Here is a 115,343-nt window from a genome sequence, read left to right as displayed (position 1 = left end):
ACAGCTTTTAACTGCGTACGCTGTTCCTTTGTTTCGCTCTCGGCAAGCTCAAGCTTTTTCGACAACTCACTTCGGGCAGCTCGTTTGAAGTCCAGCTCCTGGGAAGCTTCCGCTTTTTTCAGCTTGTACTGGTTCAGATCTTCAATCTGCTTGACACTCTCGGTCTGTGTTTTCTTGAGATCTGCTTCCATCGAAGCCAGCAACGTGCGATTCTGACGAAGATCTTTCACCAGCGACTCCACTTCCCGCTCCAGACGTCGCAATTGTTCTCCATTGGAGAATCGCTCCTGATCAAGCTTGCCTTCGCGCACTTTCAATTCGGTGAGTTGGCTCTGCAATTCTTCCTTCGCGGATTCATTGGCTTTCCGAGCAAACTCAGCTGCATGAATGGCACGATGGGTCGCTTTTTCTTCCTCTTCAAGCTGCTCCAGCTTCTTCACAGCGACGATACGAGCCGTATCCAACTCTTTGATCTCTTCGGTGAAGCCACTCTTCTCCTGCCCAGCTACGGCAACCTGTTCAAGCACATGGCGAAGCTCATGCTCTACCTGCTTCATTTCCATCGAAGCCTGCTGTTCTGCATTTCGGGTATCGTCACCGGACTGACGAAGTTCATCCAGTTTGTCCTGACACTGCTCCAGTTGAACTTTTACATCATCCACACTGCGATGCAGTTTCACGATCTGATTTTCGGTATCCAAAATATCCTGGTCGAGCTGGTCCAGCTGCCTTTTCCGACTGAGCAGACTCACATTTTTCTTGTGCTGGCTACCACCCGTCATGGAACCACCGGCATTGACCACATCACCTTCAAGTGTCACGACCCGGAAACGATACTGGCAACGAGCCGCAATTTTATTGGCAACCTCCAACGTTTCGGCAATAATAACATTACCGAGCAAGCTGCCAATGATTGAAGCATATTTGGATTCGAATTGTACGAGATCAGCGCCGATCCCCACAAAACCCTCCATACCTTCGATCATGGAACGTTCAGCCGCGCCAATGGCACGAGGACGAATGACATCCAGAGGCAGGAACGTTGCACGCCCCAACTGGCGTTGCTTCAGGAAAGCGATTGCCTGTCTGGAAACTGATTCATTTTCCATGACCACATGCTGCAAGGATGCTCCCATTGCTGTCTCTACGGCAAGTTCGATCTTCTCGGGAACTTTAACGAGTTCAGCCACAGCTCCATGAACACCGCTCAGCGTACCTTTACGCGAAGCCTTGAGGACTTCCTTGACACCCAGCATGAATCCGTCAAAATCATCCTGCATCTCTTTCATCGTATCGCGGCGGGAAACTTGAGCTTCACGCTTCTGTTCCCATTTACGGACCGTACCCCGACTTTCTTCGAGCAGCTTCTGCAGCGACTGAAGTCGTTCACTTTCCGTAATGTATCCACCACGTAGATCACTGATTTCTTTGCCCAAACGAACAACTTTTTTCTCAATGTCCGCTTTGCGACTTTCCAGTGTCTCTTTCTGATCTTCCCATTTGCCTGATTCTTCAGCCGCGCGATTCATCCTGCGCTCCAGCGTTTCTTTCTGCTGATCCACATAACGAATTTCATTTCGTGTCTGAGCCATCTGATTCATCAGTTCCAGCAAATTGCCTTTGAGGCTTTCCTCTTGCTGTTGACTAATGCCACCTGTAACACCGATGAGTTTGGCTTCTTCTTGGGACAACTGATTTCTCACATCATTCAGTTCATGCTCAAGTTTGCCAAACTTCTCACGCAGTGCAAGCAGCTCGGTTTCCCGTTCGCGATGTCTCTCTTCACTGGCGGCAAGCGTTACTTTGAGCTGCTCCTGATTCGTTTGCAGATGGTGGGAGCGCTCCTTGAGCAATTCTCCAAGCCCTTCACTTTTCTCTGTCGCTTCACTGAACTGCAATAAAGCGGCTTGCAGTTGCTCTGTCTCTGTTTCCAGGATACGCAGCGCATTCCGATCATTTTCCAGCTTGGCATCATGCGTAGAGACAATCGCTGCCAGTCCAACCTCTTCCTGTTTTAGCGATTGCAGGCGCTCATTTGCCTTACTCCAGGACGCATGGATCTGTTCGATCTGGTACACATACATGGAAATTTCCTGTGATTTGAGCTGTGAACGAAGTTCCTTATAGTGGATCGCTTTCTCCGATTGTTCCTTTAGTGGTCCAATCTGATCTTCCAGTTCAGTCACCAGATCATGAATCCGCAGCAAATTTTGCTCTGTCTCATCCAGTTTGCGCGTCGCATCCCGCTTGCGGGATTTATATTTAACGATACCTGAAGCTTCTTCAAAGATACCTCTGCGATCCTCTGAACGGGTACTCAGAATCTCTTCGATTCGCCCCTGTCCAATAATCGAGTAGGCTTCCTTACCGATGCCGGTATCCATAAACAACTCCGTGATATCCTTTAAACGACAAGATTGCTTGTTAATAAAATATTCACTATCTCCGCTGCGATGTACACGACGAGTCACTGTCACCTCACCAAAATCCAATGCAAGTGCGTGATCCTCGTTATCGAGTGTTAGCGACACCTCACCGAAATTAACGGCTTTCCGTGCGTCACTGCCTGCAAAGATGATATCTTCCATCTTGCCACCACGCAGCGACTTGGCACTTTGTTCCCCCAGAACCCAGCGAATTCCGTCCGATATATTACTCTTGCCACTTCCGTTCGGACCTACAACAGCCGTAATGCCTCGAACGAATTCCATCTCCGTTTTGTCGGCGAATGACTTGAATCCACCCAATTCAATCCGTTTTAAAAACATAGGGTTTCTCGTCACCTCCTCTTGCAAATTTCAAGTATTGCATTCAAGCGCTAAATAAATTGAACAATTGTCATTACACATGATCACTCCAATTGCAGTACCATCCTCCGAGCGCTCTTATCCCCAGATTTTCTTGATTCCCTTATCCAAGGGAAAAATCCGTTGATAAATGCGGAGCATATGCTTCCGATGTAGCTTTTTTCAGAAAGCTTTTAGCTTCGCTTCTTCAGATTGGTTCTGCACTCTTCGTTTTGTGTAAAATAAGGTTCAACTTATGAGTTAACGATCAGGCAAACTCCCCCTGAACCTCTTTACAAAAAAAAGAGCAAAAAGCAGTCCGGCCGATTACTTCCGCCGGGGCGGACCCGCGGGCTGCTCTTTGCTCTTCGTTTGTCTATGCGCTATCGGTTAAGCTCCGGCTTCCGGAAGCTTCAGTCGATCAAGTGCTGCAGATGCAGCCTGTTGTTCCGCTTCCTTTTTGGAACGTCCTGTACCTCTGCCAAGCCTTTCTTGACCCATATGGACCTCCGAGACAAACTCACGTTCATGGGCAGGTCCCCGTTCCTCAACGATACGGTATTCCAAAGCTCCCATATTGTGATGCTGAGTAAGTTCCTGCAGTTCCGTTTTGTAATCACTCATTTGCAGCTTGCTGCCCAATACAATTAATGGGAAGACATGCTGATCAAGAAATGTCCGAACAGGCGCAAGCCCCTGATCCAGATACAATGCACCAATGAAAGATTCAAACACATCTGCCAGCAGAGCCGGCCGTGTTCGTCCTCCAGTTAGTTCCTCACCTTTACCAAGAAGTACATACTGCCCAAAACCCAACGCTTCAGCAAATTTGACGAGGGAAGGCTCACAGACAATGGATGCCCGCAGCTTAGTTAATTCACCTTCCGGACGGTTAGGATACAAATGATACAAGTATTCCGATACAGTCAGTTCCAGCACGGCATCGCCCAGAAACTCCAGACGCTCGTTGTCCTGATGCTGACTGAACCGGTGTTCGTTTACATAAGAAGCATGGGTAAACGCTTGTTTTAAAAGCTGCCTGTTGTCAAATTTGATTTGAAGTTTATGTTGTAACTGCTTCAGATCTTCACTCAAACGAACTAGCCCCTTATGCTTCAAATTTTTTGAGAATAATGGTGGCATTGTGACCGCCGAATCCAAATGAATTGGACATGGCAATATTAACTTTGGTTTGACGTGGAACATTTGGTACATAATCCAGATCACATTCCGGGTCCTGATTTTCCAGGTTAATCGTTGGAGCCAGTGTCTGATGTGTCAGTGACAATCCGCAGATAACCGCTTCTACACCACCAGCAGCGCCAAGCATGTGGCCCGTCATGGATTTAGTGGAACTCACGGCGAGCTTGTACGCATGATCACCAAACGCCTTTTTGATTGCAAGCGTTTCGGATCTGTCGCCTACAGGCGTCGAAGTTCCGTGTGCATTAATGTAGTCCACTTCTTCAGGCTCAATACCCGCATTACGAAGTGCCATCTTCATACAACGTGCTGCTCCGTCCGGATCTGGTTCTGTCATGTGATGTGCATCACCTGTCAGACCGTAACCGATCACTTCACCATAAATGCGTGCACCACGTTTTTGAGCATGCTCCAGGGATTCCAGAATCAGAACACCAGCGCCTTCGCCCATAACAAAACCATCACGTTCTGTATCAAAAGGACGGCTGGACTTCGCAGGATCATCATTACGTGTAGACATTGCGCGCATCGCACAGAACCCTGCAAGACCCGTAGGTCTGATTGTTGCTTCCGCACCACCACAGATCATGGCATCTGCATCACCATTCGCAATCAGCTTGAAGGAATCTCCGATGGAGTGTGTACCTGTTGCACAAGCCGTAACAACGTTAATGTTAGGACCTTTGGCACCAAGAGAAATGGACATTTGGCCTGAAGCCATGTTGGAGATCATCATGGGAATAAAGAATGGACTTACCCGTTTTGGACCTTTTTGCAACAATGCATTATGTTGGTCCTCCCACGTACCCAATCCACCAATTCCTGATCCGATGGATACACCGAAACGCTCTGCATCAATATTCTCGTTAATTTTCAGACCACTGTCTTCAACGGCTTTGAAGCCGGCTGCCACAGCGAACTGTACAAAACGATCCATTTTGCGCGCATCCTTGCGATCCATATATTCTTCCGGGTTGAAATTCTTGATCTCGGCTGCAATCTGTGTCGTGTATTCACTAACATCAAACGCCTCAATCTGAGAAATTCCGGACTTTCCTGCCATTAAACTGCCCCAGAACGTTTCCAAATCTTTTCCGAGCGATGTCATTACGCCCATTCCGGTAATTACTACTCTTTGTTTCAAACCGAGTCACCTCTATATCGACTGCATTACGCAAGTATTTTGTGGGAATATCCGCAAACAGACATCTATTCAACCAAGACAGGCCTGCTTGAGTAGAGTTGCTTGCGGAATGAGAAAAACCAATGAATGATGAGAAGTCCCGCCTGTTCGAAAACATGTGCGGGACTAAAAATGACTTTAGGTATGAGATTGTATGTAGTTTACAACTTCACCTACGGTCGTGATTTTTTCTGCATCTTCATCAGAGATTTCCAAATCAAATTCATCTTCCAATTCCATGACCAATTCCACTACATCCAAAGAATCAGCACCCAAATCTTCTTTGAAAGATGCTTCAAGTGTAACTTCAGCTTCGTCTGCGCCCAAGCGGTCGACGACGATGCGTTTTACACGCTCCAATACATCGGACATCCGGTTCACCTCCTTCTTTGGTATTATACGAGAATCGCAGGCAAAATGCCATAGAAGACATATGCGGCTCCCGGCCGGGGAACCCGGCCTTTTTCCGGCATTTCGGATCGTCCAGCGCCTGTTCCCCGACTATTGTTCAAGTCCGGGAAGAATTACATGTACATGCCACCATCGACATGCAGCGTCTGCCCTGTCATATAAGATGAAGCCTGTGAAGCCAGGAACGTGACTACACCGGCGATTTCATCCGGCTGACCCAAACGGGACAACGGAATACCACTTAGCATACCGTCCACCAGCTCCTGGGACAACTCTTTTGTCATATCTGTCTCAATGAAACCTGGTGCAACACAGTTAACTGTGATTCCACGAGAAGCCAGTTCACGAGCAGATGCCTTTGTCAGGCCAATGACGCCTGCTTTGGCAGCAACATAGTTTGCTTGTCCAGCATTACCGAGCACACCTACAACCGAGGAGATATTGATAATTCTTCCCGACCGTTGTTTCATCATTGGACGTGTAACCGCCTTAAGGCAGTTAAACACACCTTTGAGATTGGTTTCAATAACCTGATCGAATTCTTCCTCTTTCATACGCATGATCAGATTATCACGGGTAATACCGGCATTGTTCACCAGAATATCAACGTTGCCCCATGCTTCGAGTGTAGCTTTGACCATTTGTTCAGCTTCATCCATCAGGCCAACATTGGCTTGAAGTGTAATCGCCTTGACTCCTTTGGCACGAATTGCTTCCGCCACTTCCTCCGCTGCCGCTTGACTACCCGCATAATTCACGGCTACGTTCGCTCCAGCTTCTGCAAGTGCCAGTGCAATACTGCGCCCAATGCCCCGGGATGCCCCGGTAACGAGTGCATTTTTACCTTCTAATGGTTTAGACATAATCATTCCTCCTTTCCCCAAATCTAATCCCTGCTAATCACTTCAACGCACTTGCCGTTACTTCGAGCGTTTCAAGACTGTTCACATTGTACAATTTTACGGTTTTATCTGTTTTTTTAATCAAACCGGTCAATACACTGCCAGATCCAATCTCGATGAACGTATCCACGCCTTGCTCAATAAGCCATGTCACACTGTCTTCCCATAATACAGGAGAATAGACCTGAGCTGTCAACAAATCCTGAACCTGTCCATCCTCTGCAGGTCTTGCAGTCACATTAACGACTACAGGGACCGTTGCCGGTGAGAACGTAACGTTTTTCAGTTTCTCTGCCAGCTTCTCAGCTGCACCCTTCATCAATGAAGAGTGGAACGGACCGCTTACTTCCAATGCAATGGCGCGTTTACCGCCTGCTTCCTTCACTCGTTCCGAGACAGCAGCTACGCCTTCTTTCACACCAGAAATGACGATTTGTCCCGGACAATTCATGTTGGCAAGTTCAACCGCATGACCACTTTCAGATACGTCACGGCAAAGCACCCCCAGCGCTTCCCGATCCGCACCCAACACAGCAGCCATCGCTCCTTGTCCACCCGGTACTGCCTGTTCCATATACTGACCACGTGCCCGCACAGTGCTCACTGCGTCAGCAAACGAAAGAACGCCCGCTGCCACCAGTGCACTGTATTCTCCCAGGCTGTGTCCAGCCGTATAGTCAGGCTGAATTCCTTTTTCTTTGAAAGCTTCAAGCAAGGCAATACTTGCTGTCAACAGAGCCGGTTGTGTATTTGATGTCTGTTTCAACTCGGTCTCCGGTCCTTCAAATACAAGGTTGCTCAGCGAGAAACCCAATGTTTCATCTGCTGTGCGAAAAATTTCGGTTGCCGCAGGCACAGACTCATACGCGTCCTTAGCCATGCCTACAGCCTGTGATCCCTGTCCGGGAAATACAAATGCTATTTTACCCATCTCATTCATCTCCCAGATGTCTATTTTACCAAACGAGTACCGATGCACCCCATGTCAAACCGCCACCGAATCCAACCATCAGGACGGTATCTCCGGCTTTCATGCGACCTTCCTCCGCAGCTTCTACCAGAGCAAGCGGGATGGAAGCAGCTGATGTGTTTGCATACTTATCCACGTTGACTACAACCTTTTCTTCAGGAAGTTCAAGTCGTTGCATCGCAGATTGGATAATCCGAATATTCGCTTGGTGAGGAACAAACAGATCCACATCCGTACGCTCCATACCAGCCTTGCGTAATACCTCAATGGTAGCCGTCCCCATGACACGTACCGCAAACTTGAACACTTCACGACCGTTCATGTAGATGTAATGTTTTTTATTTTCAACGGTCTCTGCGGAAGCAGGCAGACGGGAACCGCCGCCTTCCATCTGAAGAAGACTACCGCCAGAACCTTCGGCACCGAGATCGAATGCTTTGAATCCGCGACCTTCCGGAACTTCACCAACGACTACCGCGCCTGCTCCATCACCAAAGAGGACACATGTGTTACGGTCTGTATAATCCGTAATACGAGACAAGCAGTCCGCACCAATAACAAGTGCATTGTTGTACATACCGCTTTGGATGAAGCTCGTAGCACTAGCCAAACCGTATACAAATCCGGAACAAGCAGCCGACAGATCAAACGCCGCGGCACCTTTTGCACCCAATTTGTCCTGCAAGATGCAGGCTGTCGATGGGAACGAAGAATCCGGGGTAATGGTTGCAACAATAATCAGGTCTAGATCACTGCCTGTCATGCCTGCAGATTCAAGGGCTTTAATAGCCGCTTCGTATGCCAGATCAGAAGTTGCCTGATCGGGTGCAGCGATGTGACGCTCTTTGATTCCTGTACGACTGACGATCCACTCGTCATTGGTATCGACCATTTTCTCCAGATCGCTATTTGTCAAAATTTTCTCAGGCACATATTTCCCTGTACCAATAACCCCTACTGGGCGCAAATTATTCATATCGTCACTCACTTCCCGCTAATTTCCTTAGATATGCTCTCTACCAGCTGATTCTGCACTGCAATCCGAGCCTGGCGCACAGCATTTTTGATGGCATTGCCATCAGCAGATCCATGACTTTTCACAACCAGTCTACTCAAACCAAGAAGTGGCGCTCCGCCATGCTCCGTATAATCCAGCTTTCGTTTCAAACCACGCAGCTCAGGCATCAGTACAGCCGCAGCCAGTTTACTTTTAAGAGAAGATGAAAATTGTTCCTTAAGCAAGGCGAAAATGGCACCTGCTGTGCCTTCAAGCGACTTCAGCAGGATATTCCCTGCAAAACCGTCACATACAAGCACATCGCAAGCACCAGTCAGCACATCACGTGCCTCAACATTACCGACAAACCGAATTGGGAGTTGTTCCAGTAAAGGATATGCATGTTTGGTTAACTCATTTCCCTTGCCTGGCTCTGTTCCTACATTGAGCAAGCCCACTCGTGGGGACTCAATGCCCTGTACTTTTTGCCTATACAAACTGCCCATCAGGCCATATTGTGCAAGGTGCTCCGGTTTGGCATCCATATTCGCTCCCAGATCCAGCGCAAGTACACCTACATCATCAATTGTTGGAATCATAGGCGCAAGCGCCGGACGTTCAATACCTTCCATGCGACCTACAACAAGCAATCCCGCTGTCATCAGCGCTCCGGTATTGCCCGCCGAGATCATCGCGTCCGCTTCGCCCTCTTTCAGCATGCGACCTGCGACCACCATGGAGGCATCCTTCTTGCGACGCACTGCTTTGACGGGTTCATCATCCGAGCCAATAACTTCGGAAGCGTGCCGGACCGTAAGATTGGCAGGTCTCACACCTGACTGACTCAAAAGAGGCTCCAGCTTGGCTTCATCGCCGATCAGGACGATCTGTGTATCCGCCCACTCAGTGGCTGCGGCAATCGCACCTTCTACCGTTGATGCAGGTGCATTGTCGCCTCCCATGGCATCAATGACGATTTTCATTCCAAATGACCTCCTTCTCCGCTGTCTTCTCCACCTGAATGGTAGATTACAAAGTTGCCTTGAAACACCATTTCTTCACCTACATAAGTGAATACTTCCACTTTGGCTTTGCCCTTTTGACCCGGAATCGATCTCACATAAGCCTTTGCAATGCATTTCTCTCCCAAATGAACCGAACGAACAAAGCGAATGTCTGCTGATGCAGTCAACGCGATCTCATCATTAATAATTGCTACAGCCAAGGAGTTAGCCTGTGCAAAGACATAGTGCCCACGTGCAATCCCTGTTCTGGAAAATACGTGTTCTTCCTTAATCTCAAACAGGGAAATCCCGCTCTTATCGAGTTGTAGATCCACAATATCACCGATAATCTCATGCAAGGGCAACGAGCGTACCTGATCATACGAGAGCTCTGCCATCAATTTCATGCGTTCCCGAAGTTCAGGTATTCCAAGTTCCAGCCTGTCAAGACGAATCGTCTGAATACTCACCTTCAATTGGCGTGTAAGTTCCTGATCCGTGACAAACGGGTTCTCTTCTATCATTTTGGTTAACTGCTGTTGCCTCTGTCTCTTCGGTACACGTTCGATGCCTGACACCCCCCGCTGTATCGTTTACGGAACCGTCCCGTCCGGCCAGTTCAACCATTCTTTCCTGTTGCTTCTATAGTTGCATCCCTGGTCACCAGGGTCGTTCTCAAACGGATTATGGTTCATCTATATGTAACGTCAAATCTTAGAACCTGGTACTAAACTATAGTATATCTCATCCCGTGTCAAAAAGAAAGACTGGCCTAACAAAAACAATACACCCCTGTGAAGCACGGATTTCATGCCTGCCAACTTCCTCTATAGCCACCCTCTAATCCAAAAAAAGTAGCACCTCATCGAAATGAAGTGCTACTTGATGTCCAACTATTATTGAGAGATGATCTCTCTTGCTTTGTACGTTCCGCACACTTTGCACACGTGGTGACTAAGTTTAAGTTCGCCACATTGTTCACATTTCACCATGCCCGGTACAGCCAATTTAAAGTGAGTGCGACGTTTGTCGCGACGCGTCTTGGACGTTCTCCGTTGAGGTACTGCCATTATTCCCACCTCCTTATCAAAATCAACCTTTGCAGGTAGTTGTTACAATGTTCGATTTTCAATCATGCTCATTTAAAAAAATCCTTGAGCCCTGCAAGCCGCGGATCGATAACCTGGTTATCACAACCGCAGTCACCTTCGTTCAGCTCATGGCCACACTTGGGGCATAACCCTTTGCATGTATCGCTGCATAGCGGTATAAACGGAAGATCCAGCAGAAAAGCTTCCTCGGCATAACCCTTCAGATCAACGCTATCTCCATCCACATAGAGCGTATCATCGTCTTCGTGTAAGTCCTCTGGCTGTTTTCCCTGCTTGAATTGCTCATGAAAATCAATATGAAAATGTTCATTGATCGGCTTGAGACAACGGGAGCACAACATGTCCACTCCTATGGTCAGCTTGCCATGAACATCCACAACGTCACCTTCTCTGAATTCTGCAGATAAATCCGCAGTCAGCGGGGTAACGGCTGTGATATCTTGTCGGTTAGAAACCAGTTCCTTGATATCCCACTGTTCGTTAAACTTCAGCGGGCCATCACTGGTAGCCACTTTGCGAAATGGCATTAACATTTCCATCACTCCAAACGAAACCAATTTCATAATTCGTATCAAACGTATCACGACAGTTATACAGGTCAAGCCTTCTTTTGTAAAGCAGTAAATCCTGACTGTATGTATTCTGACGCTTCATCGTTAAAAGTATTATGAAATTGACTTAACAAACAAAAATCATTATACCGATTTTTCAAGACGTTTGTCAACACTTTTAACTTTACACCCTTTTTAAAACCAATGGCTCAGAACCGTTTACTCCATCTGGTCTATTATAGACTCACTTCAAGATAAACTACAAGTCGTCATTTTAATTGTAGTTCCTTGCAAACACCGGTCACATTTCGTTAACGTTTAGTGTGATCTATATCACACAGACCTATTTGCTCCCTATCTATACTTACTATAAACCGAAGCACGATCAGCTCCATGACCGATTTATTATCCAACTATTTCATATCATATCGGGAGGGAAAATATATGTTAAGTGAGCACACGATTAGAGTCATTAAATCTACAGTCCCCGTACTTGAAGTCCACGGCGAAGCGATCACACGCCACTTCTACGAAACGATGTTCACAGCTCATCCGGAACTGCTGAATATTTTCAATCATGCAAATCAGAAACAGGGACGGCAGCAAGCCGCCCTCGCCAATATGGTGTACACCGCCGCCCTTCATATCGATAATCTGTCCTCCATCCTGCCTGCCGTCCGGCAAGTTGCACATAAACATCGCAGCCTGGGTATCGTTCCCGAGCAATATGCGATTGTCGGCACCTATCTGCTTCAAGCCATCAAAGATGTGCTTGGAGATGCGGCAACGGATGAAATTATCACCGCGTGGGGCGAAGCCTACAATGTCATTGCAAATGCCTTTATCGGGATCGAACAGGATATGTATACGGAAGCGGAAAACCAAACGGGTGGCTGGGAAGGGTTCCGGACATTCAAAGTTGCCAAGAAAGTGCAGGAAAGCGAAGTCATCACGTCCTTTTATCTCGTTCCAGACGATGGTAAGCCTATTGCCAGCTATGAACCAGGACAATACATCAGCATCAAAATTCAGCCAGAGGCACAGTCATTTACTCAGATTCGTCAGTATAGCCTTTCAGATGCCCCGGGTAAACCATACTATCGCATTTCCGTTAAGCGTGAGCGAGGTGTGTTAGAGCGCCCTGACGGAGTTATCTCGACGTATCTACATGATCACATTGAAGAAGGCAGTCAGGTGGAACTATCCGCTCCTGCTGGCGACTTCACGCTGAATGCAGACGATAAACGGCCTGTTGTTCTCCTGAGTGGTGGTGTGGGTCTAACGCCCATGATCAGCATGTTAAATACGCTGGTTAACTTGAATGAAAATCGCCCCATTACATTTTTGCATGCAAGTCCCAATGGTCAATCGCACGCGTTCCGTGATCATGTGAACAGTCTGGTCGAACTTAATCAGGGCGTTAAAGCTTATTATTGTTATACTCAACCTGAGGATGCTGATCGTGAAAATGAGTATTTTCATAAGGAAGGTTATATGGATGCGGCCTGGCTTCGTCAAGTGATCGATGAACTGGATTCCACTTATTATCTGTGCGGACCCGTTTCGTTCATGTGGGCAGTGTATTCGGAGCTTCAGGCGCTTGGTGTTGCAGCGGACAACATTCATTATGAATTTTTCGGGCCGAAAGCAAGTCTGTCTCCCGCGCCGGAAAGTGTCTAAAACGTTGTGAAATGTGATTAGCCTAACTCCTTTCTAGATGTATAAGTGTATGGGTACGTGTCCTATCCTGCTGATTTATCAAGGTGAAGAGGTCGTTCGCCGAATATCAAAATGTGTACTATACAATAGATTTGCAGGCACACAGTCTGACATCCGTTGATGTTGGATTTGTGCCTTTTTCTTGTCTTGATTGGTGCATGATTTGATCTAATACATGACATCCCCTATGATGGAATGGATGTTATACATACTCGGTTATCCAATCGAAAGGAGTACGTCTAATCATGAAAGCCGTAGGCGTCATTGTTGAATATAACCCCTTGCACAATGGGCATGTCTATCATTTGCAGGAAGCTCGGCGGCTAAGCGGCGCAGACGCCGTTGTTGCGGTCATGAGCGGCCCTTTTCTCCAGCGTGGCGAACCCGCCATCGTCGGTAAAAGGGCACGCACCGAGATGGCGCTGCACGCAGGCGCGGATCTCGTGCTTGAACTGCCGGTTGCGTACGCGGTCCAACCGGCCGAGTGGTTTGCCTTCGGTGCGGTCTCGCTGCTGCACCGCACCGGCATTGTGGACTCGCTCTGCTTTGGCAGCGAGTCTGGCGACCTGGACAGCCTGCAGCGCATTGCGCGCGTGCTGGCTGTGGAGCCCGCAGGGATGCGCGAGGACATCGCGCGCCGCCTGCGGGAAGGCGCCAGCTACCCCGCCGCGTACGCAGGCGCGGCGGCGGCACTGGCGCCCGGCGGCGTCGAGGCTCACGACGCCGCTGCACTGCTGGAGCAGCCCAACAATTCGCTTGGGCTGCACTACCTGATCGCGCTGCAACGACTTGGCAGCGCGATCCAGCCCTTTACGGCGGCGCGTACCGGTGCCGCGTATCATGAGGCGACGCCCGGGCCGGGGGCGATCGCCAGTGCAACAGCCGTCCGCCGCCTGCTGATGGCGGACGGACCCAACGCCGCCGCACCATACGTGCCGGCGGCAACCCTTGCCATTCTGCATCGCGAATGGCAGGAAGGGCGCGCTCCCCTACACTGGGAGCGCTTTGCACAGCCGCTGTTGCACCTTGCGGCCACCCGACGTGCCTCCGAGCTGGAACGCATCGCCGAAGTCACGGAAGGCCTGGAACACCGGCTGAGCCGTGCACTCGCTCAGCTCCCGGAGCCTTCAGTCGAAACACTCCTGAATGCACTGAAGACCAAACGATACACACGCACCAAGCTCCAGCGTATGCTCGCACACCTGCTCCTGAATCACACCAAAGCCGAGTGTTCACCAGAGCAATTGGCTGCCGGACCCGGATATCTCCGAGTCCTCGGATTTAATGCTCAAGGGCAGAGCCTGCTTAAACAAATGAAGAAGACTGCATCGCTTCCTGTTGTACTGAAACCGTCGACGTTCACACACAATCAACTTGAACTGGATATACAAGCTCAGGTTGCGTATGGGCTCGCTTGCGAGCATAAGGACACACGGAGGATGTTCAGTGACTACTATGAGTCGCCTGTGAGACTGTAATCCGCTTTTGACCATAAGGCTTCATCTCTATGGAGCTTTTTATTCCATCATCAAACAGATCATTGATATCCACTATTCGACACTCAACTATTCAATTTTAAAAAATCCCCTTGCTGCGCGCCACTCAGGCACCTCGCAACAAGGGGATTTCCTTATTAACTTCTGTTGATCTTCTCAAATCACTTGATCACACTTCATTCCATTGTAATCAATTGTTCCGATTTTATCCGTTCTTTATCCATCCGGTTCAACGTTGGCTCGATCTCTTCCCGCCCGATGATAACCTATGATTTCACGGACAAGGTTTTCAAATAAGCCAGCGCATCATCCACCGTGCTCACAGGCACAAGTTTCATTTTGGTGCCAATCTGTTCAGCCTTGGCTGCTGCTTCCTTATAGTTATCCTTAGGTACAAAGAAGATCTCCGCTTCTTTTCGGTCAGCGGCTACAATCTTGTGCACTACACCACCAATGGCACCCACCACACCCTCCTTGGTAATGGTACCTGTACCCGCAATTCGATGCCCCTTGGTCAGATCTCCAGGTGTTAACTGGTTATAGATCTCCAACGTAAACATCAAGCCGGCAGACGGACCACCAACCTGAGTATCTGTGAAAGAGATCTGTTTGTTCGGGTCTTCAGCTTTCACCTTCTGAACCGCACCGATCATTACTCCGAGTCCCGGGCGGTTTTCACCCGTTTTACTGTCTTTTACCTGAATCAGTTTCACGTCCCGGCTAATGGTCTCTCCACCACGTTCCAGTTGCATTTCAACCGTATCTCCGACCTTTTTATCTTTTAACTGGGCAGAAAGCACCGTATTATCCGGCGTAGCTGTTCCGTTCACTCCCAGAATGATATCGCCCGGAGCAATGTCTCCTTCCGGTTTTGGATCTTCAGACAGTCCAAATACAAAGATATGTTCAGGTACAATAGAGTAAGTCACACCAGCCTGCTCATATGCAGCCTCCATTGCGGAGGATTGTGAGTCACTCATGAACCACACCTGTTCGGCAGAGTATTCCGCTTCGCTTTTGCCGCGCAGTCGGTCTTCCTTTTTATCCACTTGAGCATTTTTATTGAACAGAGAGGTTCCTAGCAAAAACACATTGGCATATGTTGCCGACACGGTTGTCATCATGAACACACCGTGTTCTTCCTGGTCTCCGCCCTTAACGGTTACCATTGGTTTTACTTCATCTGCACTGCCAGGCATATATATGATATACGGCGTTGGCATGTACACGGCAACATAGACGACCAGAGCCACCACGATCACAAAGATCGAAGCTCTGAATCCGCCAGATTTCCGAATCCGATTCATCGCATGAGCCTCCGTTCTTTGTATCTCTATAATAAGCGATCGTAATTCCATCCTGTTTAATCATTTTTTTCAAGTCTAACACTCTGGTCCTTGTGCATACAATGGTACAGGCCGGATAGGCCGCTGTATACAATATCCTGTCCGGTCAAGGCCGAACCGCCCTTTGGGCGTCATTCGGCCGTCCATAACGATTCAGATGCCGAATCGGCGTTATCTGATATGAGGTGAAACGATGACATTACAGAGCGAGGTTAGAGATTCTGGCCCGTTGCGAACGATAATCCTAAGTACCGGCGCTTTAATGTTGGTCATTGCGGTAGTTGCGTCCCCCAAAGAAGCGTTTGATGCCTCTATTCAAGGTCTGGATATATGGTGGAAAATCATCTTCCCTGCCATGCTCCCGTTTCTCATGTTATCCCAAATGCTCACTGCGTTTGGCTTCACCCACGCGATCGGCGCCTTGCTCGGACCGTTAATGCAACGCTGGTTCAGACTTCCAGGTAACGCAGGTCTGGCGATTGCCGTAGGCATGTGCGGCGGATTCCCCGCAGGAGCAGATGCGGTATCCCGTTTATTTCAGGATAGACAAATTACCGCCAAGCAGGCGGTTGTCCTTGCGGCAGCATCTCATTTTGCCAATCCAATGATGATCATTTTGGTCGTTGGTGCTGCTTTTCTCCACCAGCCAGCGGCCGGATATTTTCTACTCGTGGTCCACTGGATCAGCGGCTGGATTGCTGCCATTCTTGCCACACGTCTCCTGTCAGCACCGGGTAAGCAGAAAGACAGGGTTGGCTCAACAGCCGTACAAGCAGATAACAACTCTCTTGATTCTCAGTCTGCAAGTCCTGCAAGTTCCACAAGTCGCTCATCTGCACCCCACCACGCAACGTTCAAACGACGCAGTATATGGTCCGATATGATGATTTCAGCCAGAGAAGCCCATAGTCGTGATGGAAGAGGATTTGGCAAACTGCTCGGTGACACCGTATCCCAAGCTGTGCAGACCTTGATGATGACTGGAGGATACATGATCGGTTTTGCCGTGTTTATCCGGTTGGTCTCCCTTTATCTGACGCCCGGGTCCTCTGCTGCGCTGTGGCCAGCCTTCTTTGAGCTTCATCTGGGCACCTATCATTTGAGCCAGACTTCACTTACACCCATGCTGCTCATGTCTCTACTTGCAGCCGTTCTGGGATGGGGTGGTTTATGCTCCCATCTGCAAGTCTCTGCTGTCCTGAAAACAACTGGTCCAAGCAGTAAATCGATGTTGTACTTTGCCGGAGTTCGTCTGACTCATGGATTAATCGCCTTTTTCATCAGTCTGTTCCTATGGATGCCGTTCAGCCGTTATAGCACAGAAGTCTGGACTACATTACAGACGAATGCAGAGCAGGGCCTCTCGACACCATTCGGTTGGCTGTTCATACATAGTCCAGGTAACACATACACAATCAACACCATTTGGAGCGTCTTCCCTGCTGCATGCATGGGTCTTGCGTTACTTCTTGCAGTCATGGTTAGCCTATCGGGTCTTACCTTCTGGTTTAACCGCCGGTTTTCTCGCTGATTTTCTGACGGAGCGCAGCTTCTACTTCAGGTGAGACAAGATCTGTAACATCTCCATGATAATGAGCGATTTCTTTGACGATGCTGGAACTTAAATAGGAATATTTGGGATTCGTCATCATAAATATGGTTTCCGCATCCGGGTTCAACTTGCTATTGGTCGACGCCAATTGCAACTCGTATTCAAAATCAGTTACCGAGCGTATACCACGAACGATGACCTGAGCTTCCTTTTGCCGGACGTAATTGGCTGTCAGATCGCGGAAACTGTCCACTTCGACATTCCGTAGATGGCGGGTTACTTCCGTAATCAGTTCCTTGCGTTCCTCCACCGTAAACAGCGGATTTTTGCTCATATTGTTCAACACAGCCACAATGACGCGATCAAATTGCTTTGACGCTCTGGCGATAATATCCAGATGCCCCATCGTTACGGGATCAAAACTTCCAGGATATACGGCGATCCGTTCCTGTCGATGTATCATTTCAGTCATGAGGAGCCTCCTCTTCCGGTGTAATGGATTCTCCATCTTCAATTGCTTCAGGCGCATAATAATAGATGGATACTGCCGTCTCCCCATACAAAGCCTTGCGCGTTTGTTCAAACGGGCCGAATTGCTCAGGGTAATCATGTTTGGATTCATATTCAAGCACGATGGTTGCTTCGGGTTCCAAAAGCTCCAGTTCGTGCATGGTCAGCATTAACTCGTGCCCGTTCTTCATGCGATATGGAGGGTCTAGAAACACCAGATCAAAGGTTGTGCCTCGCTTGGCGAGTGCCTTCAATGCCCGACCTGCATCATTACGATATACGGCCGCCTTGTCTTCAAGCTTGGTAGCCTTCAGATTCATGCGGATAACTTCAATACTTTTTGATTCCAAATCAACAAAAACAGCCTTGTCCATGCCGCGGCTCAGCGCCTCAATACCGAGACCTCCACTGCCTGCAAACAGATCCAATGCTGTGCCGCCCTCAAAATAAGGACCAACCATGCTAAATAACGCTTCCTTCACCTTGTCGGTGGTCGGCCGCGTACCCGTGCCAGGAACAGCCTTCAGCGGCCTGCCTTTTGCACTCCCAGATACCACTCTCACTTGACGAGTCACCTTTTCTCTATGTAAGTTTATTGATACGACTATCGTACCACACTCGGGTTCAGTTTGAAAAATATGAGGTCTTCATTTCCCTTGGAAAATTGTTGACGAATTGTTGACGCATATGTATAAAAAGGAACAAATCGGGCGATTCTATAATTATCGACATCACAAGTGTCGTAGACAACCGCGGAGAAGACTTACGTTTCCCCATAAGCTCTTCGTCCGGTTTCTCCTCTCCCATGAAAAAGAAGCTCTCGAAAGAGGGCTTCTTTTTGTTGTTTATGTTTTTCATTTATTTTGTTAGTTATACTTTTCTTCAAATTCACTTATGTCGGCTTGCTCTTTGGTCTGCAACCATCCAATCTCCCTCAGCCACTTGCCCATATCTGCTATAAATTGCTTGGCGTTTAGATGTTCAATCTTGTATTTCTGTATCTTTTCACTCAAAAAAGCATAAAACTCATGGCTTAACGCATACCGTTGTTTGCTTTTGCTTAATGTCTTATAACGATCCTCGCTGACCACCAGATCAAAATAGATGACATTCTCCTTCTTCACATGCCTGACCGTCGACTTCCTCTCATATTCTTCAGGAAGACACCTGAAAACAAAGAAGAGTTCAATATCGACTAGCTCATATTTGCTTTCTGCTTGATCAAACACAGACTGCAACTCATCCGAAAGATTGGCAACGTGCGTTAAACCTGAAGTATCCATTGATTTTCCAATAATCATAATTGAACTCCTCTCTGTTCATTTTCATCATTCATAATGCAACTAAAATGGTTGACTAGTGATGTAATCTCCGTCAACCTTTCCTATGTTCATCCTCCTTGTGCCTTGCCTCAACTTAGCAAGCTATACTAATTCAGCTCTCGATGTTTCCGATTGGAAAGTCGTAAATTGATCAATGGAATGATGAGTACAACAACCGGCAAGAGAAGATTCATCGAACCCGTCTTAATCATCATGAAGGTAATAAACAACACGGCGAGCCAAGTCATAATCTCCATCATTTCATATTTGGTTAGCGTAAGCTTGAGAGCTTTTTTCGAAATGAAACGAATCAAGAAATAAGCGATCAAGCTATAGAACAGGATCATTCCCAAGATAGCAACTAGGATTATGAGGTACATATCCACCATAAAAATCTCACCCGACCCTTATATCATTTCCTTAATTTTGCTTTACTTCTCTTCAACAACAATCGTTGCATTATAGATCACAACACGTTTCCCGTTGAGATCAAATAATACTTTATTCCCGTATTCCGTATCTTCCACGTCAATTTTGCCATCATAGGTCTGAATCAATTCACCATTATTGCTGTACACTTTAACAACCCTCTCCAGGCCACCCGAGTTATTGGACCTCATCGTTTTGAGTGCACGTTCACCTGAAGCGGTATTGAAATACCATATGAAACATCCAACAATGATACCCAAGAAGACCAACACCGTTACCCATATACCTGTCTTTGCTTTTCTACTCATCTTGAACCCCCTCGTATGTTTTCCTGTCCTGTACATTACGAGACTGGAACGAGAACGGTTTCACAGAGCACATCCCACGCTATAACCAACCCACTCGCTCATTGGCACAAAAAAACAGAGGCCTCCCATGAGCGAAGACCTCTGTTCTTTATAGAATACATTCTTTATTCTGTACGATTCTTTTACTTACAGTGCACGAATGACAAATTCAAATGTCAGTTCGCCGTCCGAAGGGATCAGGTATTCCGGATGAACTGGAGCACCCCAGCTGTCATCACCGCCAACACCCATTTGTTTACCCGCTACAGTCACGACCGTATAGTGCACAGGTGGCAGTTCGTACGCATGTTGTGCGTTCTCCAGCTCAAATGCCGTATATGGTGAAACATTCAGCTCAACCGGAGTTCCGGATGCTTCAATTTTGAAGCCACGTCCCGCGTTGTCTGTCAATTTGGCCCAACGTACGCCCGTACGATTGCCTGATTCCTGTGGTACCAGATATGGAGCCATGGTATCAGCTACCTTGCTGCCATGGATGCCCAAACGTGCGCCAAATGCGCGGTCAGCATAATTTTCTTCTGGTCCCATCGCGAGCCATTCCACGTTTTCGAAATCAGGAGATGTTCTGAAGGACAATGCATGAATTGGCAGGTTTGGCAATCCGGCTGTACCTTTGTACATATTATGCACATGTACGCTTCCATCTGCATGAACCGTATATACCACTTTCACTTGTACATCCTCCGAAATGTTGAGCTTGTACGTGAACTCGATCCGGTATTGATCCGGTTTCTGTTCCGCTTTCCACTCTACAGAACGTGGCATCACGCTCGCTGCATACCAGGCACCCAGTTCGAAGCCCATCGCCATACCTTTGTCATTATCCGTCATTGCACGCCAGAAGAGTGGTGCAGGTGGTACAGCAATCGTCTCACGACCAGACAATTTCAGGGAAACCAGTGTCCCAAACTGTTTGGAGAACAGCGCATGTGTCTTGCCGGCACGAACACCGATGTTAACATCACCTTCGATAACTTGTACATCACTTACAAGGTTCAAGTCGACTTCAACTGCATCATTCACCTGATCCTGGGTGAAAATAAACTGTCCAAATGCCACTTCTTCGCCTTTGTCAGCCCACAGTGTAGCTTCTTTTAACACAAATGCAGTGTTCACAGCATACTCGCCGCCCGCCAGAGCTTCTGCACCCAGCGGAAGTTTCACTACCGTCTCGCTTTGTGCATCCACGTTCACTTCCAATGTTCCACGCAGCACTTCATGTCCCTCGCGCTCCAGGCTGTATACCAGTTCCAGCGCAGATGTATCTGCGAACAGATTACCGTTCACGATTTTAACACCTTCACGATCCGGGAACAGCTTGATGTTCTGGTAAAGGAATTTGACCTCCTGCATTTTCGCAGTTACTTTACGGTCAGCATGGACGATACCGTTGCCACAGAACGAATAGTCTGATGGACGATCACCAAAATCTCCGCCATAAGCGAGGAACTCTTTGCCGTAACGATCTTTTTTATAAATGGATTGGTCGATGTAATCCCAGATGAAACCACCTTGATACATCGGATATTTGTCTTCCAACTCCGTATATTTGTGCATACCACCAATGGAGTTACCCATGGCATGCATGTACTCACAGCTGATATACGGCTTGGTCGGGTTTGCATTCAGGAATTCCTCAATGTCCGCCGGTTTGGCATACATGCGAGTCTCCATATCACTTGTCTCATCGAAACGGCGATCATGGAATACACCTTCGTAATGTACCAGACGTGTTGGATCAGCTGATTTGAAGTATTGGGATACTTTGTAGATGACTTCACCACCGTGTGATTCATTACCACAAGACCAGATCAGAATGGACGGATGGTTTTTGTCACGCTCCACCATGGATACAGCGCGGTCCATAACGATATCATGCCATTCCGGTTTGTCACCTGGAATAACCCATGAAGGCTCAACGGCGCCAAGCTTCTGCCAAGATCCGTGTGTCTCCAGGTTCATCTCGTCAATAACATAGAGTCCGTATTCATCACACAGCTCATACCAGAGACTTTGGTTTGGATAGTGTGACGTACGTACGGCATTCATATTGTTTTGTTTGATGGTACGAACATCCCACAGCATGTCTTCCTTCGTAACCGCACGTCCACGACGCGGGTTGAACTCATGGCGATTCACACCTTTGAATACGATACGTTTACCGTTGATATGCATTACTTTGTCAATCATTTCGAATGTACGGAAACCAACGGCTTGAGGAACTACCTCAACCAGTGTACCCGCAGCATCATATACACGAATATAGAGACGGTACAAGTATGGAATCTCTGCGCTCCACAGGTTCACTGTACCAATGTCTTCACGAAGACTTACTTGCCCATCGTTAACTTTGGACTCAAACGTTTTAACGGTATTGCCTTCACGATCACGAAGTTCAGCCTCTACACGTGCTCCTGCAACAGCTTTTCCTTCCAGCTTCAGATCCACTTGCAACGTACCGTTGGTATAGGACTTGTCCAGATCTGTGCGCACATGAACATCACGTACGTGTGCAGCCGGGACCGTATACAGATACACATCTCTGAAAATGCCGGAGAAACGCCAGAAATCCTGATCTTCCAGCCAGCTACCTGTGCTGCGTTGATACACCTCAACTGCGAGTTTGTTCTCTCCATCCTGAAGGAATGGTGTCAGGTCAAAATCAGATGGCGTGAAGCTGTCTTCCCCGTATCCTACGAATTGTCCGTTAAGCCATACATAAAATGCAGACTCTACACCTTGGAAAGAAATATATACCGGATTCGACTCCCAGCCTGTGGGCAGGTGGAATGTTCGAATGTAACTTCCAACCGGATTTTTATCCTGTGGTAATGCCGGCGGACGAATGTCGTTCAAGCCATCCCAAGGATATTGTGTATTTACATATTGAATCTGTCCGTATCCTTGTAGCTGGATATGCCCCGGAACTTCAATATCATCCCAGCCTTCACTGGAAAAATCGGATGTATAGAAAAACTCAGAACGGCTGTCTGGACGAATTGCATAGTTGAATTTCCACGTACCATTCAGATCATAACGCATGGACATCGCGCCTGAACCTACAGCCTCGTCCATTGTTTGGTAGTAACGGTGATCGGAATAGGCATGAAGACGGTTCACCTCAAATACACTTACGTCCCCCAACCAGTTGATATCTGCCTTTGTTGCTTTCATCGGCTCTCTCTCCCTTTAAAACGTTATAGTTTGACTTCTTCAAGGTTTACGCTGGATTTCCTTTTGCTTTACATAAACAAAAAAGACAGAGGTACGCCATAACAGCGCCCTCTCTTCTTTCCTGCACCCGTCATTTGCACGGATTATGCTGTTTTCATTACTTCACGGAACCTACCATACCTGCAACAAAATGTTTCTGCATGATGAAGAAAACGATTGCTGTAGGTAGTGTTGCGATAACGATCGCTGTCATGATTACTCCGTAATCCGGAGAATAACCAGCACCGAGGTTCGAGATCAACAGTGGAATCGTTTGTTGGTCAGGTGTTTGCAATACAATGAGTGGCCACAGATAGTTGTTCCAGCTACTCATGAAGGTAATGATTGCTGCCGCTGCATATGTTGTTTTCATGGTTGGCATATAGATCTTCAAGAAGATGCCGAGTTCACTCAAACCATCAATACGTCCAGCTTCCAGCAAGTCTTTCGGGAACATTTTGGTGTTCTGACGGAAGAAAAAGATCAGGAACGCTGTTGCAATGGTTGGCAAGATCACTGCTGCCATGGTGTTAATACCGATAACCGGTGCAACTCCCGAGATTGTTGCAAACATACGATACAGTGGTACCATAATCGCCGCAAACGGGATCATCATGGATAACAACAGGATATTAAACACAATGTCACGAGACTTCGTGCGATATACCTCGAAGCCATAACCTGCCATGGAACCAATAAACAGTGCCAAGAGAGTGGAGACCACAGAGATAATCGCCGAGTTTCCGAGAGCCTGTACCAGATTCGTCGAATCAATCAGTTTGTTGAAGTTATCAATGAAAGCTGAACCCGGTAACAATCTGCCTTTGGTTACATCGACAGATGCATTCGTTGAACTGACCAGCATCCAGAAGAAAGGGAAAATGGATACAAAGGCGACGATGGATAGGAACACATACGTGAAAATCCGTTTTGCTTTAGCTTTAGCCATTTTTATTATCACCTGCCACTTTAAACTGGATGATGGACAATACAATAATCAAGATTACGATGGAATACGACACTGTTGCTGCATAACCGAAGTCCGGTGAATATTTGAACGAAAGGTTGTAGATGTATTGTGAAATCGACATGGTCGCATTACCTGGACCACCCTTGGTAATATTCATGATTTCATCAAAGATTTGCAATGTACCAATCGTTGATGTGATGGACGTGAAAAGGATAATCGGTTTAAGCAAAGGTACAGTGATTTTGAAGAATTGTGTAAAAGCATTCGCTCCGTCAATTCTTGCAGCTTCATAGATCGATTGATCAATGTTTTGCAGGGATGACAGATAGAAAATCATGTTATATCCGGTCCAACGCCAAGTAACGGCGATTATGATCGTAATTTTAGCCCAGAACGGGTCTGTGATCCATTGAATTGGATCGCCAATAATGTGCAAGCCCATCAGGAATTGATTCACCATTCCATCTGGTGCGAACAGATATTTGAATACAACAGAGTACGCTACCAATGAAGTTACACAAGGCAAGAAAATCGCTGTACGGAAGAAGCTCCGGAAACGTAGTGTGCTGTCATTCAGCAATACGGAAATAAACAAACCAAGAATAATCATTACAGGCACTTGAATAATCAAGTAGATAAATGTATTCGATAATGCTGTACGGAATGTTGTATCAACTAACAATCTTTTGTAGTTAGAAAGGCCCGAAAATTCAAGATTGGCTCCTACACCAGACTTGAACGATAAGAGCAGCGCTTGAATCATCGGGTAGAAGTAAAATGCAACAATCCCGACAACAGCCAGCAAAACAAAAGCCCATCCAGTCAAATTATTTTTCTTTTGGAGACTGTCTCCTGTATTCATGGCTTTCACAGTATGGCTCCTCTCTCTCCATGGAACATGGGTAGAACCCACGGAGCCTCTCGCCATATCCGGTTCGACTTGCGCCGGACATGGGAGACGGCTCCGATGTTTCCTAGGGTTCTATAAGTTACCTTGGGTATCTTAGTTTAATTGTGCTTCAGCTTGTTTTTGTGCATCAGCCAGAACGTCATCGATTGATTTACCGTTCAGGAATGCTTGCATTTCTACAACCAGAATATCTTCAATGGCATAAGTGTTGATACCATAGTTTACGCTTGGAATTTCTTTCGTCCAATTCGCAAAGTCTGTGAAGATTTTTTGTCCGCCGAAGTACTCGTCTTCTTTGGCATAAGCATCGCCATCAACTGCTGGTTTGTACGTACCAATTGCGCCGATGTTGTTCAACAGATCTTGATACAATTGTTTGTCAGAACCAAATGTTTTTGCTACAAAATCAGCTGCTTGATCTGCACCAGGAACGTTGTTCATAACATACCAAGAGCTACCACCCAGGTTGGATGCGTGAACAGAGTTTGGTTGACCAGCCATTTTCGGCATTGGAGCTACGGCCCATTTACCGGATTGGGAAGCTTCTTGACGTACAGATGGTGAGAACCAGTTACCTGTAGGAATTGTTGCTACGCTACCGTTATTGGCGTTGGCAACGAATTGACTCCAGTCAGAGTGCAATTTAACAATGTTGGCATCCATCATCGCTTTGTATGTGATGAAAGCTTCTTTCAGTGCAGCGTTAGTAGCAATGTCAGGTGTTTTACCATCTTCTGCGGAATACCATTTACCTGCAGTTTGGATCATCATACGAATCAAACCAAGGTCATTCGGGTCAAGAGAAAGAAGCTCTTTACCTGTTTTAGCTTTTACGTCTTTACCAATTTGGATGTAGTCATCCCAAGTGATGTCTTGCAGGTCAGCTGCTTTGTAACCAGCTTGCTCCAGCAGATCTGTTCTGTAGTACAAACCAGCAACGCCGGAGTCAAATGGTACTCCATATTGTTTGCCATCAAAAGCTGTTGGTCCGAGTTTGTAATCTGCAAAGTCGGAAGCCGTGATGTTGGAAGACAGATCTTTGAACGCATCAGGATATGCATTCAGGAAGCTTTGTGAACGGTAGTCTTCAATCAGAACTACGTTTGGAAGACCGCTGGCAGTTCCGGAGTTAAGCCCCGTGTTCAGTTTCTGGATGATATCAGCTTGAGCGTATTCAATGATGTTGATTTTCACATCAGGATTTGCTTTTTGATATGCTTCTTTTGCTGTTTCCATTGCAGCTACGTTAAAAGCTTTGTCCCAAGCCCAGACTGTAATTTCGTTTGTTTTTTCGTCACCACCACTAGCGGAATTACCTCCGCCACCGGATGAACATGCGGACAACAGCAGTACTGTAACGAGCATCAATACCCACATTTTTTTCAAAACATTCAACTCCCCTTCGACCTCTTTGTGTGTAATTTGTTTGCGTTTTCTGAAAGCGGTTGCTTTCGATGTATTCATCTTATCATTCCCATATCTTCATTCGTTAGTAATAATTTTGTACGGATTTGTCATCTTATTGCCACAATGAAAACCTTTACAGAAACCATTTGCATTAAATTTGGCTTTTTGTAATTTCTTTTGATTTTGTAATTTCTTGATCTTGAAATAGTACAAATATGTATTTTGCTTTACCTCTGACACGCGAAAATCCCCCGCCTCTGTAGAAAACAGAAGTGAGGGATCTCGATTTTAGTGTATTCAATCGAATCGGGTTTCAATTCAACTCGTGATTAAAGGCAGTGTAACGGTGACTCTCGTTCCTTCCCCAACCGTACTCATAATGGTGACACCATAAGGTGAACCATATAATAACTCAATACGGTCATGCACGTTACGAATACCGATACCACTGAATAGTTGACGATTGTTCTTTGGATTGGGCAGCGTTTCTCCCATGACAAGCCCTTCAATTCCATCACCATTGTCCATAATCTCACAGATGAGTGATTCTCCTGCTCTGGAAACCATGACATGAATTGTACCCGTTTCTTTTTTGATAAATCCATGGAAAAATGCGTTCTCGATAAACGGCTGTATGACCAGCTTCGGTACATGGTAATGTGTACAATCCGGAGCGACGTAGAAAGCTGCTTTAATCCGGCCTCCATATCTGACGTGATTAATGAAGACATAATTTTTCAAATTCTCGACTTCTTGTTCCACTGTAACCGTCTGACTCACATCACTAATCGTATTCTGTAGCAATCCGATCAGCGCATTAATGGTCTCCGCTGCCCTGTCCTTGTTACCTTGTTGCACCAGAACTTTGACAGAAGCAAGTGTGTTGTACAAGAAGTGCGGATTAATCTGACTCTGTAAAGCTGCAAGTTCTGCGTTACGTTGTTCATGCTGGGTCTGCACTAACTGATCCACATAATCATGCAACTCATCAAGCATGTAATTGTAAGCATGACCCAGCTGCCTGCTCTCGTAGCTTCCACTCACTGGAATGTAGTTGTCCAGATCACTTTTCGTAATATTGGACATCTGCTTCACAAGTCTGCGCAGGGACTTGGTAATCTGGCTGGTGATGAGAAATACGAGAATAAGAGCCCCTACAACAATTGCTGCACAGATTAGGGCAACCGTCTTCATGTCGATGAGTTGACCCATCGCCAGATCCTTATCGACAACATTGACAATGTAAAACCGATAGAACGGTAAATACTCCGATAGAACAACGCTATCCTGATCCATCACACGAGCATTGATGCTCCTCGGAGACGTTTTGTTCATTTCTCGGGCATAGGACAGCAAATCCAGCTGAGTTGTCCCAATCCAGTCTTCACGATTCGAAGATACAATCTCACCTTTTTCGTTCATAATGACCACGTCATTGCCTCGACTAGTAAAGCTGGCATAGAACTGACGGAACGCCTCTTCTCTCATCGTGACATAAAGCGTACCGTATATTCGGCTGTGGGTTCGATCTGTCAGTGCTTTCGTGGCAGAGATCATCTGCTGACTTCCGACCGTTGCATCGTTTTGGTAATCATCAAAGATAAGACGACTCGGTGTCTCAGCGGCTTCCACCGTAATCGGTTCCTCTTTCAATTCATCCACTGACTTCTCAAGGTGAGCACGATTGGTGGAATAACTCCGCCCATTGATCCCGATAATCGTTATCCCTACTTCATACGATTCCGTTATCGATTGAACGCGGTCCATCGTTTCCCGCATATTATAGAAGGATTTGGCCATCGTGAGGGAATCAGCATCTCCTTCGGACAGGAATCCTCGGATCGATCCACTCTGCGTCACATTATTCGATACGGCAGCAATGGCCTCATTAAAGGATTCAAAATTTGTTTTGATCTGATTAAGCACCTTGGAGTTTGTGATACTGAACGTCTCAGTAAACAGATTGGTTGACATGTGAATGGTCGTCCATAAGATGAGTACAGAAACGAGGACAATACTGACCACCATAACCAGAAACAACTTGGGAAACAATCCGAGACGAGATAATTGGTTCATCCATTTCTTCATGATCTTATCCTTCTGACTTTATGCCCAGAATTTGCGCCGGTATCGGCTTGGTGATAATCCGGTGAATTTTTTGAATACTTTGCAAAAGTAACTATGATCGGAATAACCTACCATACTGCTAATCTCAGAGATCGTTACATCATCGGATCGGAGCAGTTCCTCGGCTTTTTCAATCCGAATTTTATTCAAGTATTCATTAAATCCTTCTTTTTTGTGAGATGAGAAATAACTGGATAAATACGATGGATTAAAATGAAAGTGCTTGGCTACTTCAGCAAGCCCGAGCGGCTGATCAAAGTGCTCATGCATGTAATCCAGCAGCATCTTCATGTTGGGATCACTTCGTTTTCCACCCGCACCAACGGTGCACTCCTGAACTTCCGTCATGAATTGGTCAAGCACAGTCATGACTTCGTCCAGGCTTGAAGCCCCGTCCACATTTTTAAAATACGTATATTTGCTCTCTTCCAGCCCGGCAGACTGGACATCCATATCCGCGAGGGTAATGGTCACGTTAAAGATCAAGTTACCGAGAAATGATTTGATCTCAAACACATCGGCAATATAATCCCGTCCAAGTGTTTTTGCATGATCCTGTAAATACTCCCTTGCCGCTTCGACCCGGTTACGCTTCACATGCTGCAAAAACATATTCACATTAAACTGGTAACCTGCGGGATGCATTGGAGGCAGTTCACCATAGACCAGGATTGGTCGATCCTTATAATAGAAACGATATTCAATCAGCTTAATCAGGCGTTCCCGGTAAACAACACCCATCTGTTCAAATGAAGTAAAGCTTTCACTAAGCACCCAACCAGGACTGCCTTCTCCTGCTGCATTTTCACTGGCCAACTGTCTGATCCGTTCAAGCATCCATTCATCTCTCGCAGGATCGACATTAAGAAGCATCACAGGTAATGTACCCTCTGCGGGAACCATTGCACATTCTACTTCAGGCAGATCACTGCGGAGCTTGGACTCAATCTGCTCCTGATCCATCTTCAGTGGATTCCCTCCAGCACCCACGGGTTTATACACAAGCAAGCGAAAGGATTCATACGGAAAGGTATCTCGAATGATCGGCATTTCACTATCTTCATCCAATGTAAATCCGGACAGCATCTTCTCCATCAGTTGTCCAAGTCTCCAGCCATCATGCGACGGCTCGAACTGTAACTCCGGAATTTTACCCGCTGTTCGTTGAAGGACCTGCAATAATTCATTTGTATCCAGCTTGGGTTTCAGTATATAATCGGCTGCCCCGTGCTGAAGCGTTGAACGTACATACTCGAATTCACTGAAGCTGCTAAGTACAATAACTTCAATCTGCGGATTACTGGCTTTTAGTGTACGGACAAACGTTTCGCCATCCATGACAGGCATGACAATGTCGGTGATCACAATATCCGGTTTTAACAGGTTCACCTGCTGTAATCCTTCTTCACCGTTGGAAGCTTCACCCACAATGATAAATCCTTCCGCTTCCCAGTTCATATGGTGCTTTATGCCCTGTCTTACCAGAAACTCATCGTCAACAATCAGCACCTTGCACAACCGGTTCATGATCGCGACCCCCTTGTCTAATCTTTCCTCTATATCTGTACAGGCTATACCAACTATTATATATCGGTTATAAACACTTTCCAGTGTTAGCGGTTACATTAATTTTAAATTGATTGTACATCTTTTTATATCCTAAAACGATCCTTTAAGCAATGGTAACTATCTATAGTTTACACTATATTTCGACAAAATAAGAAGCCCCGACTCGCCATTTGATCATCTGGCGAATCAGGACCCCTATTTCAATCCTTTATTTCGTTAAATCACTCACTTATGGTTCAATTCCCCATTGGAGACTTCCCGCGATATAACCAGTGACTTTGGACCAGTCCGTATAGGAAGTCTGACTACCTGCAAAAGAATAATCATCCGTTTGCGTATAGTTGGTCCAATTGTTCTTGGAGATGCGCGTATGGATTTCCGTGCTTTGTCCTGCATTTAGAGTTCCAGCAGAAGCTGTGAATCCAATCTCAAGCACGTGGTCAGCACCTGTCCGAGCTGGATTGAGTGCACTGAACGTGCCTGTTACATTCGCACTGCCAGCCGTCGCCCAGTCAGCGAAAAAGTTCTGAGGCTGTTCACCGTTTATCGTGTAATAATATCTGATTTTCAAATCAGACAGATTCAAGGCTGTAGTACCCGTATTTGTCAGTTTGAATTTGGGACTAATTGAGCTGCCCGTCGCTGAAGTGTTGCTGTTAAACATCTCAATGCGTATGGTTCCAACAGGTGCAGCTGTCGTGTCTTTAATGAGCAGATTCAAGGTCGCAGGAGCACCTGCGCTGAATTGAAAGGTTAGCGTCGCTGCGCCATTTGGCAGTGAAGCCAGGTAGTTTTTACTTAATACGACCTCATTGCCTGTCAACGTGTAATCTGTACCTGAAACCAGCGTTGCATTCCCGTTGCGAATGGATGCAAGTGTATTGCCGTTAAGTGTTAACGTGACTGGAATATTAACCTGATTGCCTGCTTTGCGATCAAATTCGGCTGTAACCGGTGTAATCGCAGAGTTGGTCACTGGAGTACCCCCGCCGTCTCCTCCGCCATTGTTACCTCCAACACGGTCAGCATACAAAATTCCGCGGCCATTTGTTCCGAGATATACTCTTCCATACAAACGCGGATCACCCGTAATTGTGGTTACACGAGCATACTGATGCTGATCATCGTTGATACGAACCCAATTGGCACCACCGTCATCGGAGCGGAAGAATCCACGTGTTCCATCGATCTGTGCAACCGTGTATAACGCAACAACGTTTTGCCCAGGGGCCGCTTTACCAAATCCGATACTGTCTGCTTCCTCTACATTGGCAAGCTTTGTGAATGTCGCTCCTGAATCCGTGGAATGCCATAATCCGTAAGGACCTTCTTCCTCACTGCCACCAGCAAACCAGAGTTCACCTTCAACACCTGGAACGGCATCCAGATCGGAATTTCCTTCCATCGGAAGTCCAGTCGCAGGTGATGCCGTGAAGGTAGCACCACCATTCACACTCACATAGATTTTACCAGCTGCAAATCCATAAAATTTGTTTGGATTGACACGATCCGAAATCACTTTTGCCTGTGCAGGTATGCCCGTACTTGCCGTCCAGGAATTGCCGCCAGTCGAATAATGTACGCCTTTATCTGACGTGCTCCATACGAGTCGGTTACCATTCGCAGAGATGGCTACGGTCCCTCCTCCGGTTGTGCCGGCAGGTTCTGCATTGGCCTTATACCACGTAGTACCTCCGTCACTGGACAAACCAATGGATTTTGCATTGGGATCAGCAGCATAATCTGCTTTACCTACGCGAACCATCGTATTTGGACTTAACTCTGCAAAATCCAGACTTTCTGTGGAAGGATAGTTCGGGCTCGTAAATATGGTAGCTGGAGCCTGGTCCAGATTGTTATGACGGAATCCGGAGACATCTCCCAATCCGCTTATCAAATGTGCACCACTTGGCGGGCTGACCAGATCCAGCACGGCAATCTCCTCAACCCCCTTCGCCATCACTGAAATATTGATTTTTTCATCATCATCCCAGTCTGTCAGGTTCTTCGTTCCATAGATCGTAGCACCCGTTCCATACATCATGCGATCCGAATCAAACGGATCAATCTCCAGATCACCGATCATCCAGCCCAGTTTTGGGGTTGTTTCGGGTGGGGCAGGATTGGTGCCAAATGTGAGCCATGGAGCTGCCGAAATATCCTGTGTATAACGTAACTTCCGATTCGGATATCCTTCAAATTCCCATATGCGTGTCCACGTTGCTCCGCCATCTTTACTCCGGAACAAGGTGGCATCCGGCCACCAGGAATTTAATGTCGCAACCATCAATGTACCGGGATTCTGTGCATCAACAGCCAATCCGCCATATCCAAAATAATTATCCGTGCTGCTGCTTGGAACAGGGCTGATGTTGGTCCAGACACCTGTAGACGTATTCAGTTTCCACACGTCACCTTTTGTCCCATCATAGGGTCCAACACCATCGCTATACGTAATATAGAGGCTTCCGTCTGAATCAAACACACCATGATGCGGAATATAACCTGTAGGTTGACCAGCAACAGCTGACCAGGTCAGGCCGCCATTTGTGCTGCGATATACGCTTTGATCTTTATCCGCAACACCCACATAGATTGTCTGGGTTGCTTGCCCTGCCGAACCTGTTGTTTTGTCAAATGTAATCCATGCCAGACCTACGATGTCACTGGTATATTCATTCGAAGGATCTTGCACATAATTTCCCGGATTCGGGAAGCTTGTGACTTCGTTCCAGGTCACACCGTAATCGGTACTTTTCCATAACCCATGACCACTTCGTGCACCGAAATACAGAATACTGTTATCATTTGGGTCCACGGTCAGGCGTTCTCCCATTGAACGTCCCGGCATGTTGCCGCCCACTTTGAACGGAAGTGTTGTGGTCTGCCATGTATCTCCCCGGTCCGTAGAGCGCAAGATGGAGCCATTATTTTGGTCCCACGAATTCGTATACGTCCCAACTGCCATATACACCCGATCGGGATCAACCGGGTCCGTAGCCAGTGCGTCCACACCATTCTTGTTCCAGTCATCCCAGCCGACAAAATCCGTTAAGGGTATCCACCTCTCGTCAGTCGCATTCCAGCGATAGGCTCCCCCGATATCCGTACGGGCATAGATCAGATCCTTTTCCGACTCGTTGAAAATAATGCCCGGTACAAACCCGCCTCCTGCACCCGTCACCACATTTTTCCACTCATAGGCTTCACTTGGTGCCGCCGCTGTTGTTCCAGCAAGTCCTCCCAGCGAGGCGGTTACTACAGCAACCGTCAGGCTCATCATTCGCAATTTCCCCATAAACGTTCTCATATCAACTTATCCTCCTCTTCTACTTCGTTACTGCATTTCGGTCTATCCCCGCTGTCTCATCGTGCTGATGATGGCGTGCCAGACGAATCAATGCATCCCTTGATACAAGAAGCCTCACCCCCTTCCAGTCATATTGTTAAGCGCTTACATAATTGTTCTTGATTCGCGGTTATCTGGATAATACTTTCAATAAATAACATTCGCTGGCAATCTCCAAACCCCTCTGTCGAAATTCCGATTTTTGTAAAATATTTTCAGTGTTTAAAATCGTTTATACATCAAAAAAAGATGCTGTTAGAACAGCACCTTTTGACATTTTATATAAGAGTAAAAAATGAAATCGTTTCTTTCCTGGCAAACCAGGCAAAGGTTCACTGAGGTTCACTACATAATTGGCACCTGTTTATTGCTGGCTACCATAAGCGTGAGTCTCCTGCCCTTTAACACCCGGTCTGATGACAAAAAGTGAGCCCGCATCCGGTGTCTCATTCAGACGTTCTTCCTTAATCCCTATACGTGCTGTTGTAATGTACAACTCTTCGAGATCCGGTCCACCAAAACAGCAGGATGTTACCTGATCTGCCGGCACCTCGATCTGTTGCAACAGTTCTGATGTATGCGGGTTCCAACGTGTGACTCTTCCTCCGCCCCAGTGCGCAACCCACAGCATGCCCTCACCATCAACCGTCATCCCATCCGGAAAACCGAATTCCTCCGGTATGTGAATGACACTTGTCCGATTTTGTATCGTACCTGCCGTCAGATCAAAATCAAACCGGTCAATAGAACGTGTCGGGGTATCAATGTAATACATCGTCTGCCGATCCGGACTCCAGCCCAGGCCGTTGGATGTAGACACACCTTGTACCATTGTGCGAACGGGTTGCCCTTGCTCCAAACAATACAGCGATCCGGCTTTGCTTTCATTATTCATGCTCATCGTGCCTGCCCAGAAGCGGCCCTTCGCATCACATTTTCCATCATTAAAACGATTGGTCTCCTTATCTTGTTCAGGGTCTTCAATAGCCTGCAGCTCACCCGTAAGCAAGTGATACGTATGGAATCCACTGCGTAAAGCAACCACAACTTCGTCACCACGATAGGGAACAACAGCCCCGACATGTTCACCGACATCATAAGCCTGATCCTGCCCTGTAGCCGGATCATACACATGCACCTTGAAGCTTTCAATATCTACCCACAATAATCGATTGTTCTCCGCATCCCAGCTTGGACCTTCCCCCAGTAATGCCGGGGTTTGTACTGCTACAGTTACGTCGCTCATGCCATCACGTCCTTATTCAGATTTGACGCCGCCAGACCATTCGAATCCGATGGCATCCAAGAATGCTTTGGACAGTACCATATGGCCCGTTGCATCCGGATGTACCCGGTCATAGGTCAGTACAGACGTATAGAAATGATCCCAAAATGGTGCAAATGCAGCCTGTGTATCCACATACACCGCATCATACTCATTCGCTACCCTGCGTACCGCTTCTCCGTAGATATCCATCGTGGCCCGCATCGGGTCTTCCGGATTGGCCTCAAGATAATAAGGCGTCATTAGTACCAGACCTTTCAGGTTGGGACGAACCGAAGCCACCAGTTCACGCAATGTGGATTCGTATTCTTCAAGAAACACATGTGAGTCTGTTGACAATGGATTGTCGAACTGACGCCATACATCATTAATGCCAATCATGATCGTCAGCCAGTCCGGTTTAAGGTCAAGCACATCACGATCCCAGCGCTGTTTCAGATCACGAATCGTATTTCCACCATTACCCACATTTTGGACACGCAACATCAATTCCGGATAGATGGACCGCAAGAGGGCATAGACTTGCGCTACGTAACCATGGCCCAGACCTGAACTGCCTTCACCTACAGGATGTTCCCGACCACAATCTGTAATCGAATCCCCGATAAACAAAAGCTTGTCGTTTTTTTGCAATTTCATCGTTATTTTCTCCTTCGCTTCAAAGCGCTAATATACGGATCACTCGATTAGTCAGGACCGTTCACTTGATACCAGCCAGGAAAATTACCAGCCTTGATTCTTGAGCCATGTGAGACACAGATCTGACCATACCCGAACCGCGTGGTTGTCCTCAGCCAATCCAAGTCCATGTGAACCTTTCTCAAAAACGTGCAAGTCATAGGGAATGCCATGCGCGCCCAATGCAAGTGCATAACGCAAGCTATTCTCCACAGGTACTGCCTGGTCATCGCTGGTATGCCAGATGAATGCTTCAGGAGCATCCGCTCTCACCTGCTGCTCCGCGCTGAAAGCCTTGATCTGCTCGGCAGAAGCGTCAGACCCAAGCAAATTCTCACGGGAACCGGCATGTCCATAGGACTCCATCGTAATGACCGGATAACAGAGAATAACTCGGTCCGGGCGTGAACTTTGGCGTTCAATGAGGTCCTCATGATCCGGTTGTCCCTCGTCATACAGCGTTCCCAGTGTTGCTGTGAGATGTCCGCCTGCGGAGAAACCAAGTACTGCAATTTTGGCAGGATTAATGCCGTACTGCTCAGCATGAGCACGAACATAACGTATGGCACGCTGACCATCTGTTATCGGGGCAGGATGCTGGTGAGGCGCCACCCGATATTTCAGGACAAATGCACTGATGCCTGCACGGTTCAACAATTCGGCTATTGGAGCACCTTCATGATCAGCCAAAAATCCATAGCCGCCCCCTGGACATACAATGACAGCGCTCTCGGAACCGGGCTGAATAAATGGAATCAAATGTGGCATTTCGTCTTCATGGCCCTGGGCTGCATAAGGTGCAGCATGATCCCATAAGGGTATCGTTGTTGTCATCTTCAATCATCCTCTCCAAGTAGAACGGAACCATGGGTCCGTTTAAACGTTTTCGAATCTCAGGAATCGATACCATCATAACGGTAATGACCCTAACGCATCAATACCTTCCTGGCATCACTTTTTGATCATTTGGGTACATGTTAGTACAAATTACGGAACTGTTCAGGAGTCACCCCCTCAATCCTGCGAAAGGTTGCTACAAAATGGCTTGCATCCCGAAAGCCCACCCTAACTGCCGTTTCCCTAATCGTGGGTCTATGGTCTGCGGTCATGATTTCCTTGGCTTTGCGAATGCGCAGCAAAATAAAATAACTGTAGGCTGTCATGCCAAAAGATTGTTTAAACAAGGTATTCAGATGTCTGGATGAGATCCCTGTGAGGTCAGCCATATGTTCGAGCCCAATCTCGGGATTCGCATAATGCTGTTCCATGAATGCAATGAGCGGAGCGAGTCTCTCCACGGCATTTGAGATGGAAGAACGATTGCCGGTCATGCCATGTTTTTTGAGCAAAATCAAAAATCGGTATATATCCGCTGACGCCTCGAGTCCCGACAAATCCTGATCACTTCTGATCGAATCCAGCACTTCCTGGCCGTAATCATTGAACGGACTGCTCTGCTCCCACTGATGCAACGCTGCTTCACCCAGACTAAGTGACTCCAAGATTGCCGGACACTGGGAACCGCCAAATGTAATATAGAATGTCTCCCACTCTCCTTGGGCGCGCACATATTCATGCGGTTCATTTGGCGGCAGCAAAATACCTGATGCTTCCCCCAGTACGACCGTGGACCCGGCAAACTTGAATTCTCCGGCTCCCTTTACTGTCTGAAGCCAATGGTAACAGGGATACCCCACAGGTCTGGACACCTTCTCCTGATTGCCGTTATAACCTAGGCTCTCAATATAAAGGGGCAACGGCTGATCACGTGATGTCATGAAATATCGTTGATGTCGGGGGGAGATAAACATGGGATGCCTCCTTGGGTATAAGCTGAAATAAACTTCCGTATTCTTATATGAGTCATTACTTTTATTATATTTTAAAAGTCATATGTATCATATAGTATAGGATTATTCTTATACAAGAGGTGAACACATTGATTAGTAACAAACTGCCCAAAATGTTCTACGGGGGCGATTACAACCCGGAACAGTGGGATCACGAAACCCACCTTGAAGACCTGCGCATGTTCCAATTGGCAGGAATTGATATTGCCACAATCAACGTATTTTCATGGGCACTGATTCAGCCTGATGAAGTTACATACCGTTTTGAAGAACTCGACCAACTGATTAATCGCTTACATGAAAACGGTGTCTATATATGCCTTGCAACAAGCACTGCTGCCCATCCGGCCTGGATGGCAAAGAAATATCCAGACGTGCTTCGTGTAGATGCCGATGGACGCAAACGCAAATTCGGTGGGCGCCATAATTCCTGTCCCAACAGCCCGACCTATCGCAAATACGCTGAGAAGATTGCGGATAAACTGGCCGAACGATACAAGGATCACCCCGCGGTTCTCGTATGGCACATCTCCAACGAATATGGCGGTGAGTGCTACTGTGACAACTGTGAAAAAGCGTTCCGCGTGTATCTGAAAGAACGCTATCAGACTCTGGAACAGGTCAACAAAGCATGGAACACGAATTTTTGGGGGCATACCTTCTACGATTGGGACGAGATTGTATTACCGAGTAACCTGAGCGAACATTGGGGTAACAACAATTCAACGTTCCAGGGAATCTCGCTGGACTACTCTCGCTTCAACTCCGACAGCATGCTGGATTGTTATCTGTTGGAATACGATGCAATCAAAAAACATATTCCGGACTCCGTCGTTACTACCAATCTGATGGGATTTTTCAAGCAATTGGACTATTTCAAATGGGCAAAATATTTGGATATCGTCTCCTGGGACAGTTATCCTGGTCTCGCAACACCCGTCAGCTTCACGGCAATGGCTCATGACCTTATGCGCGGACTGAAAGATGGTCAACCGTTCATGCTGATGGAGCAAACACCAAGTCAGCAGAACTGGCAGCCATATAACTCACTGAAACGTCCAGGTGTCATGCGTCTGTGGAGTTATCAATCTGTTGCGCACGGGGCCGATACCATTATGTTCTTCCAGCTTCGCCGCTCCATCGGTGCCTGTGAGAAGTATCATGGTGCAGTTATTGAGCATGCTGGGCATGAGAACACACGTGTATTCCGCGAAGTCGCTGAGCTGGGCAAGGAATTGCAGATCCTTGGAGACACCACGCTGGATGCATCTGTTGAATCCAAAGTAGCGATTGTGTTCGACTGGGATAACTGGTGGGCCATCGAAAAATCAAGCGGACCTACGGTTGCCCTGAATTATGTGGATCAGATCCATAAATACTACGCAGCCTTCTTCCGCCGCAACATACAAGTAGATATCATCAGTGTGGATACGGATATGAGCAAATACGACATTGTCCTTGCCCCTGTCCTTTACATGGTTAAACCAGGGTATGCCGCCAAACTGGAGAAGTTTGTTGAAGCAGGTGGAACATTCCTGACAACCTTCTTCAGCGGCATTGTCAACGAGAACGATCTCGTGACTACAGGTGGATATCCGGGAGAACTTCGTAAACTGCTCGGAATCTGGGTGGAAGAGATTGATGCCCTGCTGCCTGAGCAAAAGAACCGCATTGTCCTCAAAGAAACCTACGGTGATCTTCAAGGAGAGTATGGCTGCGGCATGCTGTGTGACCTGCTGCACAGTGAAGGAGCCGAAGTCATCGCGGAGTATGGAGACGACTTTTATAAAGGCATGCCTGTTGTGACACGTAATACCTTTGGCGAAGGTGAAGCCTGGTACGTTGCATCCGACCCGGATGAGCGCTTCCTCGATGGTTTGCTGGGACAGCTTGCAGCAGCGAAGAACGTAGAGTCCTTGCTGGAGACACCAGAAGGTGTTGAAGTAAGCGCACGAACCAAAGACGGCAGACCCTACCTGTTTGTCATGAACCATAACGCAACCACACAATGCTATGATCTGGGAACAGCTAAGGCACATGATCTGCTCACCAATCGTGAGCTTTCGGGAAGTGTTGAGATTGAAGCCCGTGGAGTGCAATTGCTCGAAATGAAATAAGCGATTTCGCTTAATTGGAATCATTCGGAATAATATAATGTGATAGAAATTTCCGCGATACAAAGTGTCACATATTCATTCCTTTTATACTTGTTATTGTCTTCAGCGAGGATATTGGTATAGATTTCAGACCTTTATCGTCTTCTGTAAGCCAAAAGCTGCTACTTCCCGTATCCGTCTACACCGGATACGGTTTTTTGGCATGATCTGTAGTCTTTTTGATAGAAGGAAATATCAGTATGCAAAGCGAATTGGACGGGAAACACATTTTAACAAAGCCTGCCGGAACATGCTTGTGAATCCTGATGCTGATCCATTATAAAATAATGAACAGTTGAAAAATTGGTGACACTCATGATGTCACTTATTCGTTGTTACAATAGAAATATAACTACGACATCACTTTCCGGCGGCGCAGATCGAAACGGAGTGGCTGACATGAACAGAACAAATCGGCTTGCTGCCATTGTAATGGCATTACAGCATGGTCACGAAACGGCACACTCATTAGGTGAGAAATTTGAGGTTTCCCGTCGCACCATTCTCCGGGATATTCAGTCCCTCTCCGAGATGAATGTGCCCATTATTGCCATTTCCGGTCCGGGAGGCGGTTTCAGACTTATGGAGGGTTACGTATTACCCCCATTACAGCTGGACCCGGTAGAAGCAGCGACGCTCCTATTCGCTCTTGAAGGTCTAAGTCGCTACGCCGACACACCCTTTCATGAGAAACGCTGGACCCTGATGAACAAAGTTAAGGCCATCATTCCGCATGATATCATGTCGCGAATTGATCCCATGCTCCAACAGCTGTATCATCATATTCCAGACCGCAATTACATTCTTCCTCATCTGGACGCACTGCTGGCTTGTATACCCGAACATGGGTGGCTTAGTGTGCTGTATCGCTCCGCATCACGTCAGCGATGGTTGCATATCTGTCCCTCACGGGTATATGCTTCCTCCGGCTTCTGGTACTGTGAAGCATATTCCCTCGAACATGGTGAACAGCGTCTGTTTCGGGTTGACCGAATTACCGATGTCAAAGAGATCGAACCCCAGGATGCACAGGTGCTTAACGAACAGGCGGAGCAACAACAGAGTAAGCCGATCCCTCCAGAACAGCCGCCAACCCTGGTTAAGGCACAACTGAGTTATCGGGGAATGATCGAAGCTGAACAGGACGAGCATATCGGCGAAAAGATGATTGAAATTGCCCCGGATCTCTGGGAATTATCATTCCTTTGTCCACCAGGGGAATGGGACTGGGCCGTACGATTCTTTTACCGATTGGGACGTGAAGCCGAAGTGATCGAACCCCTCCAACTTCGCAGTGAGATTCGTCAGCATGCCGAGGAAGTGAGCCGGAGATACCTTGCTTCAACCAAGTCGTAACTTGACTACACACAAAAAGGAGCCTACTGATATCATGACATATGAAGCCGTTATAACGTACGAAGAAGCAGTACAGCGTATCCAGTCCACAGGGCTGCTGCCTCTGGCACCACTATTTACCGAATATCCTTCTCTTTCATCGCTAACCCCCAAAGAACATTGGCACAAGGATGATGAATTCGATCCCTGGTTGTGGCGTTCACGCCTGGCTGAAGAGGGCATTGCTGCCTATGGAAAATTTGTCAAAAAGAAAGCGCTTCTTGTCTCATCTGAATACTTCCCTTGGGTACACAGACTGCTGGCCGACTCCAGAACCATCAAGGAACAGTATGAGGCGGGTCTGCTCTCCCGTGAAGCGTTCAAACTCCATGCGTTAGTTGCAGAACAAGAAGGCATCGATGGACGTGCCTTGCGATCACAAGCCGGTTTCGGGGCAAAAGAGGACAAAAAAACATTTGACCGTGGACTTCTGGACCTTCAGGGCTGTGCAGCCATTGTGATCAGTGGCACCAAAGAAAAAGAAGGGCTCGCAGAAGGCAAAGTCGCCTGGAACAGCTCCGCATACGAGACTGCTGGTCACTGGATGGAACGTCACGGCATTAAGCCGTTTGAAGGTAGCGTTGCAGAGGCGCGTGAACTGCTGGTTGCTCAACTGCAACAACATGCTTCACTCGCCGCATTATCAAGCATCTCCAAAACACTTGGCATCCGTGGAATATAAATAAAGCCAATCCCGGTTGTAGTGCAGATTTCAACCGGAATTGGCTGTGGTTCACCCTATAATGTAACCCAGACGATTAACAGCCTCTATCCAGAATGGATTTAGAGAATCACGCCATCCTTGAATATGGCAATCTCCCGGAATCCATGCTGCTCACTAAGTGTGTGTGACCGCCCAGAAGCAATGTCAATCAGTTGGCTGAACAGCTGTACTTTCACCTCATCCATCGTCTGCCCCTCCAACAGCTGGCCTGCGTTGAAGTCAATCCAGTGTTTTTTGCGATTCGCCAGATCGGATTGGGTCGCAATCTTGACTGTAGGTACCGGGCCTCCGAAGGGAGTCCCCCGCCCTGTTGTGAAGAGCACAATATGTGCACCCGCCGCAGACAGTGCCGTTACAGATACCAGGTCATTACCCGGTGCTTCTACAATGTTCAGACCGGTCTGAGTTACACGTTTGCCATAACGTAGAACGTCGACTACGGAAGAACGTCCTCCCTTTTGCGTACATCCAAGTGACTTTTCCTCTAGCGTTGTGATGCCACCAGCCTTATTCCCAGGTGAAGGATTCTCATAGATGTTCTGGCCATGGTTCACAAAATATTGCTTGAAGCCGTTCACGAGGTCCACCAAATCGTGAAATACCTGTTCATTGGCAGCCCGGTTCATTAAGATCGTCTCCGCACCAAACATCTCCGGAACTTCCGTCAGAATAGCCGTCCCCCCGGCAGCAACCAACATATCAGCAACTGCACCGACCAGCGGATTGGCTGTAATGCCGGATAAACCATCGGAACCGCCACACTTCAAACCAATTTTGAGTTTACTGAGTGGAAGCGACTGTCGTTGTTCATGTTCAACGATCTCCACAAGTTCTTCCATCAGTCGAAGCCCTTCCTCAAGCTCGTCATCCGTTTCCTGTGCTTTGAGAAACCGTACTTTACCGCGGTATTCCGGAGCAATACACTCACGGAATTCATCGACCTGATTGTTCTCACAGCCCAGACCGATGACGAGCACGCCTCCTGCATTCGGATGCTCCACCAAGGAGGCCAGCAACTGTTGTGTATACTTCAGATCATCACCAAGCTGTGAACACCCGAATGGATGCGGAAAGTGAAATACACCATCTACCCGGCTTCCAAACTGGGACTGCCCCATACGTGCCAAAGCTTCACACACTTTATTGATACATCCAACCGTATTCACAATCCAGATCTCATTACGAATACCTGCTTCACCATTGGGACGCAAATATCCATCGAATGAGCGCAGATGTTCCGGAGGCATGTCCGTCTGCACCTGGGCTCCCGGTTGATACTCATATTCAAGCAATCCGTGCAGACCCGTCTTCAGGTTGTGACTATGAATCCAGCTTCCCTGCTCAATCTGCTCTTGGGCAATCCCGATGGAGAAACCATACTTCATCACATCATCACCCGGTGCCAGGGTATGCACAGCAATCTTATGTCCTTTGGGCACGTCATCCAGCAAGGTAAAAGAAACTCCGTCTGGCAGGGTAATGCATTCTCCTTTGGCATAATCCCGGAGCGCTATAATGACATCATCCTGTGGTTGAATGGCAATCCAGTCATTGATTGTACTTGTTGTGTTCATTTCCCTTCACCTTCCAACAATCCGATTTCACGAACAAGTGCTGCACGCAGCCCTTCTCTTGCATCCAGATTTTCGCCCCAGACCAAGGTATCCGACAACACAGCCGCTACCCGGTCATCCAGTTGGTTCTGATTCCTGTTAAGCGTGTCATAACCTTCCCAGTGTGCGGCCAAAGCAGCCAGGACATCCGGGTCATCCCGCAGCAGAATGTCCTCTCCATTCAGTCGTTGTGCCTTGTAACCTTCTGGCGTATTTACCGGACGATAGAGACACAATAATCCAGCAAACCCTTGAATTAAACGTTCTGGCCAACTTCCCTGATTTTGCTCGTAAGACAATAGTGTTGGCAGCACACGCACCTTGAATTTCCCGATCGTATTCAAAGCAATATCTTGCAATTTGTGATCAATATACGGGTTAAGGAACCGTTCGAACACTTCTTCTGCATACTGGCCCAGCTGATGATCGGGCATATCCAGAGCAGGCACGATCTCCTGATGCACAGCTTCCCTGATCCATGAGCCAAAATACGGATCTTCCATCGTTTCTCTCACATGCTGCTTGCCTTGCAGAATGCCGAGGGATGACATTAAGGTATGTGACCCATTCAAAATACGAACTTTGCGTACCTGAAAAGGCTTCAGATCTTTCACCCAATGTACATTGAGACCTGCCTGCTTGAGAGGAAGTTTTTTGTCCAATGATTCATCACCCTGAATGGCCCAGAAATGATATGGCTCTGCCGTATTAATCAACTGGTCCTCATACCCCCAGCGATTCGTCAGGGAATCGGCTTCCTCCTGGGTCGGCGCACCTGTTACGATTCGATCTACCAGATTGTTCAAGAAGTGATTATGGTTCTCGATCCATGAGCGGAAGCCTTCCGAATACCCATAATCCTCACTATGACGGAGAACACAACTACGAAGCACGTCACCATTGCCTTCAAGCAGCTCGCATGGCAGATGAATCAAACCTCTGGATGGATCACCATCAAATTTCAAATATCGCTGATGCAGGAAAACCGTTAATTTCCCCGGAAATGATTGGACGGGTTCATCCTCGATGTAGTCCGCATACATATATTTCAATCCTGATTCGGTTGTATTGGAAATAACGAACTCAAGTGAAGGCAGTTCCGCCAAGTTCAGAAAGGCATCCCATTCCTCATACGGATTGATACACTGTGAGAAAATGGAGATCAACTCTGTCCGCTCAACCGGCTTTCCTTGAGACAGCCCTCGCGTAATCATCGTGTATAACCCGTCCTGATCACGAATCTGCTCCAGCTTGGCTTTGCCTCCCGGTCGTGGTTGGGTAACAGCTACACTTCCATGGAATTTGCCTTGTCTGGCACTCTCATGAAGCATCCAGTCTGCAAATCCCCGCAAGAAATTACCTTCTCCAATCTGCAAAACCTTCACGGGACGCTCCATAATCTCCTTGCACTTGCGCTGACCATCGCTCCCCAGTAAATTCAGCTTCAACCTTGGCCGTTTCGTGCTTGCCGACATGGACACTCACCTCATCGATTATTTGTACTGTCGGAATGCAGCTCGAAGGCTCTGCACCCTTTTATTGTAAACGCTTTAAATTCATTGTATCATCAATAAAAGGAAATTAAATTGCTTATATTGCGGTAAATATACTCTCTCATGACCAGGTATAACATCTCGTTGAAGACGATCGTCTGGAAAGGAGTCTTTATGGAACGTTCACCTGTTCGTACGACTATTCAGGCAGAATCCGGTATTCCGTTCCGCCTGGTGTACAGCGATACCAAATCCCCTCAGAACGAATTGCCAGATCACCTTCACGACTGGCATGAAATTATCTATGTATATCGGGGTCAGGGAAGCATCTTTATTGATACGGGACTTGAGAATATGCAAGAAGGAGATCTGTTCATCATTCCTGGCAGCACGGTTCACCGAGCCTTGCCGGATGCAGGCAATCCTGTCACATCTTCCGCATTGTTCTTCAGCCCGGGATTGCTGGCATCCACAGCCGGAGGTGCTGCTTCTTCTTTGCTAAGCCTGTTTGAACGTTGTCGTAAACAACGTGTGTATAAGAGGCATCTGAACACAGAGGAGCAATCACAGGTCGCCGCCCTCATTGATGATATTCAGACCGAATTCCAGCTCGGTCATCATCTAAGCGCACATGCGGCCCTGTTAAGGCTGCAACTGTTACTCATTTTTCTGGAACGTCTGGAAGCTGCTGGACCTGCGAATCCGGGTAAATCCGCTCCGGGTCCCTCCTGGCTCTCTTCTACGATCTCTCATATTGACGAGAACCTTCGGAATGGCCTTTCCCTCCCTGAACTGGCGCAGTACGCCTCTGTATCCCCTGCCCATTTCAGTCGTGCCTTCAAACGATACACGGGAATGACTCTAACGGATTACGCATTAGCACGAAGGGTCATTATGGCGAAAGAGCATCTGGTGCAAGGTGATGAGACGATGGCAGCCGTTGCCGATGCTTGCGGGTTCGACAGCCTGCCCCACTTTTACCGTCAATTCAAAAAATTAACCGGTACAACACCCGCAGCATACCGCAGAACCATGAACAGTTCTCGTTAAAATAGAACCAGACTGGAACATAGGTGCCTGGGCCTAATCATATATATCCACATATTCTTCCATATGGAAGATGTGGTATGATAATCTGGATTATTACTTGTCGGAAACATTGCATTCCGTTGTCAGAGGAGCTTAGCATTCCATGTTATACGAATTAGATCGCAGGAATATCGGCATCTTCGCCCATGTGGATGCAGGGAAAACAACCACCACCGAGCATATGTTATACGAGAGTGGTGTCGTCCGCAGTCCGGGACGCGTGGATGACGGAACAACAGCCACAGACTCCCTGGACATTGAGAAAGAACGTGGCATATCCGTTCAGGCAGCCATGACCTCTCTGATCTGGAAGAACACCATCATTGACCTCATTGATACGCCTGGTCACATTGATTTTAGCTCCGAAGTAGAGCGAACGCTACGGGTAATGGATGGCGCTATTCTCATTCTGTCGGCAGTTGAAGGCATTCAGTCCCAGAGTGAAGCCATCTGGCATGCCCTTCGTTTACTCCGCATACCAACCATCATTTATATTAATAAAATGGATCGGATTGGCGCGTCTGCCCCAGCGGTAATGGAGCAGATTCGTTCCACCCTGTCCCCTTTCGCATGCGAAATCCAAGCGTATCAGCTCCATGAAGATTCATTTCATGGCATCGACTCCCTATGGAACCCGAATCAAGATTCTCTGTCAGATGGGACACCTTCCATTCCAGGTCTGGTCGAGATCCTTGCCGAGCTGGACGAAGAGGTGATGGAAGCCTACATCCAGGAAACTCCGTTATCGCAAAGGGATCTGAATGAAGCATTCCTGCGGTATGTGCATCAGGGTGAGATGTTCCCTGTGTGTTATGGCGCTTCCGGCAAAGGAATTGGCGTCACGGCATTGCTGGACGCAGTCCTTGCATTCCTGCCCCCACCTGCACAACCAGTGGATTCTCCCGTATCGGGTGTTGTATTCAAGATTGAACGTGATCGCACGATGGGACGCACGGCTTACGTCCGTATGTATGGTGGCAGCTTACACAATCGGGATACCATCCATAATTCGACGCGGGAGCTTGAAGAGAAAGTGACGCAGATTCGCCGCATGGATGGACGAAAATGGGCGGATACCGGTGCCGTTCACGCGGGGCAGATTGCTGCGCTGTACGGACTGAGTGACACATATGTGGGTGACATTATCGGCAATCCTGAGGGTGTACCTCCTCTGCCACAGATGGCTGTACCTTTGCTGACCGTACAAGTACATGGCAAGGACCCGGCACGTTACCCCGATCTTGTTGCAGCATTGCAAGAGTTGACGGATGAAGACCCCTTACTCGACCTGCAATGGTTGCCGGAGGAACGTGAACTGCATCTCAAGGTCATGGGAACCATTCAGCTTGAGATTTTATCCAGCCTGTTGCTAAGTCGTTTCGGATTGAATGTCGTGTTTGATCCACCATCCGTCATCTATAAGGAGACACCACGTACAGCCGGAGAAGGTTACATCGCCTATACGATGCCTAAGCCCTGCTGGGCCATCCTCCGCTTCAAGATTGAACCTTTGCCTCGCGGAAGCGGTCTGATCTATGCCTCAACCGTAAGGACAGATGATCTGCTGTTACGTTATCAGAATGAAGTTGAACGACGAATTCCGGAAGCCTTGTCTCAAGGTATGCTCGGTTGGGAAGTAACCGATCTGCGCATCACGCTGGTGGAAGGGGAACATCATGTCTGGCATACACATCCGCTGGATTTTGTTGTAGCCACGCCTATGGGAATCATGGATGGATTGTCGAGAACAGGTACCACGTTGCTGGAACCCCTTCTTCAGTTCCGGCTGACGGTCCCGGAGGAATACGGCGGTAAGGCCCTTAGCGATCTGGTACATATGCGGGCAACCTTCGAAGCCCCCGTCATTGGTAGTGGACGTTGTATTATTGAAGGAGTTATGCCTCTTGCCACCTCAATGGATTATCCGGTGAAACTGCGTTCCGAGACAAGCGGCCGCGGAGTGCTTACGACTTCGTTTGCCGGATACCAAGATTGTCCTGCGGATGTGAATCATACTCGCAAACGCAGAGGAGTTAACCCGCTGGATCAATCGAAATATATTTTAAGTGTACGAAACGCGATTACATCATAAATGGAGTTGAACCTGTGCTTATTAAATTTCTTATCTTTGGCCTTCTATGGCGGATTGTAGGTAATCCGTTCATTGCCATCCTCATTTTACTCGTTATACTGTATTTCCTGGATCGTCGTTACGTTGGGGTGTTCCCAAGCTTCACGAAACCTCTTAAACGTATGCGTAACATCTCCCGGCTTCGGCAACAGCTTGCCATGAGTCCCAATGAAGTTTCTTCCAAGCTGGAACTGGCTCGCCTGTTAATTGAGCGCAAGCGTTACAGTGAGGCACATGCGTTATTGCTTGAACTGGAGCGCCCATACGAACAATCAGCTGAGTACTGGGAGGCATTAGGGACAACTGAGCTTCATTTGGGTAACATTGAAAAAGGCGAACGTCATATTTTGCAAGCCCTCGAGATCAACCCCAGAGTCAAGTACGGACGTCCGTACCTAACCCTTGCTGGAGCCTTCAAAGATACGCATGAGGACAAAGCGCTGGATTATGTGCATCAGTTTCAGGAGATTCATTCCTCTTCCAGTGAAGCTTATTATCTGCTCGGTTCGGTTCACCGTTCCCTTGGGCGCAATGCAGACGCAAAGCAGGCATACGAGCAATCGTTGAACGTTTATCGTTCGTTGCCCAAATACAAAAAACGTCAGGAGCGCCGCTGGGCTGTCCGCAGTTGGTTCCGCAAACGTGGATTGTAATGTCATTCGCTATACGCTGTAATCTTCATATATCACTTTTCTAACCAATAAAAGTGCACTGATCTCTGCCCTCGTATGAGCAGTACCAGTGCACTTTATTTTTAATAACGATATTAATACACCAATATCTCACGCAGTCGTTCTTCATGAAGACGCATCCAGTCGATCCGCTGTTTCAGCTTCACAATCTGCTCCACAGCCACTTCCGGCTCATCTGTACCCTCGAACATCCGACTGATGAAATGCATGACCACATCCAGACTACGCAGTAAAATCAATCGAGGTATAGCCAGCAACTCTTCCGGTTTCAGGCTGACCTGTTCCCGAAATCCCCTGATCAGTCCCTCCTGTGCCTGCCACATCCAATCTTCACTCTTGTCCATGGTAAGGAGGTCAGACATCGGAACAGCCAGCTCCATTACCCGCAAATCCCATGTCGCAAATTCAAAATCCAAAATGGCACAGATTCCACCATCCTGCTGATCTACCAATACATTCGAGGCATTCACGTCCCCATGAACCAATTGATGCGGCAGATGTTCCATACCCCGCAGGGCTTCAAACAGATCTGGCAGCGCCTCTCTCAGTTGCTTCAACTCATTTGTACATGCGGCCAATTGCTCCGGCGGCGATGTGCATAACTGTAATAATCGTTCTTGTGAACAGAGCGGATACGCATCCTGAATTCGATAGTATGGTGGATACACAGGTTCAAGTGGTATATCCAGCGTAGCCATAACAGAAGACAGGGCCCCCGCCGCTTTACCGAGCCCTATCAATTGATCTGGTGTGTGCCAGATGGGATTGACACCTTCCCTATAATGAAACAGAGTCACGATTTTGGTATGACCAGTGAGGGTATCTTTTACAGAAAGGAATGTACCTCCCTCACCAGATAACCGCCTTACAGGTGAAGGTGTATCAAGCTTGAAGTTCGAACGTTGGAGGGCTGCCAGCACCTTGTGTTCAAAGGCGATTTTCATCGGATCATTATGTGTTTCATATTGTCTCATGACGTAATTAGTCCCGTCTACATGGAGCATGTAAGTAGAATTATTCATCCCACCCTTTCCACGCTCGCCTTCCCAATCCGATGTAAAACCATATAAGGCCAACACTTCGGATATACGCTGCTGCTCTGAAGGATGGAGGGAACCGGAATCGATGTTTTGCACCAAAAATTAACCCCTTTATCTCACAAAATGGAACTGTCTTCTATTTATCTTAAAGGAAGTCCATCGCTTGGTCTAGTTCTGTTCCAAAGTGATCAAGAGAACGGATAATATCCCGTCCGATTAAGCTGCTCCGCAATGACACGATACCCTCTTGCATTGGGATGCACTCTGTCCCAGAACAACAGTTCACGCTCACGACCTTCAAACCTGTCATACACCTGAGCACACGCATAGTTGCCTGATCCCGCTCCATTCAGAAACAAATTATATTGGCGCACCCAGTACGCAGCTTCCGTCGCTTGTGGGTACGGGTTGTACAATCCGATGGATCGGACCATATACTCATGGTTACCCTTTAACTGCCGAATGTGCCGCATGATCTGGGATACATTACTGCGGGTTTCTCCGAGCACCTGTGTCATTTTGCTAGCATTTAGAATGCCATTACTTGCTTTGAACGTACGAATCAGATCATTCCCGCCAATGGATATGGTAATGATATCCGCTTCACGGAGCGATTGCCGCACTCGGGGATGCGAAGAGATCATCTGCAACATTTCCCCCGACGTCAGTCCATTTACGCCCATATTTTCCATGGATACAAACGTACGAACATTCATTTCTGCCATTCGCCGATATAAAGGAACAAAGCCGGTGCCCAGCAACGCTCCTGTACCTACTGTTAATGAATCTCCTATAGCCACATATCGATATACCATCCCGTCGCCCCTCTCTGCTGTGATTTCTCTGAACAATAATGAACTGCTCTATATCTTATGATGAGTTGCAAGACAAGGCGCGGGATGGTGTCCTTAGGCATACACCTTTCTTTTTTGCATAAGACCACTCTTCTTCTGTAGAGGTAAAAAAAAGAAAAAAGCCCTGCCGCATAACGCGGCAGAGCCTGATCCATTGCAATGCATTACATGCCTATGGTCCGATCCGAATCAACGGAATCTGATTGTTCCTTGTTCGGGAACGGCCACCAGTTGGCCCGGCCAAACATCTTCACCATCACTGGGACGAAGAATGGCAGGAACAGCAGAGAGTACAAGATCAATCCGCTAAGGACGACTGTGGCAATCTGCATCATCGAGAGAACACCGGATGGATACATGGCAGCAAATGTACCGCTCAGAATGACCGCGGCAGATAGAATAACGGTTCCCATGTTCTTCATCGCGTACAACATGGCATCCTGTACTTTCATGCCTTTGTTCTCATTGAAACGGTCCATCAGGAAGATGCTATAATCCACACCGAGTGCAATCAGCATAACAAATCCGAAAAACGGAGTAACCCAGCTGATACCTGCGAATCCGAGGATATTAACAAAGATCACTTCGGTTAACGCCATCGATGTGAAATAAGCCAGTAATAAGGAAACGATCAGATACAGCGGCATAATGACTGAGCGGAGCAGCACAACCAGAATAATAAATGTGCCTGCCAGCATCAGCATTACAGTACGTGTATAGTCGTTATTCGAGATCTCCTGCAGATCTGCAAACGTACTCGTAACGCCACCTATGGCGATGTCTGCTTTTTCAAGCGTACTGCCTTGTACTGCGCGATGTACTGCCGCCTCAATGTCAGGAACACGATCAATGGCTTCTGTTCCGTATGGATTTTCGGCGAAAATAACATCAATCGTCATCGTTTTCCGATCTTCAGACAGATACGTATCAAATACCTGTGTGAAGTCTTTGCTGTTCAGTGCTTCATCAGGAACGTACCAGCCTGCCAGATCGGAATCTGGTGAATTTTGCAATTGCGTCAGGTAGTCCTGCGCTGAATCCAGTCCCCCGGATACCTGTTTAATACCATCGACACTCTGGTTCAGTCCATCTGTCAGTTGTGTCAGCTGACCACTCAGATCCGAGAAGCCTTGCTGAATTTTCTCCTGACCACCCTGAAGCTGGCCAAGTCCATCTTGGATGGAAGGAATTTCACTAATCACTTTGCCCTGACCATCCGCAGCCTGTTTGAGACCAGATTGCAACTGACCAATTCCCGTTACAATCTGGCCCAGACCATCGGCAAGCGCCTTTTGTCCGGCTGCTGCGGAGGCAAACCCTTCATTGGCCTGATTAATTCCAGCAGCGGCTTCCCCAAGTTTGGTCTTAATCTGACCCAAACCTTGAGCAAGCTGCGCTGTGCCAGAACCTGTTTCACCAATCGTACCTTTGATACGCTGGTAATCAGCATCTTGCTGCAATTCAGGATAACGCTCTTCAAGTGCTGTGAAGGATTCGGACAGACTGGTTAGAGCTGTTGAAACCCCGTTCAACTGTTGTTCCAGTTCGCGGGTTCCATCCCCCAGTGCAGCGACCCCTGCTCCCGCCTGACGATAGGCTTCAAGCAACTGATTGTTCGCCTGCGCAAGCTGATCTGCACTCGTTTTGGCTTGCTGAAGTCCGGCTTTCAGATCACCCGCACCTGCGGAACCATCACGAATACCTTTTTCAATCTGCCCTAGTCCCTCACTGAGTTGCGTGATACCCGATTGCAACTGGGAGGTTCCTTTGGTAAGTTCACCTGCTCCATCAGCAGCTTCTTTTAACTGTGGTTCATTTTTACTTAGCTGACTGCTGGCTTCACTCAGGCCATCACTGATTTTGTCCAGACCCGTCTTGCCTTCACCCAGTCCATCCGATAATGTTCCCACTTGCTGTGTAACTTCAAAATCTTTAATCTCATCACCCGTAGGTCGTGTCATACTACGGACACCAGAGACTCCGGCTACTTTCTCTACTTCCCGGCTAATTTTCTCCGCAACGGCCATATACTTTGCATTATCCATCTCTTCATCGTTCTGGATGACGATCTGACCCGGCAGCGATTCACCCGGACCAAAGCTGTCAGAGATAATGTTAAAAGCTTTTACGGAATCATATTTCTCGCCAATCTCATCGAGACTGTTGAACGACAGTTTGCCATCGTAGGTTGCCAGAAGAGGCACACAGACAGCCGCAACGATGAGCAGCGCAGCCCATGGACGTTTAAGTGAAAAGCGACCAGCCGCACCATAGATCTTGCTCTCGGCATGTTCAAGTGAACCCTTCGACGGCCAGAATAACTTCTTGCCCAGCACCGCCATGAAGAATGGCACGATGGTCACCAAGGCAAGCATCATCACAGCAATACCTACAGCTACGGCAACCGCAGAGCGGTACAACATAAACTGGGCAAAGCCAATCGCAATGAATCCAACCAGCACAGCTAGTGCTGAGAAGAGTACCGTTTTACCGGCAGTACGATAGGTCGCAATGATGGCATCCCACGTATTCTCATGATGAGCCAGTTCTTCCTTGAACCGACTAATCAGCAGGATGCAGTAATCCGTACCAATCCCAAACATGACGGCGACCATAAAGATCTGTGTAAATGTGGATATCGGGAAGTCGAGCCCATCCACCAGGAATGCAACAATCTGTTGCGATACAATGTAACTGATCCCCACCGTCAGCAGCGGGACAAACGGAGCTACAAACGAACGGAAGACCAGGAACAGAATGAGTAAAATAAAGACAACGGTAATATATTCCGATTTCTTAAGCCCCTCTTGTGAACTTTCAATGGTGTCTTCATCAATCAGACCTTTACCGGTTATGTAGTGCTCCACATTGACGGACTTCAATGCTTCATTCAGGTCTTCCCGCATTTCCTTGACCGTACGATCTCCCTGATCAATGGATAGCGATGTTAGAATCGTTTTGCCATCAGCTGAGATCATCTTCTCGGACAGTTCAGGCTGAGAGAAAGGTTCCAGAATGGACAGAATACCGAGCTTCTCCTTGTCGGCCTCCAATTGCTTAACGGCCTTCTCTGCCTCTTGTTTCCCCGTGGTGCCCAGCCCATCGGGATTATAAAATACAAGAGCAATCTGGCTGCCTTGCTGCTCTCCCTTTTGTGCTGCAGCTTCATTCAAAATCGCTGCGGCCTGGGTGGAAGAGTACCCTTCCGGAACCGAAAACTGTCCCTTTTCCCGAATCAGTTCACTCATGTTAGGGGCAGTAAACATCAACACGGCAGCTACAACAACCCATAGCCCTATTAACCACCATCTTGCTTTTAGTATCGCTCTCATTTGTTCTCCTGTCCTCCTTCATGCGTTAGCAAAGCTGCAAGCTTCTCAAAAGATTCAATGAAAATTCGAACCTCTTCCGGTGTAAAATGAACCAGATACGGCTCCAGAATCTGCTGTATTTCCTGTTCTGTTTCCCTGTATACCTGTCGTCCGGTATCCGTCAGTGTCAGATATACAACGCGGCGGTCACGTTCATCTCCGGCACGATGGACCAGATCGCGATCCACCAGCTTGTTGACCAAAGCGGTAATGCTGCTCTTACCTATACACAGAAGCTCTGCCAGATCAGAGGGCGTGCAGAAAGGTTTTTCTTCAATCAGACGAAGTGCGCAGAACTGATCGGTCGTTATGGTCTGCCCCACTTGTTCACGTATCCGCGTATCAAACCGCTTATTGACCATAAAGGAAGCATCCAAATAGCGGTTCACCAAACTTTTTGCATCCGGTGTACTCATTCTTCATTCTCCTTTCCCGATTCTATATAGTTCACTTAACGAACTATTCTTCTGTGAAACTATTCTATAATGAAACAATCTCTTAAAGCAATACTTTTTTCCTGCTTTTTTGATGAAAACGACAAAAAAACAGGACGTCCGACTCAGCTCATTGCCAAATCCAACATCCTGTAATGATTATAATCCATATATTCCTTAAAGTAATAAAAGGCCTCCGTGCTACTCTTCGTCTGTATCTTCCTCTTTTTCAAGCACACAACGGAATCGCTCCACACCTGGGTATAATTCACCCAGACTATATACCACGAACCCCGTATTCCGATAAAACTCGACGGCTTCCAGCTCGGTCTCAGCAATCAGTCTATCTGGATTGTATTTTGCCAACAGTTGTGAGATCATACCACGTCCATAATTTTTAAAGCGGTTTTCAGGCAAAACCGAGATATGATGAATGGTAACCTCACTTGTTCCTGTCTTCTCATATCCAATCAGACCGATCAATTGTCCCTCATCTTCGTAACCGCCCATTTGCAATTCGTCTTTCTCTACATATTGTTGCAACGCACGGTTCAAGTGATCCGGATCAGGAAAGACCGAGTAGGACAATAGTTCCTGTACTTCCGGCTCCTGTATGCGTGATTTCAGATTAATTAACACCTTGATTCCTCCTATACCTTGCTTGTTTCCGTTATCGTATTGTAGTCGTTAGCCTCTAAAAGTTCAAGTCGTGTGCCGATTCAACTCCGACAACGATCTCCCTTCAGACCACACATTAAGAGTGCCGGGTCCTTTGTCAGGTCCCGGCAGAGAATTTATTGCTTTTGCACAGCGAAACGAAGCAGTTCACAACGAAATTGTGTCGGTTCATCATACTTTTCCTCTTCAATCGTCTGTGTAACATGTTCCTGAAGCAGAATATTCCATCCTTTGTAGGCATCCTCCAGCAAAGCGATCGCTTCAACTGTCGACAAGTTCAGTTCAATTAATGGTTTAATCTCCTTGCCTGTATTGATTTCTTTTTCCTCCACATTGGTGCTCATCGTAATACAATGAATACCCCCTGTTCGAGTTCCGGCCTGTAATCGGTCTATCGCTTCCATAAAGGCTTGCTTATTGGAGACATGTTCCAGACAAGAACAAGCAGCGATATAATCAAAATAGTTTGGCTCCACAGCATAATGTTCAACATCTGCTTTCACTGCCTGCACGATATGATCAACCTGATATTCTTTCGCATACTTGCGAAGTCCGTCTACTGCCTCATCCAGCAAATCCACACCGATGACTTCACTGTTCGTTTTTGCAAGGCGCTGTGCAATCGGTATCGTATGCCTTCCCACTCCACATCCCAGATCGAGGACACGCAATTCCTCCTTGTGAGCAAGTAGACGTTCCAGCATATCCATCACCATAGGCATGGGCCTCGACATCCAGGTACCGGAGGCGAATAACTCATTATTCTGATAGAAATTGGAATGATAACCTGCCTCTGCTTTTCGCGCAGCCTCAAATTGTTCGTTTCCCATCAAGACACCCCCATCAATTAGAAAATGATTTGCATCTTCTACTTAATACCCAGATTGTCACAAAAAAATCAATTAAAAGCAGGTGACAGATTCTTTTTCATAAAGGATTCCAGTGCCGCCTCGTATCCGGTGCGATCGACTTGAAACGCTGTGCCATGACCCGCACGGGGGACGGTCAGCAATTCCTTTTTGGTTGGGCAAGCTTCATACAACCTGTACACCATTTCCGTTGGTACAAACGTATCAGCCTCACCGTGGATGAACAGCACAGGAACGTTGACTTTGGCAAGTTGCTTGAGAGCCGAAGCCTCTCTGAAGGAATATCCTGCTTTCCACCGGGAGATCAGACTTGTGACAGGTATAAACGGAAATGCAGGTAGCTTGTATAATTGCTTTAACTGGAACGTCAGTTCTTCTTCCACGGATGTATACGCACAATCAGAGACAATCGCTTTAACCTGAGTCGGCAGGACTTCACCACCTGTCATCAGTACGGTTGCTCCTCCCATGGATATGCCGTGCAATAGGATTTCCCCTTGTGTACCCACTTTTTCAAGCACCCAGTTGGTCCACTGGACATAATCCTTCCGATCTAACCAACCAAAACCGATGATATCACCTTCACTCTGTCCATGACCCCGATCATCTGGCATGAGTACGTTATAACCGTGCTTTTCCGCATAAAACCGGGCAAATCCAGCCATTTCTCTGCCTCTCCCCGAATAACCATGTGCCAGAATAACCGTCTGATCCGACCCTTTATTGGAACCGAGCCATGTACCATACAGTTTTAATCCATCATGTGATTGAAGAGATATCTCTTCTGTAGGCTGAGCATCCAGCCACTTCAGGTCAGAAGCACTGCTAATGATTTCATTGTCCGGTTCAGGCATCAGATTCGGATTATCCACCAAAAATGTTTTTGGCGTACGGCGAATGGCGGTTTTGAAAAAATAAAGCCCACCTGTCCACAGAAGAGCAAGAACGATCAGTACCAGTGCTGCAAGTACGTAGAATAACATGAACGAGTCCTACCCTCTTTCCTCATTAAAATATGTTCAATCTTTACTTACTCGTTGCAGTGACGCACATGCTGCTTGATAGGCGGGTAACAAAGCATCCAGCAAAGGTTCTGCTTTCCGTGATTGACCTTCCTTCGCGAACTGCTCTATCCGGGCAAACAAAGTTGATAAATAACGAATCCCCAGACTCAGACTCCCTGATTTCAGATCATGGGCTACCTCGGTTGCAGCAACATGGTCGCCCGACACAATATGTCTGCGCAGCACCTCAATCTTGCCGGGTGTTTCGGTACAATACATGTCCAACAATATACCGAGGAGTGTACGATCGCCATCGGTGTTTAATTCCGCAATCTCACGTACGATGCCCATATTTAGTACCTCGGTCGGTTCGGAGGATTGCTGCCACTTCTGGATCATCTTACTCAGAATTTCCAGCGTGAAGGGTTTGCCAATAAAGTCATTCATCCCGGCTTCCATACACTTGTCTTTCTCTTCCTGCATGACATTACCTGTCATTGCAATAATGGGTGTGGTATGGCGCATTTCATCCATTTCTATCGAGCGGATTTTGCGTGTTGCCTCCAAACCGTCCATCAATGGCATCATATAGTCCATGAGAATCAAACTGTATTTTTTGCTGAGAAAGGCAGCTATTGCCTCTTCCCCATTCACTACAGCGTCCACTTGGGTTATTCCCAGTTTTTTGAGCTGCAATATAACAAGCTGCCGGTTGATGACATTATCATCGGCCAGCAATACAGATACAGAAAGAGCTTCATCATCTATATTCTGTCCCTGATGCTCTTGAGTGGAAGCAACAGACGGGTTAGCGGACTGGTTACCGTCTTTCTTACCAAGTGTAAGTTCGAACCAGAATGTTGATCCTTCGCCCTCCTGACTTTCTACTCCAATCTGACCTTCCATCAGTGTAACAAGCGACATGCAGATCGATAACCCAAGGCCCGTTCCTCCATACTCACTTGAGCGTCCTCGTTCAGTCTGCATGTAGGGTTGAAATAACTGGCTCTGATCTTCTTCCGAGATACCAATCCCCGTGTCTTCCACTTCAAAGCGGATCATTTGTGTAATCTCATCATCTTTCATAAGGGTGACTCTTATCCGCACCGTACCTTCTGATGTGAATTTGTTCGCATTCTGAATTAGATTGATCAGTATCTGTGTAATCCTCGTTGAATCCCCTACAAGAAGAGTAGAGATTCTGGGGTCACAGTCTATCGATAACTGATTTCCGTTCTTTCTGACTTGGGGTTCGAGCAAACGAATAATATAGTTTATCGTCTCTTGCAGATCCACTTCCCCCAGTTCAAGTCGCATCTGACCCGCCTCAAGTTTGGACAGATCCAGAAGATCCTGAATCAGCTTAAGCAGCAGTTTGGCAGCATCTTGTATAACGGAAACGGAATTCTCCTGTTCTTCAGACAAGGGGGACAACTTAAGCATCTCAGCCATCCCCAATATTCCATTTAATGGCGTGCGAAAATCATGACTGATGCCTGCAATAAATGCGTTTTTTGAATCACCCGCATCTACTGCTTGCTGACGTGCAGCTTCAAGACTTTTATTGTTCTTCGCAAGCAGACGCTGGAGTGTCACCAGTTCATTATTCATATCCGAGAATTCCGAGAGTGTCCGTTCCTCTTGCTCTTTACTCCGGATCATCTGATCCGATAACTGCTCAATCGTTCTGCGTAGCCTCTGTATCTCTCCGCTCTCATTAGACATCACATCATCCCTCTCCTAATCCCTAACCATATCAAGATGATTACATGCAGCTGGCTGAGCCAGTAATTGTTCTGCAACCGCTACCGCTTCATCGGCTCCTGGAGCATAACCGTCAGCTCCTATCGTTTTCCACAACTCCTGATCAATATTGAAGGGATATCCCCCAACCATAATCTTCACATGTGCCGTTGCCGGATGATGACGAATCAGATGAATCAACTCTTTGGCCAAATGAAGGTGATACGTCATCGTAACTGAAATCGCAACAACATCGCCCTGATGCCGCTCTATAGCCTCTATTACACTTCCATTGGGAACATTGGCTCCCAGATAGTGCGTATCCCAACCTTCCATCTCGAACACATCTGTGAGCATACGCAGCCCGATCTCATGTTGTTCACTGCCTACACAGGTAGCCACTAGTTTTTTATCCTGCCCCGTATGAATCAACCAGCGGGAATAAAGACGTGACATAAATGACTGGGTCGCTGCCGTACAAAAGTGTTCTTGCCCGACACTGATACGATGGCATTGCCACAATCGTCCAATTTCATATTGGGTGGGCTGAAAGATATATCGATAAATATCTCGAATCGTCACCCCAGCTTCTAACTGGGCTTCAATGATCTCAAAGGCTTCTTTCCGTTTATTCTCCAGCAAACACTGTAAGTACGATCGCGCGGCATCTCCATATGGCATGGATTCATTGATGTAACCCGCCTGTGACTCCATGTGAGTTGTTCTATATATTCCCATCTCCAGATACTCGAGCAGAAGTGCCTTTGACGGATGGTCAAATTCTTCTTCCAATGTCTCTTTGATCAGATTGAGATTAATAATAAGGTCTTCTGGTGATACCTTATAACCCTCAAGTAGAACTTTCAGCCAGGCAATATAATGAGTAAACAGACCTGGACTCTGTACGAGCGCACTTTCTGCCAAGTAGTTCAAGCTATACTCCGAATCCTGTTTGGCTCGCATTTTTCCATTCTCGCCAAATCGCTCAAGTAAATCAGGTTGTCTGAGATACTGTTTCTCCGTTATTTTATCAGCTAAGTTTGCAGATTCTTGGAGCAATCGTTCTCCTGCTTCTTGATGACTCATAGATGCCCCCCTCCTCATACCCGCATCACACTCAATCTTCATTCGTGGCTAATCCAGAATGAGATCGATGTTAGCTAACTTGCAATCGGGATAGGTTCTTCTACTTATTCCAATCCATCCATTCCGCTCTTAATCGTTATGTTCCATTATACATGAACTTTCGATAATCATGTTTTTACACACGATGGATGTATAGAACAATCTTCCTATATTATGGAGGGCCTTGCAAGCCAGTCAGCCAGTATATGCCTGTACTTTTCGAGTTCCACAAAAAAACTGACCTGCGTTATGAACGCAAGTCAGTTTTCCCTTCTGCCGCCAGTCCCAGCTTCTTCAACATCTTAATCGCATCCACTTTCTCGGAAGGATCAAGTCCTTCCAAAGCATCAATGATAACCTGATGATGTTGAGGAAATATCTGTGTGAACAATTCTCTTCCTTCCTCAGTTAACTCAGCGTAAATGACACGCCGATCTTCCTTGGATGGTCGACGAAACAGCAGATTTTTATTTTGCAACTTATCTACAACATACGTAATATTACCACTGGACATTAAGACCTTTTCACCAATCTTTTGCAATGCCTGCGGTCCCTTATGATATAACAAATCAAGCACACCAAATTCTGTCGTATTCAGTCCGTGACTCTGGATGTCCCGATTGGAACGTGAGGTCACAGAATTGTAGGCCCGAACAAGAACCACGAATAATTGTAAAGACAGTTCCCGGTTGTCCTCCGTGTTCAGCATTTCAATAATCCTCCATCAGTTGTTTACATTTCGGCTCGTATGGGGGGCCAGCTTCTGCTCCCACTCCTCACGGAGCATCCCCATACGAATTGAATCATAGTACTGCCCGCGAACGATACGACACTTCCGCATTCGCCCCTCCACCCGTAATCCGGCTTTCACAGCCGCACGCATCATTCGTTCATTACCAGACCAAGTAGTCAATCCAACCCGAACCAAAGGCAGCTGTTCAAACAAATGACTTGACCACATGACAAGTGAGCGTGTGCCAACCCCGCGTCCCCACTGGACAGATCTGTATATTACAATCCCCATTTCCAGCCACATGGATAACTCATCTTCTATGTAATAGCTGATTGTACCCACAATTTGTCTGTCGGATTCAATAATACGGATTGATACGGGTCTGGAATCGTCTGGATCTACGTGCATACGTTTGAGCATACCTTGTTCAAAACTTTCAAAACTTTCGTGTTTAAGTGGGTAATAGGGTGCATCCCATTGCTTCCATTCAGGTACGTCATCACTGTAGATCAATTCGTAGAGTTCTTTCAGATCCTGTTTCTCCACACACCTGAGTACAAGTTCACCATCAACGATTGGCAGTTCTTTCATACGATGAAAAGCACCCTCTTCCATATTAAGAACGATGAAGCTCTTCGATACTTCCGTCCGCATTGGCAAGAATGACTGTACTCGCCATATCCACAAATAGTCCGTTATCAACAACACCTGGTAACATGTTCAATTGAACATTAAGATCGGCAGCGTGATCAATCGCCTCCAAGTGGCAATCCGCTATCAGGTTTCCGTTGTCTGTCAGATAACGTTGCTGTCCATCCATCCGCCACTGTGGTTTACACCCCAATTGTTCGAGCGCCTGGAAGGTCCACTCAGAAGCAAATGGAACCACCTCAACTGGAAGCGGGAATTTCCCCAACTTTTGCACGGCTTTGCTGCCATCCGCCACAATAATTAATTTGTCACTATTGGCTGCCACGATTTTCTCACGCAAAAGAGCCCCGCCCCCCCCTTTAATCAGGTTAAATTCGGGATCTACTTCATCAGCGCCATCAATGGTCAGATCCAGACGTCCAATCTGGTCAAATGGGACGATGGGAATCCCCCATTCACGGGCAAGTTTGTCCGAAGCCTCTGAAGTGGCAACCGCTTGAATGTTCAATCCATCACGTACCCGCTCACCGATCCGGCAGATGGCATAATAAGCTGTTGAACCTGTACCCAATCCAACCTTCATTCCATCTTCAACATATTCTGCTGCACGCTCTGCTGCTATCTGTTTAAGATTCATCTATAAACCCCCGCTGCTCATAATTTGAGAAATGCATATGTAGTTATTATAGATAAAACCGCTTCCGATGTATATCCGTGCCTTCTGTTGCATCTTGCCAACATATTTTTGTTTTGTTGAAGGATGTATTTTTACCCACCATGTTATAGAATACAGAATGAAGCTAAAAAATGGGAAATTTAAAAATAAACAGTTCTAAATACCTATAAACCATCTGATATGTCCATAAATACGTAAAATATTAAAAAAATTTTAACGATACTATTCAATTTAACGACATTTTATACGACATATTAATTATAGATGTGTTTTAATAATTAGACACCTATGGTTCATACGGTACATAAGTCTCTACGAAAGCGACTGATAAACCAAGACCATGGTCGCATAAATTTCCTTTGGAGGGGATCAAGGAATGATCTAGTTCACTGTACCAATGCAAACCTAAAGTTTCTTAATTTAAAGAAGATCAGGAGTGGAATTTAGTGAAATCATTAAGTTGGAAAAGCATGTCTTTTTTCTCCAAAAATTTGTTACTCTCATTTACTAATATCGTTATCATCGGGGTAGCACTTATCGCAAGCAGTTACTATTTTCAAAAAACAGTTCTTGTTGAACAGCTGCATGGACAGGTGGAACAAATTACCAAAAAATGGGCTGAAGATATCAATCCTGCCGAGGTACAAGCTGCTATTGCGGAAGGTAGCTATGATGGAGCAACACAAACGAAATTACGAGCGTATTTCGATGAGATGCAAGAATATTATCCCAACATTGCACAGGCCTACATCTTCGGTGTTGAGCTCGGTGGCGATAACAAGAGATTAACTTCCCTTGTAGCGATGCCGACCAACCTAAGAGAGGCTTTTCAAAGTGAGAACGTAAATATTGGTGACATGTATGAGCAGCCGGTCGTTGTAGCCAATGCACTGAAAGAAATGCTTAATACGGATCGCCCAACATTTACAACATTTTATTCCGATGATTTCGGAACATGGACAACCATTGCATATCCAATCAAAGACAGCAACGGAAAGATTTTTTCATATTTTGCCGTTGATGCAGATGCATCAGCCGTACCCGCGGGACTGAACTCCTTGCTCAAAAACGGAATTATCATCCTTGTGGCCTTCTTGCTGTTATTCCTGATTATCCAATACCTTGTAGTTAAAAACACACTTTCCCCTATCCGTCACTTGATCAAAGGAATTGATGACGTCAGTCGGGGTAATTTGAATGTCAACATTCCGACAGGCAAAGACGATCTGGGACTCGTTAACGAGAAGTTCAACACCATGGTTCGCAAAATCAACGATACTATCGTAAAAGTGCAAATCACATCACAAGAAGTAAATCAGTCTGCCAAAGAGCTATATGAAGTTTCCGAGCGCAACAGTGAGAATGCAGATTCCATTAATAATAATGTGACGCAAATTACTTCCAACATTCGTTCACAGGAACAGGCAACCCGGGATAGTGCACGTGCCATGTCCGAGATGGCTACCGTAATCCAGACGATTGCCAGCAGCTCGGCAAGTGTAGCAGATGAAGCCTATGAAATGGAACGTCGTTCGCAACAAGGTAACAGTGTTGTCCGTCAGGTATCTGAACAGATGAATCTGATTACGGAATCGGTTAAGAATACCGCTTCTGCCATTGAGGTTCTGGAGAGTCGTTCGCAGGAAATCGGCGATATTCTCAATATCATCTCGGGAATCTCCAGCCAGACCAACTTGCTTGCTCTTAATGCATCCATTGAAGCAGCTCGTGTTGGTGAAGAAGGAAGAGGATTTGCAGTTGTTGCAGGTGAAGTACGCAAACTTGCCGAGCAGTCTGAACAAGCAACCAGCCAGGTTGGCGTATTGATCCAAGAGATTCAAGCTGGAATTAAACAAGCTGTACGTGCAATGGAACAAGGTACGTCAGAAGTAGATACAGGACTCAGCGTAGCCGATCAAACAGGACAACTGTTCGAAGATATTTTAGAAGCAGCGAAAAAAGTATCTAATCAGATTCAGGAAGTATCAAGCGCGACAGAAGAAATCTCTGCGGGTACGGAGGAAATGACCGCTACAGCAGACGACTTGTCTTCAAGCGTAAGTAAGACAGCAGACAGCAGTGAACAGATTTCCTCATCTGTTGATGAGCAAAAAGCATCTTTGATTACACTGGTAGACTCCTCCACACGCCTTAACAGCATGTCTGAGGAACTCCAAGAATTGATCTCTCATTTCAATGTAAGCAAACAATAATTCAAATCCACAAACATTCGGTTTGAACCAAGGAGGAATAACTGAAGTGATTGAAAACCAACCATCTTCTTCCCATTCCATGGAATCTAGCTTGCCAGTTCTGCAGATTCCACTGGATTTTGGGCGACGTCAACAATCATTCTCTTATCAGTCTGCTCAAATCACATTACATGCTTCTCTGAACCGTGAACTTAAACAGAAGTATGGAGAACAGATGGTGTACCCGGTACTCCTCTCAGCTTATGCAGCCTTGTTATTCCGTTTGTCAGCTGAACAGGAACTTGCCATAGGTATACTTTCCCCCGATCAGGCAGCTTCCTATCTTTCATTGCAGATTCAGGGTAAATTGACCTTCAGCCAACTATGTCATCAGGTGTCAGAGCAGCTCAAGATTGAATACACGTTGCAGAACGGTGGATACCCTGAAACGTTTTTTATGCTGAATAGTGTGCAGTTGCCTCAAGCTCCTCAAATATTAAACTGGAACGTTCGAGATGATCAGAACATGCTCATCCTCGATCTGTTCTATGATAGTTCACTGTTGAAAGAGTCTACCGTGCTGAGATATGCAGAATATTATCAGACTCTTCTACTCGCCCTAGTGCGTGACGGTGAAAAAGCAATCGGTACGGTAGATATTCTTTCCGCCTCAGATCGATTGCTTTACCGTGAAATGAATGATACTTCTGTTCTCGAACCAGAGAACCAAACGGTTCATGGCTGGTTCGAAGCAACGGCAGCGGCATATCCGGATTCACCGGCGATAACATCGCCATCCAAAAGTTATACGTACAGGGAATTGAATGAACGAGCTAATCAGGTTGCACGTGTTCTGTTATCCAATGGACTGCAGAAAGGTGAATTTGTCAGTATCTTTATGGATCGAAGTCTGGAGACGATCATCTCCCTGCTTGGTATTCTGAAGGCAGGTGGTGCATATGTTCCGATCGACCCTGAGCATCCACAAGAACGTAACAGTTATATCGTGGAAGATACGGCGTCCTCATTCGTGCTGACAACGGAGGCTTCTTATGCCCAAGCTTCCAGCTTGTTCTCCAGTATAGCTACGGTCCGTCAGATTCTCGCTGTGGATGGTCGTTTGGCCGGATTTGCAGCAAGTAATCCCAATCTGGATATTCAGCCGGATGATCTTGCGTATATTATCTACACGTCAGGGTCGACCGGTAAACCCAAAGGTGCACTGATTGCCCACCGGGGTGTAACCAATCTTGGCAGCGTGGTTCAGCGTGATTGTGACATTCAACCAGGTGATGTATTAACCCAGTTTGCTACATACAGCTTTGATGCATCCGTGTGGGATACCATTGGCGCCTTGTTCTATGGAGCAGAATTATATCTGTTGTCTGCGGAAGAACGTGTATCCGTTGAAGAGTTCGCAAGTGCGATTGAACGGACAGGAACAACCATCATTACGATACTGCCTACGATTTTCTTCAATCAGCTTGCTTCCTACTTATCCGATGAAGGTTTCCACAAGCTGGCCAAAGTCAGAATCATCACTGTAGCCGGAGAAGCGTTATATGGTGAACAGGTTCGTGCCTTCCAGCGCAAATTTGGAAACCAGATTGATATTGTTAATGTGTACGGACCTACCGAATGTACAGTAGCCACAGCTACTCACCGCATCAGTGAGCAGGTTCCGGAACATGTGGTGAACATCCCTATCGGTAAACCGATTCATAACTACAAAGTATACATTGTAAATGAAGAACAACAGCTCTGTCCGGCAGGTGTACCTGGTGAGGTATATATCGCTACCCCTGCACTGGCCAAAGGTTATCTGAATCAGCCAGAACGTACAGAGCAAGCATTCATTGAGAACCCGTTTGCGATAGGTGAGAAAATCTACAAATCTGGCGATATTGCCAAATTGCTGGATACCGGGTTGCTAGAATATGTTGGTCGCAGTGACTCTCAGCTAAAAATTCGTGGTCACCGGATTGAGATTGGGGAGATTGAAGATCACTTTGCACGGCTTGATCAGATCCAGAACGTTGCCGTCATTCCGAAGAAAGAATCCGACGGACAAAATATGCTGGTTGGTTACTTTACATCGAAAGATGGCAGTACCCTCTCTGTTTCGGACATCAAGGCAGAACTGACGGAGAAACTCCCTTCTTATTTTGTACCGAAGTGGATCTGTCAGCTGGATGAAATGCCGATTGCACCGACTGGGAAAATCAATCGCAAAGCGATGGTATCCCTGCCTCATGTGGAACGACATGAAGATCGTCCTGACCGAGTCATGCCTGAGACGGAGACGGAATCCATTATCCTGGACGCATGGAAAGAAATCCTTCAGCATGATGACTTCGGTGTCGAAGACAGCTTCTTCAATATCGGTGGTGATTCACTCCGGGTCATTCATGTACTGGTCATTCTGAAGCCACATTATCCGCAACTGAAAATTGCCGACTTCTTTGCCGAGAAAACAGTCCGCGCTCTCGCTCGTCGTGTGGAAGTATTGTCTCTCAGTGCAGCAGAAGTTACGGATTCAGTGGTGACCGACGGTATGATTACACAATTATCCGAACACCCTGTGGAGCTAACTTCCCAGTTGGGGTATCCGCTCATTCGTGAACCTGAGCATGTGCTACTGACCGGAGCAACAGGTTATCTGGGCTCTCATGTGCTGCAACAGTTAATTCTGAATTCCAGTACACGAATCTACACCCTTGTTCGTCGACCATCCAATGGAATAACTGCAATGGAACGTTTGACTAACGTACTGGAAGGTTATTTCGGCAAACAACTGACTGACCAGCTCTCCACTCGTGTGGAGATTATTGAAGGGGATCTCGAACGACCTAATCTCGGTCTGTCCGCTGAACAAACGGCTTATGTTCAGGATCGAATTGACCGTGTTATCCACTGCGCTGCAGACGTACGTCATTTCGGAGATGCCGATCAGTTCGCCAAAACAAACGTGGAAGGAACGGTCGCATTGCTAGACTTGATTCGCAGCAAACCAGGTGCTTCCTTCCACCATGTATCCACGATGGGTATTCCGGAAGATCTGGCACTCAGCGGACAATGGGAATCTTCCCTGCAATATGATCGGTTCCCGGCTGACTTGCATGTGGACAACCTGTATTCGGACAGCAAGCTTGAAGCCGAGAAAGTGCTCATGATTGCCGCTGAGCAAGGAGTACCTGTCAGCATCTATCGTGCAGGTAACCTCACTTGCCACTCTGAGACTGGACGCTTCCAGTCCAATATTGATAGCAACGCCTTCTATCGTATGATCAAAGCGATGTTATTGCTTGGCAAGGCTCCTGCGGCAGACTGGATGGTTGATTTCACACCGATTAACTATGCAAGTGAAGCTATCGTTCATCTGGCCTTACGTCAGGATACCGCCGGTCGTGTATTCCACATCTGTAATCCGGAGCCGATCCGCTATGATGAGCTGATCCGTTCTGTGAATCGGGCTGGTTACGAAGTCGAGACGCTACCATTCGCGGATTACACACGTTGGTTGTTCGATGCGAGCATCAGCAAAGAGCCGGAAGCTCTTCAGTTGGCTATTGCACAGCTTGAAGGCGACGGTGCGAAGGATTCAGCATATGTCTATGCTTGCCCTGTCACAACGGCTTATGTGGAACCTGCCGGAATCTCATGTGCGAGAACAGATGATCGCTTCATCTCCGCCATGTTGGACTACGCCGTTCAGATTGGATATTTCCCGTCTGCAATCCGGCACCATAACGGCACTTCTACAGCAATGGAGTAAGTTCACACTATCACGAAGAGAAGCCATCTATCGTCATTCACTGACGATAAGATGGCTTCTTTACTTCGCATTTTTGGGTCATTCTTTTAGACCCATCGGATAATTGCAATAATGGCAAGATGCGCAGGATAGAAATAGCGCCACACCCAACGTGGCCCCTTCATACGGAATCCCGCTTGATAATACTGAGCAATAGCAATGCCGGCGGTTGCGAGCACACTATACATTTGCACAGAGCTGTTATGCAGCAGAAGATATAGTGCATTTAACAAGACATGTGCCACGACAAGTACAGGACCCTGGAAATAACGGAATAACAGGACCAATACCAACCCGTACATCCCGTAATCCATTTGGCTAATTTCCATGAACCAACCTGCTCCAATTACAATCGGAATCCCCAATAGGCGGGATGGCAATTTATCAATAACGAATAATACCAACAGGGCTGACCACAATGTCCATACCACGTTCAGAGAATAATGATTAAACGCAGCCATGAACGGCACCTGTGATATGATTGCTATCCAGAACAGACGCCATATGTATTTTTGTACGTCTCGTGTATGTTTATAACCGATATACACTGCAAATGCATAGATTGGAAAAGCGATACGACCTATGATCCTCAACTCTATAATATGTGGAAAAAAGACAGCCCCTATATGATCAATTAACATCGTGATCATGGCAATCCACTGCATCATGTTGCGACTCCCCTCCCTTGTTGCCGACGACACGAGTGTGCCATTCATTCATATAGTCCATCTTTTGGAGCAACCTCTTATACATTAAGTTCATAATACATGAATTTGGTATCCTGTGCATATCCTTCGGATTCATATAAAGCTTGCGCTTGCTTGTTACTTAACTCAGTTGAGAGTGATATACGAAGAACCCCTCGCTCAGATGCCAATCGCTTGGCTGCTTGCAAGAGCTTCCTGGCAATGCCTTGCTGACGATAATTCGGATGCACATATAGATCATTAAGCACCCATACAGGCCCCATCGATACCGAACTGAAACTGGGATACAGCTGAACGAATCCGGTGCAATTAAGGCCATTCGAGAGTGACATAACTTTACTTTCATCTGTCCCATGATCACTTTCCGCATCTGTCTCTGCTACCAAAATCACCGATTCATGGCGTTCCATTCGTTCTCTAATATACTGACGTGCTGCCTCAATGTCAGCATTTTGGTTGTAGAACATCCTGTACTCATTGAACAGTTGTCCCACTTCGTTACAATCTGGAAGACCCGCTTGTCTGATTCGGTGCTGCATTTCCACTCAACTCCTCTGGGATGGAGACCATCGTCTCATCGTTTGTATTTCTTCAATTGTAAAACAGTCCCCCTCCCTTTCCCCATTCATCATCTGTATCAAAGTTTGTAGTATCCTGAGCAGTGAGCTGACATTCGTTCATGCGCGCTTCCAGATTACATCTTGCTTATCTAGTCCATGCCAGTTCTGTACGTTTTGTTATGTTGACTTCGTATTGGCAAAAATAAAAAGGCGATCAGAGCATCCACTGCTCCGTCGCCGTAATTATTCAGTTCGATTCAGCATTCTGCTGTTCCTGACCAGGATCAGCATCGGGGAAAATGACACCTTTCTTCAAAATCAGATTGGCATATTGCGCTCGCTCGCCAGTTGCAACAATCACATAGGCATTCGAAGCACGTTTATAAAAATCAAATCGCTCTTCATGATCAAAAGCATCCGTTATGCCTTCATATTTTTCAATCAACCGGCGATAGTCTTCCCATATGATCGGGATCACCTGGTCTCCTTCCACAACCTGCATGACAGCAGCGGGACGCTCAGCATAGGTATCCAGTGGATATAATTGCAGGATGGCATCCAGCAGTTCCACGACTCCCAGTGCATCACAGCGTACCAATCGCTTGGCATGACTGGCTGCGGGGAAATTGCCATCCGCCAGAACCAACTCGTCTCCATGGCCCATTTCGGACATGATTTTGAGTAACTCTGGAGGTAGTATTACGGGTATATTCTTTAGCATGCACAGCTCTCCTTGGTCATCTCCAACATTAGTTAGAGCAAATTTTTTTTCTACATTTTTCAAGCACTCTAGACATCAATTCCATAAAAGCGGTTTCATTACTATTCTAACAGTATTTTCGGATCATTGCACAGCGCACCCGTACGTTCAATATGAGAATATTTCATTTTGACAAAAATACTTGTTTAACATATAGTTGTTATAACAAGTAATTGATTGGGACATTTCATTATGGAAGCGAGGTCTAGCAATCACATGGACTATACACTGGAACAATCTGTTGGATTCATGCTGGGATTCACACATCGTAAAGCTGTAGCTTTACTTGCAACGCGATTCAAACCTTATGATATTACGACGGAGCAATTTTCTGTTCTCTTTAATGTTGACCGCGGAGAAGGTGTGAATCAGAAGGAGCTCGCTGCACGTGTCTTCAAAGACCAACCCACCACTGCGCGGATTATTGATCTGCTTGAGAAAAAAGGCTGGGTAGAACGCCGGACCAGTGAACAGGATCGCAGAGCCTATCTGTTATATCTCACCACGGAAGGCAAAGCGTTAATCGATATCCTCGTTCCGATTGAAAGAGAAATGAATAAAGAACTTGCTGAAGGTATACCCGAAGACCAGATGGAAGCATTTAAACATACTCTTTCCCTCATTAACCGCAACTTGTAATGAATCACAACTCAGGGGGAATACATCATCATGAAAGAACAATCTACACAAGTTAGACTATGGACCACCGATTTTATTCTGCTGATGCTGTGCAACTTCTTGTTGTTCTTGCAACTGCACATGATCGTCTCTCCGCTTCCGTCCTACGTTCAGGAGCGATTTCACGCCAATGCATTTGAAGTAAGTTTATTCACCTGTCTGTTTGCACTAAGTGCCATTGCAGCCCGTCTCTATTCCGCGAAAGCACTGGAGAAGGGCCTTCGTAACGCCATGATCTATATAGGCCTGTCCGTAGCCCTGCTGGCAACGCTCGGCTATTATTTTGCTGCCGGTATAGCCGTGCTCTTGTTGCTGAGAATGTTGTTTGGTATCGGGTTTGGTATGAGCAGTACCGCTTTTCCAACGATGGCCTCGGACATTGTGCCCGTCAAACGAATGGGTGAAGGTATGGGTTACTTTGGTCTATCGACTAGCCTGGCTATGTCTATGGGGCCAATTATTGGGGTCACTCTGCTACAGGGTGCTGGATTTGTAACCCTCATGTTATGTACTGCGGGTGTCCTCGCTGTGATCTATCCACTGAGTTATTCGCTGACACGCAAAAAAGCAGTCAGAACCGATAACAGTACAACCATCATGCCACAAGCCACAACAAGTGCTTCAGGGTCCAACCCAAAACAGAAGACACCTTTCAACCGTAAGCTGATTCTGCCCAGCGTGCTGAATTGCCTGTTATCCATCACCTATGGTGGACTTGTCGGATTCATCGTTCTGTATGGCAAGGAAGCCAATCTGGCCAATCCTGCGCTGTTCTTTTTGTTCAATGCACTCGCCGTGTTATTGGTTAGACCCTTTGCAGGACGGATCTATGACAATAAGGGTCCAAAAGCCCTGCTCATTCCAGGGGCTATATTTATTGCGGTTGGCCTCATTCTGCTCTCGTATGCAACCTCCATGTCTACCTTGTTCATTGCTGCCTTTATCTACGGGATTGGCTATGGTTCCATGCAGTCGTCTCTGCAGACCTGGATGATTCAAGTTGTATCTCCTACTCAACGAGGTATGGCTAACGGTATGTTTTTGAACTCGCTGGATCTGGGTATTGCAACCGGTGCCCTTCTTCTTGGCGCCATTGCGGCAATAACCAGTTATACCGATATGTATCGATATTCCGTGATGTTTATGATTCTGTTCTTGCTTATCTATCTGATTCAGGGAAAACGAAGCGGCAGCTTCTCCATTGAACCTCATGCTCTGCTCGCTCATACGCATATACCTGCAACAAATACAGGTCAGCCTAAGGATTCCGAACATAATACGCAAGATCCCAGAAATAAGAAATAAACCCGTCAATGGGAGTGACACGATTACAAGGTTTATTCTTATGATCAAGAAAACGCGTTTACACCGAGGATGTATACTTTCTCAGGCGTAAACGCGTTTTTTATGTGTCCATGGTATTCAATTAAAGATAAGAATGAATTGTTGGCTAATACCATCCATCTAGAGTGGACTTTTCTTGCGCCGTATAGGAGCATAACCTCGACTCGTCTCAATCCGATCGATATGCCGTTCATCCTGTTTATGTCCACTTCCTGAAGTAGGTTGGTCTCCCTTATCGGGTTTGACCGCAAATAAGGTGAGCAATGCCCCTACAGCTCCAGATGCGGCGAGCACACCAAAAAGCCAAAAATGTTGTGTGCCAATCAACAGAGACACAACAGGAGGACCAAGCGATACACCGATGAATCGCATGCTGCTGAACAAACCCGTAATCGTACCACGCTGTTTCTTGTCTACTCCCTCAGTAATAAGGGCATCCAGACACGGTAAAGTTGCTCCTATTCCCGCACTTCCTAATGTGAACAATCCCACCACAACGAAGATATTATCGAAAATTCCAATAACACCCAGCGAAACGGTTACAAGAACAAGTCCTGCGAATCCGAGCCATTTCATGCGAGGCTTACTCTTTCCAATCCACTTTCCTCCGAAAAAGGAAAAAAGACATAAGGCTGCCAACGGAATCGCAAGTACAAGGCCTTTTACGACCCCTTTCATGGCGAACTCGCTCTCCAACGTCTCGGATAGATAATAAAGCACACCAAAAAGAATAAACATGCAAATTCCACCAATTGCAAACAAGGCGTACAACCATCGTCCTTTTTCTTTCAATACATCCCGAATGGAAGCCACAAATTCCGTAAAGGTGGGGGGCTTTTCTTTTTTCTTGGGTGTTTTCACCAGGAAAATAACTAGAATCAACGAAATCACACATAATACAGGAATAGCCACAAATGGTAAAAACCACAGCCAAACAGCTAGTGCTGCACCCAAAATCGGACTTAACACTTTACCAAACGTATTTGAGGTTTCAATGATTCCCAAGCTTTTGCTAACCTGATCTTCATCATTGAACATGTCTCCAACCAATGGAATGACAATAGGGAATGCGCCGGCGGCTCCAACCCCCTGCAATAACCTGCCACCCAAAATAGCCCAGTAAGCTACATTTCCATCCAGAATCCATGCAGCCACACCAGATACAGCACCCCCGACAGCTGCAATGATAAGGCTGGGAATAATGACTGCTTTTCTGCCAAAACGATCAGACAAATACCCTGCGAGTGGAATAAGCAGGATGGCAACTACAGCGTAGACTGTAATAAGCATACTGACCTTAAATGCAGATACCTTCAATTCACGTTCAATCTGTGGCAGGATCGGTATTAGCATGGAGTTACCCAAGGTCATAATTAAAGGGATGGAAGCAAGTGCGACGAGGTCCCACTTTTTATCATTCATACCACAACCACCTTTACAGGTTCTACACGCAACAGCATTATTGTGCTTGTTTCGGAGGCTGATTATTCAGGACATGCTACAACTACAACAATCTAAAGTGCCGTAACGCTGCTCCACCTTTGAAAATAATATACAGCTCATTCACCTTATGTGTCGCCTCAAGCGAACACTGGACTGTTGTCCACTTGATATCTTTCCCATTCACACTGCCTCCAGGTCCAGAAACTTCACATACACCGAGCAGTTCGCCCTCCAGTCCTCCAGAACGAATCTCCAGACTGCCCTCTTCCCCAAAAGCTGCCACTCTGGCTTCAAATCCTTGTACTTCTTGAACAGCATTATGGTTGAAAGCGATCCAGGACGATTGCTCCTCTCGATATAAGGGTTCTTCCGGAGTGATTGCCCGAACTGCCGAACGCCCTTCCAGACATTCATCCAGAAGAACACCTGCACAAGCATCGTAATTCTCGGCAAAGGTAAGCAAGTGCAGCGGACGATCCGGAATCGTCTCACCTTCAATTTTAATATCAGCCGACTGACGTATATCTGCGGAAGAACGCCCTGCCAGGATAGCCCAGGTTGCTGTCTCCAGGCAGTATCGATCTCGGGTAACATCCCATAGCTCCAGCTTCTGAACAGGAACTTCTAGACTTATCGTAACACGTGTCCCTGCTTTGACATGAACACGGCGGAAAGCAAGGAGTTGCTTCTGAGCGCGTTTCACTCGCGAGGTATGTGCAGTTCCATAGATCTGTACGACTTCATCACTGTCACGTTCACCTGCATTGTGTATCTCCACTTCAATCTTCAATTGATCTGTAGTGGTGGATTCCTCTGTAGCACTGCGACTTACACGAATCGCTTCGTATTCGAATTCCGAATACGTCAGGCCATGACCAAATGCATATTGAACCGGTCCTTCATGATACATATAGGTCATGCCATTCTGAATGATGTCATAATCCATTATGTCAGGAAGCTGTGATTCGTCTTCATACCAAGTCATATTCAATCTGCCTGCCGGGGCATAATGACCTAACAGCACATCTGCAAGCGCGTTCCCCAATTCCTGACCTGCATGTGTCATATAAACGATTGCGCGGGCAATACCTTTCAACTCCTGCAAGGCAAATGGATAACTGCCCATAATGACAACCACTGTATTGGGATTAGCTTCACACACAGCTTTGACAAGCTCGACCTCACTCGGCGGAAGCAACAGACTTGGGCGGTCAATTTCTTCTTTGCCGTTGATGTATGGGCTGTTGCCAACAACAACGACAGATGCCTGACTGCTACGTGCAGCTTCTACAGCTTGTTGTATTCCGCTTGTCATAATATCAATTTTGAATGCAGAAGGTATCTGTGTATTGCCTGGTGATTGACTTGCGTGTCCATAGTCACCAATATCATTCTGATTTGTACCTGTAGCTGTAGTCTGTTCTCCTTGTGGCCGGAGTGGAGATACAGCAGACTGTCCCTGATATTCGCTCAGCCCAACAGAAATACCGTTCCACGTCCGCAAGGTGTTACTTCCATCCGTTAGAGGATCTATGCGAACAACTTCCTTCACAAACCAGCCACCAATCTCCGGTGCATTTGCCTGATAGATACCTTGCTCGGTTAAGCTAACGTATCGATTATTGTTCACACTTCTCAGCGTATGACTTCCCCAACCCCAATCCTGATGTACAAATTCGGCGGCTGTAGGTGCACTGGCTTCCGGTACAGCGACGAGTGTACCTTGCGCACCAAGAGTTACAACTTGTCCGTCTGTTGTCTTCAGCTGAATACGGTCATTCCCATCTGCATACGTTATGTCTGATTGAGGTAGTCGATTACGCAGTCCATCGAGGACGGATACACGATAAGGCAGTGTGCCACTGTACCAATCGGTATAGACAACATCCGCAAGGGGTCCAATCACACTGATTTTCTGCAACGCTTCTGGCTGCAACGGAAGCAATCCATCATTTTGGAGCAAAACAATGGATTCGGCAGCGGCACGATAACTGAGTTTGGCGTGCTCCGGTGCACATAATACCGACTCGGAAATAGACGCATATGGATTTTGCCCCGACTGATCCAGTTGTCCAAGTCGCATCCGCACACCAAAGATGTTGCGGATCGCTCTGTCCAAATCAGCTATTTCCAACAGATTCTGGTCAAGAGCCTCCTCCAGAGCAGATACAACAAGATCAACTTCATCTGTAAGACAATCCACTCCTGCCTTCAACGCACCTGCTGCTGATTCGGCATGACTGGTATGATAACCATGATAATTCACCGTCTGTGACAGGTCTCCACCATCACATACAATGAAACCTGGCATCGCCCACTCACCCTTAACCACATCATTCACATATGGACTTTCAATGGCAGGTGTACCATTGATGGAATTGTAAGCTGTCATCATGGACAAGGCTCCGCCTTCCACAAATGGCGTTTCAAATGCTTTTAGATAGTATTCCCGCAAATTGCGAGGGTCGATGCTGGATGAACAATTTAGCCGATCTTTCTCATTATTATTGGCAAAAAAGTGTTTCAATGTCGCGACCATTTTAAGATAAAAAGGATCATTTCCCTGCATGCCTTTAACGAGTGCTGCCGACATTTCTCCCGTGAGGACCGGGTCTTCGCCATATCCCTCTTCCGTTCTGCCCCAGCGTGGATCACGTTCCAGGTCAACCGTTGGTGCCCACAATGTTAACCCGTGAACTTCAGGATCACGGTGATGGTATGCCCTCGCTTCATCGCCAATAACGGAACCAATCTCCTGCATAAGTCTCGTATTCCAGGTACTCGATAGACCGAGAGGTTGCGGAAATACCGTCGCCTCCCCTTTCCATGCAACCCCGTGGGCAGCTTCGCCCCCAACGTTGTAGGCTGGAATGCCCAGTCTTGGTACAGCTGCTTCGCGTGTAGGAATTAGTCTGATCTTCTCCTCCGTTGTCAATCGTGCAATCAGGTCATCCAAACGTTCCTCAAGTGAACGTGACGCGTCCCACATCGGGTATTGATGATACTCCTTCATCCTGCATTCCTCCTGCGAGTTAGTTGTATTCCAGTTGCCTCCATTGCTCCAGTAAATCCAGCGTACGCTGGCGATACTTCTGACCATCTTCAGGTTGATTAACCTGATGTTCATGAACATAGGCATTAAAATACGAAGACAGTATTCGGTAGGCTAGCCTGCGTGCCTGTCCTTCAACAGATGAGTCCAGAGGACGATCATATCCTTCATGGAAAGCCGCTGATTCTGACGACAATAGGGCTTCAAACTCTCTGTCGGCAAACATGGAACGATCTCCGTCAATGATTGCCGCAATGTTTAGCTCACTATTTTCCTGATGAACAAGTACATTTGCTTCCCACAGGTCATTATGAACGAGTACCGGACGGGTCACTTGATCAAATAAGTCTTTATTTTTGATGAAAATAGCAGCGATATCTTCTCCCACACCTGACATATAATCGACTTGTGCCGCTTTAAGTGCCGTTTCTTCTGCAAAAGAGTGCAGCACCTCGGACCATTGATCCGAGCCTCTAATCGTCCCATCACCCTGCGGCCAGCCAAACGATGCACCCTCGATCTGATGCATGATGGCGGTATAAACGCCAAGCTGATGATACAATCGCTCTTTGTCTATGTCTGAAATTGATGCGTGATCCAGCTGCTTACTCGGGATAAACGCCATAAACATGTACGTTCTTGGAATGATCGATCCGCTGTCATCACAAGCGATAATGTTGGGAGCAGGAATGCCTGCCTTGCGGTAATATTCATATACAATCGGTTCAGCCGCCATCATCGTGCGTTCGAACGAAAATAGTGGATCACTCGCAGAACCAGCCGCCATCTCTCCCCGCTCTGGAGCCAAACGTAAAATCACATCCGTATAGGATGTATGTTCAAGGTGAATCCGATAGGTTGTATTAAAAAGTCCACCTTGCAGAAGACCAAACTCCTTCACTTTGGTATCGCTTCCAAAATGAATTTCTACCAGTTGATGCAGCATCTCTGCTGATATCGTACAGTGCAAACCCGAATTCATTGTACTCATTTCATTCAATCTCCTATCATCGTAGACAAACAGACGGCACCTTTCGGCACCGTCCTTTTCTTCTACTATATCATGTTACAGTTGGATTGTAAGCGCGTTTGAGCCTGTTGCTGCCGTAACAACAGCACCATTTGCACCAGACACTTGGGAACCGCCTTCAACGCTGGATACACTCTCAATGCCGCGAAGCACCAAGCTCCATGGTTTGCCTGCACCTTCAGCACGAACATCCAGCACTGATCCATTACGTGTAACGTTAACTGTCAGCTCCTGTTCAGCCGCTTGGTTCACAACGACAGCTTGAGCCGTTTGACCGTCAGCCAGTTCGAACAAGTGCAAGGACACATCATTCGCAAAGTCATAATCCGGTTTGCTATCCACCGCACCGACAGCGATCAAGCTGTTTGGCTTAACCATCATTGGCAGTGTTTTGAAGTCATGGTTTTCACTGATCCAGCGTCCACCTTGTACTTTCGCTCCTGTCAGATAGTTCGTCCAAGTTCCTTCAGGCAGGTAATAACGAACATCACCCTCCTTATTGAAGATTGGAGCCACCAGAATCGAGTCACCAAACATATATTGCGTATCCAGGCTGTATGTTGTTGGGTCCTCTGGGAAGTCCAGCAGCATAGCGCGCATCATCGGAATCCCTTTTACCGTTGACTCCACCGCAGAATTGTACAGGTACGGCATCAGGCTGATTTTGAGTTTGGTAAAGTCACGAACAACGTCCACGGATTCCTCGTCAAACAACCAAGGCACACGATACGAAGTGCTTCCGTGCAGGCGACTGTGTGAAGATAACAGTCCGAATTGTACCCAGCGTTTGTAGACATCAGGGCTAGCTGTGCTTTCAAAACCACTGATATCATGGCTCCAGAATCCGAAACCGGAAAGTCCCAGCGACAAGCCGCCCCGAAGGGATTCAGCCATGGATTCATACGTGGAAGAGCAGTCACCGCCCCAGTGAACCGGGAATTGTTGCCCACCTGCTGTTGCAGAGCGTGCAAACAGGGCAGCTTCGTTTTTGCCAATCTTCTCTTCAAGCAATTCAAATACAGCTTTGTTATAGAGCTGTGTATAATAGTTGTGCATTTTAACCGGATCAGAACCATCGAAGTACACAACATCTGTCGGAATTCTTTCACCGAAGTCGGTCTTGAAGGAATCTACACCTTGATCCAGCAGGACTTCCAGCTTGCTCTTATACCAGTTCACAGCATCCGGATTTGTGAAGTCAACCAGAGCCATACCTGCTTGCCACATATCCCATTGCCATACGCTGCCATCGGCTGTTTTCACCAGGTAACCGTTCTCCATACCTTCATCGAACAAGTAGGATTTTTCTGCAATATATGGATTGATCCAAGCACAGATTTTAAGGCCCTTTTCTTTCAGACGTGCAAGCATGCCTTCCGGATCCGGGAACATCGCTTCATCCCATACAAAATCAGACCATTGGTATTCCTTCATCCAGAAGCAGTCAAAATGGAATACAGACAACGGAAGATCACGTTCAGCCATGCCATCTACGAAATGGTTAACCGTTGCTTCGTCGTAATCCGTTGTGAATGACGTTGTCAGCCACAGACCAAAAGTCCATGCCGGTGGAAGCGCTGGTTTACCTGTTAATTTCGTATAATTATCAAGCACATCCTTAGGATTGTCACCGCCGATAATGAAGTACTCCAACGTCTCGCCTTCTACGCTGAACTGAACTTTGGATACATTCTCGGATGCAATCTCGTATGATACGCGTTCAGGATGGTTTACAAATACGCCATATCCTTTATTGGACAGGTAGAACGGAATGTTCTTATAAGACTGCTCACTGCTTGTACCGCCGTCCTCATTCCAGGTATCTACGATTTGGCCATTCTTAACAAACGGCGTGAAGCGCTCACCGAGTCCGTAAACGTATTCACCAATACCGAGATCAAGCTGCTCGCGGAAGTATGCTTCCTTGCTTGGACCTGTAATATAACCAGCAGCTCTTTGACCGCTACCTGTAATCCGTTTCCCTCCATACAGGAAGCTAATATCCCAACCGTTTGTTTTGTCGATTTGAACTTCCAGGTTGCCACTTTTCAAAACAGCACCTTGTTCATTTTTTGCGATCTCAACGTTGGCTTCTTGTGTGTTAAGCTCAAATACAGGCCCTTTTTTCACGCCGCCTTTATGATGATTCAAGGTTACACGAATAACGTTAGGCATTGGTGAGCTGTACGTTGCCTTCAGCAATGTACCGTTCAACGTGTCGCCTTTGCTGCGAATATATTTAGTTGCCGCATATACGGTCACAGAATTGTCTTTTTGCACAATATCACGAATGTCAGTCGGGTTTTGAATCTGGTACCCTTCACGAGTCATCCAGAATCCATCAGTAAATTTCATGTTTTCTTTCCCCCTTTGGTTATATTATAATAATATTGATATTAATCACGGAATTCTTCTCTTATTTTGACCAAATATATCACGATTTTGATAATAAACATCCGATTCTTAAACATCATCACCAATCTATGGAAACGATTACATTAATAATGATACAAAAGGAGAATCTGATATGGAACGTGAACGATTACGGGAAGACCGGATTCACGGCAATGCCATGTATCCCGTCAGTGTGTACCCGGATATTCAACAACTGAACGGGGATAGCATCCTCGATTGCCACTGGCATGATGAGATGGAGTTCACCATGGTGACCCAGGGCTGCGCCGTCTTTCAGATTGATATGAACACCGTTGAGGTACAAGCTGGAGAAGCCATTTTCATCAATAGAGGCGAGATTCATGCGGGGTATCTGAAGGGCGATGTTCCCTGTGTATTCTCTTCCATTGTATTTAATCCCGAGCTGCTTGGTAGCCGTACCTTCGATACGGTCCAGGAGAAATTTATCGGTCCACTGGTACGCAAAACGGTAATTCCCCCCAGTCATATCAAGGCAGATGAGGATTGGGGACAAGAAATTCTGGAGCTCCTGAAACGTATATTTGCAGACCATGCTACCCGAACCGAAACGTGTGAAATGTCAACAAAAGCGTACCTTTACCTCGTATTTGCCCGAATGTTCGAACATATGAGACCTGCTCCGCTCAAAGGCACCGTGGCTACAGGGAGTCATGACAAGGTAGAGCGCCTGAAATCCGTGCTCGGTTATATCCACAAACGTTATCCTGAACCATTAAAGCTGAAAGAACTAGCCGATGAAGCGAATATGAGCGAAGGACACTTCTGCCGTTTTTTCAAACAGATGGTGCAGAAAACACCTGTAGATTACATTAACTATTACCGTGTTCAACAGGCCTGCGTTCAGCTTGAGAATACGGATCATAAGATTGTTGATATCGCCATGGATGTGGGTTTTGAGCATCTAAGCTACTTCATCACTACATTTAAAAAGCATAAAGCCACCACACCTTCACAGTATCGCAAAATGTTCTATGAGAACGTGGCCATGGATTCTGCCCTGGTTCAGGTGTAAAAGAAGAAGGTGCTCGCAGCTATTCAGCTGCAAACACCTTCTTTATCAACTTCCAATTCCCGAAAACTAACAACGTAACGCTCTGAGACACGTTGTTTCAGTAAGAACTCTTTCATATATTACTTCAAGCATTGCGCTAAGGAGCTTATTGGTGTCTCACTTTTTCAGGGTCTTCCATGAAGTGTACTCATGTACGGAGAAACCGTTAAAGGACGTATGAACTGAAGCCATTTTTTCGACCAACTTTAATTGTGTTTCCATATAAGCAGATCCCTCTTCATAAAAAGTAATGAAGTCGCCTTCCTTACTTTGCTTTGTTTCCACGGCGATCGAGATCGTCTTGCCAAGCAGAGCTGCTTCTGCAAGTTCATCCTTCGCTACACTATAGATTGCAGCAGCTGTATCCCGGTAAGCCATAATGGTGATGGAATCAAACTTGCGGATCATCCAGCTGCTAACCGCCATCGTTGAACCCGGAATTTTGTAGTTATCGAGCCAGAAAGGCAGATCAGCCGCTACCGGCATCTTCATCCGTGATGCTCGCTCAACAATGTACTCCACATTGCCTTGCCACTGGGTAATTACACTGGCCTGATTGATTTTCCACTGCGGGTGCACATGTGGCTCAATATCCAGATGAATACCAGCAAACTTCTCATTGGACAACGCCTGCGCCTGATATGCCTCGATCCAGTCCAGGAAAGAAGCAATCTGCTCCCGGCTTTCCGTCAACCCCCAGGCTGATCTTCCATCCATGACGTCAACCGCAATGTTCTTGGCTCTCGCCTGGCGAATAAAACTTTTATACTCGGGAATCTTTATATCCCGGTTCAACTGCAGATAGATCGTATTGATCTTGTTCGCTGTAGCGTAATTTAACACCTCTTGAGGATTACTTCGGATCTGGGTGGTATCCCATACCCAAGTCGCTCTCACTGGCACATCGAGTTTTCCATGAATCGTTGCATAACTTTCGACTGAACCATCCGCAATGGCTTTGGAAGAACAGGCTGTACTCACACACAGGATCAAACAACTCAGTAATAAGATAAAACGGTAACCCCTTTTGCTTTTCATATTTGTACACTCCCTCTGAAGTTATCAGCTCTGACGTGCAAATCTGGATGAAATTGTGTCGTTTCATATTCATTTAATGGATATTTATTAGGTACGACGAATTTGAATTGCTTCTATATGCAATATCATCTTTGAGACTCACTACGAAAGAATCATATAACTATATTTCGGGAATTCGTAGTTCTGTATGTATAGTTCAAAAGTCGCAATTATTTATTATTTTCAAATTCAATCCTTATTTCAGCATGACTTCAGTCATTATTGCCATATGTACACCAAGCTCCAGAAGACCTAGAAAGCGTTTTCTCTCAAAATACACCAAAAAACCGCCCTAAGGCGGCTTTATATGGAACCCTATTTAATGATGTCTAGTCGACATTTCCGTTCATTCATTACCCGATGGAGCTACCGGTGCATTGTCAACCACTTCATCGAAAAGAGACACCAGTTCAATACCTTCTGCCGAGATCCGCACAAGCCCCTTGTCGGACAAACGTAATTCTGGAATCACAACCAGCGCGAGCAACGAAAGCGTCATGAACGCATTATTCAACGTACATCCTGCGGACTGTAAAGCTTCACTGACTGCTGCCGATTGGGCTGCAACGACTTCAAAAGATTCGGTTGACATCAACCCTGCAATCCGTAGCGGGAATTCGGTTACCCCTGCTGCCGTTACCACGGCCACCCCGCCCTGCATACGAATGACGCGATTGCCGGCTTCAGCCATTAATGCATCATCATTACCGATAATCAACAGGTTGTGACTATCATGAGCAACTGTCATCGCAATCGCTGCAGGTGATGTGAAGCCGATGCCTCCAACAAGCGCTACCGCTCGATTCCCGGTTTGTTTGTGACGCTCCAATACCGCAATTTTGCATACTTCCCCTGAAGTTGAAACCACAACCTTGCCGTTCTCTACGGTAACAGGCAGGTGTTTCTCCTTTGTATCCACATGGTTCTCTGTCACATGAATGATTTTGGCACCAATGATCCCCTCTTGAATCGGCGCAGCCAACTCCAAATCTACTGGCTTAATATTAGCTTCTAACTTCACCGTGTTCAGCGCTTCCTCCGGGTACGTGAAACTGTCCCAGACCGCCGTCATTTTCCCGTTCTCAGCTACAACTTGCCCGGCAGCAATCGTCATGCCTACACGTACATCCGCCAACCGACCGTCCAGCAGAATAATATCGGCTATATTGCCCGGAATAATCGCACCAATGTCGCGCGCAACACCAAAGCGCTCAGCCGTGTTAATGGTTGCCATCTGGAAAGCCGTAACTGGCTTCACCCCTTGAGAGATTGCTAGACGAACAACAAAATCCATATGTCCTTCTTTGAGCAGCGATTCAGAACTTCGGTCATCTGTCACCAGCATCATCCGGCGTGTATCCAGTCCAAGCTCAGTGCAGGCTTTGATCGTCTCAGCCACATCATGCCATGCCGAACCTTGGCGCATCTTCGCGTACATTCCGAGTCGCAGACGTTCAACCACATCTTCCTTGGTCACACATTCATGATCCCCTGTAACACCACTCGCTGCGTAGGCTGGCAGACGCCAGTCATCTGCTGCCCAGGTGAAATGACCGTCTGCCACTTTACCTGCCCGGAGCGTCGCCTGTATCTCACCGATCATCGTCTCATCCCCATAGACCACTCCAGGGAAGTTCATCACTTCACCAAGACCAATCATGTCCGGACCCCAGGAAAGAGCCTCAGCTACCTCTTCAGGTCCGATATAAGCACCTGTTGTCTCCAATCCTGGATGTGTGGAAGGGACACAGGAAGCCACCTGCATATAAGCAGCCATCGGTGTGGTCCGTGCTTCATCTAGCATCAGTCTCAGACCTTTCAGACCAAGCACGTTGGAGATCTCATGTGGGTCAAAGAAACCTCCGGTCGTGCCTGAAGGCAATACCGCTCTCGCAAACTCGGTTACTTTCATCTGTGTACTTTCGATATGGCAGTGTCCATCCAGCAGACCAGGAGCGATATACTTACCGTTTGCTTCAATGATCCGGGTATGTTCTCCGATAGTGTGGCTTACATCTTTACCGACATAAGCGATTCGAGCTCCCTGTACAGCTATGGACATCTCAGGTAAAATCTCACCCGATATCACGTTTACCAGCGTACCTCCCCTAATGACCAAAGTCGCTGGCAAATCTCCCCGTGCTGTAGCGACCAGATCCGGTACACAATCGGCCATAAGTGGCCGTTCAAAAGATGATTTGTTCATTTTGTTACCTCCTTTAATAAACGATCCAAAAAAAATATATTGTTACGATTATATGAGTCCGGACTTCATGTGTAAAGAAAAATCACATCGATTGTGCTTAAATACAAATTATGCAGACGTATTTATCCACGGGACCCAATCCTTACGAATTCACGTTAGGTATTTTTATCAATACGATCACCTATATGGCTGTAACCTCATTACGTATAATTCCCTCGCTAAGCTAGCTTCTTCCCGATATATGTATCATATACAGAAAAACTCCCGTTCCATTGAACGGAAGCCTTCCTCATGCATATGAAGTATTATGTCAGTCCACTTGCGCAGTAGACACCTTGCCAAGATCATACCGTTCTTCCGACTGGGCGGTAATGAACGGACTCGGTGTGCCCACGCAGTAAACGTGCAGCAGATGCATCGCTCGTGTGCAAGCCGTATAGAACAACTTGCGTTCATGCTCCTGAGCATACTGCTCCGCAGAGCCGTCATAGATCAGGACAGCATCGAATTCCACACCTTTGGCCAGATACGCCGGGATCACATGAACACCCTGCTCAAAAGCCAGCGTCGTTTTCTTAATTAACTTCGGTGCTGTGGGGAGCGCCTTACTCAATGCAGCATGTACGTCTCTGCTCTCTTCGGCGGTTTTGCAGATAACTGCAACCGATTCGTACCCTTCCTTAATCAAGTGCTTGAGGTCTGTTGTGATGACATTCATATGACGCTCTGAATCAGAAGAAACGATCACTTTAGGTTTCTCACCGCTGCGGTTAAATGGAATAATCTCTTCCCCACCAGGCACCATGCCACGTGTAAACTCCACGATCTCCCGGGTAGATCGATAACTTCTGGTCAGCTCAATGACTTCCGTGTTGTCTGGTCCGTACAGGTTAGTCAAGGGTCCTGTTCCACTAAGTACTGAAGAGTGGGCATAGATTGCCTGATTAAAATCACCAAGTGCTGTTATTTTCGCCCGTGGGAACAATCTCTTCATAAATGCCAACTGAAACGCAGAATAGTCCTGGGCTTCATCAATAATGACATGACGAATATTCGAGTTAATATGGAATCCAAGCATAAGCTCACGCAAGTACAAGTATGGCGTAATATCTTCATATGCCAACTCCTGAAGCTTCAATCTGCGTAAAGTCATCTTACAGATTTCATCCCATTGAGCAGGCAGAGCTTCGTCACCCAGCAATCGCTCCATCTGAGCCTGATCGTTGAATAGATGTGCATATAATTGTCTTATATCAACGAATCGTAAGGACTTAATCCATTTCCGCAACGGTTTGAGTCGATCACTGACCACCATACGTGCCAGAATTTCTCTTTCCTGCTCGAAGTCATTAAATGTATGGGTCTTTCCTTTTTGTTTGCGCTTCAACCGTTGATACGCTCGTTGCAGATCCTCCGGCTCCATCAGATCAAGCTGCTGATCCACCCAAGGCGCATCCAGTTCACCTTTACCAAAGGCAGACAGTTCTTTCAGCATCCAATCCCGCAGCATCTCCAGTCGACTCACCAGCTTGACGGACGACTCGAAACTGTAGAACTTCTCAGCCATAGCCTCTGACGTGACAATCGCTCGGCCCTGGAAGCGTACCGGCTTGAATTTCATGCCACCTGACAACATGCTTTCCTTATAACGTGTAATGACTTTCAGGAAAGATTCGGATGACTTGAAGCGAATGCTGGACATGCGCACATCGTAATCAGGATCTTCCGTCCCCGTAAGTACATATTCGAGTTGAATAAACGGATCTTCCAGTTGATATTCACGACCCAAACGGCGCTCCAGATACTCCTGGAAGGTCGTTTGCAACATGTTTTCCTCCCCAAGCTCAGGCAGTACCGTGGAGACATAACTGTTGAACATTGGATTTGGTGAAAAAAGAACCATCTGATCCGCTTGCAGATGCTCGCGGTATTTATAGAGAAGATATGCCACACGCTGGAGCGCCGCGGATGTTTTGCCACTGCCGGCTGCGCCTTGCACAATGAGCATACGTGTCCGGTCATTACGGATAATCCGGTTTTGCTCCTTCTGAATGGTCGCTACAATACTCTTCATCTGTGCATCCGAAGTTCGACTGAGCACGGCCTGCAACAACTCATCACCAATCGTAACCCCCGTGTCAAACATAAAACGGATACGTCCGTCCCGAATGACAAACTGCCGCTTCATCTCTATATCACCGCTGATCTCCCCGCTTGGAGTCTGGTACGTGATTGGACCCGGCGCTCCGTCATAATACAGGTTGGAGATTGGTGCACGCCAGTCGTAGACCAGAAAGAACTCTTCCTTCTCATCCAACAACGATGCAATACCCAGATAAATGCGTTCTGCATTTGGATATCCGTCTTCCTTAAAATCAATGCGCCCAAAATACGGTGAATGATGCAGTCGTTTCATTTTGTCCAACGCAGCCGCTGTATTGAGATGACTGCGCTCCCGATCGGACAGTACCTGTGACTGCTGCCGCATACTGGTTGAAGTTTCCCCTACATCATCCGCTTCACTAAAGTTCATTGTGACTTCATCCCAGAAGTCTTTTCTCATGCCAACCACTTCGTCACGGAAGGAACCAACTTCATCTTCCAGCGTTGAGATCTTGCGTTCAATCTGATCGGTCACGGTGTTGACCCGTTGTTGTTCCACATTCCATTGCTGATCTGTACTCATATGTTAATAGCCCCTCTTTCCCCGGATTGTGTCCTCAAAATCCCATTTGACAAGCCCGAAAAGGCAATGGTATAATTATTAGAAAGTAAACATTTTAATTATATGTTAATTAGTTCTAATTTTCTGAAAACCATTTTTTATTGTACCAGTGACAACGTCCCGATGCAAGCGGAGGCGTTTTTTGTTGTTTTCTTCTTCATTATTACCCAATCACCGGGTCCTCATCTGACTTAGCTACTTCTGCCTGTTTTCGTAATTCTTCAATCGTCTCTTTCCAGCGTGCAATTGCTCCAAGTTCATCTTTTAATTGAAAGGTTATTCCTGAAGTGATCTCCGCATATGGCGCGTGATCCACACGTACATGGAGCACTTGTGCTTCAAAACGATCCCTCGGATGAACAGCGCCCTTAATCTCAGGCAACCGTTCTACTTCTATACGGATATGCAGCAATCGATGTCCTTGAACCGCAATCAAGGTAGCCTTGCCTGTTTTGCTCATGTTCATACTGGTCTGTGTACCTGGCCATAGAGCAAGTCTAAGCTGATGCGGATTTATCGCAATCACTTCCCCCATACTGATCATGGCCTGATGCGGCCATTGATCCTCGGACACGGTCAGCAGTTGCATGGCTTCATGCTGTTTATGCGCCAGATTTGTCCCACTCAACCATTCCATTAGTTCAGCGTCCAATTCCTCTATAATCATGTCTCTATCCCTCAGTTCGTTAATATTCATTCATGCCCTTCAGCCGTATGTATGACAAAACAACCCGGACACGATTGTCCGGGCAATGTTGTAACTACATTGTATATGATCGCCAAGCAGGAGCGCAATTCGCACTTAGAGGTTGTTCAAAAAGTCTAATTTTGATTACGAATCATGCCTAACGGCATCATCAGCATCGAATATGAAATTCAGCCGAAATGTCCGTTGCTCACGTAGTTTTCCTACGCTCCGCTACTCCATTTCTATCTTCATTCCATCTTCTTGGTACTGAAAACCAGACTTTTTGAACTTGAATTTAAGGCCACTTAAGCCAATTCAAAATTTTATCCTGTGATTCTTTGTCTTCACTTGCGCTATGCACATGTTCGGCAAGTCGATTCAAACGTTCCAGTTGATATCCGTAATCATAGATCGCTGCAGCCACGATGGACAATCGTAACATCCCTTCCTTGTCGATATCAAACTGGGTGATTGCCTGCTCCATGAAACGGTCATTATCCAATACAAACTGTGCGGCCTCTTCCCCATTAGGCTTCAGCTTATCCTCGAACTTGAGCAGTGCATGCTCATGGAATTTGATAACCAGTTCAAGATGAGAGTCAAAAAACTGATCCATGGCCGTTGTCCGCGGTGCCTGGAAATAGTGGCGTTCCACCGAATCCAGCACCTCATACCCTTTTTGCAAACTCAGCAGCATTTGTTTGTAGACCACCATCTGACGAGTTTCGCTGAATTTCGAACGTTTCATCTTTTTCTGTTCCTCTTCGAACAAGTTATACTTGTCGGACAAAGACTTAATGGAACCGCCCAGGTTACTTTTTTCCTCCCGGAATACAACTTCCTTGATCTCATCCGAGATCGAGGTTCGCAGAAGCAACGACATACCGCTGAATACACTATGGATCTGCTTCACGAACTGAACCTTCGGTTTCGGAGGAAATACAGTAATGTTGATGAGAAACGCCGATACAATACCAACCAGTGTCAACAGAAAACGATTGAGTGCAAAATGCCAGTCACCCGATGCTTCCATAATGGATACAACCGTGACCAGTGTAAGGCCAACCGTCTCACCCATATTCAATTTAAGACAGATCATGATGACAAGTACAATAATTAATCCAACGGCGATTGGCTCATTGGACAACACCATGCCCCCCACCAGGGCGACAATAGCTCCCAGCGTGGTCGTTTGCAATTGATCCAGGAAGTATTTCCAGGAACGATAGATCGAAGGCTGCATGGCGAATATAGCCGCGATTGCGGCAGGCACGGGAGATTGCGGGTTCAAGAACAGGCTGCTTAGGTACAAGGCAAGCGTGACCGCAATCCCCGTCTTAAGTACACGCGCACCAAACGACATGGTGATGACCCCTCCTCTCTACCGAACCTGAAATTTTACATTTGATAATCATGTTCATTATTACCCCATATTTCTTTTTTTGCCTGAATTCATTCAGGAGAACGATTTATTGTACCATGTAAGGTCTTCCGTTGCCATGTCATAAGTCAGTGGTATTGTGAAATTGATTTCTTTATGTATGTTAATACACATTATTAACATACATAAAGAAGCAAATCTTCAAAATGGATTTTCGCCACTTCAAAGATTCGCCTCTGTTACTTATGATACCTCTGTGGAATGCTCATGCTTATTATGCCTGCCTAACGGTCCGTGCCCTCCCATTCCCTTTTGAACTGGTCCACAAACTGCACCATATAATCATGACGCTGTTCCGCCAGCTCCTTGCCATAGGAGGTATTCATCAGATCCTTGAGCTTGAACAACTTCTCGTAAAAGTGATTTATCGTTGTGCTGCGCCCATTGCGATATTCCTCACGGGTCATCTGCTCCCGTGGGGGAAGGGACGGATCGTACATCTCGCGCCCTCTGGCGCCTGAAAAGGCAAAGGTTCGCGCGATCCCAATCGCACCCAATGCATCCAGTCGATCCGCATCCTGTACAACCTGTGCTTCAAGCGAGCTGACCGCAGGACGCTGTCCTCCCGCATATGAGATGGTGCTAATAATACCCACAACCTTATTACGTATATCCGGGTCAAGAGGCTGGGTATCCAGCCAGTCATTCAGTTTGGCCATCCCGGCTTCCAAGCTCTCATTCAGCTTCTCATCCGGTACATCATGTAATAATGCAGCCAGTTCACAGACAAATGGATCTGCACCCATACGGTGAGCGAGTTCAACCGCAAGTGCGGTTACCCGTTCAATGTGCGGCCAGTCATGACCATCACTATGCTTGGATGAGTCCCCTTGAACAAAGGATCGGGCGGCGCGCAGAACAGCCTCTCCTGCCGTTATTCCATCTATATTATGCATGTGCCCTAATTCTTGCAGATTCCCACCAGGTTGAAGAGGGTTCTCTGACATCTTACGATTCCCCGCCTTCACGGGCCTGTTCACGAGGAATACGTCGAGCTACACCCGTCTTAATAGCTGCTTCAATTACGCGACTGCGCATCGATTTGACTACTTTATCATTGAACACACTCGGAATAATGTAATAACGTGTACGCTCTTCGTCCGTAATGGCCGAAGCAATCGCTTGCGCGGCTGCCAGCTTCATTTCTTCATTAATTTCGGTGGCTCGGCAATCCAAAACTGCCCTGAACATGCCCGGGAAACATAACACATTGTTAATCTGATTCGGATAATCGGATCGTCCTGTTGCCATTACAGCAACAATGTCTTCCACCAAGGCAGGCATAATCTCAGGTACCGGGTTTGCCATTGCAAACACGATTGGATCTTCTGCCATGGTCTGCACATCTTCGCGAGTTAACAGATTCCCGCGGGACAGGCCAATGAACACATCGGCTCCACGAATGACATCACGCAGCGAGCCAGTCTCCAGTTCGGGATTAGTACGAGCTGCATAATCACTCCAGACTTCATTCTCATAGGTTTGTGTCCGTACAATCGCACCTTCACGATCGACACCTATAAGCCGGCTGGCTCCCGCGGACAATAAGATGTTACTGCATGCTACACCTGCTGCACCGATACCACAGACCACAATCTTCACATCTTCAATGGACTTGCCCACCAGTTTGAGCGCATTGATCAGACCGGCGTATAACACAACCGCTGTGCCATGCTGGTCGTCATGAAATACAGGAATGTCCAATTCCTCATTCAGACGACGCTCAATTTCGAAACAACGCGGTGACGAAATATCCTCCAGATTAATGCCGCCAAAACCAGGTGATATCGCTTTCACAGTACGTATGATTTCCTCGGTATCCTGTGTATCCAGGCAGATTGGGAAAGCATCCACACCTGCAAATTGTTTGAATAACATCGCTTTACCTTCCATGACAGGCATCGCTGCACGAGGCCCAATATTACCAAGCCCAAGCACTGCACTGCCATCAGATATGACGGCCACTGTATTCCGTTTAATTGTCAATGAGAAGGCTTTGCCGGGTTCTTCTGAAATGGCTGAACATACACGTGCCACATCCGGTGTGTACACACGTGACAGATCTTCCCGGTTTTGAATCGGGGTCTTCGGTGTTACTTCGATCTTACCGCCCAGATGAAGCAGGAACGTCCGATCCGATACGTTAATAATGGACACACCTTTGAGCTGGCGCACCCCTTCTATAATTTTACTGTTATCTTGTGCATCTGTAACGGCGACCGTCAAGTCGCGCACGCTTACATCCTGATTGGTGGAAATCACGTCGATGGCAATGATGTCTCCCCCAGCTTCCGAGATGGCCGAAGCCACTTCGCCAAACTTGATATCCTTAGTTGTCATTTCCAGTCGAATAATAATGCTGTTACCATCCAGATTCCTTTGATTCATTTCCATTCCTCCCAGACTGAAAGTCTTGAGTTACATGTTACGTGTTTGTCTTCGCTACGCGGACACGTTTATCCTTTATCTTGTCCAGAAAAAGTCGTTCAACAGCCAAATGCATAAAATAAAAAAGATGCCCTGAACACCAATTCAGGCGTTCAGGGCAATCTCTTCTTAATACTAACTTCATTTATTTAGTAACATACAGAATCTACATTATTTCCGGGCAGCCGGTCTGCGCAGAACACAAATGTCATATGGCTTCAAGCTGAGACTTGCTTCCACAGCATCACCACTGAGCAGATCGGTATAGGACTGTCCATCTAGTTCAACCAGCTTCTCATCTGGTGTGTAGTTCTGTACAAACACATAATCTGCTGTACCATCTGTACGTGTATGTGCCGTTGTTCCGGCAGGCAGCTCGGTTTCAAGTCCACGCTCAATGTTCAGGTCAGCGATTAGTTTCGCATAGAAATCATCATAGAATGGCGCTTTCAGACGTGTCGCTACGTAATATGCTTTTCCTGAACCCAACTGGTTAACCGTCAATGCCGGACGTCCGGCATAAAAGTCAGAACGGTACGTAGCCAGTGACTTCGCGCCTTCCAGATGAATCAGATCACACAGTTCAATTGCATCATACGCTGTATTGAGGTGAAGCTCATTGCCCTTCTCCGGAATGATTCCGTTCAGATCACGGTCATGCAATCCGTCAATTTCCTCGGACCAGATGCCAAGTGTCTTACGAAGTGGGCCCGGGAATCCACCCAGGAAACACAGATCGTTTTCGTTAACAATACCAGACCAGTAAGTTGCTACAAACGTACCACCTTGTTCTACAAACTTCTCAATGCGTTCCCCAACACCTTCACGTACCAGATAGAGCATTGGCGCAATCAGCAACTTATACTTGGACAGATCTGCATCCATATCAATAACGTCTACAGCGACTCCCTTTTTCCAAAACGCTTCATAATGCTCTTCCACCGTCTGCTCATACTTCACACCGATATTACGCGGACCCTGGGAATCATTAACGGCCCAGCGGTTTTCCCAATCAAATATGATTGCAACTTCTGCCGGAACCGCTGTTCCTACAATAGCTTCCATGCCTTCAAGAGCCGTTCCTACGTCGGTGACATCTTGGAACACTCGAGTGTGTTCCGTTCCTACGTGGTCTACCACCGCACCATGAAGTTTCTCACTGGACCCCCGGCTTTTTCTCCACTGGAAGTACTGTACACTATCGGAACCGTGTGCCACAGCCTGGAGAGAAGAGAGCAGATGCATGCCAGGTTTTTTCAACTTGCTGACATCTTGCCAATTCGTAGAACTTGGAGTACTCTCCATCAGCAAGAACGGCCGACCGCCTTTGATGGAACGAACGATATCATGCATCATGGCGATCCGGGATGCCTGTTTCGCGTCGTCATCTGCATCATGCCAAGTCGGATAACTGTCCCAAGAGAGGAAATCCAGAATATCGGCGAACTTCCAATAGTTCAGACCCCCATAGAATTCCATCAGGTTGGTTGTGACTGGCAGATCAGGATTCTGAGCTTTCAATGGTTTTGTTTCATGCACGATAAAATCAGCTGTCTGATCCGTAACAAAACGGCGCCAATCCAGATTCATTGCGTGTACCTGTGTCTCACCGTGTGGAGCCGGAGATTCCACTTGACTCCAGTCTGTAACCGTATGGCTCCAGAATGTGGTCCACCACGAATGATTCAGTTCATCGAGTGTTTTATACTTCTTCTGAACCCAACCACGGAATGCTTCCTGACAATAATCACAATGACAGTCTCCGCCGAACTCGTTCGAGATATGCCAGCCAATTACAGCCGGATGATCCGAATAACGTTCTGCCAGTTTTGTGTTGATCGCAGTAACCTTCTCACGGTATACCGGGGAAGTATAACAATGGTTGTGACGGAAACCATGCAGATTGCGGACACGCTTCTCGGATACGCGGAGCACTTCCGGGTACTTCGCGGACATCCAGGCAGGTCTGGCACCACTTGGTGTAGCGAGGAATGCATAGATACCGTTTGCTGCAAAACGATCCAACACCTGATCCAGCCATTCAAACGTGTATACGCCCTCTTCTGGCTCAAGGGATACCCATGAGAAGATACCAATGGACATCACGTTACACTTGGCAAGCTTCATCAAGCGAATATCTTCTTCCAGAACTTCAGGATAGCGGAGCCATTGCTCCGGGTTATAGTCTGCGCCATGCAACATGTGCGGGGCTTTGGAACTTACAGGTGGAAATTTGTATGTCATAAGGACAACTCCCTTGCATTAATTACTGTTTTTTTAGTTTATATACGTTAACAACGACTTCACAAAAGATACGTATTACGCTAGATTACACGTATGTCACAACATCTGATTCTTCAACAGTAGCGAGTGCTGTAAACGATTCCAACTTGCGACCTTTAAAATCAAACATGGTGAGGTTGCCCCAGTTATTCGGATGACCGACGGACCATTCTTCTTTACTTGGTATCCAGGCAGGTTCCCAATAATAGAATCCGTGCCCCAAACCACCAGGAACTTCGCGAATAATCTGCAATAGATCCTTCAGATATTTGGTCTGTCCCTCTACACTTGCAGGGTATCCCGGTAACAACATATCTTCCTGATTCAAAATCCATTCAATGCCTTCCGGCTGCTCCAGCGTCCATGGATAAGCGGTTTCAACTACATTGATCGGTTTGCCATAACGCTCAGCCAGATCATGCAGATTGTCACGTAACGCATCAAGTGTGCCATGCCACCAAGGATAATACGAGAGACCAATGATATCGAACTCCACACCCAGTGCTTCAAATCGATCGTAAAACTTGCGGCTCTCGGCGTTATCTCCACCACGATCAATATGTATCATAATCTGAATATCCGCGTCAACGGATTTGACCGCAGCAATTCCGTACTTCACAAGGCCTGCAAAACGCTCCCACTGTTCATCCGTATCATGCTCTTCTCCACCAACACGTCCCTCATTCCATAACATGCCTGGTGTAATCTCGTTGCCCACCTGCACCATGTCCGGAAGCGCATCGTGTTCCTTCAACGTTCTCAGAACGTCAGCCGTATACATGCATACCGCACGTTGAAGTTCTTCATAAGACAGATTCTCCCATGCTTTCGGCTTCCATTGATTGGCGGGATCAGCCCAGCGATCAGAATAATGGAAATCAAGCAAAAATTTCAATCCCTGTTCCTTGATCCGTTTGGCTATCTCCACCGTCCGTTCCAGATTGCAGAATCCACCAACAGGATCATTCCAGATTCGAAGTCGTATCGCGTTAGCGTCATTAATCTTCAGGATGGACAGCAAGTCTTGTTCCTTGCCATCCACATCACTATAACTCCCGCCATGCTGTTCGATTTCATCCATAAAGGACACATCCATTCCCAGAATGAATGTCTTTTCCGTCAAGTTGCTCACTGTATCAACCTCCATTAATTTGGGGTACAGGCTCAGCCTTTAACTGAGCCCAACGTCATACCTTTAACAAAGAAACGTTGCAGGAAAGGATACACAATCAAGATCGGTGCACTTCCGATGAAGATCTGAGCAGCCCTTACCGTCGTTTGAGAGAGAGCTTCCATTTCTTTTGGATTCATGCTCATGCTACTCATATCACGTCCAATAATGACCGTTTGCATAAATGTAGCAAGTGGGTAATCCTTGGCGTTATTCATGTAGAGCAACCCATCAAACCAGGAATTCCAGTGGAACACCATACTGAACAATGCAATTGTTGCAATGGACGGCATCGAGATGGGAAGGAAGATCCTGAACAATGTTCTGAAATGGTTAGCTCCATCCATGAGCGCCGCTTCCTCCAGCTCTTTTGGAATACCGCGGAAGAAGTTCAGCATCAGAATGACAAGGAATGTGTTAACTGCTCCTGGGAGTACCAGTACCCAGAAGGAATCCATCAACCCGATCTTCTGGATAACCATGTAGAACGGCACCAGTCCCCCGTTGAAAATCATACTGAATACAAAAATCCAGGAGTAGATCGTTCTGCCTTTGAATTCACTATTCTCTTTGGACAACGGATACGCTGCCAGGAACGTAATCAGCAAGGTAATAGCTGTACCAATCACTGTACGTAGAAGTGAAATCCAGAGCGAGTTCAAGAAAATTGGATTGTTCATCGTTTTTTTGTAAGCCTCAAGTGAAAATCCTACGGGCCAGAGATTGACCAGATTGGCGTCGGCAGCTGCCTTCGTACTAAAGGATACAGCCAGTACATGAACCATCGGTATGATACACATAATGGCGATCAAAATCAGAAAGCAGGTATTGACTATATTAAACACGCGATAAGGCAATGATTTATGATACATCGTGGTCCCTTCTTTCTCTGTTCATTCATTTAGAATATGCGATATCCAGCGTATTTTTTGGCTAAGCTGTACGATACAAGAATCAAGATCATACTAATGACCGATTTGAACAATCCGATCGCGGTTGCAAAGCCCATCTCACCATTCTGCATTGCGGAACGATATACGAATGTATCAATGATGTCACCCGTTTGATATACGAGCGGGTTATACAAGTTGAATATCTGGTCAAATCCGGCATTCAGTACGTTACCAAGTGCCAGTGTTCCTACAACCATCAGCATCGGCACAAGCGAAGGGATTGTAATGTGCAGTGTCTGTTTCCAGCGTCCTGCTCCGTCAATTTCCGCTGCTTCGTACAATGCTGGATTAATTCCGGCAAGGGCAGCCAGAAAGACAATCATGTTATAGCCAAATTCTTTCCACACATCTGTCAGAATGACCGTAGATCGGAACCAACTGTTGTCTCCTAGAAAGAAATATGGCCCGAGTCCAAAGGTTCCCAGAACCCGGTTAACTAAGCCGCCTGTTGACAACAGATCTATCAAAATCCCGCCCAGAATGACCCAGGACAAGAAGTGAGGTAAATAGACAAGTGTTTGAATCGTTCGCTGTATAGCCATCTTGCGAACCTCATTCAAAAGAATGGCAAAAACAAATGGGACAAATAAATTAAAAATCAGTTTAAGTACAGCAATAATCAATGTGTTCCAGATGACCTGTAAGCTGTCTTCACGTTCAAACAGATATCTAAAGTTGTCCAGCCCAACCCATTCAGAACCGCTAATCCCAAGCCATGGCTTGTAGTTCTGGAATGCCATAATGATCCCGCCCATAGGCACATAACTGAAGATGATCAGAAAGATAATGGCTGGCAACAGCATAACGTGGAATGGCCAAGTGCGTTTCAAAGTTCTCATGATTGCTCCCCCTGTATTTCTTCCTACTCAAGTACTCCCTGAGTGGCTTATAATGCGATTATATCAACCTTTTACGGGGTCCAAACAGCACATAAAAGCAATATAAATGGCACAAATTCAACCACTTTGCCTTAGCTTGAATAAACAAAAAAAAAGCGCCCAGACGTTAGTCGTCTGAGCGCTGCTTGTAACTATTTTTTCACACTGTCATACCATTCGTTAACCTCTTGCGTGATTTGATCACCGCCACCCGATTTCCACGTTTGTACAAAGGTATCAAACGCATCCGCCGGATTTTTGCCATAGATAATTTCGTTAAATGCTTGATTCTCGATTTTGTTCAGATAGTCCAGCTTGGATTTCATCGTCTGTGTTGTTGGACCTGTGAACATGTTTTTAAAGGAAATTTCTTCTTGGCTCAGTAACACTTTGGCTGCTGCTGGAGTTTCTTTACCGTAATTGACAGCAACATCTTTCTCAAGCTTCGTTTCAGGCTCTTTGCCATCCGCTAAGTTCAGAAGTGCTTTCATCTGGGCATCTGGAATACGAGCACCGTCGCGAACAAGCAAATAACGTACAACGTTCACGTATCCGCCTTCAATCTCGTCAATCGGCATTTGTTTTCCATTTGCATCCAATTGGTAGTCATAACCTGCAAACAGACCGTTATCATAAGGGCTACCTGGTGCCGGGTCTGCATAATTGTCGAACAGGTAGTTCTGGTACGTAAAGAATGCTTCTGGGTGTGCCATATCTTTTTTGATCAACGTAACACCATTAACGAACTGTGTTCCGTGACGCATCGCTTTTCCTTCAGGACCGGTAGGAATTTCAATCGGTTTCCATACCGCACTCGGTACATTTTTCACTGTATCGAGGAGTGGCCACCCACTCATCCAGTAAGGTCCTGGAATAATACCGGCAGTTCCTGCAACTGCTGGCTCTGCTGTTTTGTTCTCATCCCATAGAGCTGCTTCCTGCGGGATATATCCTTTTTTGAGCCATTCGCTCAATTTGGTCAGACCTTGCTTCATGCCTGGATTAATGGAGCCATACTCGAGCTTTCCATCAGTTGCCAGATTCCATTGTTGAGGTAAGGTGCCATATGCACCAAAGATCCAGGATACATCTCCCATCCATGTGTTCATGGATGTTTTGAAACCAACGCTGAGCGGAGTGACTTTTTCAGGAGCCAAGCCGTCCGGGTTATTGTTTTTGAAGGCTTCCATAACGGTTTCCAGCTCATCGATTGTTTTTGGTGCTTTTAGATTCAACTTGTCCAGCCAATCCTGGCGAATCCAGAGCAAGTAATCATTGTTGTATGCGTAGTCCAGAACAGGAATACCCATTCTTTTGCCATCACGACTATATTGGTTCCAAACGTTAGGATCTTGCTCCATCGCTTTTTTCCATGTGTCTGAAGCATATTTGTCGAACAGTGGACCGACTTCTTCGTACATGCCAGAGTCGATCAAGTCTTGAGCAACGAGATTGTCCGCACTACCAATCGTCACGATATCTGGCATTTCCTGTCCAGAGGACATAGCCAGACGAAGTTTGGTTGCAAACGCACTGTTTGTGTCTGTTACTGACCAGAGCGCGCTGACATTAATCCCGAATTTTTCCTTGGCCCACTTGGTTGCAACGTTATTTTCCATGGATTCGCCATTTTTAAACTTCAGCTCAGGATCGATTCCCCATGCTGTTGTAATGGTTACTTCCGGATCATACTTTTCTTTGTATTCGTTTTGGGTTCCAGATGTACTTGGTGTTGCACTATCTCCGCCCCCACTGCCGCCTGAACATCCTGCAAGAACGACAGTTAGACTCAGCGTTGTAGCGAGAAGCGTCAAGAATCTCTTTTTTGTTGATTGCGCTCTCATGTTGTTCCCCCTTAAATCGTTTTGGTTACCCTTTCATTATAGGCTGACCAGGCCTTTGAGCCTATGATACGAAATCAAGATTTCTGCACCTTTGCCAACCTATATTCTGGAATGTTGTTGTAATTATGCCTGATCCCGAAATTCATTTGGTGTCATACCATAATGTTTTTTGAACATTTTGCTGAAATATTGCGGATTTTGATAACCAAGTTCACTCGTAATCTCGTATATTTTTTTGTTACTATTCTTAAGCAGATATAGAGCACGTTCCATGCGCATACGAATCATGTAGTCCCCAAGACCTTCCCCAGTCTCTGCCTTGTAAATTTTCGATAGATATACAGGGTGTAAATATACCTTGTCCGCAATCATCTTCACCGACAGATCCTGTCCTGTATCTCTTGTCACCAGCTCCTGAACCTGCTTGATTACATGCCTACGGCTCTGCACACCTTCCTGATCGGACAACTCTTCCTGAAGCTTCGCCAGCATCTCGGTAGCCCAACGCCGTAGCTTCTCGGGGGATTGAATCAACTGATGAGCAAGGAGCAGATCGAATCCCGCATGATCAATCTCATGCACCAGATGCCCCTGTTTATGGGCGATATACATAAATGCATTAGTTACCGACAGATACATCTCATACACATGTTCTCTGGACAATCGTACCTGTTCTGCCGCGTCAAAGACCGTGTTCAGCTTACGCGCTGCCGCTTCCCATTGCTTGGTCTCGAGCAATTGCGGAAGTACAGGTGGTTTGTACAGCTCTTCGAGCGCCTGCGTCGCATCATTCTCCGGTCTTTTGCTGAGCGCCTGATCCATGTCCATATATATAATCTTGTGTTCTTCCGGTCCTGAAAGGACAAGCGAACCCAGACTTTTCCGATAAGCTGCTGTCAACTCATTAAAGGGAAATGACGGTGTAACTACCATGGACAGATCTCCCTGTAAATATCGAATGACATGCTCACGGAAAGTTTCAGCTGAGATTCTCAACGTCTCCAAGTCCATCTGCGGAGCTTCGATCTGATCTTGATTCTGCAAGAACATAACCAGACACTCATGGGGTCCGCGACCAAACCACACGTTAAATTGCTCTCCAAGTACTTCCTCTGCAATATTACCTACCGCAAAATCCATCAGATCCAGAGACTGCTGGTCCATTGATGAGAAACGTCCTGTAAGGCGAATCAGCATCATCACAGCCGATTGTTCTGGATCGATATGAATCTCATATTGTTGCAGTTGTTCCCGAAGTGCCCGCGCCGTGATCTCACGCCCCAGCAGCAGATCATGCATGAGATTTTCCCGCAAAATTTTATAGTCAGATTTCCGACTGTATAACAGCCGGTGATATTTATCGAATTCATCCCACTCATCGCGAAGAGACGTGATAGCTGCCGACACCGATCCCATAAACTCATCATCGTTTACGGGTTTCAGGATATAATCCGCTGCCTGCAATTGAATAGCTTTTTTAGCATAATCAAAATCACTGTGACCCGTTAGTAAAATACAGCGGATATGAGACCAGCGCTTGCTTACCTCTGCAATGAGATCCAGTCCGGACATGCCAGGCATGCGAATATCGGTAACTACGATGTCTACTGCATTTTCCTCCATAATCTCCAACGCTTCTTTACCAGATGCGGCACGCAGCACGGTCGTTACTCCAAGCTCTCCCCAGGGGATCGTAAGTTCCAGACTTTCTGTTACGTATGTCTCATCATCTACCAGCAATATATCAATCAAGTGATTCACTCCCTATTTCGTTCATTCTGCAAATGGATTCCATCGTTCATCATGCATTACATATTCCAGGTGCTTATCCTTCATTCTCCAGAAGAAACTCCTGCTCGGCAGGCCAAGACAGCGTAACGCGTAATCCACCAAGTTCCGATTCCGTTACATCCAGCCCAGCCTGCTCCCCATATCGAAGCTGGAGTCTCTGATTCACATTCCACAGGCCACAGCCCATCTCCTGATCCATCGTTCCCCTGAGCTTACTCAGAAGCGCCTCACGTGCCTCCTGCGTCATGCCTTGCCCATCATCTTCTACCACAAGAACCATGACACCGTCCTGTTTTTCCCCGGATACTCTTATTTCTCCGGCTTCCGCGTCCGCTTCTATACCGTGAATCACCGCATTCTCCACCAGTGGTTGCACGATGAGTGGAGGAACCTCCTGTCTTAACATCTCATCGGACAGATCAATCTTGTAGTGAATGCGGTCCATACGCATCCGTTGGATCTCCAGATAACAGCTGACAAATTCAATCTCTTCTGTCAACGGTACCACATCCCGCTCCTGTCTAGTCGTATACCGATAATATCGCGATAGATTATGCGACATCGCTACAACAGCGTCCATACGCTTGAGCTTCGCCATACTTGTAATGAAGGAGAAACAATTATAGAAAAAGTGCGGGTTAATCTGCGATTGCAGCTGCTTCAACCGGGCTTCACGCACATGAATCTGTTCCAGATAAACGTGTTCAAATAACTGCTGGATCTGCTCCACCATCAAGTTGAAACGTTCGGACAGGAAACTGAATTCATTGCGGCCTTTTGGCTTAATCCTCACTGAATAATCTTCCTGCTTCAACCGCTGGAACCCGCGAATGAGTTGTTTCACTGGTACCTGTACCTGAACATAGAACAAATACGCCACACCAAAACTCATTAACAACAAACAAATCATGGAAGAATAGAACAGCATATTCGATTGATGAATGGGCTTCAGAATATCTGATAGCGGCATGTAGTCCACCAAATACCAGCCTGTTGTACTGGATTTCACGGTGTTAACCATGTAAGGCTCGTCCCCGATCACTACTGTACGATTATCAACGTCCTGAAGTTTGTGGGCGGACAGTTCTTCCATCAACTGATTCGTTAATGAACGATCTGAAGTCCGATTATAGATAACCCCCGATTCTTCACGGAAATAGAAGGGGTCATGCCTGCCATCGTCCTTGAATTTGTCCAGCATATCCCGAATGTTATCACTATCAAACTCCAGTTTAATAATCGTTTCCGCATGATTAGCTGGGTCCTTAATACCGTATGGAGATACCGTAATCCAGCTAAACATGAACCGATCATCTTCCCCATCCTGAATTTTGCGTACATCCCAGCCGGAAATGATATTTTCCCTTAGCGCTTCTTTATCGTAAGAACGTGCGTCCCTTTCGGAAACCACCCTTCCCAGCGAAGGAGAATACAGATATAACTTTGTAGCCCAATTGGATGAACTTTCCTGAATACTCAGCTTATTCTGAATACGTTTGACCAGGTTGATCGCATCCAGATCAAAGTAGTTACTGTCCGCATAGATTCGCCGGAAGCTGCCAATATCAGGATCATGTATGAGCAGATTCGGCCATGAGGATAACAGTTCGATGTGTGTGTTCACTTGATTTTGGAAAAATTCAAGCTGGTTACTATTTGATCGATTCAACTCATCTCTGAGAACAGCTGTTGTTTTGTGATTGGAGTACCAGTACAAAAGCACTACAGGAATCAGCATAATCAGAATAAGAATGACCATTTTGGAAAACAGGTTTGTCCGATATGACATCTTTTCATCTCACCTTGTCTAAATTTGTCGTGACATTAATTGTATTGATGTAAGCGCTAAAGACAAACTATTTTTTTGAGACAAACCGATTCATTATCTAGCGTAAGCGTTACCAATTCAAGGGGGAAGGAGATAAAACCAACATTTCTGCACTAATTGCAACTTCCACGCACAAAAAGAGCCAGCGATTAGCCAGCTCTCTCTAATTTCAGTATATGCCTTTGATCTTTTTATTCTACTCAAACCTTATTCCACTTCTGTTTATGTAATTATTCTTTTTTACTATAAAAATATCAACTATGGAATATCATAATCAAATACCGTATTCGCTCCATCCACGCCTACATCCAGCACAATATCCATAAGTTTTCCATTGACGAACAGAGGGGATTCCGCTTTCCCGTAAAACTCCAACTTGCCTGTAAACGTTCCATGGGGTTCAATCTCAACATGTACCGGCCTTAACTGGACAGACTGCAAGGCTTCCAACAGTGGATCGTCCTTAAACTTATAACTTCGTGCGAGATCAGGCATTAACACGGCGGATACGGAATCTCTGCCGTAATTTTTGAGTGTAAGGTCACAGGTGGCTCGGGTCTCACCCGTTTTCAGCACGTTAAAGGTACAAGAACTTGCATTCTGTACATAGGATACCGCATTAATGCCTGTAGCTCCCCACTTGGCTATATACATGAATTTATCCGTCATGTACGAATAACTGAGAATGATAGCGATAACTACGATCCATAACCCTTTTGCAAGACCGGGGAATGATTTCCCGATTTCTTTGCGTGTAAGGTAGAAGCCGCAAGCGAAGATCCCCATCCCCAGGAAAAGTGTGATATGTACACCACTTAAATAAGACGTAGTATACGGTGATATACCTATTGCTGACAGCATGGTATCTCCAACAGAAAAACCAAGATGATGGTTAAATGTAAAGATGATAGCAAATAGCAATAAAGCCCCTGAGAACACAAGTCTGATTCTCGACACACGAACACCCCCTAATCAACCACCTTATTGTATCATATTTTTCCTATTTATGATTAACAATCCAAATCCAAAAAACAACAATAAAAAGAACGTCTTCGGCTGTTCACCGAAAACGTCCTCCATTTTCACCGCTGACAAGAGCTTGTAATAACACAGGTCTCTCTGTCATGGCTGACGATCATTTATTGCTTAGACAAGAATGCATCAAGTTGTTCCTGTTTGGCTGCAATAATTTTATCAATTCCCGCTGCTTTCAATTTCTCCAGATATTTCGGAATCATCTCATTTGGATCAACGGCGCCCGATGTCATACCCGGCTTGAACTGTTTGTTCACGTTGTTGACCGCCGCAATTTCATTTTTGACAGATTGGCTGTTGAACGTAAAGCCCAGTGCTGGCGACTTCACACCTTTGGCGTTAAACTCTTTGAACTTCTCCCATTTCTGTGGATCTTCATTATCCCAGAGGAAGTTCAGGAATTGGTTACCCAGTTGCCATTGTGCACCTGGATTGTAGGTACGACTGTTGGCATCTACGCCATCAGGGAGAGCAATGATATTATCCTGTCCGTCTTTTTTCACATAATGTGTACCTTCAATTCCGAAGTTCAACAAGTTGTTAATTTCCTTGTCGGAATGCAGCAGGTTAATGACCTGCATTGCTTTCTCCGGTTGCTCTGAAGAACGGGAGATCGCGAGCATCGCTCCAGATGCATCACCCGTCGTGATTGTCGGCTGTGTCATCTCAATCTGAGTGAGTGGGAAACCCACATACCCTTCTTCTTCTTTATCCTTGCCTGGCTTCATGCCATCTGTCCAGAGAAACGCTTTTCCAGCCTTCGCCTGGTCTTTCGGGAACACATTGGACGTAGCAGCATCACTGTTGATATATCCCGCTTGATACCACTTGCGAGCGAGTTCAGCCGCTTCTTTGAATTCTGGGGTCTCCACTTCATTCAGCACCGTTGTTCCGCCTGCTGTTTTGGAGATGACTCCAGGTACGGAAGCATCACCGAGATAATCCCAATCCAGATTCTCTAACAGCCCGTTACCATTGGTATTGGACATATAGAATGGTGTGATGGCTGGCTCGTTTTCCTTGATTGTTTTGAGAAGTGGCTCCAGATCAGCCCATGTCTTTACAGCTGTCAGGTCCAGCTTATACTTGTCAGCCAGATCTTTACGTACCAGCACACCACGTGTGGCCGCGAGTTCCTTATTCGTAGGAACGCCGTAATTCACGCCGTCCACCTGGGAACCTTCCAGAAAGGCAGGGTCCAGGTTTTTCTTGATATCCTGACCATGTGCATCAAGCAGATCATTCAAGGGCAAGAATGCGCCTTTAGCTACATTCACCGTGTAGTTCTGCCAAGCTGCTGTGAAGATAATGTCTGATTTTTCACCTGAGGAAATCATGAGATTCAGCTTGTTATCCCACTGTCCCCAGTCAATCGCATTGATCTTAAGCGTGGCTCCGATCTTTGGTTCCATCTTTTTGTTAATCTCGGCTTCTACCAGAGCGACATCCTTCTGTGGTGTCCCTGGGTAGAACAGTGTCACTTCATAGGGTTTGCCCCCACCTTCACTTGCTCCTCCGCCTTCTGCACCAGGTGTTGTTGTTCCACCCTTGTCTGATGAGCAAGCTGCCAGCACCAGGCTCAGCGCCATAACCGTTGCCATCATGCGTGACCATACCTTTAATGATCTAACCAATTGAACCCCTCCTGTCATGTGTTGAAACATTCAACCGAATTCCCCAATTCACAAATAAACCGATAACTACTTCTGTATATGCCCTTTCAGTCCATCTTCATTTACCTTGCCCACTCCGCTAACCGGTTCAGAGTTATCCCTTCACAGCGCCAACCGTAAGACCTTTGATGAAATAACGCTGGAAGAACGGATATGCCAGTACAATTGGACCAATACCGACCACAGCCATCGCCATTTGCAGAGTTTTGTTAGGCAGATTCAGCAATCCACCCTGCGACGAAATCTGTGAAGAGACGTTGGAGTTGGTTGTTAAATATTGAATATCGAGCAGCGTCCGGTACATAAGATACTGAAGGCTGATCGTCCGGTTATCTGATATAAAAATCATGCTAAGGTACCAGTCATTCCAGTAATTCAATGTACTGAACAACGCGACGGTTGCCATTACGGGAAGAGAGAGCGGAAGCACGATACGTGCAAACGTTCTCAATTCTCCCGCACCATCAATCCGAGCCGATTCCAGAATGGACACCGGAATGGAGTTCGCGAAGAATGTACGCATGACCAGTACAAAGAATGGGGATAGCAGTAGCGGCATAATGAGTGCCAGTAGGGAGTTTTTCAGATCCAATACGTTGACATAGACCAGGTACCAAGGTACCAGACCCCCATTGAACAACATTGTGAAGAAGATGAAAAAGGCGAACCAGCCCCGGTAAGGCAGATCTCTCCGTGAGAGCGGATACGCATACAATGCGGTCAACGCAACACTTGTAATGGTACCTACAACGGTAACAATAAAGGATATACCATACGAGTGAATGATCTGATCCATATCTCTGAACAGAAACTCATAAGCCGTCAGGCTGAATTTCTCTGGAATAAGCTTATATCCATTGGCAATTACTGTTGTCTCGTCCGAAAATGAGATGGCGAAGACAAGCAGGATCGGCACGATACAGGCAATGGCATAGAATAGAAACATCGCATGAATAACGGATGCGGAACGCTTCGATACGGCTAGTGGATCACGTGATTTCACAGCTGACTTGCCTCCTCTCAAAATAATGCATTATCTTTATCTATTCGCCTTACGATGGTATTGGATACAAGAACCAGCACAAATCCAACGATTGCTTGGTATAGACCAGCTGCTGATGACATCCCGATATCTCCACCGATAAGGAACGTACGATATACGTAGGTATCCAGTACATTCGTTACAGGGAACAGCGCTCCTGATTCCAGTGGAACCTGGTAGAACAGACTGAAGTCTGCATAGAATATACGGCCAATTTGCAATAACGTCATAATGACGATTAATGGGACGAGAAACGGAATGGTAATGAAGCGTATCTGATGCCATTTGGTTGCTCCATCAAGCACAGCTGCTTCATAATATTCTTCATCGATACCCACGACAGCTGCCAGATAGATGACCGCATAATAACCAATATTTTTCCATGTGTTCACCAGTGGCAAAATATACGGCCAATACTTCGGCTCTGAATACCAGTCGATCGGCTGACCGCCGAACATCTGCAGAATCGTTGAGTTCATGAAGCCTGAATCCTTGCCCAGGAAAGCCAGTACCAGATAACTGACCACAATCATGGACAGGAAATACGGTAATAACATAAGTGATTGATATAACTTGGACATTGCCTTGTTTTTCACTTCATTGAGCAGAATAGCAAGCCCGACACCTACAAAGAGATTCAGTGCAATGAACACCGTGTTATACGCGAGTGTATTTCGGGTAATTTCCCATGCATCACTGGTTGAGAACAAATATTTGAAATTGTCCCATCCACTCCATGGGCTACCCCAAATACCATCAGCATAGTTTACATTTTTGAATGCGATCAGAACGCCGAACATCGGCATATAGTTGTTCACCAGCAGAAACAGGACCCCTGGCAAGAACATGAGATACAGCACCTTGAATTTGCCAAGATTGTGCCACACCGACTTGCGCTTTCGGACTGTTTCTCCCGGTATTTCCGATATTCGTACTCCCTTACCCGCCTGGGGTTGTGTCTTCATAACTTGTTCTCCCTCACTCCTCTTGAATTCTTCCTCAGGATGAAGCTCCGTTGCGGCTCCTGTGGTTCAAGTATACGGCGGGGCGAATGAGACCTCTATCTGCTGTGGTGACCTGTTGACTTATCAAATTATGACTTTAGTTCCAAAAAAAACAAAAGACGCAGCATGCTGCGCCCTGAACTATACGGTACGTGACTGTTTTCGAAACTCCTGTGGCGTTATACCCGTGCACTTTTTGAACATTTTGGTGAAATGCGAGTAATTGTAGTACCCCACCTTGCCAGCGATATCCGTCACTTTGACGGTGGACTGGGACAACAATGTCTTCGCTTTGGCTACTCTGCCCTGCAGGATAAACTCAGATAGGGACATCCCCTTCTCTTTCCGAAACAGACGTGATAGATAAGCGGGATTGAATCCGGCAAAAGCTGCAAGTTCCTCTCGCATAAGTTCTTCACCAATATGAGTTTCAATATAAACGCACAACTGATCCACAATGGTCATAGGGCTATGATCGTCCGGGTACAACACCGGGATAACACGATCAATCAGATCAGCCGTCCACTGCTTCAACTGCGGCAACGACCTTGTCACCATACTCTCTTCCGGCTCCCGTTCACCCGGATACAGACTGCGTATTGACACGTTTTTCTGATGAAGCAGCGGATAGACCACATGCAGCATGGCATGATAGTAGAGATGTAACATTTCAGGAGATAAACCCTCTTGGGCAGCAAGCAACTCAAAAATCTCATCCACACGTTCTCGCAAATCTCCTACTTTACCCGTCTCAAAAAGAATAGATAATTCCGAAAACCATGGAATAGGCAAAAAGCGATCTTCCTGATCTCTTCCCCGCTCATCATAGACAAATACTTCTTCAAGCTCCTTAATATTGCGCCGCTCCATATCCATCAGTTCATTTAACATGCCTTGCAGCTCAGTCACAGCAACCGGGGCACCAACATAACAGGACAACCGACAGTAGAAATACGTACCACATTCCTGAATATATCCCTGACAACGTTGTGCCACTTCGCTCGCACTCGGAATGATGCCATCTTGCTCATAAGCAAGCACAATATTTAATCCACTTTGATCCTGAAACACCTCACCGGGCTTGTCGCCAAGCAGCATCTCTTTGGCTGCATTACGAAGGGCATATTCCAATACCTCTTCGTCACGCAAATCAAAATCACGCACCCATTCCTCTACCGATATCACAATGGGTAACACACGAGCATGCGGATCTATCTCGGCACCATACAGTTCTGCGAGCTCTTGCAACCGTTGTTCGGTTAACGTGATACGCTGAGAGATGGCATCTTTCCAGAAGCGTTCTGTCAGCAACGGTTTATGGGTTTTCCAGCGTTTGTATACGGTCTCATAAACTTCGTTGGTACGGGTACGCTGCTCCCCATCCTTGATCTTCTCCACCGCCTGGGTTACTACCTTAATCAATTGATCCGCTGGAGCCGGCTTCAACACATAATCAAAGCTGTTTAGCTTAATGGCTGTCTGAGCATAATCGAATAAAGCATGGCCTGTCAGGAAAATGGTCAGTATGCCTGGATCATGTTTCAACACCCAACTTTGCAGGTCAAGCCCTGTTTCACCAGGCATCTCGATATCACAGATCATGATATCAATAGCATTTGCCTTTAAAATCTTTCTTGCCTCTTCGGCATCACCAGCACTGTATACCTGGTCAATGCCTGCTGCTTGCCAATCGACTCCTTCCACCATTGCTTGTAATGCATACACTTCATCATCCACGATCAACAGGTTCCGCATAGGCTCCCCCTTCTTCCTCTTCGGTCTGAGCGGGTAAATCAATGATGACTTTGGCGCCATGATCCACCTCATTGCCAAACTGCAAACTGGCTTGATCACCATACTTCACTAAAAGCCGATGAGCCACGTTCCATATCCCGATATGTTGTCCATTCGGGTCTTCAGCGTATTGTCCATGTTGCAGACGCCCCAACAATTCCTCTTCAAATCCGACACCATTGTCCACAATCATCAGTTGAAGCACCGTCCCATCGACCTGACCGGACGACTTCTCACCGAGGCGCGCCACGATCCGAATGACAAAGGCTTGTGTCCGGCGCTGAAATCCATGAATAATGGCATTCTCCACAAAAGGCTGAATGGTTAATGGCGGAATCACATAATGTCCCAGATTCGGTTCAACATCCAGTTCAAAATCAAATCTGCTTGGAAACCTCAGCTTTTGAATTTCTAAGTAATGACGAATGTGCTCGAGCTCTTCATCCAGACGAATAACACGTTTGCCTGCACGCAGACTGAATCGAAAATAATCGGCCAGATGACCAGCCATCTGCTGCACCAATTCATGTTTTTGCAAGGAAGCCAGACTATGAATAATATTGAGTGAATTCAGGTAAAAGTGAGGATTGATCTGCATCTGCAGTTGTTTGAACTCTGCCTCCCGCGTCCGCAACTGTTCCTCATACACATCAATTTTTAGATGCCTGATCTCACTGGTCATTTGATTGAAACTTCGTGTCATAAATTCAAGTTCCGAAGAAGATGGCGGTTCCAGCTTCACATCGAGATCTCCACGGCTCACCCTTTTCATGCCTCGGATTAATGCATTCATCGGGCGGAATAACAGATGCCGCAAAAAGATCAGTGCAGTAACCAGAATTACTGCCGCACCAATGGGAAGGAGACGAATGATCTGCTGGAAAAACGGGAGGTTACGCATCATGTCTTCCTCAGGCAGCAGCACGATATAATTCATCTGGGACATAGCCGAGGCAATACCCAACATCAAATATTGAGGCGCTTCTCCCTTGTTCACAACTTCAGAGATAACCTGATACGGATTTTCCAGGCCCGGAAGATGCGCTGCAGCCAGCTGAATCTGTGCAGTATTCAATGTGGAATCCGATAATGCCCCACCGTCGGTTCCAACAATGACCGCGCCTCCCCGATCTCCGGATTCAGTGAATTGTTGTGTATGATTCAGTGCATTCATATCGACAAGTGCACCTGCATAGAACTGCTGGTTGATTCGCACTGTTTTCACCAGCGCATTCCACGTCCCGCCACGCACGATGCTCCATTCCGGCTTCTGAATATCCCCTTCCAATTGCTGCATCTGGACTGGCATACTCTCCTGCACAACCGACTTTTTGACATCATAATTGCCTGAAGTGGCGAGCAGCAGATCATCATTCACGGCATCATATAGAAAAAAAGAATCGATTAGATTATAAAAACCGATATCTGTCATGAATTTGTTCATAATTCGTTGCTTTGCAATGATATAATCACCGCTGCCGTATTTCAGAAAAAACAGAGAGATAATATCCGGGTCCCGCTCGCCCAGACTATATAAATACCGATTCGTCTCCTGTAATACACGTTCATTCTGCTCCACACTCTTGGCGAGATGATTCATATTGGTGAGGGATACTTTGTCACGTACAACTTTCATGGCGTAGACGTTGTTGTAATAAAGCAGCATGAATAATGGCAGCATGATCAATGTAAGGCCCACTATAAATTTAAAACGAAGTGAACGGATAAAGCTCATGGATTATGGATTCCCGCCCTTTTAGAGGTAGTTCAAAAAGTCCGCTGTACTGAACCAGACTTTTTGAACACACACTTTATTTCAACATAGTTTTTCTATTTTCTTCCTTATGATGGCATGTTTATTGTAATCACCCCTGCTTGCCATTGTCTATGGGGTCCCGTGACCTTCACATATCAATTCTGGTGACTTTCATCCGCTCCAATTTCAAGAGTAACAAGCTTCATGTTGTAATAAATTCTCCAGTTGTAAAATAAATCCTTCATTTATAGCTCAGAAGCTTCTCCCTAAAATAAATGCTGCGGCAAACCCCGGACTCCACGAACGCCCGATCTTGACATGCATACGATATATCACTCCTCGGGTTAGTCACCAGGATGTAGGGAGGCCTGTTCGATGAATATTCAACTCACTGCGTTACACTATGTCTATCTGGCATTTATCGTCTTGATCATCGCCGTAATGATCCGGCGCAGGGACACCACCATCATCTGTGTCGCGGGTATTATGACCATTGGACTTCTGGCAACCGAAACCTTAAGCGGGTCAGTTGCTGGGATCTTCAGCAGTTTTATCTATGCAACAAAAGAATTGTTAAGTACGATCTTCATCATCTCGATTATTGTGGCAATGAGCCGTGTTCTAATCAGAACCGGCATTAATGAGGTCATGGTAACACCCGTCACCCGGTTTATCCGTTCCCCTCAGGTCGCGTATTGGGGTATCGGATTGATCATGATGGTAGTATCGCTATTTTTCTGGCCATCCCCAGCCGTAGCACTCGTCGGTGCAGTACTGCTTCCTGTAGCCGTGCGTGTAGGTCTTCCTCCGATTGGAGCTGCCATTGCCATGAATCTGTTCGGACATGGGATTGCGCTGTCGGGAGATTACATTATTCAGGGGGCTCCCAAACTTACAGCTGATGCAGCCGGTATACCGGTTACTTCCGTCATGACGGCCAGCATACCTCTGGTCATTGTCATGGGCACCATATCTACACTTACAGCCTTCTGGATGCTACGCAAAGAGATGAAATCAGGCTCGCCTGTTCATTCCCCAAACGTTATATCAGGTACCGTGGGCACGGAACCTTCTTCCTCATCAGAGGCTGTGTCCACCTCCCTACCCACTGATCAGCCTGTACAACCTCAAGTCATGTCAGCCCGTGTGCAAAAGGCGTTCGCTCTGCTTATCCCTCTGTTATTTGCAGTTGATGTGATTCTGATGTTTGTATTGAAGTTGCAAGGTGGTGACGCAACAGCTCTGATTGGCGGAACTGCTGTCGTTATACTGATCGCCGTTACCCTTGCCGCACATCGACATGCGGGACCAGAGGAAACGACCAATTATTTAATAGAAGGATTTCAGTTTGGTTTCAAGGTGTTTGGACCGGTTATTCCCATAGCCGCATTTTTTTATCTGGGAGATGCTGCGATTACGGAGTTGTTCATCAACCCTCTTCCTGAAGGTTCACACGGGATTGTGAATGATCTTGGGGTCGCACTTGCTGGACTGGTGCCATTGAATGATACGGTGGGAGCCATTACAATGACGGTGACCGGAGCGGTCACAGGAATGGATGGTTCGGGGTTCTCGGGGATATCCCTGGTTGGCTCGATTGCGTCCATGTTTGCAGGATCGGCAGATTCCGCACCTGTACTGACAGCACTCGGTCAGGTTGCAGCCATATGGGTAGGTGGCGGAACCTTGATTCCATGGGCATTGATTCCTGCTGCTGCAATCTGCGGAGTCAATCCTTTTGAACTTGCAAGACGCAACCTGAAGCCTGTGCTGCTGGGACTCGCGGTAACGACGATTGTGGCCATTTTTTTGATCTGACCAAAAGTTATTTACACTGACACTACGATGACAGAAACACCTTCCAATCGCTGTTATTCCCAGATTTTTTTGATCCCTTTCTCAAGGGAAAATCCGGTAATAGCGTATGCTTCCGATGCAGCTTTCTTTCAGAAAGCTTTTAGGCGAACGCTTCGCTTTTTCAGGTTTTTTCTGTCCTCTCCGTTATCGTGTAAATGATTAGTTCATCTCAAATAGACATTTTAAAAAGACGTGCGTGAACGTGCCCAGTTCCAGAGATCTTCACGTTTCATCTCGGCCAGGTGCAGCATGTCCACATATGGATCTCCCTGTAGTCCAAGTACAGAAGCAAAAGCAGGCTCCGTCTTCCACCCTGCCTGTTTCAGACTGCGGATCTCACGATGTCCCGCGTCTCCCCACAGTTGCAACAATCTCCACTCTACGATCATATGTAGGTATGCATTCTGCCTGTAAACTGGCACGGATTGGGCAAAAATCTCCACAGGCCAATGTCCCACTTGCAAATTACAAGTCACATAAGGACGTTGGTCTGGAAGATCCCCACCACGTACACATTGAAATTCAGCAACGGCTCCGATTCGATTGTGTATCTCGGCTTCAAACACGTCCAGATCCTCTGCATAACACAGCAGATCCAGATCACTGCCAGGTATATCAATATCAATTGGCACCGTTCCTGCTGGATATGGGTAATAGTCAGCTAATATATAAAGCAAGCCACTGCTCTGTAACACATGATAGGCGTCCTGCTGACGTGCATTACCCGAAGCCAGATGTGCCATTACTTCTGGGGTAGTACTCATCTCCCCGCCTTGGGCCACAGTTAGTTCGAGCCTCCTGTAATGACCTGTTTCACACGTCCCACTTGACCGCTTGTCAGTCGTACTTTGATTCCGTGTGGATGCGTAGGTGACTTGGTTAACAGATCCTTCACAATGCCACGTGTCAGCTTACCAGTAGCTTGATCCTGCTTCAGCACAATGTCCACTTCCAGACCTGGCTTAATATTTACACGTTGTTGTCCATTCATTATGTTCACTCTCCTCTATGTCGTGATTCATACCATTTATACTATATACCCTTAAACACAAAGCTCCATCTATTGTAGACGTTTTGGTTTCAAAACAAAAGGGACACGGCAATAACCCCCTAAGGCTGGTTCCACGGTTGATATGAAGATCAAGATAAAGAAACCGCAGGTCTCTTCATCTGAGACCTGCGGTTTCTAATTGGATTGGTCATGTTCAGGGCTGCACATGCTTCAAAATAGACGAAGGCGAAGTTCCATCCTTCGTAGCTTCGCGTGCCTTTACAGCAAGTAGCTCAGACACCGTAACGAATTGGTACCCCTGCTGCTGTAACTTCGGCAGGATCGTTTTGAGTGCTGCTACCGTATGCGACTTGCCTTCCACCTTATCGTGAAAAAGTACAATATCCCCATTACGTGCGTTCTTCAACACTTTGTTAACGATAGCCGATACACCTGGAGAAGCCCAGTCCCGTGTATCCTGATGCCAAGACCAGAGTACAATGGTATACCCTTTTTGTTTGGCAGCCTGGATGACCATGTCATTGTAGTAGCCGCCCGGTGGTCTGAATAACAGGGGACGCTCCGCGCCAGCTTTAATAATGGAACTTTCCGCTTCGTTCATATCCTTCATGTACTTGTCCGCACTAGTTGATCGAACTGCATACGTGTGCGCATACGTATGGTTGGCGATTTCATGCCCTTCGAGCTGTTCCTGCTTAATCAGTTCAGGAAATTTATCTGCCCATTTGCCAAGTACAAAAAAAGTTCCTTTAGCATGATACTGCTGTAACAAAGCCAGGATCTGCGGAGTCTGAATCGGATCTGGCCCATCATCAAAGGTAAGGGCGATGAGTTTATCCTGTGTGGGAACTTCCCACACAATCTCTCCTCGTTCTTCATAATACTGACGGTTCTTCTGTACAGGCTTTGCATAGGCAGAACTGCTACCCAGCAAAATAATTAGCGTGAACATTCCGATGACTCGGGCTGCCTTCAGGTTCATGTGGTGTCCTCACTTTGTCTTCATACGTAAACTCCCTGTTAGCATTTCCCGATTCACCCGAACTCATTAACGAAAGATCTGATCCACGACTGCAATTTCCTCAGCAGTTAATTCCACATTTAATGTTTGCAGATTGTTAATGACCTGCTCTGGTCGCTTGGCACCCGGAATCAATGCATCAATAGAAGGCTGAGTCAGGTACCAGGCCAGAACCAGATGAGCGACCTCAACATCCTTGGATTGTGCTATGCTGCGCAGTTGTTCAACTTTATCGAGATTTTCAATGAAAGCTTCACCTGTAAACAGCGGGTTCTTTGAACGTCCATCCTGAAAGGTTGTATCACGATTATATTTCCCGCCCAGCAGTCCCGCTGCCAGAGGGAAGTAAGAAACAAAAGAAATGTTATGCTCAGCCGTATACGGCAACAGCTCTTTCTCCGCTTCTCTTTTGAACAGATTATATTCAGATTGCAGTACGTCTACATGCCCGTCCTTGTTGGCTTCACGCAACTGATCGATGGAGAAGTTGGATACACCAATGGCACGAATTTTGCCAGCGCCTTTCAATTGTTTTAACGCATCTACCGCCTCATCCTTAGGCGTATGTTCATCCGGAAAGTGGATGTAGAACAGATCAATGTAATCGGTTTGCAGACGTTTCAACGCCTCATCCACGGATGTTTTCAGAAAAACAGGTGAGTTATCTATGACAATCTTGCCATCCACTAATTTATGAGCTGCCTTGGTTGCAATGATGGTATTCTGACGCTGACCGGTTTCCTTCAATACTTCACCGATCAGTCGTTCGGAATGCTCCGGTCCATAGATGTACGCCGTATCCACAAAGTTAATACCTTGTTTCAAAGCTGTACGAACCACTTCCTTACCTGTCTCATCATTCAGCATGTCCGGATAGATATTATGTCCGCCTACTGCATTCGCACCCAGTCCAATGGGATTCACGATCAGATCCGTCTTGCCCAACCGAATTTGTTGTTCTGCCATGTCTCATCTCTCCTTCACTGATCGAATAAGTATAATTTAGTTGTAACGTCTTTCTTGTCCCATATTATATCAAACCGTTTAGCATATTTAAAATATCGGATTTATCGGATTAGG

Annotated in this window: 89 protein-coding genes (2 of these 89 cut by a window edge); 15 read left to right on the top strand and 74 right to left on the bottom strand. The window is 46.7% G+C overall.

From position 1 onward, the window contains the following. The 11 genes from smc to MKY66_RS10880 form a co-directional block, all read right to left on the bottom strand. Nucleotides 1-2,768 carry the 5' portion of a chromosome segregation protein SMC gene (gene smc / locus MKY66_RS10930; RefSeq protein WP_076208926.1) on the bottom strand. 802 nt of this gene lie to the left of the window's left edge, so 2,768 of the gene's 3,570 nt are visible here — the first part of the coding sequence; it begins with the start codon at nt 2,766-2,768; its stop codon lies beyond the left edge, outside the window. A gap of 408 nt (nt 2,769-3,176) precedes the next feature. Continuing rightward, on the bottom strand, nt 3,177-3,881 hold the full coding sequence (gene rnc, locus MKY66_RS10925) for a ribonuclease III (RefSeq protein WP_036670338.1): 705 nt from the start codon (nt 3,879-3,881) through the stop codon (nt 3,177-3,179). Between the two features lie 13 nt (nt 3,882-3,894). Further along, nucleotides 3,895-5,133 carry a beta-ketoacyl-ACP synthase II gene (fabF, locus tag MKY66_RS10920; protein ID WP_076208927.1) on the bottom strand — a complete coding sequence of 413 codons (1,239 nt, stop codon included), beginning with the start codon at nt 5,131-5,133 and terminating at the stop codon, nt 3,895-3,897. 177 nt (nt 5,134-5,310) lie between these two features. Further along, on the bottom strand, nt 5,311-5,544 hold the full coding sequence (gene acpP / locus MKY66_RS10915) for an acyl carrier protein (protein WP_024630176.1): 234 nt from the start codon (nt 5,542-5,544) through the stop codon (nt 5,311-5,313). Nucleotides 5,545-5,696: 152 nt separating this feature from the next. After that, nucleotides 5,697-6,446 carry a 3-oxoacyl-[acyl-carrier-protein] reductase gene (fabG, locus tag MKY66_RS10910; RefSeq protein ID WP_017689228.1) on the bottom strand — a complete coding sequence of 250 codons (750 nt, stop codon included), beginning with the start codon at nt 6,444-6,446 and terminating at the stop codon, nt 5,697-5,699. 37 nt (nt 6,447-6,483) lie between these two features. Then, nucleotides 6,484-7,416 (bottom strand): ACP S-malonyltransferase, encoded by a 933-nt coding sequence (gene fabD / locus MKY66_RS10905; protein ID WP_076208928.1) that lies wholly within the window; start codon nt 7,414-7,416, stop codon nt 6,484-6,486. Nucleotides 7,417-7,441: 25 nt separating this feature from the next. Next, nucleotides 7,442-8,431, bottom strand: a complete 990-nt coding sequence (locus MKY66_RS10900) for a beta-ketoacyl-ACP synthase III (RefSeq protein ID WP_076209487.1) — start codon at nt 8,429-8,431, stop codon at nt 7,442-7,444. 8 nt (nt 8,432-8,439) lie between these two features. Next, nucleotides 8,440-9,435, bottom strand: coding sequence for a phosphate acyltransferase PlsX (gene plsX / locus MKY66_RS10895; protein WP_017689231.1), 996 nt, complete (start codon nt 9,433-9,435; stop codon nt 8,440-8,442). Further along, the gene (fapR, locus tag MKY66_RS10890) at nt 9,432-9,980 is read right to left on the bottom strand and encodes a transcription factor FapR (protein WP_047842457.1); all 549 of its coding nucleotides are present in this window, start codon (nt 9,978-9,980) and stop codon (nt 9,432-9,434) included. The genes plsX and fapR overlap by 4 nt, the downstream gene beginning before the upstream one ends. Before the next feature lie 372 nt (nt 9,981-10,352). Continuing rightward, nucleotides 10,353-10,526: a 50S ribosomal protein L32 gene (rpmF, locus tag MKY66_RS10885; protein ID WP_017689233.1), complete on the bottom strand. Its 174-nt coding sequence runs from the start codon at nt 10,524-10,526 to the stop codon at nt 10,353-10,355. Between the two features lie 68 nt (nt 10,527-10,594). Beyond that, on the bottom strand, nt 10,595-11,131 hold the full coding sequence (locus tag MKY66_RS10880) for a DUF177 domain-containing protein (RefSeq protein WP_339807134.1): 537 nt from the start codon (nt 11,129-11,131) through the stop codon (nt 10,595-10,597). A 432-nt stretch (nt 11,132-11,563) separates the two neighbouring features. Here MKY66_RS10880 and hmpA point away from each other — a divergent pair, with 432 nt between their 5' ends. Beyond that, nucleotides 11,564-12,799, top strand: a complete 1,236-nt coding sequence (gene hmpA / locus MKY66_RS10875) for an NO-inducible flavohemoprotein (protein ID WP_076208930.1) — start codon at nt 11,564-11,566, stop codon at nt 12,797-12,799. Nucleotides 12,800-13,083: 284 nt separating this feature from the next. Beyond that, nucleotides 13,084-14,316 (top strand): nucleotidyltransferase, encoded by a 1,233-nt coding sequence (locus tag MKY66_RS10870; protein ID WP_076208931.1) that lies wholly within the window; start codon nt 13,084-13,086, stop codon nt 14,314-14,316. Nucleotides 14,317-14,600: 284 nt separating this feature from the next. Here MKY66_RS10870 and MKY66_RS10865 read toward each other — a convergent pair whose 3' ends face one another. Then, on the bottom strand, nt 14,601-15,641 hold the full coding sequence (locus tag MKY66_RS10865; RefSeq protein ID WP_076208932.1) for a SepM family pheromone-processing serine protease: 1,041 nt from the start codon (nt 15,639-15,641) through the stop codon (nt 14,601-14,603). A gap of 232 nt (nt 15,642-15,873) precedes the next feature. On the opposite strand from MKY66_RS10865, the gene MKY66_RS10860 reads away from it, so the two are divergent. Further along, complete coding sequence (locus MKY66_RS10860) at nt 15,874-17,211, top strand: nucleoside recognition domain-containing protein (protein WP_076208933.1); 1,338 nt, start codon at nt 15,874-15,876, stop codon at nt 17,209-17,211. On the opposite strand, the gene coaD is transcribed toward MKY66_RS10860, so the two are convergent. From coaD to MKY66_RS10780, 16 genes are all read right to left on the bottom strand, one after another. Continuing rightward, entirely contained in the window at nt 17,189-17,695 is a 507-nt protein-coding gene (gene coaD, locus MKY66_RS10855; RefSeq protein WP_143760271.1) for a pantetheine-phosphate adenylyltransferase, read from the bottom strand. The two genes, MKY66_RS10860 and coaD, sit on opposite strands and share 23 nt — an antisense overlap. A 1-nt stretch (nt 17,696) precedes the next feature. Next, nucleotides 17,697-18,305 (bottom strand): 16S rRNA (guanine(966)-N(2))-methyltransferase RsmD, encoded by a 609-nt coding sequence (rsmD, locus tag MKY66_RS10850; RefSeq protein WP_076208935.1) that lies wholly within the window; start codon nt 18,303-18,305, stop codon nt 17,697-17,699. Nucleotides 18,306-18,608: 303 nt separating this feature from the next. Then, nucleotides 18,609-19,043 carry a hypothetical protein gene (locus MKY66_RS10845; RefSeq protein WP_076208936.1) on the bottom strand — a complete coding sequence of 145 codons (435 nt, stop codon included), beginning with the start codon at nt 19,041-19,043 and terminating at the stop codon, nt 18,609-18,611. 128 nt (nt 19,044-19,171) lie between these two features. Continuing rightward, nucleotides 19,172-19,378: a hypothetical protein gene (locus MKY66_RS10840; protein WP_339807133.1), complete on the bottom strand. Its 207-nt coding sequence runs from the start codon at nt 19,376-19,378 to the stop codon at nt 19,172-19,174. A gap of 117 nt (nt 19,379-19,495) precedes the next feature. Beyond that, the gene (locus MKY66_RS10835; RefSeq protein WP_062833752.1) at nt 19,496-19,801 is read right to left on the bottom strand and encodes a hypothetical protein; all 306 of its coding nucleotides are present in this window, start codon (nt 19,799-19,801) and stop codon (nt 19,496-19,498) included. A 186-nt stretch (nt 19,802-19,987) separates the two neighbouring features. After that, on the bottom strand, nt 19,988-23,035 hold the full coding sequence (locus MKY66_RS10830; RefSeq protein WP_076208938.1) for a glycoside hydrolase family 2 TIM barrel-domain containing protein: 3,048 nt from the start codon (nt 23,033-23,035) through the stop codon (nt 19,988-19,990). A 157-nt stretch (nt 23,036-23,192) separates the two neighbouring features. Beyond that, nucleotides 23,193-24,023 (bottom strand): carbohydrate ABC transporter permease, encoded by an 831-nt coding sequence (locus tag MKY66_RS10825; protein ID WP_036609483.1) that lies wholly within the window; start codon nt 24,021-24,023, stop codon nt 23,193-23,195. Continuing rightward, nucleotides 24,016-24,906, bottom strand: coding sequence for a sugar ABC transporter permease (locus MKY66_RS10820; protein ID WP_036610887.1), 891 nt, complete (start codon nt 24,904-24,906; stop codon nt 24,016-24,018). The genes MKY66_RS10825 and MKY66_RS10820 overlap by 8 nt, the downstream gene beginning before the upstream one ends. A gap of 141 nt (nt 24,907-25,047) precedes the next feature. Further along, nucleotides 25,048-26,340, bottom strand: coding sequence for an extracellular solute-binding protein (locus MKY66_RS10815; RefSeq protein ID WP_076209488.1), 1,293 nt, complete (start codon nt 26,338-26,340; stop codon nt 25,048-25,050). A 339-nt stretch (nt 26,341-26,679) separates the two neighbouring features. Continuing rightward, nucleotides 26,680-28,449: a sensor histidine kinase gene (locus MKY66_RS10810; RefSeq protein WP_076208939.1), complete on the bottom strand. Its 1,770-nt coding sequence runs from the start codon at nt 28,447-28,449 to the stop codon at nt 26,680-26,682. An 18-nt stretch (nt 28,450-28,467) separates the two neighbouring features. Beyond that, the gene (locus tag MKY66_RS10805) at nt 28,468-30,015 is read right to left on the bottom strand and encodes a response regulator transcription factor (protein ID WP_076208940.1); all 1,548 of its coding nucleotides are present in this window, start codon (nt 30,013-30,015) and stop codon (nt 28,468-28,470) included. A 271-nt stretch (nt 30,016-30,286) separates the two neighbouring features. Next, entirely contained in the window at nt 30,287-33,337 is a 3,051-nt protein-coding gene (locus MKY66_RS10800; RefSeq protein ID WP_256704140.1) for a X2-like carbohydrate binding domain-containing protein, read from the bottom strand. Between the two features lie 433 nt (nt 33,338-33,770). Then, complete coding sequence (locus MKY66_RS10795) at nt 33,771-34,652, bottom strand: SMP-30/gluconolactonase/LRE family protein (RefSeq protein WP_076208942.1); 882 nt, start codon at nt 34,650-34,652, stop codon at nt 33,771-33,773. 12 nt (nt 34,653-34,664) lie between these two features. Beyond that, entirely contained in the window at nt 34,665-35,330 is a 666-nt protein-coding gene (locus MKY66_RS10790) for an SGNH/GDSL hydrolase family protein (protein WP_076208943.1), read from the bottom strand. 84 nt (nt 35,331-35,414) lie between these two features. Further along, complete coding sequence (locus tag MKY66_RS10785) at nt 35,415-36,203, bottom strand: alpha/beta hydrolase (protein ID WP_076208944.1); 789 nt, start codon at nt 36,201-36,203, stop codon at nt 35,415-35,417. A gap of 143 nt (nt 36,204-36,346) precedes the next feature. Then, on the bottom strand, nt 36,347-37,180 hold the full coding sequence (locus tag MKY66_RS10780) for an AraC family transcriptional regulator (protein WP_076208945.1): 834 nt from the start codon (nt 37,178-37,180) through the stop codon (nt 36,347-36,349). A 128-nt stretch (nt 37,181-37,308) separates the two neighbouring features. On the opposite strand from MKY66_RS10780, the gene MKY66_RS10775 reads away from it, so the two are divergent. From MKY66_RS10775 to MKY66_RS10765, 3 genes are all read left to right on the top strand, one after another. Continuing rightward, nucleotides 37,309-39,336, top strand: coding sequence for a beta-galactosidase (locus MKY66_RS10775; RefSeq protein ID WP_076208946.1), 2,028 nt, complete (start codon nt 37,309-37,311; stop codon nt 39,334-39,336). Nucleotides 39,337-39,774: 438 nt separating this feature from the next. After that, a complete protein-coding gene (locus MKY66_RS10770) occupies nt 39,775-40,731 on the top strand; it encodes a YafY family protein (RefSeq protein WP_076208947.1) in 957 nt (318 codons plus the stop codon). Nucleotides 40,732-40,765: 34 nt separating this feature from the next. Then, the gene (locus tag MKY66_RS10765; RefSeq protein ID WP_076208948.1) at nt 40,766-41,452 is read left to right on the top strand and encodes a hypothetical protein; all 687 of its coding nucleotides are present in this window, start codon (nt 40,766-40,768) and stop codon (nt 41,450-41,452) included. Between the two features lie 101 nt (nt 41,453-41,553). Here the strand turns inward: MKY66_RS10765 and MKY66_RS10760 are convergent, their stop codons facing one another. Next, entirely contained in the window at nt 41,554-43,068 is a 1,515-nt protein-coding gene (locus tag MKY66_RS10760; RefSeq protein WP_179088480.1) for an altronate dehydratase family protein, read from the bottom strand. Then, complete coding sequence (locus MKY66_RS10755; RefSeq protein WP_076208949.1) at nt 43,065-44,582, bottom strand: tagaturonate reductase; 1,518 nt, start codon at nt 44,580-44,582, stop codon at nt 43,065-43,067. Before MKY66_RS10755 ends, MKY66_RS10760 begins: the two co-directional genes overlap by 4 nt. Before the next feature lie 192 nt (nt 44,583-44,774). Here MKY66_RS10755 and MKY66_RS10750 point away from each other — a divergent pair, with 192 nt between their 5' ends. From MKY66_RS10750 to MKY66_RS10740, 3 genes are all read left to right on the top strand, one after another. After that, entirely contained in the window at nt 44,775-45,650 is an 876-nt protein-coding gene (locus MKY66_RS10750; protein WP_076208950.1) for an AraC family transcriptional regulator, read from the top strand. A gap of 142 nt (nt 45,651-45,792) precedes the next feature. Further along, complete coding sequence (locus MKY66_RS10745; protein ID WP_076208951.1) at nt 45,793-47,781, top strand: TetM/TetW/TetO/TetS family tetracycline resistance ribosomal protection protein; 1,989 nt, start codon at nt 45,793-45,795, stop codon at nt 47,779-47,781. 14 nt (nt 47,782-47,795) lie between these two features. Then, a complete protein-coding gene (locus MKY66_RS10740) occupies nt 47,796-48,473 on the top strand; it encodes a tetratricopeptide repeat protein (protein ID WP_026081149.1) in 678 nt (225 codons plus the stop codon). A 113-nt stretch (nt 48,474-48,586) separates the two neighbouring features. On the opposite strand, the gene MKY66_RS10735 is transcribed toward MKY66_RS10740, so the two are convergent. From MKY66_RS10735 to rpiA, 12 genes are all read right to left on the bottom strand, one after another. Next, nucleotides 48,587-49,648: a phosphotransferase gene (locus tag MKY66_RS10735; protein WP_083656912.1), complete on the bottom strand. Its 1,062-nt coding sequence runs from the start codon at nt 49,646-49,648 to the stop codon at nt 48,587-48,589. A 92-nt stretch (nt 49,649-49,740) separates the two neighbouring features. Further along, nucleotides 49,741-50,367 (bottom strand): GDSL-type esterase/lipase family protein, encoded by a 627-nt coding sequence (locus MKY66_RS10730; protein ID WP_076208952.1) that lies wholly within the window; start codon nt 50,365-50,367, stop codon nt 49,741-49,743. 203 nt (nt 50,368-50,570) lie between these two features. Continuing rightward, a complete protein-coding gene (locus MKY66_RS10725; RefSeq protein WP_076208953.1) occupies nt 50,571-53,738 on the bottom strand; it encodes an MMPL family transporter in 3,168 nt (1,055 codons plus the stop codon). Beyond that, entirely contained in the window at nt 53,735-54,193 is a 459-nt protein-coding gene (locus tag MKY66_RS10720; protein ID WP_076208954.1) for a MarR family transcriptional regulator, read from the bottom strand. The genes MKY66_RS10725 and MKY66_RS10720 overlap by 4 nt, the downstream gene beginning before the upstream one ends. Nucleotides 54,194-54,412: 219 nt before the next feature. Next, complete coding sequence (locus tag MKY66_RS10715; RefSeq protein ID WP_076208955.1) at nt 54,413-54,850, bottom strand: GNAT family N-acetyltransferase; 438 nt, start codon at nt 54,848-54,850, stop codon at nt 54,413-54,415. A gap of 155 nt (nt 54,851-55,005) precedes the next feature. Further along, the gene (locus tag MKY66_RS10710) at nt 55,006-55,719 is read right to left on the bottom strand and encodes a class I SAM-dependent methyltransferase (protein ID WP_076208956.1); all 714 of its coding nucleotides are present in this window, start codon (nt 55,717-55,719) and stop codon (nt 55,006-55,008) included. Between the two features lie 68 nt (nt 55,720-55,787). Further along, a complete protein-coding gene (locus MKY66_RS10705) occupies nt 55,788-56,741 on the bottom strand; it encodes an alpha/beta hydrolase (protein ID WP_076208957.1) in 954 nt (317 codons plus the stop codon). A gap of 36 nt (nt 56,742-56,777) precedes the next feature. Continuing rightward, entirely contained in the window at nt 56,778-58,487 is a 1,710-nt protein-coding gene (locus MKY66_RS10700) for an ATP-binding protein (protein ID WP_076208958.1), read from the bottom strand. A gap of 15 nt (nt 58,488-58,502) precedes the next feature. Further along, nucleotides 58,503-59,591 (bottom strand): cobalamin-dependent protein, encoded by a 1,089-nt coding sequence (locus tag MKY66_RS10695; RefSeq protein ID WP_076208959.1) that lies wholly within the window; start codon nt 59,589-59,591, stop codon nt 58,503-58,505. Nucleotides 59,592-59,877: 286 nt separating this feature from the next. Next, complete coding sequence (locus MKY66_RS10690; RefSeq protein ID WP_017689273.1) at nt 59,878-60,339, bottom strand: MarR family transcriptional regulator; 462 nt, start codon at nt 60,337-60,339, stop codon at nt 59,878-59,880. A gap of 15 nt (nt 60,340-60,354) precedes the next feature. Further along, nucleotides 60,355-60,954: a GNAT family protein gene (locus MKY66_RS10685; protein ID WP_076209491.1), complete on the bottom strand. Its 600-nt coding sequence runs from the start codon at nt 60,952-60,954 to the stop codon at nt 60,355-60,357. Between the two features lie 25 nt (nt 60,955-60,979). Then, nucleotides 60,980-61,651: a ribose-5-phosphate isomerase RpiA gene (rpiA, locus tag MKY66_RS10680; protein ID WP_076208960.1), complete on the bottom strand. Its 672-nt coding sequence runs from the start codon at nt 61,649-61,651 to the stop codon at nt 60,980-60,982. 509 nt (nt 61,652-62,160) lie between these two features. On the opposite strand from rpiA, the gene MKY66_RS10675 reads away from it, so the two are divergent. Continuing rightward, complete coding sequence (locus tag MKY66_RS10675) at nt 62,161-63,903, top strand: methyl-accepting chemotaxis protein (protein ID WP_076209492.1); 1,743 nt, start codon at nt 62,161-62,163, stop codon at nt 63,901-63,903. A gap of 46 nt (nt 63,904-63,949) precedes the next feature. Then, nucleotides 63,950-67,657, top strand: a complete 3,708-nt coding sequence (locus tag MKY66_RS10670; RefSeq protein WP_143760257.1) for a non-ribosomal peptide synthetase — start codon at nt 63,950-63,952, stop codon at nt 67,655-67,657. An 86-nt stretch (nt 67,658-67,743) separates the two neighbouring features. Here the strand turns inward: MKY66_RS10670 and MKY66_RS10665 are convergent, their stop codons facing one another. The 3 genes from MKY66_RS10665 to MKY66_RS10655 all read right to left on the bottom strand — a co-directional run bounded on the left by MKY66_RS10665 (nt 67,744) and on the right by MKY66_RS10655 (nt 69,684). Further along, nucleotides 67,744-68,364: a TraX family protein gene (locus MKY66_RS10665; protein ID WP_256704108.1), complete on the bottom strand. Its 621-nt coding sequence runs from the start codon at nt 68,362-68,364 to the stop codon at nt 67,744-67,746. A 77-nt stretch (nt 68,365-68,441) separates the two neighbouring features. After that, a complete protein-coding gene (locus tag MKY66_RS10660) occupies nt 68,442-68,942 on the bottom strand; it encodes a GNAT family N-acetyltransferase (RefSeq protein WP_076208961.1) in 501 nt (166 codons plus the stop codon). A gap of 268 nt (nt 68,943-69,210) precedes the next feature. Further along, nucleotides 69,211-69,684, bottom strand: coding sequence for an RbsD/FucU domain-containing protein (locus tag MKY66_RS10655; RefSeq protein WP_076208962.1), 474 nt, complete (start codon nt 69,682-69,684; stop codon nt 69,211-69,213). A 231-nt stretch (nt 69,685-69,915) separates the two neighbouring features. On the opposite strand from MKY66_RS10655, the gene MKY66_RS10650 reads away from it, so the two are divergent. Both MKY66_RS10650 and MKY66_RS10645 read left to right on the top strand, forming a co-directional pair. Next, nucleotides 69,916-70,362 carry a MarR family transcriptional regulator gene (locus MKY66_RS10650; protein WP_256704109.1) on the top strand — a complete coding sequence of 149 codons (447 nt, stop codon included), beginning with the start codon at nt 69,916-69,918 and terminating at the stop codon, nt 70,360-70,362. A 30-nt stretch (nt 70,363-70,392) separates the two neighbouring features. Continuing rightward, complete coding sequence (locus MKY66_RS10645) at nt 70,393-71,706, top strand: MFS transporter (protein WP_076208964.1); 1,314 nt, start codon at nt 70,393-70,395, stop codon at nt 71,704-71,706. Between the two features lie 159 nt (nt 71,707-71,865). Here MKY66_RS10645 and MKY66_RS10640 read toward each other — a convergent pair whose 3' ends face one another. From MKY66_RS10640 to yicI, 4 genes are all read right to left on the bottom strand, one after another. Next, nucleotides 71,866-73,167, bottom strand: coding sequence for an MFS transporter (locus MKY66_RS10640; RefSeq protein WP_076208965.1), 1,302 nt, complete (start codon nt 73,165-73,167; stop codon nt 71,866-71,868). An 82-nt stretch (nt 73,168-73,249) separates the two neighbouring features. After that, complete coding sequence (locus MKY66_RS10635; protein WP_076208966.1) at nt 73,250-76,201, bottom strand: glycoside hydrolase family 3 C-terminal domain-containing protein; 2,952 nt, start codon at nt 76,199-76,201, stop codon at nt 73,250-73,252. Between the two features lie 19 nt (nt 76,202-76,220). Next, on the bottom strand, nt 76,221-77,231 hold the full coding sequence (locus MKY66_RS10630; protein WP_076208967.1) for an aminoglycoside phosphotransferase family protein: 1,011 nt from the start codon (nt 77,229-77,231) through the stop codon (nt 76,221-76,223). Between the two features lie 75 nt (nt 77,232-77,306). Then, the gene (gene yicI / locus MKY66_RS10625; RefSeq protein ID WP_076208968.1) at nt 77,307-79,625 is read right to left on the bottom strand and encodes an alpha-xylosidase; all 2,319 of its coding nucleotides are present in this window, start codon (nt 79,623-79,625) and stop codon (nt 77,307-77,309) included. Nucleotides 79,626-79,797: 172 nt separating this feature from the next. Between yicI and MKY66_RS10620 the strand changes: the two genes are divergently transcribed. Continuing rightward, nucleotides 79,798-80,718: an AraC family transcriptional regulator gene (locus MKY66_RS10620; protein WP_076208969.1), complete on the top strand. Its 921-nt coding sequence runs from the start codon at nt 79,798-79,800 to the stop codon at nt 80,716-80,718. A gap of 156 nt (nt 80,719-80,874) precedes the next feature. Here MKY66_RS10620 and MKY66_RS10615 read toward each other — a convergent pair whose 3' ends face one another. The 20 genes from MKY66_RS10615 to MKY66_RS10520 all read right to left on the bottom strand — a co-directional run bounded on the left by MKY66_RS10615 (nt 80,875) and on the right by MKY66_RS10520 (nt 110,352). Then, a complete protein-coding gene (locus tag MKY66_RS10615) occupies nt 80,875-81,795 on the bottom strand; it encodes a hypothetical protein (RefSeq protein ID WP_076208970.1) in 921 nt (306 codons plus the stop codon). A 385-nt stretch (nt 81,796-82,180) separates the two neighbouring features. Beyond that, nucleotides 82,181-84,040, bottom strand: a complete 1,860-nt coding sequence (locus MKY66_RS10610; protein WP_076208971.1) for an adenine deaminase C-terminal domain-containing protein — start codon at nt 84,038-84,040, stop codon at nt 82,181-82,183. A gap of 310 nt (nt 84,041-84,350) precedes the next feature. After that, nucleotides 84,351-86,726, bottom strand: a complete 2,376-nt coding sequence (gene helD, locus MKY66_RS10605) for an RNA polymerase recycling motor HelD (RefSeq protein ID WP_076208972.1) — start codon at nt 86,724-86,726, stop codon at nt 84,351-84,353. A gap of 202 nt (nt 86,727-86,928) precedes the next feature. Next, nucleotides 86,929-87,462, bottom strand: coding sequence for a hypothetical protein (locus MKY66_RS10600; RefSeq protein ID WP_083656914.1), 534 nt, complete (start codon nt 87,460-87,462; stop codon nt 86,929-86,931). Nucleotides 87,463-87,748: 286 nt separating this feature from the next. Next, nucleotides 87,749-88,816, bottom strand: a complete 1,068-nt coding sequence (locus MKY66_RS10595) for an aromatic acid exporter family protein (protein ID WP_017689291.1) — start codon at nt 88,814-88,816, stop codon at nt 87,749-87,751. Between the two features lie 302 nt (nt 88,817-89,118). Then, entirely contained in the window at nt 89,119-89,841 is a 723-nt protein-coding gene (locus MKY66_RS10590) for an HD domain-containing protein (RefSeq protein WP_083656915.1), read from the bottom strand. A 1-nt stretch (nt 89,842) separates the two neighbouring features. Next, the gene (locus MKY66_RS10585) at nt 89,843-91,282 is read right to left on the bottom strand and encodes an NAD-dependent malic enzyme (protein ID WP_076208973.1); all 1,440 of its coding nucleotides are present in this window, start codon (nt 91,280-91,282) and stop codon (nt 89,843-89,845) included. Nucleotides 91,283-91,492: 210 nt separating this feature from the next. Continuing rightward, nucleotides 91,493-93,565, bottom strand: coding sequence for a beta-galactosidase (locus tag MKY66_RS10580; protein WP_076208974.1), 2,073 nt, complete (start codon nt 93,563-93,565; stop codon nt 91,493-91,495). Nucleotides 93,566-93,650: 85 nt separating this feature from the next. Continuing rightward, nucleotides 93,651-94,736: an arabinogalactan endo-1,4-beta-galactosidase gene (locus MKY66_RS10575; protein WP_083656916.1), complete on the bottom strand. Its 1,086-nt coding sequence runs from the start codon at nt 94,734-94,736 to the stop codon at nt 93,651-93,653. Between the two features lie 32 nt (nt 94,737-94,768). Further along, nucleotides 94,769-95,647, bottom strand: coding sequence for a carbohydrate ABC transporter permease (locus tag MKY66_RS10570; protein WP_017689296.1), 879 nt, complete (start codon nt 95,645-95,647; stop codon nt 94,769-94,771). A 29-nt stretch (nt 95,648-95,676) separates the two neighbouring features. Continuing rightward, nucleotides 95,677-96,567 carry an ABC transporter permease subunit gene (locus MKY66_RS10565; protein ID WP_074094500.1) on the bottom strand — a complete coding sequence of 297 codons (891 nt, stop codon included), beginning with the start codon at nt 96,565-96,567 and terminating at the stop codon, nt 95,677-95,679. 191 nt (nt 96,568-96,758) lie between these two features. Beyond that, on the bottom strand, nt 96,759-98,450 hold the full coding sequence (locus MKY66_RS10560; protein WP_076208976.1) for an extracellular solute-binding protein: 1,692 nt from the start codon (nt 98,448-98,450) through the stop codon (nt 96,759-96,761). A 123-nt stretch (nt 98,451-98,573) separates the two neighbouring features. Continuing rightward, nucleotides 98,574-100,202 (bottom strand): response regulator, encoded by a 1,629-nt coding sequence (locus MKY66_RS10555; RefSeq protein ID WP_076208977.1) that lies wholly within the window; start codon nt 100,200-100,202, stop codon nt 98,574-98,576. Nucleotides 100,203-100,275: 73 nt separating this feature from the next. After that, nucleotides 100,276-102,030, bottom strand: a complete 1,755-nt coding sequence (locus MKY66_RS10550) for a sensor histidine kinase (protein ID WP_076208978.1) — start codon at nt 102,028-102,030, stop codon at nt 100,276-100,278. 297 nt (nt 102,031-102,327) lie between these two features. Then, a complete protein-coding gene (locus tag MKY66_RS10545; protein WP_076208979.1) occupies nt 102,328-103,026 on the bottom strand; it encodes a hypothetical protein in 699 nt (232 codons plus the stop codon). A 182-nt stretch (nt 103,027-103,208) separates the two neighbouring features. Continuing rightward, nucleotides 103,209-104,738: an ABC transporter substrate-binding protein gene (locus MKY66_RS10540; protein ID WP_036609560.1), complete on the bottom strand. Its 1,530-nt coding sequence runs from the start codon at nt 104,736-104,738 to the stop codon at nt 103,209-103,211. Between the two features lie 133 nt (nt 104,739-104,871). After that, entirely contained in the window at nt 104,872-105,780 is a 909-nt protein-coding gene (locus MKY66_RS10535) for a carbohydrate ABC transporter permease (RefSeq protein ID WP_017689303.1), read from the bottom strand. Between the two features lie 17 nt (nt 105,781-105,797). Further along, the gene (locus MKY66_RS10530) at nt 105,798-106,784 is read right to left on the bottom strand and encodes an ABC transporter permease subunit (protein WP_076208980.1); all 987 of its coding nucleotides are present in this window, start codon (nt 106,782-106,784) and stop codon (nt 105,798-105,800) included. Between the two features lie 180 nt (nt 106,785-106,964). Then, entirely contained in the window at nt 106,965-108,578 is a 1,614-nt protein-coding gene (locus MKY66_RS10525; RefSeq protein WP_076208981.1) for a helix-turn-helix domain-containing protein, read from the bottom strand. Then, a complete protein-coding gene (locus MKY66_RS10520) occupies nt 108,553-110,352 on the bottom strand; it encodes a sensor histidine kinase (RefSeq protein WP_076208982.1) in 1,800 nt (599 codons plus the stop codon). Before MKY66_RS10520 ends, MKY66_RS10525 begins: the two co-directional genes overlap by 26 nt. 396 nt (nt 110,353-110,748) lie before the next feature. Between MKY66_RS10520 and MKY66_RS10515 the strand changes: the two genes are divergently transcribed. Continuing rightward, a complete protein-coding gene (locus MKY66_RS10515; protein WP_076208983.1) occupies nt 110,749-112,191 on the top strand; it encodes a hypothetical protein in 1,443 nt (480 codons plus the stop codon). A gap of 221 nt (nt 112,192-112,412) precedes the next feature. Here MKY66_RS10515 and MKY66_RS10510 read toward each other — a convergent pair whose 3' ends face one another. The 5 genes from MKY66_RS10510 to MKY66_RS10490 form a co-directional block, all read right to left on the bottom strand. Then, the gene (locus MKY66_RS10510) at nt 112,413-112,994 is read right to left on the bottom strand and encodes a DUF4269 domain-containing protein (RefSeq protein WP_076209497.1); all 582 of its coding nucleotides are present in this window, start codon (nt 112,992-112,994) and stop codon (nt 112,413-112,415) included. Between the two features lie 20 nt (nt 112,995-113,014). Beyond that, the gene (locus tag MKY66_RS10505) at nt 113,015-113,221 is read right to left on the bottom strand and encodes a YwbE family protein (protein WP_026081155.1); all 207 of its coding nucleotides are present in this window, start codon (nt 113,219-113,221) and stop codon (nt 113,015-113,017) included. 214 nt (nt 113,222-113,435) lie between these two features. After that, nucleotides 113,436-114,224 carry a polysaccharide deacetylase family protein gene (locus MKY66_RS10500; protein ID WP_076208984.1) on the bottom strand — a complete coding sequence of 263 codons (789 nt, stop codon included), beginning with the start codon at nt 114,222-114,224 and terminating at the stop codon, nt 113,436-113,438. A gap of 66 nt (nt 114,225-114,290) precedes the next feature. Continuing rightward, nucleotides 114,291-115,229, bottom strand: a complete 939-nt coding sequence (locus tag MKY66_RS10495) for an aldo/keto reductase (RefSeq protein WP_076208985.1) — start codon at nt 115,227-115,229, stop codon at nt 114,291-114,293. 109 nt (nt 115,230-115,338) lie between these two features. After that, nucleotides 115,339-115,343 carry the final stretch of a Na+/H+ antiporter gene (locus tag MKY66_RS10490; RefSeq protein ID WP_076208986.1) on the bottom strand. It continues 2,020 nt past the right edge of the window, so the window shows 5 of its 2,025 coding nt (coding positions 2,021-2,025); its start codon lies off the right edge, out of view; it ends in the stop codon at nt 115,339-115,341.

It is taken from the genome of Paenibacillus sp. FSL R5-0766 (genome assembly GCF_037971845.1).
Lineage (GTDB): Bacteria > Bacillota > Bacilli > Paenibacillales > Paenibacillaceae > Paenibacillus.
This window is presented reverse-complemented; position numbering and strand designations above follow the sequence as displayed.

Bases quoted from the DNA above. Each gene is read 5' to 3' on its own strand.
- MKY66_RS10900 (WP_076209487.1), bottom strand. From the start codon at position 8,431: ATGAATAATTTGCGCCCAGTAGGGGTTATTGGTACAGGGAAATATGTG.
- MKY66_RS10610 (WP_076208971.1), bottom strand. From the start codon at position 84,040: ATGAACAAATCATCTTTTGAACGGCCACTTATGGCCGATTGTGTACCG.
- yicI (WP_076208968.1), bottom strand. From the start codon at position 79,625: ATGAAATTTACTGATGGATTCTGGATGACTCGTGAAGGGTACCAGATT.
- MKY66_RS10650 (WP_256704109.1), top strand. From the start codon at position 69,916: ATGGAAGCGAGGTCTAGCAATCACATGGACTATACACTGGAACAATCT.
- MKY66_RS10725 (WP_076208953.1), bottom strand. From the start codon at position 53,738: ATGAGAGCGATACTAAAAGCAAGATGGTGGTTAATAGGGCTATGGGTT.
- acpP (WP_024630176.1), bottom strand. From the start codon at position 5,544: ATGTCCGATGTATTGGAGCGTGTAAAACGCATCGTCGTCGACCGCTTG.
- MKY66_RS10645 (WP_076208964.1), top strand. From the start codon at position 70,393: ATGAAAGAACAATCTACACAAGTTAGACTATGGACCACCGATTTTATT.
- MKY66_RS10590 (WP_083656915.1), bottom strand. From the start codon at position 89,841: ATGTCAGAGAACCCTCTTCAACCTGGTGGGAATCTGCAAGAATTAGGG.
- MKY66_RS10780 (WP_076208945.1), bottom strand. From the start codon at position 37,180: ATGTTTATCTCCCCCCGACATCAACGATATTTCATGACATCACGTGAT.
- rpiA (WP_076208960.1), bottom strand. From the start codon at position 61,651: ATGAATCTTAAACAGATAGCAGCAGAGCGTGCAGCAGAATATGTTGAA.
- MKY66_RS10580 (WP_076208974.1), bottom strand. From the start codon at position 93,565: ATGACATACAAATTTCCACCTGTAAGTTCCAAAGCCCCGCACATGTTG.
- MKY66_RS10790 (WP_076208943.1), bottom strand. From the start codon at position 35,330: ATGAAATTGCAAAAAAACGACAAGCTTTTGTTTATCGGGGATTCGATT.
- MKY66_RS10635 (WP_076208966.1), bottom strand. From the start codon at position 76,201: ATGAAGGAGTATCATCAATACCCGATGTGGGACGCGTCACGTTCACTT.
- helD (WP_076208972.1), bottom strand. From the start codon at position 86,726: ATGAGTACAGATCAGCAATGGAATGTGGAACAACAACGGGTCAACACC.
- MKY66_RS10880 (WP_339807134.1), bottom strand. From the start codon at position 11,131: ATGAAATTGGTTTCGTTTGGAGTGATGGAAATGTTAATGCCATTTCGC.
- MKY66_RS10845 (WP_076208936.1), bottom strand. From the start codon at position 19,043: ATGATTATTGGAAAATCAATGGATACTTCAGGTTTAACGCACGTTGCC.
- MKY66_RS10510 (WP_076209497.1), bottom strand. From the start codon at position 112,994: ATGAGTACTACCCCAGAAGTAATGGCACATCTGGCTTCGGGTAATGCA.
- MKY66_RS10550 (WP_076208978.1), bottom strand. From the start codon at position 102,030: ATGTCATATCGGACAAACCTGTTTTCCAAAATGGTCATTCTTATTCTG.
- MKY66_RS10640 (WP_076208965.1), bottom strand. From the start codon at position 73,167: ATGAATGATAAAAAGTGGGACCTCGTCGCACTTGCTTCCATCCCTTTA.
- MKY66_RS10710 (WP_076208956.1), bottom strand. From the start codon at position 55,719: ATGGGAAACGAACAATTTGAGGCTGCGCGAAAAGCAGAGGCAGGTTAT.
- MKY66_RS10685 (WP_076209491.1), bottom strand. From the start codon at position 60,954: ATGAAAGAACTGCCAATCGTTGATGGTGAACTTGTACTCAGGTGTGTG.
- coaD (WP_143760271.1), bottom strand. From the start codon at position 17,695: ATGATACATCGACAGGAACGGATCGCCGTATATCCTGGAAGTTTTGAT.
- fabG (WP_017689228.1), bottom strand. From the start codon at position 6,446: ATGTCTAAACCATTAGAAGGTAAAAATGCACTCGTTACCGGGGCATCC.
- MKY66_RS10520 (WP_076208982.1), bottom strand. From the start codon at position 110,352: ATGAGCTTTATCCGTTCACTTCGTTTTAAATTTATAGTGGGCCTTACA.
- MKY66_RS10695 (WP_076208959.1), bottom strand. From the start codon at position 59,591: ATGAGTCATCAAGAAGCAGGAGAACGATTGCTCCAAGAATCTGCAAAC.
- MKY66_RS10690 (WP_017689273.1), bottom strand. From the start codon at position 60,339: ATGCTGAACACGGAGGACAACCGGGAACTGTCTTTACAATTATTCGTG.
- MKY66_RS10505 (WP_026081155.1), bottom strand. From the start codon at position 113,221: ATGAATGGACAACAACGTGTAAATATTAAGCCAGGTCTGGAAGTGGAC.
- MKY66_RS10495 (WP_076208985.1), bottom strand. From the start codon at position 115,229: ATGGCAGAACAACAAATTCGGTTGGGCAAGACGGATCTGATCGTGAAT.
- MKY66_RS10720 (WP_076208954.1), bottom strand. From the start codon at position 54,193: ATGAGTACACCGGATGCAAAAAGTTTGGTGAACCGCTATTTGGATGCT.
- MKY66_RS10800 (WP_256704140.1), bottom strand. From the start codon at position 33,337: ATGAGCCTGACGGTTGCTGTAGTAACCGCCTCGCTGGGAGGACTTGCT.
- MKY66_RS10660 (WP_076208961.1), bottom strand. From the start codon at position 68,942: ATGCAGCACCGAATCAGACAAGCGGGTCTTCCAGATTGTAACGAAGTG.
- MKY66_RS10795 (WP_076208942.1), bottom strand. From the start codon at position 34,652: ATGAGCGACGTAACTGTAGCAGTACAAACCCCGGCATTACTGGGGGAA.
- MKY66_RS10755 (WP_076208949.1), bottom strand. From the start codon at position 44,582: ATGTCGGCAAGCACGAAACGGCCAAGGTTGAAGCTGAATTTACTGGGG.
- MKY66_RS10745 (WP_076208951.1), top strand. From the start codon at position 45,793: ATGTTATACGAATTAGATCGCAGGAATATCGGCATCTTCGCCCATGTG.
- MKY66_RS10595 (WP_017689291.1), bottom strand. From the start codon at position 88,816: ATGTCGTTTGGTGCGCGTGTACTTAAGACGGGGATTGCGGTCACGCTT.
- MKY66_RS10805 (WP_076208940.1), bottom strand. From the start codon at position 30,015: ATGAACCGGTTGTGCAAGGTGCTGATTGTTGACGATGAGTTTCTGGTA.
- MKY66_RS10585 (WP_076208973.1), bottom strand. From the start codon at position 91,282: ATGAATCAAAGGAATCTGGATGGTAACAGCATTATTATTCGACTGGAA.
- MKY66_RS10835 (WP_062833752.1), bottom strand. From the start codon at position 19,801: ATGAGTAGAAAAGCAAAGACAGGTATATGGGTAACGGTGTTGGTCTTC.
- rpmF (WP_017689233.1), bottom strand. From the start codon at position 10,526: ATGGCAGTACCTCAACGGAGAACGTCCAAGACGCGTCGCGACAAACGT.
- MKY66_RS10565 (WP_074094500.1), bottom strand. From the start codon at position 96,567: ATGAGAACTTTGAAACGCACTTGGCCATTCCACGTTATGCTGTTGCCA.
- MKY66_RS10825 (WP_036609483.1), bottom strand. From the start codon at position 24,023: ATGGCTAAAGCTAAAGCAAAACGGATTTTCACGTATGTGTTCCTATCC.
- MKY66_RS10620 (WP_076208969.1), top strand. From the start codon at position 79,798: ATGGAACGTGAACGATTACGGGAAGACCGGATTCACGGCAATGCCATG.
- MKY66_RS10570 (WP_017689296.1), bottom strand. From the start codon at position 95,647: ATGTATCATAAATCATTGCCTTATCGCGTGTTTAATATAGTCAATACC.
- MKY66_RS10760 (WP_179088480.1), bottom strand. From the start codon at position 43,068: ATGAACACAACAAGTACAATCAATGACTGGATTGCCATTCAACCACAG.
- MKY66_RS10750 (WP_076208950.1), top strand. From the start codon at position 44,775: ATGGAACGTTCACCTGTTCGTACGACTATTCAGGCAGAATCCGGTATT.
- MKY66_RS10700 (WP_076208958.1), bottom strand. From the start codon at position 58,487: ATGTCTAATGAGAGCGGAGAGATACAGAGGCTACGCAGAACGATTGAG.
- MKY66_RS10630 (WP_076208967.1), bottom strand. From the start codon at position 77,231: ATGAGTACAATGAATTCGGGTTTGCACTGTACGATATCAGCAGAGATG.
- MKY66_RS10765 (WP_076208948.1), top strand. From the start codon at position 40,766: ATGACATATGAAGCCGTTATAACGTACGAAGAAGCAGTACAGCGTATC.
- MKY66_RS10865 (WP_076208932.1), bottom strand. From the start codon at position 15,641: ATGAATCGGATTCGGAAATCTGGCGGATTCAGAGCTTCGATCTTTGTG.
- MKY66_RS10810 (WP_076208939.1), bottom strand. From the start codon at position 28,449: ATGAAGAAATGGATGAACCAATTATCTCGTCTCGGATTGTTTCCCAAG.
- fabD (WP_076208928.1), bottom strand. From the start codon at position 7,416: ATGGGTAAAATAGCATTTGTATTTCCCGGACAGGGATCACAGGCTGTA.
- MKY66_RS10615 (WP_076208970.1), bottom strand. From the start codon at position 81,795: ATGAAAAGCAAAAGGGGTTACCGTTTTATCTTATTACTGAGTTGTTTG.
- MKY66_RS10600 (WP_083656914.1), bottom strand. From the start codon at position 87,462: ATGAATATTAACGAACTGAGGGATAGAGACATGATTATAGAGGAATTG.
- MKY66_RS10530 (WP_076208980.1), bottom strand. From the start codon at position 106,784: ATGAAGACACAACCCCAGGCGGGTAAGGGAGTACGAATATCGGAAATA.
- MKY66_RS10515 (WP_076208983.1), top strand. From the start codon at position 110,749: ATGAATATTCAACTCACTGCGTTACACTATGTCTATCTGGCATTTATC.
- MKY66_RS10860 (WP_076208933.1), top strand. From the start codon at position 15,874: ATGACATTACAGAGCGAGGTTAGAGATTCTGGCCCGTTGCGAACGATA.
- plsX (WP_017689231.1), bottom strand. From the start codon at position 9,435: ATGAAAATCGTCATTGATGCCATGGGAGGCGACAATGCACCTGCATCA.
- MKY66_RS10730 (WP_076208952.1), bottom strand. From the start codon at position 50,367: ATGGTATATCGATATGTGGCTATAGGAGATTCATTAACAGTAGGTACA.
- MKY66_RS10500 (WP_076208984.1), bottom strand. From the start codon at position 114,224: ATGAACCTGAAGGCAGCCCGAGTCATCGGAATGTTCACGCTAATTATT.
- MKY66_RS10785 (WP_076208944.1), bottom strand. From the start codon at position 36,203: ATGACAACAACGATACCCTTATGGGATCATGCTGCACCTTATGCAGCC.
- MKY66_RS10665 (WP_256704108.1), bottom strand. From the start codon at position 68,364: ATGATGCAGTGGATTGCCATGATCACGATGTTAATTGATCATATAGGG.
- hmpA (WP_076208930.1), top strand. From the start codon at position 11,564: ATGTTAAGTGAGCACACGATTAGAGTCATTAAATCTACAGTCCCCGTA.
- MKY66_RS10820 (WP_036610887.1), bottom strand. From the start codon at position 24,906: ATGAATACAGGAGACAGTCTCCAAAAGAAAAATAATTTGACTGGATGG.
- fapR (WP_047842457.1), bottom strand. From the start codon at position 9,980: ATGATAGAAGAGAACCCGTTTGTCACGGATCAGGAACTTACACGCCAA.
- MKY66_RS10830 (WP_076208938.1), bottom strand. From the start codon at position 23,035: ATGAAAGCAACAAAGGCAGATATCAACTGGTTGGGGGACGTAAGTGTA.
- MKY66_RS10870 (WP_076208931.1), top strand. From the start codon at position 13,084: ATGAAAGCCGTAGGCGTCATTGTTGAATATAACCCCTTGCACAATGGG.
- MKY66_RS10560 (WP_076208976.1), bottom strand. From the start codon at position 98,450: ATGAGAGCGCAATCAACAAAAAAGAGATTCTTGACGCTTCTCGCTACA.
- MKY66_RS10675 (WP_076209492.1), top strand. From the start codon at position 62,161: ATGTCTTTTTTCTCCAAAAATTTGTTACTCTCATTTACTAATATCGTT.
- MKY66_RS10770 (WP_076208947.1), top strand. From the start codon at position 39,775: ATGAACAGAACAAATCGGCTTGCTGCCATTGTAATGGCATTACAGCAT.
- MKY66_RS10525 (WP_076208981.1), bottom strand. From the start codon at position 108,578: ATGCGGAACCTGTTGATCGTGGATGATGAAGTGTATGCATTACAAGCA.
- MKY66_RS10705 (WP_076208957.1), bottom strand. From the start codon at position 56,741: ATGTTATTCTACGTACTTGCAGCACTGGTACTGATCGTTCTTGCTCTT.
- MKY66_RS10655 (WP_076208962.1), bottom strand. From the start codon at position 69,684: ATGCTAAAGAATATACCCGTAATACTACCTCCAGAGTTACTCAAAATC.